Genomic DNA, 115,343 nt, shown 5'->3' with positions numbered 1-115,343 from the left:
GAGGGCTTTGAGCATGCCCTCCCTGGTGCCCAGACGCACGGTCTCCTCCCTGGCCCGGCTGGCCAGGAAGATGTTGTAGTCGACGCCGAGCGCCACCAGGAACAGGAACGCCAGCAACGGCACCGAGTAGTCGACGCCCTTGAACCCGAGGATCGTGTCGAAGACGAACACGCTGCCGCCGAAGGCCGCCGCGAACGAGACGATCACGGTGGCCATCAGGACCAGCGGGGCCACGATCGCCCGGAGCAGCAGTCCGAGGACGAGCAGGACGACGACGAGCACCAGCGGGATCACCAGCTGCTCGTCGCGGCTGGTGGTCACCTCGGTGTCGAGGTGCTCCGCGCTCGGCCCGCCGACCATCGCCTCCGCCCCGCTCACCGCGTGCACGGCGGTGCGCACCCGCTTGATCGTGTCGTACTCCGCGGCGGTGTCCGGCGCGTCCGTCGGGAACACGGAGATGTCGGCCCAGCCTCCGCTCGTCTGACCCGGGATGGCCGCTGCCACACCAGGAGTGCCCTTGACGACGTCGAGCACCCGTTCCTGGTGCGCCGGCCGCGTGAAGATCGTCATCGGCTGGCCACCGAGCTCCGGGAAGTGCTGGCGCAGAACGGTGAAGCCGGTGACCGACTCCGGCGCGGACACGAACTGGTCCTGCTCCCGCAGGGCACCGGTGTTGCCCGTCAGCCCGATGGTGAGCACGCCCAGTACTCCGAGCGAGCCGAGCGTCGCCACCCACCGGCGGCGGCTGATGGTGGCGCCGAGCCGGACCCACAGGCCCGGCTTCTCCCCCACGGCCGCGCTGAACCGCGGGATGGCCGGCCAGAAGATCCGCCTGCCGAGCACCACCAGCAGCGCCGGGAACAGCGTCAGCATGGCCACCAGCGCGCACAGGATGCCGGCCGCGCCGATCGGGCCCAATCCGCTGGTGCTGTTCAGGTCCGCGACGAGCAGGCAGAGCAGACCGGCGACCACGGTGGCCGCGGACGCGACGATGGCCGGCGCCGCGCCGCGCAACGCGTGGACCATCGCGACCCGGACGTTCTCGTGGTGGTGCAACGCTTCCCGGTATCGCGCGATGAGCAACAGCGCGTAGTCCGTGCCGACGCCGAACACCAGGATCGTCAGCAGCGCCGAGTTCTGGTCGTTGACCACGATGCCGAAACCCTTGACCAGCAGGTAGACCGTCGCCATCGAGGTCAGTGCGGCCGCGCCCACGGCCACCAGCGGGATGAGCCACAACACCGGGCTGCGGTAGGTGATGACGAGCAGGAGCGTGACGACGACGATGGTGGTGAGGAGGACCTGCAGGTCGATGCCGTCGAAGACGGCGTCCATGTCTCCCTCGACCGCGGCCGGGCCGGTCACCTCGAGCTGGAGGCCGGCGGGGCGGTCCTTCGCGGCGTCGCGCAGCGGGCCGACGATGGCCTCCGGTGCGCCGTAGGCCGTGCTCACGTCGAGGGTGAACATCATCGCTTTGCCGTCGTTGGAGGGTCTTGTCCGCGGGCCCTCTTCGTCCTCGCCGGGCGGGGCAGCCACCTTGGGCGGGTACCGCTTGGCCAGGGTGTCGTGGTGGCGCTCGACCGTCGCGCGGTCGGCGTCGGTCATGCCGCTGTCGCGGTGGTACACGAAGACGAACGTGTTGTCGTTCCCGCCGGGAAGACCGTCCTCCAGCACCGCGACCTTGGTGGACTCGGCGCCGGCCGGCAGGGTGTCCACGGCTTTGTCGGTGGTGACCGAACTCAGCTTTCCGCTCAACGGCCCCATGACGACCGTCAGCACCAACCACAAGCCGATCACCAACCACGGCACCCACCGGCCTGCCAACCGACCGGCCGGTGCTTTCCCGGACGGCGCTGTGTCGACTGCCATTACCAGCCTCCTCCATACGTGTTGCTTCGCCTGTCTGCCGCCGACTTCCTACCGAGCGAATCTGAGAGGACCGTTAACGCGGTGCTCAGGCCCGCCATGAGTCCTAAGAGGACTCTTCGGAGTAGTACCGTCGTACCGCGCCCCTCCCGAAGTGACGACCGCGGTACGACGAAACGGGACGGATTTCGCCCTAGCGTTGGGGCCATGACGAGAACTGGAAGTCCACTGTGGAGGTTCGGGGCGGCCACCGTGGCGCTGGCGACGGCGTTCGCCGTCGTCGCCTGCGGGTCGAACGCCGGCAACGGCGCGGCGCCCGTCCCGCCCGGCCCGCACAACGGACACGCGGGCCAGCCGCCGGCTCCCACGCAGCCGCTGCGCGCCGGTGAGCGGTTCGCCGACCTGAAGATGGCCGAGGCCTACACGCCCGCTCCGCCGGAGGGCGGCGGCACGGACGAGTACCGGTGCCAGGTGATCGATCCGGGCCTGACCAAGGCGGAGTTCCTGACCGGGACCCAGGTCATGCCGGAGAACGTCGCCCTCGCGCACCACGCCATCGTGTACGCGGTGCCGCCGGGCGGCGCCGCCCTCGTGCGCGAGCAGGACGCGAAGACCCCCGGCCTCGGCTGGCAGTGCTTCGGCGGGACCGGCGTGGTCGGCGCCGACGTGGAGAGCGAGGACGAGAGCGCCGACCCTGGCGCGACGTGGGTGGACACCTGGGCGCCGGGCGCCACGGAGACGCTGTACACCCAGGACGCCGGCTTCAAGCTGGAGCCGGGCAGCCTGCTCATCCTCCAGATGCACTACAACCTGCTCGTGACCGACGGCAAGCCGGCCGGGTCGGATCGCACGGCGGTGCGGCTGCGGCTGACCGAGGGCACGCCGCAGACCCGGGAACTCGACACGTTCCCGCTCGACGCGCCGACCGAGCTGCCCTGCACCGCCGACGAGTCGGGTCCGCTCTGCGACCGGGCGGCCTCGATCGCGGACGTGACGAAGCGGTTCGGACCGGAGGTCGGTGAAACCGCGGATCGTCAGCTGGAGGAGTGCGGCCAGAGCGCGCCGAAGCCCGGCAACACCCAGACCTGCGACCACGAGGTGCCGGCGCCGATGACGCTGTTCGCCGGTTTCGGCCACATGCACCTGCTCGGGCGGGCCATCAAGGTCGAACTCAACCCGGGCAGGCCGAACGCCAAGGTCGTGCTGGACGTGCCGCAGTTCGACTTCGACAACCAGCGGCTGGTGAAGCTGCCGGAGCCGGTGGAGATCGGTCCGGGGGACACGCTGCGGGTGACGTGCACGCACGACGCCGGGTTGCGCAAACGGTTGCCACAGCTGAGCAAGCTGCCGCCGCGCTACGTGGTGTGGGGCGACGGCACCAGCGACGAGATGTGCGCGGGCATCATGACGGTCTCCCCCCGCAAGTCCTGACATGACACGGTTGCGCTGGGATTCCCCGAGGCGGTCGCCGGTCTGGGTGTTGCTGCCACTGCGTGCTTTTCTCGGTGGCACCTTCGCCTACGCCGGTCTGTCCAAGCTCCTCGACACGCACTACCTGGACGACACCTCCCCACTCGGTGTCCACGCGCAGATGGTGAACGCCGCCGCGACCTCCCCGATCGGCCCGCTGGTCTCGCTGGCCGCCGACCACGCGACCGTCGCCGGGCCGGCGATCGCCTTCGGGGAGATCGCGGTCGGGCTCGGCACCCTGCTCGGGCTGTTCACCCGGCTCGCCGCACTCGGCGGTGTCCTCCTCTCGCTCAGCTTCTTCCTGACGGTGAGCTGGACGACTCGGCCGTACTACGTCGGCGCCGACATCGTGTTCGCCTTCGCCTGGACCCCGTTGCTGATCGCGGGCGACGCCGGGGTGTTGTCGCTGAGTGCCCGGCTGCGCGCGAAGGTGCGGCACGGGCTCGGCCTGCCGCCGCACCCCGCGCCGGACGAGAACGGGACGGTGCAGGACGACGTCGAGCGGCGCACCGTGCTGCGAAGCGGTCTGATCGCGGGGGCGGCGACCGCGGCCGGAGTCACCGCGGGCAGCGTGCTGGCGCTCGCCCGGCGCCCTGCCGGCTCGCCCGCGGACTCGGTGAGCCACGGCGCGGTGATCGCTGCCGTCGACGACGTCGCAGTCGGCTCGTCGAAGAGTTTCACGATGCCGAACGGGACGCCCGCCCATCTCCTGCGCCCGTCGCCGGACACCTTCCTGGCGTTCAACGCGACCTGCAGTCATCAGGGCTGCCCGGTCTCCTACGTCGGCCCTGGGTTCCAGTGCCCTTGCCACGGCGCCACCTACGACGAGAGCGGACAGGTGACCGGAGGGCCGGCACCCGCACCGCTGATCAAGATCCCGGTCAAGGTCGTTGAGGGCCAGGTGGTGCTCGCCTGACGAAGCGCTAGATCGGCCGGGTGAGTCTCAGGTCGTAGGCGAGGATGACGGCCTGGACCCGGTTCCGTGCGCCGATCTTGGCGAGGACCCGCCCGACGTGGGTCTTCACCGTCGACTCCGACAGCGTGAACCGGCGCGCGATCTCGCCGTTGGTGAGGCCGTGGCCGATGGCGACGAGGATCTCGCGCTCGCGGCCGGTCAGGGAGTCCAGCCGGGGATCCTTCCGCACGGGCCCGCAGAGGTCGTCGAGCTGGTCGGCGAACGTGTCGAGCAGCCGCCGGGTCAGCACCGGCGCGATCACCGCGTCCCCGGCGGCGACGGCCCGGATGCCGGCCAGCAGTTCCTCCGGGCGGGTGTCCTTGAGCAGGAACCCGCTCGCCCCGGCCCGCAGCACGGCGAACGCGTACCGGTCCACGTCGAACGTCGTCAGCACGAGGATTCGCGAACGCCCACCGGCGGCGGCGATGCGCCGGGTGGCCTCGATCCCGTCGACGCCCGGCACGCGGATGTCCATCAGCACCACGTCGGGTCGCAGCTCGGTGGTCCGCCGCACGGCCTCGGCGCCGTTCTCGGCCTCGCCGACGATCTCGGTGTCGGGGGTGCTCTCCAGCAGCATGCGAAACCCGAAGCGCTGCAGCGGCTGGGGGTCCACCACGAGCACAGAGATCATGAACGGCTGCCTTTCAGGGTCGCGTGGACGGTCCGGCCGCCGTCCGGTGCGGGGCCGGCACCGCGTCGCCCGGCGATGCCCAGTTCATACCGAGCGGACCTGAGACGACTGTTAAAACGGTGCTCAGGGCCGGGTGGTCGCCGGCGCGGGTTCGTTCCAGCCGCCGTGCTGAGGGGTGTGGGAGCGCGTTCTGGCGCCGTCACCCGAATGCGGTGAACTTCGACTGCAACAAGACCGGGCGATAGTGCGTTCCAGCAGCATGCGGAGGCCGAACTCGGCGCCGCGCCCGCAGGGACACGTCGACCCGGAGGTAATTGGCCACTTTCTGACAACGAAACCAAGCACTCTCGCCCGCTGGCAACGGCACACTCGGCTGCGACGACGCCGATCCGTTGCAGCACAACGGACTCCGCCATCAACTCGTGTCATAGAAATCGCGAATCAGCGGCGCTCAAAGCCTTTTCAGGTACGCGGAAGAATGTCGAGTCGACGTCGCCGGGAATATCTGAAAACGTTCGTCGGCGCGCGTAACGCAGATCGATGCCGGTCCGATCAGCAATGTGGTTCAACGGGAGCGCGACTCACCGCGTCTCCCCATTCAGCAATCAGTGACGTTCACCCCTGTTCAGGAATCGGAGGGCTGCAGCGGCGATGAGTAACGGCCTCTCCGCGTACTTGGCGATGTTCTTCGGCGGCACGGCGGGTTTCAGCCGGCTGTTCGTTCTGCTCGGCCTGGCACTGGCCGTCGGCAACGGACTGCGGTTCCTGACCAGCAGGCCCTCGGTGGCGATCGGCGCGCTCGGTTCGCCGCAGCCGGGGCGGTTCTTCACCGTGCCCGCGGTGCTGGTGCGCGGTGGCGTTCCGAGCCTGTGGTGGCCGTTCGTGCTGCTGTGGCTGGGGTTCTGGTTCGGCACCGAGTTCCGGACCACCCCTTGGTTCCTCGCGGTGCTGGTGCTCGTGCTGGCCGGGGTGGCGTTCGGGTTGCATCTGCTGAGGGCGGTGCACGAGCGGCGCGGCGAAGAAGTGGTGTCCGGACCGGCGTTGGCGGTGTTGCTGACGACGGGGGTGCTCGTTCTCTTCGGGTTGTTGCTCACCGTGCGGCTGGAGGTCGTGCGCGATCCGGCTGTCGGGTTTCTCGGTGCGCTCGAAGGGGATGCCCCTGCCGCGGCGCTGACCAAGGTGATCCTCCCCGCCGCTGTGCTCGCGGGGGCGTTGGGGTTGCTGGCGCTGAAGCTGCGGCCTGGGCGGATCCGGTTCGAGCGGCCTCGGCACGACCGGTGGCACGCCGGCGGGCTGATCGTGGTCTTCCTGCTGTTCGCGGCGCCGCTGCTGGGTGACGGGCAGCTCACGCTGGGCGGGATCGCGACGCCGGAGTACGGGAAGATCATCTATCTCGCGGTGCTCGCGATGATGCTGGCGGACCACGCGTACGGGTTCCGGATCGAGCGCGACCCGCTGCGGAACGCGAAGACCGATCCGAAGCTCGCGATCAAGGCACGGCGGCACCTGCTGTACCCGTTCGCGTTGTTCGGCGTGGTCGGTGTCGCCAGCACGCTCAAGTCCGACATCGGGCCGTTGATCCCGGTGTTCGCGGCGACGGTGACCATGGTGTGGCTCGTGGTCCGCGCCGAGGTGTCGAAGTCGCTGTACGTGAGCGGCCAACGAGGTGCGAAGCGGTCGATGGCCGCGACGCAGACCGCGTGGACGTTCGTGAAGCCGGCGGTCGTGCCACTGCTCGCGCTGGCGGCGGTGGGTCTTCTGGTCATGGTGAGCACCTCGTACATCACGACGCGGTGGGAAACGCAGCGCAACCCGTGGGTCTACAACTGGGCACAGTCCTGTGTGGACGCTCCGGAGACGGCGGCGGCACCGGTGACTCCTCCGGGAACCGCGGCGTGCCAGGAGACGCTCGGCGGCGGTTTCGCCAGCACGAACTCGCAGATCGCGCAGTCGCTCGCCACCATCGCCGACGGCGGCCTGTGGGGACGCGGACTCGCCGACACGACCTCCCGCGGGTTGCCCGCGGGCAGCTCGGACCTCGTGCTCGCGGTGATCTGGAGCAAGCTCGGCGGTGTCGTGGTGCTGCTGCTCAGCGCGCTGCTGGCGCTGCTGGCCGCGGCGCTCGCGAAGCTGTCCCGCACCACGGGCCAGGCGGCCTCGCCGGAACGGCTGTTCATCGGCGGGTTCGCGGGCATGGTGCTGGTGCAGTTCCTCTTCGTGCTGGCCGCGACGGTCAACGCCGTGCCGCACTCGGGCATCACCGCGCCGTTCCTGTCCTACGGCGTGCAGTCCACGGTCGCGCTCGGACTCGGCGTGATCATCGCCGTCGCGCTGCACTACCGGTCGGAGCCGCGACCCGAACCGCCGCCGAGACCGAGGCAGGTGCTGAGCCTCTCCCCCTCGCTGCTGGCTTTCGTGACCTGCCTGATGCTCGCGGGAGGCGTCACGGTCTGGCCCTACACCGGCCTAGCGGAGAACCGGCCCTTCTGCGCCACGACGTCGGCCGTGGTCGACGCGGAGAAGTGCTCGACGGACCGGATCGCGCACGCCCGCACGTCGGTCGAACTCGTCGTAGGAGGCAAGGCGCAGTACGTGCGCAAGGGCGCCGATCCGACCTGGACACCGGTGGGGCAACCCACCGTCGCGCTGGCCGATCTCGCCGGGATCGTCGACGGCAGCGCGTTGAACGACGCGTTGTCGAGCGGATCCGGCACGTCGTTCGCGGAACGCGTCGGCCCGGCGGCGACCACGACGCCGGGGTCGGTCGAGCTGTCCGTCGACCCCACGCTCCAGGCCGCGATGGCGACGGCGCTGCGGACGCCCGCGCCCGGCGCCGGCCCGCTCGCCGGTGGACTGGTCGTGCTGGACGCGCGCACCGGGCACGTGCTCACGTCGGCCAGCGCGCCGACCGAGACCGCCCGCGCCACCGCCGACGTCACGGTCACGCGGGAGATGGAGGACTTCCTCGCCTCGCACCGGAGGTACTACCACCGCAAGGGAGACGGCACGCCGGACGAGACGCGTCCGTGCAGCACGAACCAGCCGACCACCGAGGAACGCGCGGACTGCGTTCGCTGGGGTCTGCGCGCGGATCCCGGCCCGCGTTCGGCCGAGGTGCAGGCGGCGCTGCGAGCCTATGTGGACGGACTGGAGGGCGTGGCACTGCCGGGTCCGACGGTCAACCGGGCGCTCGGCAACCGGTACGGCCTCGGCTCCACGTTCAAGGTGGTCGTCGCGGCGGCGTACCTGCGCCAGCCGGGCACGACCGCCCAGGACCTGATCCCGGCGCCGCTGTCCGTGCAGCTCGGCGGCAAGCCGATCCACAACTACGGCAAGGTCGCCTGCCCCGGCACGAGGCCGGACGGGCAGATCACGCTGACCCAGGCGCTCGCGGTCTCCTGCAACACCGCGTTCGTCCAGCTCGCGGGCAGGATCGGCTGGCAGAGCGTCGAGGAGACGGCGAAGGCGTTCGGGTTCTCGCTCGCCGGGTCCGAGCCGGGAAACGCGTGGCTCGCCGGGGTGGTGGCGGGAGTCGACTCCGTTGTGCCGCACGGCCTCGCGGCGTCCGACATCGGCAACCCGGTGCTCGGCGGCGGCGCCGTCGAGGGCACGCCGCTGCAGATGGCAGCGGTGATGGCCGGAGTCGCCAACGACGGCATCACGATCCAGCCGTCGCTGGTCACCTCGGTCACCGACCCGAACGGCGGGGAACGCCGCCCGGTCACCGGCGAGACGCGCAAGGTGCTGGAGCCCGCGCAGGCGGAGCAGTTGCGACTGGCGTTGTCCGCCACCACCACCGCGGGCACCGCGACCGGACTGTCCACCGTGGACGGACGGGAGCTGTGGGTGAAGACCGGCACGCACGTGCTGGTGGAGGACGACGCGGCGACGCCTGCAGGGCAGTTCGTCCGGCAGATCGCGTGGCTCGTCGGCGCCATGCCGACCCCGAAGGGACCGGTGTCGTTCGCCGTCGCCGTCGAGACGAGCGACGAGAAGGCCGGCGCGGATCGAGTCCGCCTGCTCGCACAACAGGCGATCAACAAGGTCACGGAGGTGCGCGGATGACCGCCGACATCGACCCCCGCTTCGAGGAGGCGGCGCGGATCGAGGCCACCACGAGGTTCCACGAGTTCCTGGTGCGCGAGAAGGCACCGGCGAGCGGCGTGTGGCTGGTCAAGATCCGGATCGTGACCTCGCGCCCGCTGTCCGAGCCGGTCAGGGCGAAGATCCGCGAGTCGCTCCTCGACGTGCGCGGCGGCCACCGCGACATCCGCACCAGGGTCACGTTCGCCGTCGACCCGGTCGTGCCGCGCGGTTGCGAGGTGCGGTGCGACACGGCGGAGGCGGGCCGCGAGGAGGTCTCCGAGCCTCCGCCGGAGTTCGACGACGACCAGTCCGAGCTGCTGGTGCTGAGCTGGGGCGCGCTGCGGTTCGAGTTCGTGCTGTCGGCGAGCCCGAAGTGGTTGCCGTTCGGGCGCCCGCACGCCAGGGACGACTACGGGCCGGGCGTGGTGCTGCCCCGCTCGATGCTCGCCCTGCCGTCCGGCAGGCTGCTGGACTTCCGCTTCCACAACGGGGAGCTGGAACTGCGCCGGTTCCCGCACGGCCCGCACATCGCGGTGTCCGCCGACGACCACCTGCTGATCGCCGAGCAGGCCCCGCACGTCGTGGGCCGCCGCGGCCGGATCACCTTCACCGACGTCAACACCGGACTGGGCTGCACACTCGACTACGAGCTGCAGGACTGGCTGGTCGGCCAGCCCAGCGTGCCGGGCGAACCCGACCACCTGGACGGCTCGCCACACCCCACTGTGCACGAGACCGGCCGAATTCTGCTGATCGAACCGCCGTCCACCGCGAACAAGCCGGAGGAACGGCTCTTCCCGGTACCGTCGAGCAGCGCGGAACGGCCGATGCGGCACCTGGTGACGCAGGTGCTCTACTCGGTTGCCGCCGAGCAGGACCGGCCCGAAAGTCGTTGGCACGTCAAGATGTACCGCTGCGCGACCCCGCAGCACGCCGCGCAGCTGCGCCGGTACCTGCGCACCCAGGCCGTGCTCATCGAGCAGGTCAACGCCTCGGTCGGCGGCACCGCGCAGGCGCCGCCGTGGGTGATCACGCCGGTGCACGTGCTGTCCGGCCGCACCGGCCGGACCGGGCCACCGCAGGCGACGAACCTCTCGATGCCGGAACACGAGGTGGTGTCCGACCCGGAGAACAGGCTGTCCGCGTGGTTCGGCGTCGCCGACCGGCCCCAGCCCGCCTGCTTCGTCCTCGTCGTGTCGCCGCTGCTGACGCCGGTCGGCTGGCCCAGGGCGGACATGCGCACGGTCGCACCGGGCGTCGAACAGCTGCCGGAGCTGCGCACCCTCGCGATCGGCCTGGACGCGATGCACAAGCGGGACATCGCGCACTGCGACATCAAGCCGGCCAACGTCTGCCGCTACCTCACCGCGGACAACCGCAGCGGGTACGTGCTGATCGACGGCGACTCGGTGGCGCGGGCCACGGCGCAGCTGCCCGAACTGAGGTTCAGCGCCGCCTACGCCTCACCGGAGGTGCTCTACCAGCGGCACCGCATGCGGGCGCCCGGCAGGGAACGGCAGGAGATCGACCTGCGCGAGCACGACCGGTTCGGCTTCGCGCTGGTCGTGCTCACGGCCGTCGCGGGCGAGGACCGGGTCGCGCCGATGCTGACGCAGGACGACGACGGCCGGCGCACGGTCGACTCGCCGGACGTCGTGGCCGGTGCGCTCGCGGCCTACTGGCCGGAGCACTGGCGGCCGTTCGCCAAGGTGCTCGCGGCACCCTTCCAGCCGAACGCGCTGGGCGGCGACGAGTGGAGCGCCACCAGGTGGATCGACGAGCTGCAGTCGCTCATCCGGACCCGTCCGTCCACACAGGACGATCCACGGGAGGACGAGCGGCTGCCCCCGGTCGGCAGGCACGCGCGGCACGTGGACGAGATCCGCGCGGAGGTGCGAGCACAACCGCAGGGGCGCAGGACCCGCGTCCCCGCGGTCGTCGCGGCGGTGCGGCGGCATCAGCTGTCCGTGGCGCGGCACGCGTACTGGCGGGAGGTCGCGGTGCGCGGCCTGCTGCCGATGGCGATCCCGCTGATCCTGCTGTTCGGCCTGTGGATGGGGAGGTGATGTCGTGCGCTACCAGGAGACGCTGCCCGGTGCGTTGCGCGACGCGGTGCGCCGGGTGTGCCCGCCGCCGGACTTCGACGAGTCGATCCGGCACGTGATCGGCGACTGGGTGCTGTGGGAGGAGCCGACCGCGACGGTCGCGCGCCGGGAGGCCGAGCCGCACGTGCACGGCTATCTCGTGCAGGCGGCCGATGCGGGAGCGACGTGCGGCAGGGCGTTCGCCCGGATCGTCCTGCTGCCGGTCACCGCGTTGTTGCTGGTGCTGTTCGTCCTGCTGGCCCTGCTGTGAACGGAAGACGCGAATGACGCAGTCCCACAACCTCAACCAGCTCAGGCGATGTCCCGCGTGCGACGACGACCTGGGTGTGCCGCCGTCGCACGCCGAGGACGGTTCCTGGCGGCGGCCGAGCCTCCTGCTGGAGGTGTGCGGCACCGAGCGCGGCGCGATGGAGTGGCGGCTCAGCTCGTTCGACAACGCCGTCGAGGCGCAGTCGAAGGGCTACCACCGGTCCCGGCCAGGCTGGGTGTACCGCATGTGCGGTGACGGCCACGTCTTCCTCGACCACATCAGGATGACCGGCGAGGGCGTCGGTACCGAGTGGACGGTCGACGACTTCGACGTGGCCGCCACGATCGGCGGCGTCGCGGCCGGCAAGAGCTACCTGGTGCTGCGCACCCTGCACCAGCAGCTGTCGGTGAGCGGGCTGCCGCACATCACCTCGCCGGACCGGCCGATGCAGGTCAACAGCCACACGGTGGACTGGCTGGAGGACACGCCGTTGCAGGTGCTGCTGCAGAACTACCGCGAGACCGAGGAGAAGGGGCTCCCGCTCGGGCCGACGGTGCTGCGCACCACGGTGCCGTTCCACTTCCTCAGCGCCAACATCTCCCCCGACGTCGTGCCCGCTCTCCTGGAGTTGCAGGAGAAGCTCGGCGGTGAGGGCCACCTCGACCGGTCGTCGTGGGGACGGCGGATCCGCCAGCCGATCCTGTGCCGGTACCAGATCGGCGGCAGGCGGGTGCTCGTCGCGGTCGCCGACCTCGCGGGCGAGCAGTTCGCGAGGTCGGCGCTGGAGGACGACTACCACCAGCGGCTGCTGCGCAACTACGGCACCCTCACCTGGGTGATCGACCCGGCGATCGCCAAGCCGTTCGCCGCGTTCATCCCCGAGGACACCGCGGAGGAGACGCTCGCGGCCAGCGTCCGGCCCGGTGAGAGCGTGAACACCGACCTGCGTGCCGTGCTGAAACAGCGCAACTCGGTGCAGCGCCGGGTCGCGCGCACGCTCGCGCAGGACGCGGGCGTGTTCGCCGCCAACATCGGGGCGCGGCAGCACATGCTGGTGTGCATCACCAAGATGGACCTCGTCCACCTGGGTCTGCGGCGAGGCAGGAAGCTCGACGAGCTCGGCGCGCCAGGGGCGATCGTCAGTGGTGCCGCGCGGTATCTCGCGGAGCTCGCGGTCCGGTTCAGCGGGCCGAACCGGAGGATGGTCGAGGACGCGGCCCTGCACTCGATCGTCGACCCGATCGACCGGACGCGGCACGAGCCGAACCTGTTCGAGGCGACCGTGCGGCAGTTCGCTACGGCGATCGTGGACCACCACGCGAACCCGGACGCCTGGTGGAACCTGGTGCACGTCGGTGGCGGCGGGGTGATCCACGTGCGTGAGGGCGAGCACTCGTCGGTGCTGCCCGCGAGCCGGATCCTGTTGCCGTCACTGGACGCGCACATCGCGGGCGCGCTCACCCCGCACCAGTCGGCGGTGCTGCGCACCAGGGACCTGGTGATGTCCGCGCTGGGGTGCGGCATCGCGTTCGCGCTCGGGTTCGAGCAACAAGTCGAGTCGATGTTCGGCCAGAAGTGGCGCGACGTCCGGTTCTTCCTGTGCTCCCCGCTGGAGCACGCGCCCGTCCGGGTCGCCGCGACGAGCGAGCTGATCGAGCCGCAGGACGCGAGCGCGGTCTTCCCCGATGTCGACGAGAGATCAGCGGCACTGTCCCAGTTGCTGCTCTGCCTGCTCCGGAGGATGCGGCCGTGACCGAACACGTCGTCGTTGAGTGGGGTGACCACGCCGGTGGCGGCTTCGCGCCGTACGCCGATCCGCGGCGGGGCGAGGCGCCCGCGCCCGCGTTCGTGAGGGCGGCGCACGACCTGCAGGACGAGATCGTGCCCCAGCCGCCGGAAGACGCGCGCGACAACGACCGGTTCCCGGTGTGGGGACTGCAGAAGGTCGACGTCGAGGACCACGGTCCGCACTGGTGCTTCACCGTGCAGGGCCGGGGCGGCGCGTTCGGGCGGGCGGGCAGCTGCCAGTTCCTGTTCGCGCCCGTCGCCGCGGACCCCGCCGAGGTGTGGGCGCACGGCGTCGCACGGGTCGGCAGGGACGGCAAGCTCGGTCACGAACCGCGCCCGATCTCGCCGCACAGCGTGGACCCGTCCTTGCTCCTGGGTCCGCTCACGGCCCTGGCCGAACGCCGCACCCGCGTCGCGGTGGCCGGCTCCCCCGCCGAGGTCGCGGCCGTGATCGAGTGCCTCGTCACGGCGTTGCCGAGCGCGGTGGTGGCCGAGCACATCTGGATGACGTTCCCGCTGAGCACTCCGGTGCTGGACAAGCGTCCCAGCGTCACCGGGCGGTGGCCGGCCGAGCAGTCGGACAACCTCAGCGCGCGGCGGGTCGCGCGCTGGCTCGAGCCCGACCCTGACGAGTTGCCGGAATCCCTGCCCCGTCGCGCGGACGAGGCGCTCAGGTGGCTGGCTCAGCTCGCCGCGTCCGGGAGACGCAACCCCGCGCACCGCCGTGCGGCGTCGGTGCGGGCGTTGCTGGACCTGATCATCGCCGAGGAACTGGGCATCACCGAGGCGGACATCGCGGGCCTGGTGCACGCGCACGACCAGCGGCTGCGCAACGGCACCAACCCGGACATGGTCCTGCGATGGGCGTCCCAGCAGCCCGGCTCCGCGATCAGCGAACTGCTCAGGACACCGCCGCAGTGGCTGGAGGAGCTGCTGTTCGACGGGTTGATGCACGCGCAGCTGCACGCCGGACGGGGGCAGAACCCGGCACTCTTCCCGCCCGCGCACGCCGTCAGCGGCAGCTGGCACGGGCGGCTCGCCGAACTCCTCCGTGCGCGTTACCACCAGCAGGAGGAGCTCCAACGGTTCGTGCGCGAGCACGTGGTCGCGCCCGGAAAGCCTCTCAGCACAGCCGATCTCGTGCAGGACTGGCGGAGCTGGCTGGTGAAACTCGGCGTCTCGCCGAACGACCCCTCCATCTTCCCGTTGCCCGTCAAGGATATCGCGGCGGCCCTGGCCCAGACCGGCCGGATCTCCGACGCGCACCAGCAGTTCCTGCGGGCCGCGGGCGACCCGGCCGACTCGATCAGGTTGGTCGTGCAGCGCATGGAGGACGTGACTCCGGCTAGCGCGGCCGTGCTGATGGCGGTGCCGGACAACGCCGAGGGCCGGGTCCAGGTGCTCGAGAACGTGCTCGCGCGCAACACCTTCCGCGGGCCGGAGGCCGCGGCGTGGCTCGTCAAGCTCATGGCGACGACCGGCTCGAGCCGGGTGAAGGAGGCGGCGGTCATCGCCGGGACCCGGCACCTCGAGAAGAGCGGGACGCTGCCCGCCACGTTCCTGGTCTCGGCGCTGGAGTACTGGAGCGTGCACTCGGAGAAGGATCCCGTCGCCCATGTGGTGCTGCGCGACGCGGGGCTTCTGTTGCGTCCCAACGCACCTGCCAGGAACACGCCCTCACCGGTGCCGCGCCACGACGACCGCTGGCAGGCGCGGGACGAACCGGCCCGCTCGATCGCGTTCGTCCCCGAGGCTCCGCCGGAGGACGACCGGGACGACGACGGGCAGGGCTCGTGGTGGGCCGTGTCCGCACTGGTCGCGACGTCGGTGGTCGTCGTGCTCTTCCTCCTGGTGAGCGCCGTGCTCGGTCGATTGGGGTAGTGATGACCGAACCGTTGTCCGCGGCCCGGCAGGTGGCCGTGCTGGCCAAGGCCGCCATGTCCACAATGGACAAGACGGCCGGGGTGTCCGCGAAGAACCGTCCTCCGCACCTCGCCCAGCTGCACGGGGTGCTGGAGGTCGCCGCGCAGCAGGCGAAGCAGGTCGAGTCGAACCCGGCGACCGCCGACCGCGACGCCGACCTGTGGCGGCTGCGCGAACCCGGCTACCTGCGCGCGATCTGCGAGCACCCGCCCGCACACCCGAGCAGCGCGCTGGTGCTGCTCCCGGTCGTGCTGACCTGGTCCGCGCTCGGTGCCGCGGAATGGCGCTACGTCGAGCAGTACACGTCGAGCGAGCCCGGTGCCCGCCCGTCGTTCTTCGCCGACTGGCTCTCCCAGCCCTGGTACCTCGGCCCGGTGATGCTGTCGCTGGTGATCGTCGTGACGGTGCTGTGGATCATGCTGAACCACCGCCGCACCTGGAAGTCGCACCGCCGTGCCGACACGATCGACCGCGTCGCCCACCAGCTCGAGGTGGACCTGCTCCCGCCGCTCGCGATCCTGCGTGCCCTGCTGGGCACGTCGTCACCGGAACAGCAGACGCGCGAGGCGGCCGCCACCCTGGCCGGTGCCGCGCACCGGCTCGGCGAGGCCTCCTCCCGGCTGGCCGCCGCCTCCGAGGTGGTGGACCGTCTGGGCGCGGTGGCCAGGGAACTCGTGGCCGCCCTGCCCGACCTCGCCCGCCAGGTGGACGCGTTCTCCGCGGTCCAGCAACGGTTCGGCGAGCAGGCCGGCCAGATCGTCGCCGCGGTGGCACCTCTCGAGACCGTGGTCGCCGATGTCGGCGTCGCGGCGGGCCTGGCCCGCGAGGCCTCGGCCGCCTCCGGCGAGGTGGTGCGCGCGGCGACCGTGCAGACGTCGCTGGCCCACGACCTCTCCACCCGCAACGCCGCACACCGCGACCTGCTGGAGGAGGCCCAGAAGCCGTTCTCGGCGGCCGCCGACTCGGTCGCGGGCGCGGCGGATCGCTTCCAGGCCACCGTGTCCACGCTGCAGGAGACCACGAGCAAGCTGCGCGAGACGATCCGCGAGGTGAACTGGCTCGCGATGGTGTCCGACGGTCTGCGCCATCCTGCCGAGCACCCGGACCAGGTCACACCCCCGAGCCAGGTGGCGTGATGGCGCGCAGGCAACCGGTCAACGCCCTCGGCATCGCCGGCTGGCTCTTCGCGGAGCTGGCCCTGGTGCTGATGATCGTCGCCCTCGGGTCGGACGACCACGTGCCGGCGGCGGCCCAGCCGGCCACCTCGTCCGCGGCACCCACGCCCACGAGCAGCACGGCCGCGCCGGAAGGCCTGTCGCTGACCACCAAGTCGTTCATCATGTCCGTGGACGGGTCCGGCGCGGGCGTGGTGGACGAGTTCCGCCGCAGGCTTCTCGACGAGGTCGGGCCGGACGCGCGCGTCGGGCTGATCCTGGTGTTCGGGAAGTCCCGCGACCCGTCCGTGCCGACGCAGGGAACCCTGGTCTCGCAACAGCTCAAGGACCTGGTGCTGCCGGCGGGCCTGCCGCAGCTGCGCACCATGAACGACATGCGCGCCTACCTCGGCTCGGACGGCGCGCCCGGTGACGCCAAGGTCGAACTGTTCCTGCTCGGCGGTGGCCGCTGATGCGGCGGCGCGGCCCGGACGTCGTCGTGGTCGACGGGTCAGGCGCGGCACGAGGCCCCGCGCTGTGCTCTGCCTTGGGGCGCATCGGACTGAGAGCTGAGCCCGTGTCCGCTTTGGACGTCAAGGCGGATCCCGAGGCGTGCGTGCTGCTGCTCATGCCCGTCGACGAACTGCCGGACGACGGGCATCACGTGCTGTCCGTGGTGGCCGGGCTGCGCGGCCGGTTCCAGGGGCGGTTCGTGGTGGCGTGGCACGTGCCGCACCGGGCTCGCGCCAAAGTGGCCGCCACCAACGGGAACAGCGCCGCGTTGCTGCTCGGCACCAGCTGGCAGCGGGAGCTGGTGCGGCACGCCACGCCCTTCGACGCCGTGCGGTGCCGGGACCGGCAGGTGCGCGAGCTCGTGGCGGCGCGGCGGATCGGCGGCAAGGCCGTCGAACCGTTCCGCGCCGACCTCGACGCGGTGGATCCGTTGGCGCTGCACGACATCACCGCGCAGGTGGCCGACCACGGTGAGGAGACGCGGCTGTTCTGGCCGCCGCCGGAGTCGATCGTCGAGGCGGTCCGGCTGCGGACCGCTCCGGAGAACGCGGCGGTGGCCGGTGGCTGAGTACCGGAACGTCTTCAAAGGCACCGCGGACAGGGTGTTGCAGGCGGGTTATGTGCGGACCGTGCGGTTCGACGCGTCCGGGGACGTGCCGGTCGACGAGGCGGTGTGCGACCTCGCGTCGCTGTTCGCCGACGTGCTCGCCGGCGGGTTCACCGGGCGGCGGTGGCTGCTCGAGCAGATCGACGGGTTCGTGGCGGAGCGGCCGTGCGGTTACCTGTGGGTGGAGGGGGACGCGGGCGTCGGGAAGACCGCGCTCGCCGCGCATCTCGTCCGCGAACGGGGCTGGGCCGGGCACTTCTCGCGGCTGACACTTGGCGGATCGGCGCGGGTCGCGCTGCGCAACCTGGCGGGGCAACTCGCCCGCGAGCACGATCTCGCGCCCAGCGGCCTGCTGCCCGAACGCTGGTGCACGCCGGAGGGGTTCCCGGCGCTGCTGGCCAAGATCACGCCTCCGCTCGTCCTGGTCGTGGACGGTGCCGACGAGGCCGAGCAGGTGGCGGGGGCGCAGCCGTGGGGGCTGCCGATGGAGCTGCCGCAAGGGGTCTTCGTGGTGGGCACCTACCGGACGGGCAACCCGCCGCCGAGGTCCACGGCACCCGCGTCGGTGCTGCGGCTCTCCGCGACCGATCCCCGCAACATCGCCGACGTGGCCGAGCACGTGGCCCAGGTCCGGCCCGACGCTGACGACCTCGTCGAACGTTGCGGCGGCGTGTGGGTGTATCTGCGGTACGTCCTCAACGAGTTCCGGCAAGGCACCCGTGCGACGGCCGACCCGTTGCCGAAGGACCTGTCGCGGTACTACGCCGACACGCTGGAGCGGTGTCGGACAGACGCGCTGTCACTCCTCGCGACCCTGGGCGTCGCGGGCGAACCGCTCGGCGTACCGACCCTGGCCGCGCTGTCCGATGTGGACGAAAGCGCGGTGAGGGAACAATGCCACCGGACGCTGCGGCCGTTCCTCGGCGCCGTCGACGGGCAGGACGGCCGTGGTTTCGCGCTGTACCACGCCAGTCTGCGGGAGTTCCTCGCCGGCGTGCGCCCCGACGACGACAGTCCTGAGCAGGACTGGAAGTGGTGGGACGTCCTGCGGTCGGCCACCACCGCCGCGCACGACCGGATCGCCGAGCACTACCTGACCGGTTCCATCGACGACGGCTATCCGCTCAGGCACCTGGCACGGCACCTCGTGGGCGCGGGCCGCGTCGAGGACCTGCACCGACTGCTGCGCGCGGAGGACGCGAGCGGACGGCCCACGTGGTTCACCGCGCACGACCGTGCCGGCACGGTCGACGGCTTTCTGTCCGACGTCGCCGTCGCGCGCGACCTCCACGCCTGGACGACCGATCAGGCACTCGCGAACAACCAGCCCGCACCGACGCTGTGCGACGAGCTGTACTACGACCTGGTCACGGCCTCGGTCGTCAGCCGTACCAACGCGATCCCGGCCGAACTGATCTCGGCACTCGTCACCGTTGGTGTGTGGACGCAGGCCCGTGCGGTCACCCACGCACTTAGGTTGCCCACGGCCACCGCACGAGCGCATGTTCTGGCCGTGCTCGCGGCCGACACCGCCGCGCAGGACGTCCTGGATCTCGCGCTCGACCAGGCTGAGCAGGTCATCGCCCCGTACCCCCGCGCCGAGGTGCTGCTCAAACTGGTCCCGCACCGCCCCAGTCTCGCCGCACAGGCGTTGCGGGCCATCACGGACATCTCCGGTGAGCACGAACGCGCCGGGGCCATCGCGGACCTGGTTCCCTGGCTGAGCGATCTCGGCCCCGCGCGGACGCTGGCGGAAGGCCTCACCACCCCGCACGCCCGAGCGCGGGCGTTGACCGCTCTCGGCGACCGGACCGGCGCGCTGACAGCCGTGCGCGCGATCAGCAGCGAGGAGGACCGGGCCACCGCGCTCGCCGCCCTCTCCGGCGCCGAACCGGCCGAAGCCCGTGCCACACCGGCACCACCCGATCGCAACCAGCTCCGGGAGGCGGCCTACGCGATCGCCGACCCGCACGACCGCGCCGAAGCGTTGACCCGGCTGGCGCCCCTGCTGCCCCCAGCGCAACGACGTGAAGTGCTGACCGAAGCCCTCACCGCCGCCACCGCGCCCGACGACGGCGGCCGGGATCTGCCCGCGGGCCTGGACTGGCCCGGCCTCACCGCGACCCGCAGCCGGCCGGACACCCTGACGACGATGTCGGCCTGTCTGAAGAGCAGACGAGAACCCGTTGTCCCGCAAGGCACCCACCTCGACAGCGCCCTGTCGCGAGCGACGGCGAACACCGACGTCCGCACCCGGTCCCGTGCGCTCAGCGAACTGGTGCCGCACCTGTCCACGGCGGCCCAGCTCGCCGACGCGCTCGGCGCAACGCCTTACGGGGACCGGGATCTGCTCTGCGCGGTGGTGCTGCGGGCCGGCGACGTGGCTGAGGACAAGGCCTTCGTCGCCCTGCTCCGCCACGCGCTGAGCCTCGGTGGCCGCGTCACCTGCACGGCGATCCTGGCCGCCGCGCTACCCAGGATCGAAGGCCTCGCCGGAGACGACGCGGCCGGGCGGCTCGAGGCGGCACTGCACGACGTGCACCGGTGGTGGCCGTGACCCAGTGGCCAATAAGTGGACAAAAGCCCAGTTCAGGATCGTTTGATCCTACGATTCGCCCATCAGGCGGCACCCTGTTGCGACAGCACGAGGACGACCGATGAGTGAGGTGACCGCGCTCGGGCCCGGTGATCCGCGGCGGCTGGGGCCGTACCGGCTGCTCGGCAGGCTCGGCGCGGGCGGCATGGGCGTCGTGTACCTCGCCGTCTGGCCCGGCACCGACCGGCAGGTCGCGATCAAGGTGATCAACCGGTCCTACGCGGAGGTGCCGAAGTACCGCGTCAGGTTCGAACGCGAGGTCCGCACCGCGACGTTGATCAGGTCCCCGCACGTCCCCCGGCTGCTGGACGCGGAACTGGAGAGTGACGAGCCGTACGTGGTGACCGAGGTGGTCCGCGGCACGAGTCTCGCCGGCCTGGAGGAAGGCCTCGCCCCAGATCGGCTGCTGACCGTGGCTAGGGACACCGCGCAGGCGCTCCTGGACATCCACGCGCACGACATCGTGCACCGCGATCTCAAGCCCTCCAACGTGATGATGGCGGGCGAACGGGCGGTCGTGATCGACTTCGGGATCGCGGCCGACCTGTCCGACCTCGTGCGCGTGACCACCACCGGCCACGTCGTCGGGACGCTGCCCTACCTCGCGCCCGAACTGGTGGACCCGCGGCGGGCGGCACCGGCGTCGCCCGCCTCCGACGTGTTCTCCTGGGGCTGCCTGCTCTACTTCGCCGCCACCGGCCGAACCGCCTTCTCCAGCGCAGGAACCACGCTCACCCAGCCGATCCCCGACCTCACCGGCGTTCCGGGCGTCGTGCGCGAACTGGTCGCGCGCACCCTCGACAAGCGTCCCGAACGACGCCCGTCGGTGCGGAGCATCCTCGACGAACTGGCCACCGTGGGCGCGGAAGTGGTGCTGTGCGGCGGGAACGGGCGAAGCCACACCGCCCACCTGCTCGCCCTGCTGCTCGACGCCGGACTGGCCGTGCGGGTGTCGGCCGAACCGGATTCCCTTGCCGACGCCCGGGTTCTGCTCGTGATCGTGTCCGAACGGCCGGACGCGGCAGTGCGGGACATGCGGCTCGCGGCGAGGCAGCGCGGGGTGACCGTGCTCGTGGTCCTCGCCGGTGGCCACCACGAACCGGACGTCTTCCTCGACGCCCGCACCGGCGCGCTGCCCGATGCCGCTCAGCTGCGAGCCCTGCGTGAAATCGCGGCGGGCGGGAACGCCAGCCCGGCAACGGAAACGTCCCCCGCCCCGGCGGTGGCCGGGATCGCCGCCGCGCTCGCGGAAGGTGACCTGGTGGCGGCGGATCTGCTCACCACGGCGGTGTTGCTGGCCGCGGCGGGCTGTGCGGACCACGGCTGGGCGGGACTGGACGAGGTCGCGTCCATCGGCACGCGGCTTCTGCGGGACTGCGCCCACGTCTGGCACGAGGGCACGGACGGCAAGCACGGCTTCCGGGCCCAGCGCCTGCTCATGGCGGACGGCACCGGAACAGAGGTCGCCGACCTGGCCCACCTGTTCGGCTGGGGCGACCCGCTGGGCATTCCCGCCGACTACCCGGTCTGGGTGACGGGCGCGGGCCCCGGGTTCTTCCCGACCCTGCGCCACGAAGTGCCCTCAGGCGCGTGGTTCGACAACTGGAACGTCACCGTGTCCGCGCTCTACCGACGAATCCGGAGCGAGTTCCCATGCCCGTGATCATCGTTGTCCTCGTCGTGGTGGCCGCCGCGTTCATCGCCGCGGCGGTGCCGATCCTGCGCAGGATGCGGTACCTGCCGCTGCACCGATATGCCGTGGCCACCCGCAGATGGGGCCTGCCCGCGCCGAACCAGTCGCGGGAGGAGTTCCTGCTCCGGCGCACGCGGATCGTGCGCGGCGGGCAGACGATCCCGCCGTGGTCGTGGCTGTACGACATCCACGAGTACGACTACATCAGCATCCCGACCGGCACCGTGGGGCTGGTCAAGGCCAAGATCGGTGCCAACGCGCCGGCGGGCCGCAGGCTGTCCAAGTACGTCGACTGCGACCGCTTCCAGAGCGTCACGAAGTTCCTCAAGGGCGACTGCGAACAGGGCGTGCAACCGGAACTGCTGCGCGGCGGCGAGGCGTACGCCATCGACCCGCAGGTGTTCGACGTGTACACAGTGGACAGTCTGCCCGCCGATTTCCCGGCGAAGGCCGACGATCTGCGACTGGTCTCCGTGGACGCGGAGGACGTCGGTGTCGTCATCGTCACCGACGCGCCGGCGCCGGACGACCTGCGCGCGCCCGCACCCGTGGTGGAGGGGCACAACAACTTCCAGAAACCCTGGGAGTTCCTCTGGAACGGCGGGCGCAGCGGCCCGCAGACCGACATCCTGCCGGGCGGCGCGACCTACGCGATCAACCCGCTGTTCGCACGGGTCGTGCACATCCCGACCCGCGAGCTGACCCTGACCTGGGGCACCAAGTCCGGCAGCGAGGACCGCTACGACTCGGAACTGGGCCCGCTCAAGGTGACCATCCAGGGCTTCGAGCTGGAGGTGGAGCTGACCCAGACGCTGTCGATCCCCCCGCACGCCGCGCCCTTCCTGGTCAAGCGGTTCGGCGAGGACGCGGACGGCGACGTCGGCGACCACAAGTCCACGGCGGTGAAGCGGTTCGTGGGCAGGGTGCTCGGCGAAAAGGTCAGGGGCTACTTCAACGAACGCGCCAGCGGCGGCGAGATCGACAGGTTCCTCCACGAACTCGCCGACACGCGCGGGAAGCTGAAGGTCCAGATCACCCAGGCGCTGGCCGAGGTCCAGGTCGACGCGCGCGAGACGACGATCGGCGAGATCCGCTTCGCCTCCGACGAGCTCAACAAGGAGTACCGCGAGTACGTGGTGCTGCAACAGCAGTTCCGGCAGCTTGAGCAGAAGCTGCTCAACCAGCACGTGGCCAACGACATCGAGCGCACCCAGCTGGAGGTGCACAAGGCGAAGCTCTCCGCCCAGCTGGACGTGCTGATCGAGCGACTGGGCCTCGATCACGTCAAGCGGATGGAGGCGGAACGGATCAGGGCCGGCGCCACCCACGCGCCGATCATCCTCACGGGTGGCATGCCCTCCGCCGTGCCGATCGGACCGGTGCAGCCGTCGGAACGGATCGCGATCCCGGCGTTCGACGCCACCGAGGGCCTGGACGTGTTCGACATCAGCCCCGGCCTGCCGTCGCCGAACGAGAGGACCGAGACCGGTGCCCCCGAATGAGCAGGCCCGGCCGGTGCTGGGCATCGATCTCGGCACCACCTACACGTGCGTGGCCGCGATCGATCGGCGAGGCGAGGTCGTGCTGCCCAACTCCGACGGCGAGTCGATCACGCCGTCGGTGGTCTACTTCGCCGACGACGGCACGGCGCTGGTCGGCAACGCCGCCGTGGCCCGGCGCGACCAGGAACCGGGCCGGGTCGTCTCGCTGATCAAGCGGGAGATGGGCAGGGCCGACGTCACCGTGGACGCGGGCGGGCGCCGCTACCACCCGCAGCAGGTGTCGGCGGTGATCCTGCTCAAGGTCGTCCAGGACGCGCTGGCGCACCTCGGCCGGGCGATGCCCGCGTCCGGGCCCGTCGCCGACGCGGTGGTCGCCGTGCCCGCCTACTTCGGCGCGGCCGAGCGCAAGGCCACTGCCCAGGCGGCCCAGCTGGCACGGCTCAACCTGCTCGACCTGGTCAACGAACCCGTCGCGGCGGCGGTGGCCCACGGCCTGCACCGGGGCGGCGAGCGCACCGCGATGGTCTACGACCTCGGCGGCGGGACGTTCGACGTGACCGTCATCCAGGTCCGTCCGGACGGCCCGGCCAAGGTCGTCGCCATCGAGGGCGACCACCGCCTCGGCGGGGCCGACTGGGACCGGCAGCTGACCGAGCTCCTGCTCGGCCGGCTGAACTCCGCCGCGGACCCGTTGCGCGGCGACCCGAAGCTGATGGGCGGCCTGGTGCGGCAGGTGGAACAGCTCAAGATCGCCCTGACCGGCGCCGAGCGCCACACCGCGCTGATCACCGTTCCCGGCGGCGCGGAGCACGTCGTGACGATCACCAGGGACGAGTACGAGGAGGCCACCGCCGACCTGCTCGGCCGCACCGTCGAACTGACCCGCGACGCGCTGGAGAAGGCGCGCCCGCACGGTGTCGAGAGGATCGACGACCTGCTGCTGTCCGGCGGCATGTCCCGCACCCCGGCGGTGGCGCGCAGGCTCGCCGAGGAGCTGCCGGAACTGCCGTCCGCCCGGCTGGCCCACGACGCCGACCACACCGTCGCCAAGGGCGCGGCCCGGCTGGCGTGGCACGCCCTGGGACACGAGACCACCGACGAGATCAGCACGGTCACCGCCAAGGGGTACGGGGTGGCGGTGGTGCGCGATGCCGCCCGTCCCGCGCTCGGGCACGGCGTGCTGTGGATGATCCCGCCCGGCGCGGACACCCCTGCGGTGCAACGGCATCAGGTGTGCACGATCCGCGACGACCAGCGCCGCATGGCGATCCGGGTCTACGAGTCGGCCACCGGGTTCGTGCACGGAGACCTCGCGGACGATCCGGCGGACCACGTCGGCCTGGTCGCGGGCGAGATCACCGGACTGCCCGCCGGACTGCCGAAGGGCGCGCCGGTGGAGATCTGCTTCGAGCTGAAGGCCGACGGCGTCCTGCGGGTGCACGCCCGCGCGGGCAACGGCGCGTCACTGCGGCTCGACGCGGAGGTGGCAGGAGCGATGACCGAGACCGAGATGAGTGCGCCGCTGCCGGGAATCCGCGCCTGACATGGACTTCCACGAAAAGTCCTATGTGGACGACGTGCTCGTGCCGGTGCGGACCGGCTGGTCTCCGCACCGCAACTACTTCCGGGTGTACCGCCTCCCGCCACACGCTCGTCGGGCCGAGGTCGACGCGGCGCTGGCCGACCTGCCCGCCCGGTGGGGAACGCCCGAGCTGCGCGTGCACGCCGTGGCCTGCGAACGCCTGCACGCCTGTCACTCCAAGGCAACCGCGGTGCTCAGCGATCCCGCCGCCCGCGCCCGGCACCGGGAGTTCGTCGAGCGGGAGCACCAGGCACTGGTCGAGGTCGTCCGCCACCGCCTGCACGGAGCGCCCGCCCTGACCCGCGACGACGTCGCCGCCGTGGTGCGCGTCGCCGGCGGCCGGTGGAGCACGCCCGACGTGCTGGCCGCGCTGCACGCCGTCGGCGCCACCGTGCGCGAGCCCGTTCCGCTGCCCCGCGTCTCCCGGCCCCAGCGCTGGGCGGCGTTGCGCGAACACCTGGCCGACCTTCCGCACGACTCGTTGTGGGAGTACCTGTCCCGCACGCCGGAGCTGCGGGGCGCGGACACCACCTCGGCCGAGGTGGAGACGCGACGACAACGTTTGCGGGTCTCGCGCGACCGGGCTTCGGACGCCGAACGGGCCGTCCTCGCGCTCGTCCGGCTGTGGGCGGCGGCGCCAGGAGGCCTGTCCGCCGCGCTCGCGCACGACCTGCTGGCCGAACTCGCCGCGGCGACGGTGTGCGGCTATCAGGCCGTGCGGGATCTGGCCTCACCACAACGTTGTGCCGCAACCCTTTCCTCCGATCCCGAAGCCGTGTCGTACGCCGTGTGGTGCGCTCGCGAGGAAGCGGCGTGGACGGAGGCCTACTTCGCCGCGGTCGACGCACATCGGCTGCCCGCCGCGCTGGATCTGCTGGAGTCACGTCCGCTGCCCGAGTCGTGGGCCCGCGTCCGGGACGGGCTGCGCGCCCGACTCGACCGTCTGTACGCCTCGTTGGCCCAGGCCCGCGGGGCCGCCGACCCGGAGGACGCCGCCGCCCGGTACCTGGCGATCGGCCGTGAGCTGACGGACCCGGCTGTGGACGAAGGTCTTCTCCGTTGCCCGGCCTCCGCTCCTGCCGCCGTGTCGGCCACTGTGGACGGTGCCGCGGTCGTCGTGGACTGGCGGCCATCGCCTTCCACGGCGGGGAACATCGGCTACCAGGTGCGCCACGGGGCGACTCTGCTGGCCGAGGAGGCGACGGCACCGTTCGTCGACCTCGAAGCTCCGGCCGGGGTGCCGCTGATCTACACCGTGACGGCGTTGCGCGATGGCGTGCCGGGAGGAACCACGGCGGCCGAGCCGGTCGCGGTGCTGCCGGAGGTGACGGACCTGCGGCTCGTCACCGAACCGGGAGTCGTCTTCGGGCGGTGGACGCTGCCACCGGGGGCGTCACGCGCGGTCGTCCGGCGCACCGATTCCGACGTGCCCGCGGACGAGACCGGCTTCACGGATCGGAACGTGGAACCCGGGACCGCGTACACCTACCGGGTGCTGGTCGAGTACGCGGCGCTCCGCAGTCCCGGCATCGACGTCCGGGTGGTGTGTCTCGGCGAGCCGGACGCCGTCACCGATCTGCGGGCCGTGGCGGCGGGCGACGTCGTCGACCTCACCTGGACACCTCCGCGCGGCGACGAGGTCGAGATCCGGTTGCTCACCGGCCCCGAGGCCGCGCCCGGTGGCGTGGTCCGGCTCGACCAGGCCGCACTGGCGGGACCGGTCGTCGCCACGAGCCGGTGCGGGCGCGTCCGGGTGCCCGCCGCCGACCTCGCGGGCGGGCGCACGCTGGTACCGGTGACCGTGTCCGGACCGGTGGCCACCATCGGCACACCGGCGACCGTCGACGTCTCGTCCGTCGAGGTGACCGGCCTGCGCGCGCTTCGGCTCGGCCCGCAGGTCCAGCTCTCCTGGCACTGGCCGGCCTGGGCGCGGGAGGTGCTGGTGGTGTGGCGGCACGGCGGCCCGCTCGCCGGACCGGACGACCCGGCGGCACACCGTTGGCGCGTCAGCAGAACCGCCTACCTGAGTCGCGGAGCGCGGCTGAACGCGGCCGAGGCGGGCAGTCACTGGTTCGGGGTGTGCGTCGTCGGCGACGGGCGGCTCGGTCCACTTGCGACGGTCGAGTCGCCGTGCCCGGTCCAGCTGCGCTACCGGCTGCACGGACGGGCGCGCACGTTCGCGGTGGAGGTCGAGTGCGACGCGGATCTTCCCGACGTCGTCGTGCTCGGGAAGGAGGCCCGGCGGCCGTTGGATCCCGGCGACGGCGTCGTGCTCGCGACGGTGCCGGGCGGGCAACGGGCTGGGCGGGCCGAGTTCACCGTGCCCGCCGAGCTGCGCGGACCGGTGCACCTGCGGGCGTTCGCGCTGGACGACTCGATGTGGGTGTGCCATCCCGACCCGCGTGATCTCGTCGTGCGGTGACGCCGTGATCTGCCCGTACTGCCGCGCCCGGTGCGCCGGCGACCAACTGCTGATGAGCTGCGGTCCGCTGTGCGCGTCCGCGCCACCGTTCCCGGTGAAGGCCTTGCGGCGCAACCGATGCCCGCACGGCCGCGTGCCGCTGGCCCGGCGCGTCTGCCCGGCATGCGGCCGCGCCGTTCCCCGTGAGTACGCGGAGGCACCCGGCCGCGCGATCGTCGTGGTGGGAGAACGCGAGGCGGGCAAGAGCGCGTGGATCTCGGCGGCCGTCCGCCAGTTCGAGACCGGCGAGGCCGCGCTGGCGGGACTGTCCGTGCACCTGCTCGGCGAGAGCTCCCGCAACCGGTACGCGGATCTGCGCACACCGTCGGCCGAGCCGCTGCTGATGAGCATCCGGTCGGTGAGCGCCAAGCCGGTGGTGCTGGCGCTGTACGAACTGCCGGAGGACGACTGCCCGCCGGACGTCATGGCCACCGCGGCGGGAGTGGTGCACGTGATCGACCCGGGACGACTGCCCGGCGTGCGCACGTTGTTCGGCCTGGAACCCCTGCCGCCGCGCCCCACGCCGTGGGCACACCCCGTCCCGACGGCGATGACGGTGACCAAGCTGGACCTGGTCCGGGACATGTTCACCGACGGCTCTCCGCTGCGGCGCCCCGGCCTGCAGGACCGCGGTCACGTGGAGTCGGACAGCCTCGACGTGCACCACGAGGTCGAGGCCTGGCTTGCCCGTTGGGGCGGCATCGAGGCCCCGCCTGGTCACCGTTGCTTCGCGCTGTCCGCACTGGATGGACAGAGGGTGGCGGAACCGTTGCTGTGGCTGCTCTCCCAGTTTCGCGCGACGAGGGCCTGAGCCGTGGGCGTCTTGGCTTTCGCGGGATTCGTCGTCCTCGCGCCGTTCGCCGTCGTGTCGTTCGTCGTGGCGTTCGCGGCGAGCACGGCGATCGGCCTCGCGACCGCGATCCGCAGCCCGGCCCGTCCGGAACCGGCGCACCGGGCCGGCGAGGATCCCGCGCACCGGCTCTACCTGGCGGGCCCCGCGTTCCAGGACGTCTGGCGGCTGAGCAGCACCTCGGTGCGCGCGACGTATCGACGGCTCGTGGCACTGCCGGACCAGGAGTTCCCGGACTCGATGTTCGCCCGGACGTGGCGCAGGTGGTCGATCAGGAACCTGGACGGGCCACTGATCCTCCCGCCCGCGGGCCTGGCCGGCGGGTACGCGCTGGGGTTCCTGACCGTGACGCTGCTGATCGCGGCCGTCACGGCACTGCACGCGGCACTGGCGGGCACGGTCGTCCTGGTCGTGCGCACAGCGGCATGCTGCCTGCGCTGGTTCGAGATCATCACGCTGACCCTGCGCGGCGTCACCACCGAGTGCGGCACGTGCGAGCAACGAGTCCGCCCCGCGTACACGTGCGGATGTGGACGGGTCCACCACGACCTCGTCCCAGGCGCGCAGGGCGTCTTCCGGCGAACCTGCCTGTGCGGCCACCGCCTGCCGGTGCTTCTGCTCAACGGCAAGCACTCCCTGCCCGCGAGCTGCGGCCGCTGCCACACCCCGTTGCCCCCGCTGGCACAGGCGGTCCCCGCCGTGCACCTCGCGGTCGTGGGTGGCGCGGCCTTCGCCGACGCCGTCCCGCCACACGGAATCCTCCTGGGAGAGAAGAACTCCCGGCGCCGGGTGCACCTCCACAGCGCCGTCGGCGAGACCTTCGAACACGCCACGTTCCTCGGGCTGGCCGGCGGCGTGATCCTGGTCGTCGACCCGTTCGCCGGCCCCGACCCGAAACTCGTGCTCGACCGCGTGACCGAGGCGCTGACCGAACTGCGCGGAACCGCGATCCCGCTGGCCGTGGTCATCGCCGGGACCGGCACGCCGGCAGGCACGGGAGACCACTCGATGACCATCCGGCGGTGGCTGCTCGAGCACGGCCGCGTCGACCTGGTGAACACCGCGCAGAACCACTTCACCCGAGTCCGCTACTTCGTGGCCGCCGACGCCCCCTGGACGCCTGTTCTCTGGCTGCTCGGCCTCGGCTCGCACGTCCTCTGTGGACCTGCCACACCTCCATCAGGCTGATTCCGTGTTTACCCGTGTCCGCGGTCGGGTATGAAGATTGCCGGAAGTAACGCCATGCCAAGGAACCTGGAGCCGAGCCTGTGTGGTGAGACAGGAGGAACGACCAGTCATGTGGTTCGTGGACGGGAAAGACGCGCAGTTCCTCGACGGCGCGCCGGCGGGCAGCATCGACCTCGCCCGCGGTCTCGCCGGGTCGGGACGGTCGCTGCCGGAGATCACGGCGGTGATCGAACGGGCGCCGGTGGGCTTCGCCGTGGTGGACGAGCGGATGCGGTTCCTCTACGCCAATCCGGAGTTCGTGTCGATGCACGGCCTGGCGGCCAGTGACTACGCCGGGCGGACGATGAGCGAGGTCGTTTCACCCGCCTACGAGGCCATGGTGGAACCCCACGTCGCCGAGGTGCTCAGGTCCGGTGCCGTGCACCGCGACGTCGAGACCCGTGCCGACGTCGGCAACACCAGGAAGCAGCTCCTGCTCAACCTGTTCCCGTTGTGCGATCACCAGGACGAGGTGATCGCCGCCGTGATCGCGGTGCAGGACCTCACCAGGTCCCACGAGGTCGCCGAGCTCGAAGGCCTGCGCGTGCAGGCCGAGTGGACCGACCGGCTGGACCGGACGCAACGCGTGGGCGGCACGGGCTCCTGGGAGTTCGACCTGCGCAGCGGCCGGGTCGCGTGGTCGGCCAACCTCTGCCGCATGGCCGGGGTCACGCACTCCCCGAACACGCTCGACGAGGTGCTCGCGCTCGTGCACCCCGACGACGTCGAACCGGCCAGGGCGTCCTTCACCGGCCTCACCCTGCACTCACCGACACCGGACATCGAGTACCGGCTCCGCACACCGGACGGTCGTGTCGTCGTGCTCTCCTCGATCGCCGAGGCGGTCGCCGACGCCACCGGAACCGTGGTCGCACTGCGCGGCATGTGCGTCGACCGCACCGCCCGGCGCACCGCGGAGGCCGACGCGCGGGCGGCCGTGGTGCGAGCGGACGAGATGACGGCGCAGCTGCGGGACGAGCGGCAGATCGTGCTGCAGCTGCAACGGGCCCTGCTCCCGCCGAGCATCCCCGCCGTCGATGCGACCGAACTGGCCGTGGCCTACCGGCCGGCGAACAGCTCGGCCGGGGTGGGCGGCGACTTCTACGACGCGTTCCCGCTGTCCGACGGCAGGCTCGCGATCGCGGTCGGCGACGTGATCGGCCACGACGTCGAAGCCGCCGTCACGATGGGCAGGGTTCGCAGCGCCATCCGGGCCTTCGCGATGCTGGACCCGCTTCCGGACCGCGTGCTGCGCGACCTGAACCTGCTGGTCCACTCCGGCGACGACATGACGATGACGACGGTGTTCTACGGCGTCTACACCCCGTGGGACGGCACGCTCCGCTACGCCAACGCCGGTCATCCCCACCCGCTGCTGGTCCGCCACGGCGTCGCCCGTCCCATGGAGCACCGGCACGGGCTGATCACGGGGGCCGTGCAGCACGCCGAGTACCTCGCGTTCGAGACGTCCCTCCGATCGGACGACGTGCTGATCGTCTACACCGACGGGCTCGTGGAACACCGCGACGAGGACATCGACGCGGGTGTCGAGAGGCTGTGCGCCGCCGTGACGACGCCGCACCTGCCAGAACGCCTCGACGACCTCGTACCCGCGGTGATCAGCGCGGTTGCTCCCGAACAGGGGCGCGACGACGTCTGCGTTCTCGCGCTACGTCCCAGACCGGACCCGCCCGGGGTTCACCGCGGCGAGTCCAGCCCGTACACGGTGAACAGTCCTACGACGCTCTAGCGAGCATCGAGCAGCCTGCGCCGTGTACTCCCCCAGGCGATGAAGGAGTACGACGGCATGGCCGACGATCCAGCAACGTTCCCGCCGGCACACGCGGACGACGGCCGGCCTGATCCGGTCGAACGTCTCGACGAGACGACCGAGGCGCTCTCGGTGCTGCGCGACGCGTTCACCGGCGAGGAGGGCCTCGACGAGGCACTGCGGCGGCTGGCGGAGACGGCGGCCGGGGCGATCGTGGACGCCGGCGCGGTGACGGTCTCGGTGCTCAAGCTGGACCAGACGCGCACGGCGGCGGCGACCGACGACCGTCTCGTCGAGGTCGACGAGAAGCAGTACAGCGCCGACCGCGGCCCGTGCCTGAAGGCCGCCCGCACCCTGACGGCCGTCCGCGCGGTGGTCGGCGAACACCGCGGCGAGTGGCCCGAGTTCGAGGTGGCCGCGGCGGAGCACGGCATCCGCGCCTACCTGTCCGCACCCGTGGTGCTGCCGGCGTCGGAGAGATCCGAGGCACAGCACGTGGGCTCGCTCAACATCTACAGCCGCACCGCGGCCGCCTTCGACCCGTTCGACGAGAGCCTGATGCGCCTCTTCACCACCGCGGCCTCCGCCACGATCACCAGCGCGCAACGGTGGCACCGCTCCCGCAAGCACGTCCAGCACCTGGAGCAGGCACTGGAGTCGCGTGCAGTCATCGAACAGGCCAAAGGCGCGTTGATGGCCGCGCACGAGTGCACGGCGGACGAAGCCTTCTCGATGCTGGTCGAGCGATCTCAGCGCGAGAACGTCAAGCTCCGCACCGTCGCCCTCACCCTGCTGCGGACCGTCACCCGCCCGGGATGAGGACCGAGACCGAAGCCACGCCGGAGGCGCCGGCCCGGCTGCGCCGCCGCGCTTTCGTGCTGGCCAGGTCCCTGGACGAGCTGGCAGGGGACGTCGTGACCCGCAGGCTCTCGCTCCTGGAACCCGACCGCTGAGCGCTCGTTCGCCCCAGGTGGGCCGCGCAACGGTTGATCGCTTCGGCGAGCGGGCATCCCTCCACCAGCGCAACGGCGCGACATCGCGAAGGAGGGTGAAGTGATGAACGGCACGACCGCTTCCGATGCCGCGCACGTCCTGGAACTCGACCGCGACGTCACCGACCTCGGCAGGATTCGCCGCTGGACCGAGGCCGCCCTCCCCGGCGTGCACCAGGACGAGCTCGTCGACGTGCTGCTGGTCGTCACGGAACTCGTGTCGAACGTCTACGACCACGCGCGGTTCCCGGCACGTCTCCGGCTGCGGAAGTCCACCAAGCCGTGCATGGTCACCATCTCCGTCGAGGACGCCTCCTCGACGAGCCCCGTGCTGCGACCGGCCACGCCCGACTCGGTGCGCAGCCGCGGGCTGGTGATCGTGAACCAGCTCGCCAAGCAGTGGGGCGTGGTCCAGCGCACCGTCGGGAAGTCCGTGTGGGCCCTGATCCCCTGCCCGCTCACCCCGTGAACCGGCCAGAAGGTGGTGGCGCCGCTCCCCCCAGCGGCACCGCCACCTTCCCCCCGGTCGTGGATCCCCTCATCCACGCGGCAGAGCCTGCCAGGGTGAACCTGAAGGGACGCTGAAGGAACCTGAACCGGATTTCAGGACGCGATCACGAGGGATGCGGCACGCTGCTCCCATGCGCGTGCTCGTGGTGGAGGATGATCCCCGTCTCGCCGACCTGCTCACCCGCGGCCTGACCGCCGAAGGGTTCGCCGTCGACGTGGAGCGCACCGGCACGGACGGGCTGTGGCGGGCGCGGGAACACCCGTACGACGTGATCGTCCTGGACATCATGCTGCCCGGTCTCAACGGCTACCGGGTGTGCAAGGAGTTGCGGGACGCGGGCGTGTGGACGCCGATCCTGATGCTCACCGCGAAGGACGGCGAGTTCGACGAGGCCGAGGGCCTGGACACCGGCGCGGACGACTACCTGACCAAGCCGTTCTCCTACGTGGTGCTGGTGGCTCGGCTCAGAGCGCTGGCCCGGCGGTCGCGCACCGCCCAGCCGGTGCTGCTGCGGGCGGGCGACCTGGTGCTCGATCCGGTCAGCAGGGAGTGTCATCGCGGTACCGCGCGGATCGACCTGAAGGCCAAGGAGTTCTCGGTGCTGAGCTTCCTGCTGCGGCACGCGGGCGAGGTCGTCACCAAGTCGGAGATCATCGACGGCGTGTGGGACGCGGCGCAGGACCCCGACCCCAACCTCGTCGAGGTCTACATCAGCGCGCTCCGCCGCAAGATCGACACGCCGTTCGACCGGCGGAGCATCACCACCGTGCGCGGCGTCGGCTACCGGTTGGCGGACCGATGAAGTCCTTGCAGGTCAAGGTGACCGTGCTGGCCACGGTGATCACCGCACTGCTGATCGGGCTCGCCGGGACGCTGATGCTGACGGCCCAGCGCCAGCAGATCGCCGACCAGACGGCGGACAGCTCACGCGTGCACTACATGTGCTCCCGCCCGCACTGCGTCGAACTGCGTCAGCAGACGACCGCCGCCACTCCGGGGGTGATGGTCAAGTACGCGAGCACCGAAGTGCGGCCGGAGTTGTCGATGTGGCCGTTCACCAAACTCGGCGAGACCCCGTACCAGGTGATCGGGGAAGGGCCACGCCTCGACGAGGAGTTGACGCTGACGATCGTCTACCAGGCGCAACGGCAGCTGAACAGCGCGACGCTGGTCCTGTTCGGCGTGCTCTCCTCGATCACGGCGCTGGTGTCGGTCACGGTGCTGGCCACGGCCAACAGGGTGCTGCGGCCGGTGGAGACGATGCGGGCCGAGGTGGCGGAGATCAACGAGCACAACCTCACCCGGCGCGTCCCGGTGCCGTCCTCCGACAACGAGATCGCCCGGCTGGGCAAGACGCTGAACGAGACGCTGGACCGGATGCACAGCGCCGTCGAGGACACCCGCAGGTTCGTCGCGGACGCCTCGCACGAGCTGCGCAGCCCGCTGGCCGCGCTGCGGGCCGAGCTGGAGATCGCGCTGTCGCATCCGCACCTGGCGGACTGGACCACCGTCGTGAAGGCCGCGCTGGAGGACGCCGAACGGCTGCAGGAGCTGACCACGGATCTGTTGCTGCTGGCCAGGCTGGACGCCGACGCGCTGGACAACCAGGACACCGTCGACCTCACCGCCGTGGTGCGGCGGGAGGTCTCCCGCCGGGGCACGGTGATCCTGGACGCCGACGACCACGTCCTCGTTCCCGGACGGCGGGCGCAGCTGTCCCGGCTGCTCGGCAACCTGCTCGACAACGCCGAACGCCACGCGGGCACCGAGGTGGTCGTGCGCCTGCGCGGCGGGCCTTCCGCGACGCTGGAGGTCATCGACGACGGGCCCGGGATCCCCGAGGCGGACCGGGAACGCGTCTTCGACCGGTTCACCCGGCTCGACGAGGCCCGCACCCGTGCCGCGGGCGGCGCCGGGCTCGGGCTCGCGATCGCCCGGCGCATCGCCGCCAGGCACCACGGCACGCTGGAGGCCACCGACGCCGAGGGGTTCCGCGGAATCCGTTTCGTGGCAACGATTCCGACCGGCGTCCCGCTGCCGAGGAAGGCCGCCGCGCAGCAACGCGCGGGCGACGAGGTGTGGCAGTTCCTCAACGGCTCGATCGTCCCGACGCACGGCCACATCCCCGAACCACGCCCCGCTCCCGAGCAGGAACTGGAGTGGGGGCTCATCTTCGGCGAGCACCGGCCGGTGATCAGGTCCGGGCGAACCGCCGCGCCTCGTGGTGGGCGGCCATCCGCACGGGCGCGTTGACCACCCCGAACCCGCGGTAGCCGCCGATCCGTTCGACCACCTCGAAGAACACCCTCGCGCCCGCCAGTTCGGTGTAGAAGTGCAGGTACTCACCGAACTCGTCGCGGTCGTAGAGCACGGAGTTCCGCCGGAGCGCGTCGACCCGGTCAGCCGTCAGGTTCGTGCGCGCCATCAGGTCGTCGTAGTAGTTGCCGGGGATGTCCAGCAGCCGTGCGCCCAACTCCCGCAACGCCTCGGCGCACGCGACCGCGTCGGCACAGGTGAACGCGATGTGCTGCGGCTCTTCCACCGCCGGTGCCCAGCCCCCACGCCGGACCAGCGCGCAGTCCAGGGTGAGCCGGACGCCGCCGCCACTCACGCCACGGCCGCGCACCAGGCCGAACGGCGCCGCGAACTCCGCCGTCACGCCAGGTTCCAGGCCCAGCACCGAACGGTAGAACAGGCCGGCCTCGTCGAAGTTGTCGAACGGCTGGGTCAGCGCGACGTGGTCGATGCCGGTGATGCCCGCCTCCGGCGCCGACTCACCGGTCGGCACGAAGTCACCGAGCCAGTCGTCGTCCGCGCACAGGAAGATCTCGGTGCCGTCGGGTGCGGCGATCGCCGTCAGCGGCGCCTCGCCAGGACCGGCCTCGCGGGTCAGCGGAGGCGCGAGCAGGACCTCCGCCCGCCGGGCCGCCGCGGCCGGATCCGGCACGGAGACGCCGAGCGCGCCGATCGCACCGGGTTCGCCTGCCGCGTTGACCAGCACGCGTGCTTCGCCCTGCGTCCACAGCTCCACCGGCTTCGAGCGATGCACGCCCGTCCGCGTGAAGCCCAGCACGGCGAGGTCCGACTCCCCCACGACCTCAGCGAAGGCGTAGCCGGTCGGGACGGGTGCGGCGGGAACGTCCAGCAGCCGCAAGGAGTCCTGCAGACCGACGAGCGACCGCATGGCGTCGACGGCGGCGCGGTGCGGGTCGGACTGGCGGAAGACGTCGTTGAACACCTCGAGGGAGAGCGGCCCGCGGTATCCGGCGTCGAGGACGTCGCGGGTGAACGTGGTCAGGTCGAAGTCGCCCTGTCCAGGGAAAAGCCGGTGGTGGCGGCTCCACGGCAGGACGTCCATCGGCAACGTCGGCGCGTCCGCGAGCTGCAGGAAGAAGATCTTCTCGCCGGGGATCGCGCGGATCGCCCTGGGATCGTCCCCTTTGGACAGGATGTGGAAGCTGTCGAGGCAGACGCCGAGTGCCGGATGCCCGGCGCGGCGCACGATCCGCCACGCGTGCTCGTAGCCGTTGACGTATCGGCCCCAGGCGAGCGCCTCGTAGGCGATGCGCAGGCCGCGTTCGCCCGCGCGCGTCGCGAGCAGGTGCAGTTGCTCGGCGGCCAGATCGTCGTCGTCGATGGCCTCTGGTGACACGGAAGAACACACCAGCACGGTGTCCACGCCCAGTTCGGCCATGACGTCGAACTTCTGCTCGGCGCGGCGGAGATTGGCGGCGAGCACGTCCGGCGGCACGGCCTCGAAGTCGCGGAAAGGTTGGTACAGGTCGATGCTCAGGCCCAGGTCGGCGCAGCGCTGCCGGATCTCCGCCGGGCCGCGGCGGTCGGCGAGCAGGTCGTTCTCGAAGATCTCGACGCCGTCGAAGCCCGCCTCGGCGGCCGCGGTCAGCTTGTCGTCCAAGGTGCCGGACAGGCACACGGTGGCGATGGCGGTGCGCAGGTCAGGACGCATGCGCGGGCTCCCCTTCCAGCTCCTCGAAGTGCGCGAGCATCCGGTCCGCGTCCGGTTCGACGCCGGTGAACAGCCGCAACGACTCCGCGGCCTGGAGCACGACCATCCCGCCGCCGTGCAGCACCCGGCAGCCCCGCGCTCGCGCGGCGGCGAGGAGCGCCGTCTCCAGCGGCCGGTAGACGATGTCGGCGACCCAGAGATCGCCCCGCAGCAACGATTCATCGAGCGGCAGGCCGGGATGCGCCGCCATGCCCGTGGGGGTCGCGTGGACGAGACCGTCCGCCGTGCGCACGGCCTCCGGGGTGCAGGCGCTGGCCCGGCCGGCGCCGAAACTGCTTTCCAGCGCCGCCACCAGCTTCGCGGCTCGATCCTGGTCGACGTCGTGGACGCCGAGGTGTCCGGTGCCGAGCGAGAGCAGGGCGTGGGCCACGGCGGCGCCCGCCCCGCCGGCGCCGAGCAGGACGACGTTCTGCATCGCGGCGTCCGGCAGGCCCCGGCTCAGGCTGCGGGCGAACCCGGTCGCGTCGGTGTTGTGGCCGATCGCCCTGCCGTTGTCGAAGACCACGGTGTTGACGGCGCCGAGCGCGGCGGCCTGCGGGACGAGTTCGTCCAGGTGCGGCAGGACCGCCTGCTTCGCCGGATGGGTGATGTTGAGGCCGTCGTACCCCTCGACCCTGGCCTGCGCCAGCACCTCGCCCACCGGCAGCCCGAGGACGTCGAGGTCGAGCAACCGGTAGCGGTAGGGCAGCCCGAGCTCGGCGGCCTCGCGTTCGTGCAGCGCCGGACTCAGGGACGGTCCGATGCCGGAGCCGATGAGCCCGATCAGGTAGGTGGTCACCCGGCCTCCATTTAATGTACGAACTAGTGAGTTCACTGTAGCGCGCCGAGTCGCCCGCAGGAAGTGCTGGACTAGAGTTGGCTGGTCATCCGCAGATCGAAGGGGGCTCGGTGGCCGCACCGCCGTCATCCGATGAGCGCCAGCGGGACAAGGACCGCACCCGCGCCGACATCCTGGACGTAGCCACGCGGGAGTTCGCCGACAAGGGCTACACGGGGGCGCGGGTCGACGAGATCGCCGAGCGCACCAGCACGACCAAGCGGATGATCTACTACTACTTCGGCGGCAAGGAACAGCTCTACATCGCCGTTCTGGAGCAGGCCTACCTGGCGATCCGCGCTCTCGAGGCCGAGCTCGACGTCGAGCACCTCGAACCGGAGGACGCGATCCGCCGGCTCGCGGAGCTGACCTTCGACCACCACGAGGCGCACCCCGACTTCATCCGGCTGGTCAGCATCGAGAACATCCACCGCGCCGAGCACATCGCGCGCTCGGAGGTCCTCGCGGGACTCGCGAACCCGGCGCTCGACGGCCTGACCCAGATCCTCGAACGGGGCCGCGCGGCCGGCCGGTTCCGCGCCGACGCCGACCCGCTCGACGTGCACATGGTGATCAGCTCGTTCTGCGTCTTCCGGCTCGCGAACCGGCACACGTTCGCGGCGATCTTCGGCAGGGACATGCTCGACCCCGGCCGCCGCGAGCACTACCGACGCATGCTCGGTGACATGCTGATCGACTACCTGACCAGCTGAAATCTCGCTCTTGACACACGGGGGTCACATATCCGACCTTGTATTAACTAACTAGGTCGTACATGGGAGTACGCCGTGACCACATCGATGGCCCGCAAGACTGCGCTGGCAGCCTGGATCGGCAGCGCCCTCGAGTACTACGACTTCTTCATCTACGGCACCGCCGCCGCACTGGTCTTCAACAAGGTCTTCTTCCCCGCCGCCGATCCGGCGACGGGAACCCTGCTCGCGCTCGGCACGTTCGGCGTGGGCTACCTGGCCAGGCCGCTCGGCGCGTTCATCCTCGGCCACGTCGGCGATCGCTTCGGCCGCAAGAAGGTCCTGGTCTTCACGCTGCTGCTGATGGGCGTGGCCACGTTCGCCGTCGGATGCCTGCCCACCTATGACACGGCGGGCGTCCTCGCACCGATCCTGCTCGTCTTCCTCCGCCTGTTGCAGGGACTTTCCGCCTCGGGCGAGCAGGCGGGCGCGAACTCGATGTCGCTGGAGCACGCCCCGGACCACCGGCGGGCGTACTTCACCAGCTTCACGCTGAGCGGCACGCAGGCGGGGCAGATCCTCGCCACGGCGATCTTCCTGCCCGTGGCGGCACTTCCCCAGGAGGACCTGCTGACCTGGGGCTGGCGCGTGCCGTTCTGGTGCAGCGCGATCGTCGTGGTGGTCGGCTTCGTCATCCGCCGCAAGATCGACGAGACCGCGGAGTTCAAGCGCACCAAGACGGCCAAGCTGCCGGCCGCGGTGTTGTTCCGGACGCATTGGAAGGACGTCCTGCGGGTAGTCCTCGCGGCCACCATCGCCTCGGTCAGCACGATCTTCACCGTCTACGCCCTGAGCTACGCGGTGAACACGATCGGCCTGGCGCGCACGCCCATGCTGTGGGTCGGCGTGCTGGCCAACGTCGTGGCGCTGGCCGCGATCCCGTTGCTGGCAGGCCTTTCCGACCGGATCGGCCGCAAACCCGTGTTCCTCGCGGGCTGCGGCGCGTGCGCGATCCTGATCTTCCCGTACCTGTGGTCGATCTCCATCGGCGCGTACGGACTGGTGTTCGCGCTCGGCATCCTGCTGTTCGGCGTGTGCTACTCCGCGATCAACGGCATCTGGCCGTCCCTGTACGGCGAGATGTTCAGCACCGAGGTCAGGCTGTCCGGCATGGCGATCGGCACGCAGATCGGGTTCGCCATCGCGGGCTTCGCGCCGAGCGTGGTGGCGGCGATCGGCTCCGGGCGCGACGACTGGCTCGGGGTCGCGATCTTCACGGCGGCGGTGTGCGCGCTCAGTGCGACGGCGATCGCGACGGGACGTGAGACGTTCAAGCGTCCGACGGCGGAACTCGGCCGCCGGCCGCAGGAAGCTCCTGTCGGGGCCGCATTGGGCCGTTGAGTGGTGACCGGGGCGGCTCCGCCGGGGTGCAATGATCCGGCGGAGTCGCCAACGGAGGTGTGCCATGCGAACACGGCTCGTGGTGTCGTTGCTGGGGCTCGTACTGGTCGCGGGTGGTGCGCCCGCAGTGGCCGAGCCACTGCACGTGCCCGGTGACCAGCCGTTGCCCGGTTACACCATCGTCAACCCTCCATTGGCGCCCGAGGTGATCGACGGGCAGCCGACGAGAGTGCTGCAGGGAGTTCACAAGCACTCCGCGTACGTCGTCGAGGTGCCCGCGAAGTGGAACGGCCGGTTGGCCATGTGGGCGCACGGCTACCGCGGCACCGGCACGGTGCTGACCGTGGATCCGCCGGCGTACGGCCTGCGCACCCGGATGCTCGGCCAGGGCTACGCCTGGGCCGCGTCCTCCTATTACAGCAACGGATACGACGTCCGTGCCGGCGTCTCGGCCACGCACGACCTGGCCCAGCACTTCGGCACGCTGGTCGCCAGGCCGAAACAGGTGTTCGTCGCGGGGGTGTCGATGGGCGGGCACGTCATCGGCCGTTCGCTGGAGCAGTATCCCGGCTTCTACGACGGCGCGCTGCCGATGTGCGGCGTGCTCGGCGATCACGAGCTGTTCGACTTCTTCCTCGACTACCAGCTGACTTCGCAGGCGCTCAGCGGAATTCGCGCCTACCCGATCCCGGCCGACTACTCCACGGCCGTGGTGCCGCGCATTCAGGAGAAGCTGGGGCTGACCGGACTCGTGCCCGGCGGCCCGGACACCGTGACGGACCGGGGCGCCCAGTTCCGCGCGACCGTCGTCGAGCACAGCGGCGGCCCGCGTCCTGGCTCGACGCCTGCTTTCGCGTACTGGAAGGACTTCCTGTTCAGCCTCGCCTCGCCGGCCAACGACAGCGCGCCGCTCTCGCTCGACCCCGGCAGGCTGGCGACCAACCTCGGCACCCGCTACCAGCCGAACACGCCGGTCGACCTCAACCGCGAGGTGCGGCGGGTGGCGCCGCGCGACTGGCGCACCCGCCTCTCCCCCGCGCTCACCGAGGTGCCGGCGATCGCCGGCAGGCCACGGGTTCCGGTGCTCTCGTTGCACGGGCTGGGCGATCTCTTCGTGCCGTTCTCGATGGAACAGGACTACCGGGCCGACGTCGCCCGCAACGGTCAGTCGAAGTTGTTGGTGCAGCGGGCGATCCGCACGGTGGACCACTGCGAGTTCTCGCCGGCGGAGGCAGGTGCGGCGTGGGACGACCTCGTGACGTGGACCGACCGCGGCCGCAGGCCCGCCGGTGACGCGATCGGCGATCGTGACGCGGTCGCCGCGCCCGCGTTCGGCTGCCGGTTCTCCGATCGCGCCGCCTACACCGGGCCCGGCACCCGCAGGTTGTTCTCGCCCTGTCCCACGCCCTGAAGTCGAACAGTTTTCGAAACTTCGCCGTTTTCCGCCCTTCCACACGGCGCCGGGCGGGGCATTCACCTGGAGATTCGACGGAATTCGACACGTGATTCACCCTGTTCGACAGCTCTTGATCCGTCGAACCGGTCCGGTCAACACTGCGGGAAGTTCCAGTTCGGGCGGCATCGGGATTTGGCGCAATCCCTGCCGCTCGCACCGAACTGCGTTGACCGGTCCAATTCCACCCGCCTCTCGCGGGTGCTTCTCAGAGAGCGCCGAAAATGACGCTGACAGCGAAGTCAGTCGCACGGGTCTCACTCGTGTCAGCCCTTCTCACCGCCGTCGCGGGAGCCGCGATCATCGGAGCGTCGCCCGCCAGTGGCGCCGCCTCCACCCTGGGCGCGGCGGCCCAGCAGAGCGGCCGCTACTTCGGCACCGCGGTGGCCGCGGGCAAACTGGGTGATTCGACCTACACCGGGATCCTGAACCGCGAGTTCGACATGGTCACGGCCGAGAACGAGATGAAGATGGACGCGACCGAGCCGAACCAGAACCAGTTCAGCTACGGCAACGGCGACCGGATCGTGAACCAGGCCCGCAACCAGGGCAAGCGAGTCCGCGGCCATGCACTGGCGTGGCACTCGCAGCAGCCCGGCTGGATGCAGAACATGTCCGGCACGTCGCTGCGCAACGCGATGCTGAACCACGTCACGCAGGTCGCGACCTACTACCGCGGCAAGATCTACGCCTGGGACGTCGTGAACGAGGCCTTCGCCGACGGCAGCGGCGGCGGACGCCGTGATTCCAACCTGCAGCGCACCGGCAACGACTGGATCGAGGCCGCCTTCCGCGCGGCCCGTTCGGCGGACCCGAACGCGAAGCTCTGCTACAACGACTACAACACCGACAACTGGTCGCACGCCAAAACCCAGGGCGTCTACCGGATGGTGCAGGACTTCAAGTCCCGCGGCGTCCCGATCGACTGCGTCGGTTTCCAGGCGCACTTCAACAGCGGCAACCCGGTGCCGTCCAACTACCACACGACCCTGCAGAACTTCGCCGCTCTCGGCGTGGACGTCCAGATCACCGAACTGGACATCGAGGGCTCCGGCAGTTCGCAGGCCCAGCAGTACCAGGGCGTCACGCAGGCCTGCCTCGCCGTCTCGCGCTGCACCGGCATCACCGTGTGGGGCATCCGCGACTCCGACTCGTGGCGCGCTTCCGGCACTCCGTTGCTGTTCGACGGCAGTGGCAACAAGAAGGCCGCCTACACCTCGGTCCTCAACGTCCTGAACAACGGCACGGATCCCGGGCCGACGAGCACCACCACAACCACCACCACGTCGTCCAACCCCGGCGGCGGGGGCTGCACGGCGACGTACTCCGAGGGTGAGAAGTGGAGTGACCGCTTCAACGGCAACGTCACGGTCACCGGCACGAACAACTGGATCGTCACGGTCACCGTGAGCTCGCCCCAGAAGATCATCGCCACCTGGAACACCAGCGCCACGTGGGACTCGGCCAACGTGATGACCGCACGCCCCAACGGCAACGGCAACACGTTCGGCTTCACCGTCCAGCACGGCGGCAACTGGAACTGGCCGAGCGTCTCCTGCCGCGTCGGCTGATCACCGCGGTCGCCGGAATTGTCGGACCCCCTTGCTACGGTCGTTTCAGCTGATCAACGCGAGGGGGAAAGACCGTGGCCGCTGCCACCACGTACCTGGAGCTGTCGGAGTCCGGCGGAAGTGCGCACAAGTTCTACGAGGTGGTCGTCGACGGCACGACGGTCACCATCACGTTCGGCCGCATCGGTGAACGCGGGTCCACTCGCGAGTCGACGTTCGCCGATGCGGCCAAGGCGGTGGTCGCCGCGGAGAAGAAGATCGGCGAGAAGGTGCGCAAGGGGTACGCGCCCGCGGTCAAGGGGCAGCGGGCGCGGCGGGCGATCACCCGGCGCGAGATCACGAGCGTGCAGTCGAGTGCCCGGCAGGCGCCCGTGTTGTGGCGCTTCCACTCCGGCGCGCCGGCGTTCGGCATCTTCATCGGCGAGGACGAGGCGTGGGTCGGCAACGAGCGCGGTGACGTCTTCACGCTCGCGCACGACGGCCGGGTGACGGGGCGGTACGGGCTGCCGGACGGCGTGAAGTGCATCGTCGCCGACGACTTCTGGATCTACGCGGGCTGCGACGACGGCCGCGTGTACGACCTGGGCGGCAAGGTTCCGCGCGTCGCGTACGAGATCGCCAACGACGTCGACATCTACTGGCTCGACATCGACGACGGCGTGCTCGGCGTGTCGGACCGGCAGGGCGGCATCACGATCGTCGACCACGAGGACGAGTTCCAGTGGTCGCGCCGCAGCACGGGCGACAGCGCGTGGATGGTGCGGTGCGCGCCGGAAGGCGTGTTCCACGGGCACTCCCGCGGCGTCACGCACTACGCGGCGCGCAGTGGCGATCCCGTGTGGCACGCCGAGACGGTGGGCGCTGTGCTGTTCGGCTGGCAGGAACCGGCCGAGGTGTTCGCGGGCACCAGCCGCGGGTACGTGCACCGGTTAGCGCGTTCCACCGGTGCCGAGAAGGCGCGTTACCGTTGCGACGCGGCGGTTTTCTCGTGCGCCACCTCGCCGGGCGGCGACTACGTGTTCGCGGGCGACAACCACTCGTCGGTGTACTGCTTCGCGGCCGACGGCACGCGGTTGTGGAAGCTCGGCACGGGCTGCGGCTCCGCGTACTCCATGCAGTACCGCGACGAGCGCCTGTACATCGTCACGACGGACGGCTCGCTGGCGTGCATCGACGCGAGCCCGGCAGCGATTCACGCCGCCGAGCAAGGAGAACTGCCGCAGCGCAGCGACATCAAGGCCGACCACTGGCAGCGCGTCGAGGCCACGGCCGCGGTGGAGACCGTGGTGGCCAGCGCGGTGCCGGCCGACGGTGGCGTCGTCGTGGAGTGCGTGCAGGACGGCGGCCGTCTGCGCGTGCACGTGATCTCCGACGGGTACGACCGTTCTCGCGCCGTGCAGTTCCCGAAGGACATCCGCGTCCCCGGCGCGCGTTACCTGGTGACCGAGATCCACACCTCGGCGAGCGGCGGGTTCTACCGCGCGAGGGGAGAGATCAAGAGGCTGCTGTAACTCCCCGCGCGGCGAGTTTTGTCCCGGTTTGCCCCTGTATCTGACACGAGCTTTGCCTTGGGGCGACCGGGAAAGCCGCGCGGCCTGGTCAACGCACCGGTCTTGGTCTATACCAATATTCAGCCGCCGCGAACCTTTGCCCAGAGGAGTTCGTCATGCTGAACAGACTGGTCAAGCTGGGTCTGGCCGCCGTGCTGGCGGCGGTGGTGCTGCCCACCGGTGCGGCTCAGGCGGCGACGCTGTCGTCGGTCGCGCCGTACGTCGACATGGGGGCGTGGCCCACGCCCGTGCTGTCCTCCATGGCGAGCAAAGGGGGCGTGAAGAGCTTCACGCTCGGGTTCGTCACCTCGTACGGCTGCAAGGCGAGCTGGTTCGGTGCCTACGACCCGCGAGCGGGGTGGCAGAAGGAGGAGATCGGGAAGCTGCGCGCCGCCGGAGGGGACGTGAAGATCTCGTTCGGCGGGGCCTCGGGCATCGAGCTGGCCTACTTCTGCACCACGCCGACGACTCTGGCCGACGAGTACGACGCCGTCGTCAAGGCCTACGCGCTGAAGTACGTCGACTTCGACATCGAGGGCGCGGCGGTCGCCGAACCCGCGACGATCCAGCGGCGCTCGCAGGCGTTGAAGATCCTGCAGGACCGCAATCCCGGCCTGAAGATCTCGCTGACGCTGCCGGTGCTGCCGAGCGGGCTCACGGCGGACGGCCTGAACGTGGTGCGGTCGGCCAAGAACGCCGGGGTGAACCTCGATCTGGTCAACGTCATGGCGATGGACTACTACATGGGCCCCGCCGACCAGGGCGCCAGGGCGATCGCCGCAGCCAAGGCGACGCAGGCCCAGGTCAAGTCCATCTACGGGCTGTCGGACGCGGCCGCGTGGAAGAAGGTCGGCGTCACGCCGATGCTGGGCGTGAACGACTCGCAGAACGAGATCTTCTACCAGAAGGACGCCCGTGCGCTGGTGACCTTCGCGTCCTCCGTGCACCTGGGCATGCTCTCGTTCTGGGAGCAGGGCCGGGATGCCAACGCCTGCAACGGCGCGCTGTACCGCTGCAACAACATCCCGCAGCAGCCCTACGAGTTCGCCAAGATCTTCTCCGCCTTCAACGGGTGAGGAAGTGGTGAACGCGCTCGGTTTCCGCCTTCATCCCACGATGGAGGTAGATGCCGAGCGCTTCCCGCCACACGGCCTCGGCGCACGAGTGCCGGCCCAGGGCGACGAGGGTGTGGCCCAGCCGTTCGAGGCCGTCCGCGAGTCCGAGGAGATGTCCCAGTTCCCGCACCACGGCGATGGATTCCTCGTAGTGCCGGGCGGATTCCTCGTAGTGGCCACGCCGGTGGGCGATGAGACCGAGGCAGGTCAGCACGGCCGCCTCGCCGGTGCGGAAGCCGTCCCTGCGGTGCCGGGCCAGTGCGAGGCGGCTGTAGCCGCGCGCCGCGTCGAGCCGTCCCAGGGCGGCCGCGTGCCAGCCCATCTGCGCGAGCGCACGTGCCTCCCACCTCGGTTCCCCGACGGCCCGGTAGAGCACGAGCGCCTGGCGGGCGTGCCGCAGCGCCTGACGGGGGTCCTGCTGACCCCAGGCAACCCCGAGCGAGTAGTGCACGCCGGCCAGGTGGACGGTGTCGTCGCAGTGCTCGGCCAGGGCCAGCGCCCGGCGCAGGTGCTCGACGGCGATCTCGTTCTGCCCCAGGGAGATGTGGGCGACCCCCGTCATGCGTTCGGTGTTCGCGAGAACGGCCGGATCGTTCAGGTGCCCGGCGGCCTCGGCGGCCAGCCCCCACGTCGTGAGCCTCGCGTGCGTGAGCCCACGGCGGACCATGAACGTGTGCAGGTGCCACGCCAGCAGCCACGTGATGGCGTACCGCCGCTGGTCGAGTGCGCTCTGCTGGGCGGCGATCAGGCACGCGAACTCGGCCTCGAACCACGCCTGCGCCGTCGCGTCGTCCGGCACCGGGTCGAGGTGGACGTCGCGCGTGACGTGGTCGAGCGGTGACGGGAAGCAGATCTGGTCCATGACCTCCCCTGCCACCCGCGCGGCCTGCACGTAGTGGTCGAACACCCGCCGCGACGCGTCCTCCCGCACCGGTTTCGGCAGGTCCCTGGCGACCGTCGTGGCATAGGCGCGGACCAGGTCGTGCATCCGCCATCGGCCAGGAACGTCCTGGTGCAGCAGGGAAGCCTCTTCCAGCGCCCGCAGCACCTGCCTGGCCTGTGCCGGTGCGGCGCCGAGCAGGTTGGCGGCCGCAGCCAGGCCGATGTCGGGGCCGGGCGCGATGCCCAGCAGCGCGAACGCGTCGCGCTGCCGGGGACAGAGAGCGCGCAACGACCACGACAGCACGGCGGGCAGGCTGGCGGACGGTTCCTCGTTGTCGAGCACGTCGATGACGGCGTCGTCCAGCTCGGCGGCGAGGGTCGCCAGCGGGAGACCGGGCCTCATCTGGGCATGGGCGGCGACGATGCTCAGCGCCAGCGGGAACCCACCGCACACCGCGATCAGCCGGTCGGTGGCGAGCGGTTCGGCCGCCGGCCGGGCCGCGCCGAGCCGGTCGGTGAGCAGCACGCGGGCCTCGGCGCCGGTGAGCTCGCTGAGCAGCAGGTGCTGGGTCGCGTGCCGGGTGATCAGGCCGGGCAACCGGTTGCGGCTCGTGATGATCACGGCGCACAGGTCGTTGCCCGGCAGCAGCGGCACGACCTGGTCGGTGCACGCGGCGTTGTCGAGCACCAGCACCATCCGCCTGCCCGCGACGAGCGACCGGAACAGCGCAGCGCGTTCCTGGGTGCAGGCGGGGATGCGGCCGGGTTCGACGGCCAGCGCGTGCAGCAGGCCACCCAGCGCCTCCCCCGCGGTCATCGGTTCCTCGGTCGGGGAGAAGCCGCGCAGGTCGACGAACAGCTGCCCGTCGGGGAACCGGCCGGCGTGCCGGTGCGCCCACCGCAGCGCGAGGCTGGTCTTGCCGATCCCTCCGGTGCCCGCGATCGCCGAGACGACCGCGGTGCGGGCGGCGTCGAGACGGTCCAGCTCGTCGCGGCGCCCGACGAACGTCGCGGGCTCCGACGGCAGCTGCCGCGGCACGACCAGGATCGGCCTGGTCGCGGCCAGCCGGGGATCGGCGACGAGGATCCGCTGGTGCAGTTCGCGCAACGCGGCGGACGGCTCGGCACCCAGCTCGGCCAGCAACCGCTCGCGCACCTGCCGGTAGTGCTCCAACGCGTCGATGCTGTGCCCGGACCGGTGCAGTGCCACCAGGTACTGGCCGGCCACCCGCTCGTTCAACGGGTGCCGCGCGACCCGTGCGGACAGCTCGGCCACCAGCTCCCCGCCCTCGCCGGCAGCCAGCCGCGCGTCCACGAGTTCGTGCGAGGCCGCCAGCCGCTCCTGCTCCAGCCGGTCGCGTTCCTCGCGCACCCACTCGCCGTCGAGGCCGGTCAGCGCCTCCGCCCGCCACAACGCCAGCGCCTCGGTCAGCAGCCCGATCGCGTCACCCTCCCGCGCACGGGCCCACAGGTCCTGGAACTGCAGCAGGTCGACGGCGTCACCGGTCAGGACGTACCCGCCGGACCGGTGCTCGATCGCCAGCCCGCCGATCCCGGCCACCGCCCGCCGCAGCCGCGACACGTAGCTGTGCAACGTCGTCCGCGCCCGTGGTGCCGCGTCGGCACCCCAGACCCGTTCGACCAGCCGGTCGACCGGCACGACCTTGCCCGCGTCGACCGCGAGCGCCGCCAGGACGCACCGCTGCCGGGGCGGACCCAGGTCCACCGCTCCCGCGCTCACTTCTCCCAGAAGACGCAACACCCGGCGTCACCCCCGGAGTGTTCACGCGCCGGCGAGCGTCCAGGTTGCCGTGTCGGTGTAAGTCCGTCCGTCGCGCGTGCCGGTGATCGTCACCGTGTTGGCGCCCGGCCGCAGGGTGATCGGCCAGGTGTAGGTGTGGTCGGCGGCGGGCGGCTTCGGGGCGCCGACGGCCACGCCGTTCACCGTGAGCTGCACGTTGTCCGTCGTGCCGTAGGCGCGAACGGTGGTGGCGGCAGCCGTGCGCTGGGTCCAGCGGGCGCTGTTCAGGTGCACGAACGGGGTGTTCGTCCAGTTCGCCTTGTACAGGTAGAACGAGTCTTTTCGGGTGGCGCGGTCGTAGGTGACCAGGCCCTTGTCGTTGCGACCCAGCGTGTCGCCCTCGGAGCGGCTGTCGACGGCGAAGTCGAACATGTTCCAGACGAACGTGCCCCACAGGTAGGAGCGCGTCTTGATGTCCGCCCAGTGGTTCTCGTGCACGAGGGTCTGGTACTCCTCCGGGTGCCAGCGCGAGGTCGTCACGGGCGGGCGCGGGTTCTCCTCGTGCTGCGCGACGCTGCCGCCGGCGCCGTACTCGCTCAGCGCGATCTTGCGGGCCGGGTCGCGGGCGTGCAGGCGGTCGGCCCAGCCACCGGGGCCGGTGCTGCTGGTGTCGTACCAGCCGAAGTACTTGTTGTAGGCGGCCAGTTCCGCGTGTCCCGACACCGGGTCGAGGTCGCCGATGTGCGACGCGTAGGTGGAGTGCCTGCCGGAGTCCTCGGCCTGGACGGCGGCGGCCAGGTCGCGCAGCAGGTTGTTGGTGGCGGTGTTGCTGGTCTTCTGCTCGTTGCCGATGCCCCAGAACGCGATAGACGGGTGGTTGAAGTTCTGCCGGATCATCTCCAGCAGCTGCTGCTGGGCGTTCGCGCGGAACGCCGCGCTGTCGGTGATCTCGTTGACCAGCGGGATCTCCGTCCACACCACGTAACCGCGCTCGTCGGCGAGGTCGTAGACCTGCTCAGCCTGCTGGTAGTGGGCGGTGCGCAACGCGTTGACGCCCATCTCGTCCATCAGGTCGAAGTCCTGGCGGTGGTTCTCTGCCGTCACGGCCCAGCCCGCGTTCAGCCGGTCCTGGTGGGCGTTCACACCGTTGAGGCGCAAAGCCTTGCCGTTCAACGAGAACCCGGTGTTGGCGTCGACGGCCGTGGTGCGCAGACCGAGCGGTTCGGTGACGACGTCCTTCACCACGTTCGTGTCGGCGTCGATGATCTCCACGCTCGCGCGGTAGAGGTACGGGTCCGCCTTGCCGTTCCACCGGTGCGGGCGAGCGATAGCGACCGTCTGCACGGTGTCGAACCCGGTGGCGGCGTTGACCGAACGGGTCGCGGACGTCGTCTCGCCGGCGATGACACCGGCGTGGTCGGCGACGACCGTGCGGATCTTGACCCGTGCCGCGGAAGTGCGGTTGTTCCAGGCCTTCGTGGTCACCTCGACGCTCGCGGACGCGTCACTCAGAGAGCGTTGCCGCAGATAGACACCGGGGCCGCCGGAGTCGCCCATGCGCGCGGCGAGCAGGTCCAGCGCGGTCAGCGAGACACCGCGGTAGATGCCGCCGAAGAACGTGAAGTCCGCGGAGATCGGGGCGATGTCGGCCTTCGCGGCGTTGTCCGCCTTGACCGCGATCACGTTGTCCTGCCCCAGTTTCAGCGCGGCGGTCGCGTCGAACCGGAACCCGGCGAAGCCGCCGCGGTGCTGCCCCAGCTTGACGCCGTTGACCCACACGTCCGCGACCTGGTTCACGCCGTCGAACCGCAGCCACAACCGGCGGCCGGCCAGCGTCGTCGACGGCGTGAAGTGCTTGCGGTACCAGCCGATTCCCCGGTAGTAGTTCGACCCGCCGTCCTGACCGTCGGCAGCGTTCCACGTGTGCGGGACGCTGACCTGCGACCACGACGAGTCGTTGAAACCGGTCGCCTCGGCCCCCGCGGCGTCGGCGCGCAGGAACCGCCAGCCCGCGTCGAGGCTCACCTGCGCGCGTGTCACCGGTGGCACGTAAGCCGAAGCCGCCGGCGTGCCGACGAACATCGCCGAGAGCAGAAGCAGCGGCAGGAGCAGCGCCGGCAGACGTGTCATGTCCCTGAACGTATGGGCGCGATGAAAACGGTGTCAACGAAAGGAGCTAGTTCCGGTACAACGGGTTCGGGCAGTCGACGTACCGGCTCGCCGCACCCTCCGCGCGCGTCCAGCGCAGCAGCAGGTTCGCCTTCGCGGGCACGAACCGGTTCTCCAGCAACGACATGACCTGTTCACATCCGTGATCTCTTGCATACGCAACGAAAACAGACCGTGCCTCGGCCCACACGTCCAGACCGGGATGCCGGACCAGCACCGCGCCGGCGATCTCGATCAGGTGGTTGACGATCAGGCAGTACCGCAGCCGCTCCCAGCCCTTGGCCTCGGAGACTCCCCGCGCCCCGTCCAGTCCGTCCATTGAGGACAGCAGATCGGCGTGCCGGGGCAGCAGCCGCATGCCCTCGGGGTCGCGGTAGATCGCCTGCACCGGTGTGCCCGTGGCGTCCACGCCCACCAAGACGTTCTGCAGATGGCACTCCATCACGATGCCGTGCGCGAAGAACGCGTGCAGCACCGGGGGAACGACGACCGAGACGTACTGGCGGAACCAGCGCAACGCACTCTCGGAATCCAGTCCGTCCAACGGGTTGCCGTCGAAGCCCTCGCTGATCCCGGCCGCCAGCAACGGGGTCACGCCGGGAAGAACGTGCTGCCGGACACCGTCGCGCACGACGACCGCCAGTCCCTCGAAGGAGTCCGGCGAGGTCCGGTAGCCGCGGTCGATCAGGAAGGCCGCGCCGGGGAAGTCCGCGGCGATGTCCGCGAACACCGGTCTCAGCAACCGTGCGAGCGGCGGGATCCAGCGCAGGTCGTGCTCCCACAACCGGCGCACGTCGTTGGTGATCTGCACGTCGAGGCTGAACTTGTAGAACAGGTCGGCGGCCGGGTCGTAGACCGTGCGCACCGACGACGTCGGCCACACCTCGTGCTCCGCCACGGCACCCGTGAGGCCCAGCAAGGAGAGTTGCCACGGATGCGCGGGCAGCACACCGGCGGGCAGCGGCACCTCGCCGTCGTCGACGAACTCGCCTTCCAGGTGCGCCAGCGAAAAGCTCGCGTGCACCTCGGGCGAGTACGGCAGCCACTCCGACGCGGGCAGGCCACCGCGGCCCTTCGGCGCGGGGTGGTAGCGGTGGCCGGCGATCAACGCCTGCTCGGACCGCTGGTAGAGGTCGGCGGGCGGCGCGGCGCGGGCGTCGAGGACGGCGGCGATGGCCGACCGCGAGCCCGCGATCTCGTCCAGGAAGCCGACCGGCGGGTCGCCGAGCTCCTTGGTGATGAGCACGGCGAGTTCGTGCCACGACAACGGCTGCCACGATCCGGTGAACACCTCGGGATCCGAGAGCCAGCGCCCCTCCCGCACCCGGAGCAGAACGTCGGTGCGGGGCAGGCGGATCGTGCCGTTCGCCCACTCCCCCACCTCGCGGCGCAGGCAGTTCAGCAGGGCCGTCGTGGTGACGGCGTCGGGGTCAGTGCTGGCGTCCACCGGTGTCCGCTTCCCTGTCGCGATGTGTCAGGATCAGATCATTCTGACGCAGACACCGGTCGAGTCCGAGTTCGCCGCAGCGCTGGACGAAAGACGCGCCGAAAGGTTCGCCGCGGCGCTGCCGGGAGCCCGTGCGGCCATCCTCGCGCGCCTGCGCCGAGCGTTCGCGATCGAGCCGTTGCCGCAGGTCAGCGTGGATCCCGCCGACTACCTCCACCCGGTCGACCTCCTCACCGCACTGCGCTGGCCCGGCGCTGAGAGCCTGATCACGGAGGTCGCCCACAGCGTCGCCGGACTGGCCCTGTCCCGGACGACGAGCCCGCTCACGACCCCGTTCCTGAGCAGGTCGCTGGAGGAGCACGAGCAGAGCGTCGTCGACGGCCATCCGCTGCACCCGTGCTGCCGCAACCGCACCGGGTTCACCGCCAGGGACCACCTCGCGTACGGCCCGGAGCACCGCCCGGTCGTCCGGCTCCGGCTGCACTCGGCGCCGAGTCACGTGGTGTTCGGCGACTGGCCCGACGAACTTCGCGACGGCGAGCGGATCCTCCTCCCCGTGCACCCGTGGCAGGCGGACCGGCTGAACGTGCCCACCGACGGCACCCTGGACGCGAGCCCGCTGATGGCGCTGCGCACCCTCTCGACCGGTTCCTGGCACGTCAAGACGACGCTGAGCGCCCAGATCACCTCGGCCGTGCGAGACATCTCCGGCGGCTCGATCGCGACCGCCACGACGGTCTCCGACTTCCTGAGCGAGACCGTCGAGGGCATCGAACTGCAGCACAACCGGGCGTCGGCGGCGGTGCTGACCGACGGCGAACCGGACCGCCGGCTGGGCGTGATCCTGCGCGACAAACCCGTTCCACACGAGGGCGAAACCCTGCTGCCCCTGGCCGCGCTGAGCACCTGGCGCATCCCCGACCCGATCGAGTGGCTCGCGGAGTTCGCCGAACTGACCGTGCCGCCGTTGATGACGTTGCTCGCCCGTGGCGTGGCATTGGAGGCGCACGAGCAGAACCTGGTGGTGGGCCTGGTGAACGGCCGACCGAGCCGGGTGCTCTACCGCGACCTGGCCGACATCCGCGTCAGCCAGCGCCCCGGCCTGCCGACACGCCTGCACGCGAGCCCGGAAGCCTTGCGCGCCAAGACGTTCGCGACGTTCTTCGCGACCGCGCTGACCGGGTTGATCGGCACGCTCGACGCACCGGACGCCGACCTGTGGGACGTGGTGGCGAAGTCACTCCCGGACACCCCGGACCGGCACGCGTTGCTGAACGACCCGCTACCGGCCAAGCCGCTCACGCTGATGCGACTCGACCCGAAGACGACGGCCTGGGCCTACCTGCCCAACCCGTTCAAGCGCTGAGCAACGCCGAACGGTGCTGCCACGCCAGTGACAACAGCGCGGCACCGGCCGCCTGCGTGGGTTCGTGGTGCACGAAGCGCTCGACGTTCTCGGCGGTGAACGGCAACCCGCACAGAACCTCGCCCTCCTCGTTGTGCGACACCAGATCGCCGAACAACCCGTCGAACTCCCCCGCCTCGATCACCGCGACCGTCAGCATGTCGGTGGCGAACGTCAGCGGATCCACGCCCATGCCCAGGTAGAACACCCGAGCGGCCTCCGTCAGCCGCCGCGCGAACGGCCAGGCCGCGTAGTCGACCGCGTGGATCTCCTCAGCCCCCAGCATCTCCTCGGCGAACTCGCGGATCATGCAGTGCCACAACGAGAAGTCGTCCTCGGACGAGCCCTGGAACACGCCGACCGGCAGCACCTGGAACATGCCGCCGGCGTGCCCGACGCGCTTCGGGTCGCGCCAGTGCAGGAAGAACGTCGCCTCCCCGGACGCCTCGTCGTGGCGCAGGGTCAGCGTGCTGATGGCGACGTTGACCGGACGACGCCGGGGATCGCACGGATCACCGACCGCCGCACGCAACGGCAGCCCGCCGACCTGGCCCGCGTACTCGTGCGCGCAGGCCTCGCCGACGTCGATGCCGTCGAAGTAGGTGCCGATCCCGAACGTCAGATGCCGTCCGGTGAAGCCGAGCAGCCGGTAGGTCTCGCGGTTCTGGAACACCGTCGGCGAAGCGAGCGCGGCCATCGCCTCCGCGTAGCTCCCGAACCCGTCCGGGACCGCCGACCTGGGCAGCACGGGCAACGCCGGCGAGGTCCCCAGTTCCAGTGAGAGATCGGCCAGCGGGATCGGCGCGGCCGGCGTCCAGCCCGGCGACGTGAGCAGCGGCGTCCCGGCGACCCTGGGCACGTCCGGATACTCCGAGACCGCCTTCAGGGCCAGCGCGTGGCGGTGTTCGAGCAGGTGAGCACGTACCTCGAGCCACTCGGCAGACGTCGGCATGGCGCCATTCTCGACGACACGGCGAAATGACCGGACCACCTGTGGCCCGGTCTCCGCGTCATGAGGCCGTCAGGCCCTCCAGCGCCGGGACGCGTGGACGACTTCGCCGACCGCGCGTGCCAGGCTTCCGTCGGCGTCGACGTGACTCTCGTAGTGCGCGGCCGGAAGCGGCTGGGCCACCTCGGGCGGTGCCTCGTACAGGTCCTCGTCCTCCCACCGCAGCCTGCGCGCCGTCTTCACGAACACGACCGCCGCGACCAGCAACAACACCCCGAGCGCGGCAGGCCACAGGACCTTCTCCGCGACCGCGATGGCGAACTGGACCTGAGCCACCACGACGAACACCACGGTCAGTCCGACCACCGACCACGGGGCCGAACTGCTCTCGCGTCTGCGCTTGGCGGCACCGGTTGCCCCCATTGGCGTCACCTCCACCGATGTTGCCGTGGACATCGGCGATTGATCGCACGGAGTTACAGGCCCAAGCGTACTCCTCGGTCGTTTGGTTGCAGACCGTCATTTTCCGGACATCGGCCGGCAGGTGCGAAACCGCTGCACAACGGGTGCGCGATTCACCCGGTGGTGTGATCATCAACCGGTGTCCGCACTGCACGCGGGAGATCCCGCCTCATTCGCCGCCGATGTTCTGGACGAGGGTCCGGCCGAACTGGAGTACGTGCCGGGAGTGGCGTCACGGCGCCCCACCAAGACGTGCGCGGGCGGCGCGCTGATCCGTGATTCCACCGGACGCGTGCTGTTCGTCGTGCCGACGTACAAGGCGGTGCTGGACATCCCCGGCGGAATGACCGAGGACGACGAGTCCCCGAAGGCGGCGGCGCTGCGGGAGATCCGTGAAGAGCTCGGGCTGACGCTGACGCTCGGGACGTTGCTGGTGGTCGACTGGACACCGCGCAACGGGGTCTGGCGCGACTGCCACCAGTTCGTGTTCGACGGTGGTGTGGTGGACGACGCGGTGGCGTGCGACCCCGAGCTGGAAGGCGTGCTGTACCTGACGCTGGACGAGGCGCGGGACCGCGTCTACCCGTCGCTGCACCGGCGGCTCACCCTCGCTCTAGCCGCCCTGGAGAGCGGTTCCACGCGGTACGCCGAGTTCGGCCGGGAGGTCTGATGCGGATCGTCTCGCTGCTGCCCGCGGCCACCGACGTCGTCGCCGAACTGGGGCTCGTCGAGCACCTGGTGGGACGGACCCACGAGTGCGACTGGCCGGCCGAGGTCGAGGGCGTCCCCGTCGTCACGAGCACCGGGATCGACCAGAACGCCCTGAGCAGCAGGGAGATCAACTCGACCGTCCACCAGGGGTCGTCGCTGTACGGGCTCGACGCGGACCTGCTGAACGACCTCGAACCGGACGTGATCCTCACCCAGGACCTCTGCGACGTCTGCGCGATCTCGTACCGCAAGGTCACCGACACGGTACGGATGATGGACGTGGGCCCGAAAGTCCTGAGCCTCGAACCCTCCACTTTGGACGAGGTGCTGGGCTGCCTGAGGACCGTGGGCGACGTCCTCGGCGTCGACAGCACGGACAGGATCGCCGCGCTCAGAAGCCGCATCGAGAACGTCGAGCGACAGACCAGGAATCTCCCCCACCCGCGAGTGGCCGCCATCGAGTGGCTCGACCCGGTCTGGCCCGCCGGCCACTGGGTTCCCGAGCAGATCGCGGCAGCGGGCGGAATCCCGCTCATCGCGGAGAAGGGCGAGCACACCAGGCCGATCACCTGGCAGACCGTCCACGACGCCAAGCCGGACATCGCTCTCCTGATGCCCTGCGGCTTCCCGATCGAACGGACGCTCCGGGAACTCCCGGACCAGCCGCTGCCGCAGACGTGGGTCCTGGATGGACCGTCGTACTTCAACCGGCCGGGCCCGCGCGTGGTGCGCGGCATCGAGGTCCTCGCCCACGTCCTGCACGGAATCGGCCAGAAGCCCTCCAGAACCGAGGCCGTTAAGCTCGAACCATGGACCTGAGCGCGTTCCCCCGAGTCTCCCTGGGCACCTGGCCGACCCCGCTGGAGGACGCCCCGAGGCTCGCGACCGAGCTCGGCGGCCCGCCGGTCCTGATCAAGCGCGACGACGTCAACGGCCTCGGCGCGGGCGGCAACAAGCTGCGCAAACTCGAGTTCCTGCTGGGCCAGGCGATCGAGGAGGGCGCGGACACGATCATCACGTTCGGCGCGCTGCAGACCAACCACGGCCGGCAGACGGCGGCGGCGTGCGCGAAGCTCGGCCTGAAGTGCGAACTCGTGCTCACGGCCAAGGTGCCGATGAAGGGCGACGCGTACGAGCGGTCCGGCAACGTCGTCCTGGACCACATGTTCGGCGCGAACGTGCACGTCTGCGCGGACGCCGACGAGACCGTCAGCGCGTACGAGAAGATCAACCACGACAAGGCCGTCACGCTGCCCGTGGGCGGGTCGAACGGGCTGGGCGCGCTCGGCTACGTCGCGGCCGCCGTCGAACTCGTGGGACAGCTGAACGAGCGCGGCATCGACAACGCCACCATCGTCGTCCCGGACGGCAGCGGTGCCACGGCGGCGGGGATCGCGCTCGGCACCGAACTGCTCGGCTGGCCCGGCACCGTCCACGCCGCGAGCGTCTCGCACACCGCGGCCGATGCCGAGAGGGACCTGCGGAACCTCGCCACCGACGCCGCCGCCCTCCTCGGGCAGCCCGCCCCGAAGCTCACCCACGTCACTGTCACCGACGACACCATCGGGCCTGGTTACGGCGTGCCGACGCCGGAGATGTGGAGCGTGCTGAAGCTGTTCGCGCAGACGGAGGGCGTGATCCTCGACCCGGTCTACACCGGCAAGGCCGCGGTGAAGTTCCGCGAGATCGCCCCGCACAGCGACGTCCCGGTCGTGTTCCTCCACACGGGTGGTCTTCCCGGCTTCTACGGGTACGCGCCGGAGGCCGTGGCCCAGTTCTGATCGGGAGTGATCAGTACTCTGGTGTGGTGACCGACCTGGCCGACGACCTGAGCCTGCTGCGCGACCTCGAACGACGTTTGCTCGTCTACAAGTTCGCGATCGAGGAGCTCATGACCAAGCTCCGCATCCTCAGCGAGGAGTTCGACTCGGTCCACCAGCACGACCCGATCGAGCACATCACCAACCGCGTGAAGAAGCCCGAAGGCATCCTGGAGAAGCTGCGGCGCAAGGGCTTCCCGCTCGACCTCGACGCGATCGGCGACTGGCTCGACGACATCGCGGGCGTGCGGGTGGTCTGCCCGTTCGTCTCGGACGTCTACCGGGTCAAGGCGATGCTCGCGCGCCAGCACGACGTGGAGATCCTGCGCACCAAGGACTACATCGCCACGCCGAAGCCGAACGGCTACCGCAGCCTGCACCTGATCGTGCGGATCCCGGTGTTCCTGTCGGACCGGGTCGAGCACGTGAAGGTCGAGGTGCAGCTGCGGACCATCGCGATGGACTTCTGGGCCACGCTGGAGCACAAGCTGTTCTACAAGTACGACGACAGCCCGCCCGCGGACTTCGTGGGCGAGCTGATGTCGACGGCGATGATCGCGGCGCAGCTGGACGACCGGATGGAGTCGCTCCATCGACGCATCCACCAGGACGACCACTGAGCCGCGATCGCCCCTCCTACGGCTTGCTGATCTCCAGCTGGAGCTCGGTCACCCAGTCGGCCGGGTCGCCCTCGCCGTAGTTCAGGTACACCTCGCGGGCGAACCCGTTCTGCTTGTACCCGTTGGCCTCGATCCACGCCGCCACGGCCTGGTACGTCGAGTCGACGTCGTCCATGGTGCCGCGGTGCACGACGGTCGCCGCCTCGGCCAGCGCGGGCAGGTCGACGACCTCGAACTCGTAGGCGGGCGACGCCTCGACGGCCACGGTCACGCCGGCGTGCACGACGACCTGGTCGCCCTCGGCGGGCTCGTAGGTGGCGATCCCGTAGCCGGACGGCGCGACCCCCGCCCGTCCCAGGCGTTCCATCAGCTGCGGGTACAGCGGCTGGATGACCGGCCCGATGTCCTCCGGCCCGTACGAGGCGGCGGTCGCGGTCAGCCGGGCGACCCGGACGGCGGGAACGGGCTTCACAACGATCTCGTCGGTCGGCATGGTGCCTTCCCTTTCAATGGCACGGAGACGTGCCTCGACCCGCCGCAGCCGCGACTCGTCCGCGAGGATCTGCTGCCGCAGCTCGGCGCGCCGCAACGAAAGCATGCCGTGCAACTGCTCGACGGAAAGCTTTTCGTCGAGCACCACGCGCACCTGGTCGAGCGTCAGACCGAGGTCCTTCAACGCGACCAGGCGGTTGAGTCGTTGCAGCTGGGCGGCGGTGTAGAAGCGGTAGCCGGTGGCCGGGTCGACGCGGGCCGGCAGGAGCAGGCCGACCGCGTCGTAATGGCGCAGCATCCGCACCGACACACGCCCCAGATGGGCGAAGTCTCCGATGGTGAACATGACTGCTCCTGTGTAGGGGCTGACACGGTGTGAGGGTCAAGAAATGATGGGTTTGAGCAACGCGCCGGGTGGACATCCTGGGACGTTGACGAGAGGTGGCACATGACGTTCGCACATCCGGCGCTGTTCTACTCCGATGAGGACTCCTACATCGACGGGACCGTCCCGTTCGTCATGGAAGGCCTCGCGAGCGCCGAACCGGTCGCCGTGGCGGTGCCCAGCACGAACCTGGAGCTGCTCAAAGAGGCGCTGAGCGGGTTCGCCCACCTCGTGACGTTCATCGACATGGCGGACACCGGCCGCAACCCCGGCCGGATCATCCCCGAGCTCCGCGCGTTCGCCGATCGGCACCGCGGTGCCGTCCGCATCATCAGCGAGCCGGTGTGGGACCTGCGCACCGACGTCGAGTACCCGGCGTGCGCGCTGCACGAGGCGCTGATCAACTACGCGTTCAGCGGCCGCGACCTGAGCATCCTGTGCCCCTACAGCATCACCACCCTCAACCACGACATCCTGGCCGACGCCGAGAAGACCCACCCGGTCGTGATCGACGCGAGCGGCCACCGTCCCAGCGACCACTTCCACCCCGCGCGGGTGGTCGTCGCCGCCCACTCGATGCCGTTGCCGATCCCGTCCGACGCGGTGAGCACGTCCGTCGGCGCCGGGGCGATGGCGGCGGTGCGGGCGTTCGCCCGTGAGCAGGCCGTCAAGCTCGGCCTGTCCCATGATCGTGTCGACGACTTCGCGCTCGCGGTCACCGAGCTCGCGACGAACAGCGTGCGGCACGGCGGGGGCGAGAGCACGGTCCGCGTCTGGGCCGAACCGAAAAGTATTGTTTGCCAAGTCAACGACAACGGTCACATCACCGATGTTCTGGCTGGCCGAACGCCTGTTCACGCAAACGAACCAGGCGGTCGCGGTCTGTTGCTCGTCAACCGTTTGGCGGACCTCGTGCGCACCCAAACGACGTCGTCGGGCACTGCAATCCAAGTCAGATTCGATCTGGGTGACAAAAAGGCAACGTGATCCACATACATTTGGGCCACTTCGTTATAGCTTGAGCACGTGCACGACGAGGAAGCGACGGCAATCGGTTACACGGGGGCGCGTTTCGGGTCGCCCGCGACCCGTAGACGGCTACGCGCCGACGGAAGCGAAGACTTCACTGGCGCGGAGACGCAACAACTGCCCCGTCAGCAACCGTTGCGCCAACGCCCACCGGAACCGCCACCGGAGTGGCCTGTGCAAGAGCAAGAACCGACCCACGCCCCCGCTAGGGACAGCTCGCTCATCCGTCCCTACGCCCGCACCGGCGGCCGCACGACGGCCCGCCACGACCTGCGTCTGGAGACGCTGCTCTCCACCGACGAGGACCGGCTCTACCGCGCCACCAACGACCAGGCCGCGATGATGCGCCTGTGCCTGCAGCCGCGGTCGGTCGCCGAGATCTCGGCGCTCATGAAGATCCCGCTCGGCGTCACGCGGGTGCTGCTGAGCGACCTGATCACCCTCAACCTGGTCGCGGTGCACGAACCGGCCGCCCAGCCGAACGTCGCGTTGCTCGAACGCGTGCTGTCGGGGTTGCGCAAGTTGTAGGCCGTTCGCCAACGCGCGGGACCACGCTCGGGCGCCGATAATGTGGATCGTGGCGAACCCGAGCGACGAGTCCCAGAAGACGCCGATCACCGAACCCATCCCGGCCGCTCCGGCGCCGGTCGCCCCGACGCCGGCCGCACCGACATCGGCCGCACCGGCCTCGGTCGCACCGAAGAAGATGCGGCCCACCCGGATCAGCGGTACCTGGGTCGCCGTGCTGGTGGCGATCGTCGTGCTGATCTTCCTGCTGATCTTCATCCTGCAGAACGGCGGCAACGCCACGATCCACTTCCTGTGGGGCGAGTTCAGCCTCCCCCTCGGCGTGGCCCTGCTGTTCGGCGCGATCGGCGGCGCGCTGCTGGTCGCCGTGGTCGGTGCGGCCCGCATCCTGCAGCTGCGCCGGCAGGCCAAGCGGACCGCCGCGCCTACTGGTCGTCCCGCGACCTCATCACCAGCTCGACGCGAGAGCTGATCTCCAGCTTGCGGAAGATCTTGCGCAGGTGGAAGTTCACCGTGTGCGGCGACATGAACAGCTGCGTGGAGATCTGCCGGTTCGTCTGACCCTTGGCCACCAGGTTGGCGATGGCCCGTTCGGTGTCGTCCAGACTGGACCATCCGGAGGCAGGGCGTGCCGGAGCGGCCCTGCGGCGCCTGCCGAGCTTGCGCAACCGGCCCAGGACCCGCGCGCTGTCCCGTGACGCGCCGATCTCCCGGTACAGGCCGAGCGCGGTCTCCAGCGACTTCACCGAGTCCGCCCGGTCCGGCGTGCCGGTCAGCAGCACGCCGAGGTCCTCGGCCGCGTTGGCCCGCGCCCACAGGTCGCGGTGCTGCTGCACGGCGAGTTCCAGCAACTTCGCGTCGGCGTCGAACAGGCCGCGCGCGTGCACCGCGGCCGCGGTGACGGCGCCGAACGCGGGGTGTTCCTCGGCCAGCCGTTCCGCGCGGTCCACGACGGCCTTCGCCAGCCGTTCGTCCCCCGCCTCCAGTGCCCGGCGCACGAACCACCCGGCGGCGCGGGGTTCCTCCGCGAAGAGTCCCGACGACACCAGGCCCGGGTACTCGTCGGTGAGCAGTGCCAGCGCCTTCTCGAGCCCGGAACCGACGTGGGTGACGAGCACGTCCGCCCACTGGTAGTAGGCGCGGGAGAAGAGGATCTCGTCGGCGGGAACCTGCTCGCGGTAGCGCTCGACGTGCTCGATCGCCGCGGGCAGGTCGCCGGTGTGGATCGCGACCATCGCCAGCACCGCCAGCGCGGGCGCCACCACCGACTCGTGCCCGGTCTCCTCGGCCACCGTCAGCGCGGCGCGCGCCTCGACGGAGGCCTCCTCGATCCGCCCCGCCTGCAACAGGATCCGCGCCTGCACGACCGCGGTCATGACCTCCCTGGTCACCACCGCGGACGGCCCGCTGCGCACCCGCCGCACCACGTTCTCGGCGTCGGCGAACTCCCGCAGCCCCGCGAGCAACGTCGCGAGCAGCAGTTGCGGGTAGGCGCTGAGGTCGTGGGAGGTGCTCGACCGCGCGGCCTCGCGGGCGAGTTCGAGCGCGGCGCCGGGTCGTCCGGTGTCGCGCGCGATGGCCGCGAGCACGGCCAGGGCCGTAGCCAGCACGTCGTCCGGCGCGCCCTGGTGGCCGCGCACGACTTCCTCGGCGAGTTCCTCCGCGCGGCGCCGGTCGTGGCCGAGCAACGCCATCAGCCGGGTGATCTCCACCCACGGCACGAGTTCCGGGGCCAGGTCGGGTTCGCGCAGCAACGCCTCGGAGATCTCCAGCGACTCGGCGTGCCGGGCGCCCAGCAACGACGTCGTGGCCACGCAGTGCCGGAGTTTGGCTGCCGGTTCCGGGGACACGTGCCGGGACAGGGCTTCCCGCGCGAGTGCCTGCGCGGCGGTGAGCTTGCCGGCCGCGGTGAGCGCCCGCACCGCCATGACCGTGCGGTGGACCAGCGAAGCAGACGCTTGGTCGGTCAGTTCCAAAGCGCGCACCGCGAGTTCGGCGGCGGCCTCGGGAGCGTTCCACAGCACGGCTTTCGCCGCCGCGACGAGTCCGTCGATCGACCGGGCGTCGCCGCGCTGGGCGCCGTGCAGCAGGTGCCGCGCGGCGAGGACGGCGGAATCCCCGCGCGCCAGCAGCATCTCGCCGGCCTCGCGGTGCAGCGCGCGCCGCACGGGCAGGGGCACGGAGTCGGCGACCAGCCGCCAGAGCAGCTCGTGGCGGAACGCCAGCCGCTCGTCCAGCGACGTCACGACGCCCGCGCCGATGACCTCGTCCAGCGCGGGCAACAGGATCGCGGTGCTCGACGCCAGCATCTCCGCGACGTCACCGGGTTCGAAGCGCGGCCCGAGCACCGACGCGACCTGCAGGAGGTGCCTCGCCTTGCCGCTCAACGCACTCACGCGGTCGCGCAGCAACGCCTCGGTGGCGTGCGGCGAACGATCGGTCCTGATCGAGGCGTGCTCGGCGGTGACCACGACCTGGTCGTCCTGCCGGAGAGCCTCGAAGAGCCCGGCCAGTGCGGCGGGATTGCCCTGGGCGAGCGAGGCAAGCGCTTTCAGGTCGTGGTCGGGGATGCCGCCGGTCAGGTCGGTCACGAGTTCCTCGACCACGTTGTCCGCCAACGGACTCAGCGTGATCCGGGTCGCTCCGCGTTGTGCCGCGGCGGCGAACAGGCGGTCCGCGCCCTCGCCGCGGCGCCGGGCGAGCAGCCAGACCACCTTCTCGTGCGTGGAGGCGGGTAACAGTGCGCGCAGAGCGGCCAGGGTTCCCGGCTCGGCCAGGTGGAGATCGTCCAGCACGACGACGGCAGGCCCGTCCGGGCGGCGGTCGGCCAGGCGGGCCAGCAGGAACGGCTGATCGAGCTCGTCCTGGGCGGTGGCCACCTCGAACCCGCGGCCGGCGGCGACGGCGGCGATCTCGGCCAGCAACCGCGTCTTCCCGGTGCCCGCCTCCCCCTCGATCAGCACCACACCGGTGCCCGCGTTCAGCACACCGCTCAGGAGCTCCCGTTCTCCCTCACGGCCGCGAAACACCCCGTCCCGATTCCCCGACACCCATTTTTCCTTTCGCTCCGCGGCGGCGGAGAACACTCGCTGCAATACCACAACGACCCGCACCACGACCAGCCCCGAAGCGCCTCTCCTAGGCCGTTGGGATCAGCGGGTGAGGCCGCCGCCACGCTGCCGCTACCCATTCGAGTAGTTGCCCGCGGGATCATACGTGCAGCCCTCCTGTTGAGACGCCCTTGGCGCAGGAACCTTTACCTGGGCAAGTGGAGCGCTTTCTCCTAACATCAATTCCGCTGATACTTTCAGCGGCGGATTGTGGAGAGATCTTGGAAAACCGGCTGAAAGTGTGGTGCGCCGGAATCAGCGATCAGGTGGCGCCGGGGACGACCACGGTGGTGGAAGGCGCACCCGGCACGGGCAAGACGGCGGCGCTGGACGACCTCGCCGCGCGCTGGCCGGGGCAGGTCGTGCGAGCGCGGGGCAGTGCGCTGGAAGGCGACCTGCCGTTCGGGGTCGTGGCACAGCTCTTCGACCTGGTCGACCCGGATCTCGTGCCCGCAGAGGCGATGAGTGCGTTGCAGCTCACAGCCGTGACCGTCGATTTCCCTCTGTTGCACGGTGTCTACCGACTGGCCGCCGCACTGGCTTGTCGCGGTGACCTGCTCATCGTCGTGGACGACGCGCACTGGGCCGATACCGCTTCTCTGCGCTGGCTGGCGTATCTGGCGTTGAGGGTGCAACGGCTGCCCATCGCGCTCGTGCTGGCTGTGGGCATGGGCGAGCGGTGTGACGATCCTTCTTACGGCGAGATCATGGCTGCGTGCCAACGGGTCACGCTGGACAACCTGACGCCGGCCGAGATCGGTGTGCTGGTCACGTCGGCGTTGGGTGAGGCGGCGCCCGAGTTCGTGACCGCCTGCGTGGCGGCGACCGGCGGGAACCCGTTGACGGTGACGCGTCTGCTCAGGGCGTTGGCCGAGGACCGGGTGCCACCGACCGCCGAAGCCGCGTGGCGGGTCTCCCACCGCGGCGCGGAGGTGGCCGGCGAGATCATGACCGCCCGGTTGCGCCGCCGTCCGGCCGCCGTGGTGGCCACGGCTCATTGCCTTGCGGCCCTGGGTTCCTCACCGCATCCCGGCGTGCTGGCCGAGCTGACCCGGCTCAGTCCCGTCGAGCTTGCCGAGGCGGTCCGGACGGTCGAGTTGCTCGGCGTGGCCGGGCCCGCGGTCCTCGACGACATGCCGGCCGGTGCGCGGGCCGCGTTGCACCTTCGGGCCGCACGGTCGTTGCGCACCCATGGCGCTTCGGACCGGGCCGTCGCCGACCATCTGCTGGAGACCTCGCCCGGCCTGGAGCCGTGGGCGGGCGAGGTGCTCGACCGGGCCGCACAGGAGGCGGTGAACCAGGGCGACACGTCCGGTGCCGCGCGGTTGCTGTGGCGGGCGTTGCGCGAACCGGTGGCGAACCCGTCACGGGCGTTGCGGCTGCTGGGAATCGCCGAGCTGGTCGGCGACCTGCCCGGCGCGACGGCGCGGCTGCGCGAGGCATTTCAGTCCGATGTGGACGATGTCGAGTCCGCGGTGGCCCTGTCGTACGCGCTGCACGCCGAGAGCAACCCGGCCGAGATCGCCGCGGTTCTGGCCGGTTCTCCACTGGCACAGGCGCATCTGGCCGTGCACGGGCTGGTGTGGCAGGAGGCCGTGCCGTCGTCGGTGCCGCTCGACACGCCCGCAGGTGTGCTGCACCACGTGATGGTCGGGGACATCAGTGCCGCGGAAGCGGTTCCGCTCGTGTCCGCCTCGGGCGTGCTGTCGTCGCTGGCGTCCGCGATGACGCTGAACCTGGCCGACTCGCTGGACGAGGCGCTGGCCGTGCTGGACGAGGTCGACCGCGCGCAGGCTCCCGCGTTGCGGGCGCTGACGAACGTGATGCGCGCGAACGTCCAGCGCCGCAAGGGAGATCTCGTCTCGGCCCGCGCGGACCTGGAGGTCGCGGCCGACCACCTGCGCCAGGACCGGCGCTGGCACGCGGTGTCCACGTGGCACGCCGCGTTGCTCGCCGACATCCTGCTCGAGGAGGGCCGCCTGGACGAGGCCGCCGTGGTCATCGCCGAGGCCTCGACGGACGAGGCGCGGCGCGTGTGGTCGTACGGCGGTGTGCTGACCGTGCGCGGACGGATGCTGACCGCGCGAGGCGACGATCACGAGGCCCTGGAAGCGTTTCTGGCCGCCGGACGGCACTGCGCGGCGTGGCCGTACCGCAACCCGGCGGCGCTGGCGTGGCGTTCCGGTGCGGCGTTGGCGTCAGCGGCGATGGGCGACGGCGAACGAGCCCGCGAACTGGCCGTGGAAGAGGTCACGCTGGCCCGCGACTGGGGCGCGCCCAGGGCGTTGGGCATGGCGTTGCGCGCGGCCGGCCGGGTGACGGCGGGCGCGGCCGGGCGGACGTTGCTGGAAGAGGCCGTACGGGTGCTGCGCGGCTCCCCCGCCCGCCTGGAGCTGGCGCGCGCGTTGGTCGACCTCGGCGTCGTGGTGCGCCGTCAGGGCGACACGGCGTTCGCGCGCACCTGCCTGCGTGACGCGATGGACCTGGCGCAGAAGTGCGGATCCTCGGCGATGGCCGCGCGTGCCTACTCCGAACTGGTGGCGACGAGCGCCGGACCTCGGCGGATGCGGCAGACCGGGCCGACCGCGCTCACCCCGACGGAGCACCAGGTGGCGGAACTGGCGGCACGCGGCCGTTCGGATGACGAGATCGCGTCCACGCTGCTCATGCCCGTCGGCGGCGTCGAGGGCGTGCTCTCGGGGATCTACCGGAAGCTCGGGGTGTCCGGCCGTTTGCAGCTGGCCGATGCTCTGTTCGTGGACTAGTTCGGACCCGTTCGGCCGATGGTTCCCGTTGCGGCATTCGGCCTATGGTCCTGCGCATGGCGAGCGAATTTCAGCGCAGCAAGGTGCACCTGGTGTTCGGCGCGATGGACGTCACCGGTGACGGCTATCTGACCGAGGAGGACTTCCGGCTTCTCGCCGCGCGCTGGGCCGGGCTGCGCGGCAGCGACGAGAAACTGCTGTCCCAGGTGATGCTCGGCTGGTGGACGACCCTGCAGTCGGCAGCGGGCGGCGCGGCCAGGGTGACGCTGGACGACGTGCTGAACGTCGTGGACGTGCTGCCCACGAACATCGAACCGGTGCTCGGCACCGCGGACGCGATGTTCGGTGCGGTGGACGCGGACGGCGACGACTACGTGTCCGAGGACGAGTACCGGGTGATGATCGAGGCCTGGCTCGGACACGAGGGCACGACCGACTTCTCCGTCCTGGACCTCGACGGTGACGGCAGGCTCTCGCGGGCCGAGTTCGCCACGCTGTGGGCTGAGTTCTGGGCGGGCGACAACGCGGACGCCGCCGGCTCCTACGTGTTCGGACCTGTTCAGGCAGCCTGAACGAGGGAGAAGAACTCCTGGCGTGACGCGGCGTTCTCGCGCAGCACGCCCTGCAACGCCGAGGTGACCGTGCGGGATCCGCTGACCCGCACGCCTCGCAGCGACATGCACATGTGCTCTGCTTCGATCACGACGCCGACCCCCTTGGGCTGCAGGTGTTCCTGCAGCCAGTCGGCGACCTGCTTGGTGAGCCGTTCCTGCACCTGCAGGTCGCGGGCGAACATCTCCACCACCCGCGCGAGCTTCGACAGGCCCAGGATCCGTTCCCCCGGCAGGTATCCGACGTGCGCGACGCCGTGGAACGGCAGCATGTGGTGCTCGCACAACGACTGCACGGGGATGCTGCGCGCCAGCACGAGTTCGTCGTAGCCCTCGTCGTTCGGGAACGTCGTCATGGTGAAGGCGCGCGGGGTCAGCATCTCCTCGTAGGCCTCGGCCACGCGGCGCGGGGTGTCGGCCAGGTGCACCGAGTACGGGTCCTTGCCCAGTGCCTTGAGCAGGTCCGTGACCGCTCGCTGCGCCGCCTCGACGTCCATGTTCGCCACGGTAGATCCGTTCGCCGAATTTAGTCAACAAGAGTAGGTTTTAGAGATGGCCGACCCCGTCGCCGCCGTCGCGGCCCTCGACGAGCCGAACCGCCGCAGGCTCTACGACTTCGTCGTGCACCACACCGCGCCCATCAGCAAGGACGAGGCCGCGCAGGCCGTCGAACTCCCTCGCACGACGGCCGCGTTCCACCTCGACAAGCTGGTCGAGATGGGCTTGCTCACAGTGGTGCACCAGCGCCGAACCGGCCGCAGCGGACCTGGCGCGGGCCGTCCGGCGAAGCTCTACCAGCGCTCCGAGCAGCAGATCGAGGTGTCACTGCCCGACCGCCGCTACGAGGCCGCGAGCCACCTGGTGACGGACGCGTTGATGGAGGCGGAGAGCACCGGCGAGCCACCGCGCGAGATCCTGAACCGCCGCGCCTACGAGTGGGGCGCGAACCTGGCCTCCACCGCCTCGGGCGATCTGCCGAGAGCGTTGGGAGACTTCGGTTTCGAGCCCCGCTCCGAGGGCGAGGAGATCCTGCTGGGCAACTGCCCGTTCCACAGCCTGGCGCAGCGGCACGCGCAACTGGTGTGCGGCATGACCCTGTGCCTGATCAACGGCCTGCTGGACGGGATCAAGGCGAACGGCGTGTCCGCCCGCCTCGATCCGTCACCAGGTCACTGCTGCGTACGGGTCGTTCAGACGCCGTCTTCCAGGTCGCCCTCGGTCTCGAGGTAGGCCGCCCGCAGCGCGTCCAAAGTGGACTCCTCCGGGTGCTCCCACATCTTGCGCTCGGCCGCCTCCAGCAGCCGCTCGGCGATGCCGTGCAACGCCCAGGGGTTGCTGGTCTGCAGGAACTTCCGGGTCTCAGGGTCGAGCACGTACGACTCGGTGAGCTTCTCGTACATCCAGTCCGCTACGACACCGGTCGTGGCGTCGTAGCCGAACAGGTACTCGACCGTCGCCTGCAGCTCGAACGCGCCCTTGTAGCCGTGGTTGCGCATCGCCCCGATCCAGCGCGGGTTCACCACGCGGGCGCGGAAGATCCGTGAGGTCTCCTCCGTCAACGTGCGCGTGCGGACCGCCTCCGGGCGCGTGCTGTCCCCGACGTACGCGGCGGGTGCCTTGCCCGTCAACGCCTTCACCATCGTGACCATGCCGCCGTGGTACTGGAAGTAGTCGTCCGAGTCGGCGATGTCGTGCTCGCGGGTGTCGATGTTCTTGGCCGCCACCGCGATCCGCCGGTACGCCGACTCCATGTCCGCGCGCGCCGCCACGCCGTCCACACCACGCCCGTACGCGTAACCACCCCAGACCGCGTAGACCTCGGCGATGTCGGACGAGTCGCGCCAGTTGCGGCTGTCGATCAACGGCAGCACGCCCGCGCCGTACGCGCCCGGCTTGGAACCGAAGACGCGCAACGTGGCCCTGCGCTGGTCGCCGTGCTCTTCCAGGTCCTTGAGCATGTGCGCCCGCACGAAGTTCTGCTCCGCGGGCTCGTCCAGCGCGGCCACCAGCTGCACTGCATCGTCCAACATGGACACGACGTGCGGGAAGGCGTCCCGGAAGAAGCCGGAGATGCGGATCGTGACGTCGACGCGCGGCCTCTCCAGTTCCTCCAGCGAGATGACCTCGAGACCGGTGACGCGACGCGACTGGTCGTCCCACACCGGCCGCACGCCCAGCAGCGAGAACACCTCGGCGATGTCGTCACCGGCGGTGCGCATCGCGGAGGTGCCCCAGACCGACAGGCCGACCGAGGGCGGCCACTCGCCGTCGTTCTCCTCGCGGTAGCGGGCGAGCAGCGAGTCGGCCATCGCCTGGCCGGTCTCCCACGCGAGTCGCGACGGGATGGCCTTCGGGTCGACCGAGTAGAAGTTGCGGCCGGTCGGCAGCACGTTCACCAGGCCGCGCAACGGAGAACCCGACGGGCCGGCCGGGACGTAGCCGCCGTCCAGCGCGTGCAGGACGTTCGTCATCTCGTCCGTGGTGCGCGCCAGACGAGGCACGACCTCGACCGCCGCGAACTCCAGGATCTTCCGCACGTCCTCGGACTCGTGCAGGGTCTTGGCCACTTCCCGGTCCCAGCCCGCGTCCTCCATCGCCTGAACGAGTCCGCGCGCGATCTCCTCGATCGCGTCGACGTCTTCGCGACCCGTGGTCGTGAGGCCGAGCGCCTCGCGCAGGCCGGGCAGCGCGGCGACCTGACCGCCCCACATCTGCCGTGCCTGCAACATGGCGAGCACGAGGTTGACGCGAACGCTGCCGGTCGGCGCCTCGCCGAGGACGTGCAGGCCGTCGCGGATCTGGACGTCCTTGACCTCGCACAGCCAGCCGTCGACGTGCAGGATGAACTCGTCGAACTCCGCGTCGTGCGGCCGGTCCTCCAGGCCGAGGTCGTGGTCGAGCTTGGCGGCCTGGATCAGCGTCCAGATCTGCGCGCGGATCGCCGGCACCTTCGCCGGGTCCATCGCGGAGATGTTGCCGTACTCGTCGAGCAACTGCTCCAGCCGCGCGATGTCGCCGTAGCTGTCGGCGCGGGCCATCGGCGGGACGAGGTGGTCGACCAGCGTGGCGTGCGCGCGCCGCTTGGCCTGCGTGCCCTCGCCGGGGTCGTTGACGAGGAACGGGTACACCAGCGGCAGGTCGCCGAGGGCCGCGTCCGTGCCGCAGGACGCCGACATGCCGACGGTCTTGCCGGGCAACCACTCCAGGTTGCCGTGCTTGCCGACGTGCACGACCGCGTCCGCGCCGAAGTTCGACTCGATCCACCGGTACGCCGCGAGGTAGTGGTGCGACGGCGGCAGATCCGGGTCGTGGTAGATCGCGATGGGGTTCTCGCCGAACCCGCGCGGCGGCTGCACGATCACGACGACGTTGTTGGACCGCAACGCGGCCAGCACGATCTCGCCGTCCTTGGACTTGCTGTGGTCGACGAAGAGCGTGCCCGGGGCCTCGCCCCAGTGCTCCTGCATCGACTCGCGGAAGTCCTCGGGCAGCGTCTCGTAGAACTCCCGGTAGTCCGCCGCGGCGATGCGCACCGGGTTGCTCTCGAACTGCTCCTGCGTCAGCCAGTCCGCGTCCTGGCCACCGGCCGCGATCAACGCGTGGATCAACGCGTCGCCGTCCAGCTCCTGCACGCCCGGCAGCGCGTCGCCGATGTCGTAACCGTGCTCCTGCATGGCCTTCAGCAGCCGCACGGTCGACGCCGGCGTGTCCAGGCCGACCGCGTTGCCGATGCGGGAGTGCTTGGTCGGGTACGCCGACAGCATCACCGCGATCCTGCGCTCGGCCACCGGGATGTGCCGGAGGCGGCCGTGCCGGACCGCGATGCCCGCGACGCGCAGCGCCCGTTCCGGGTCGGCCACGTAGACGGTCAGCCCGTCCTCGTCGATCTCCTTGAAGGAGAACGGAACCGTGATGATCCGGCCGTCGAACTCGGGGATCGCGACCTGGGTCGCGGTGTCCAAAGGAGACAGTCCGTCGTCGTTCTCGTCCCACGAGTCGCGGCTCGACGTGAGGCACAACCCCTGCAGGATCGGCACGTCGAGCGCGGCCAGCGCGCCGACGTCCCACGCGTCGTCGTCGCCACCCGCCGATGCCTTCGCGGGGTTCGTGCCACCCGCCGCGAGCACCGTCACGACGAGCGCGTCGGCCTGGCGCAGCGTGTCGAGCAGCTCGGGTTCGGCGGTGCGCAGCGAGGAGCAGAAGACCGGCAGGGGCTTGCCGCCCTTGGCCTCGATGGCGTCGCACAGGGCGTGCACGAAGGCCGTGTTCCCGGCCACGTGGTGCGCGCGGTAGTAGAGCACCGCGACCGTCGGACCCTCTGGCGTTCCCTCGCGCTCCAGCACACCCCAGGTGGGAGTGGCGGCGGGGGCCTCGAAGCCGTGGCCGGTCAGCAGCACGGTGTCCGACAGGAACTTGTGCAGCTCGGTGAGGTTCGCCGGACCGCCGTGCGCGAGGTAGAGGTGCGCCTCGGCGCACACGCCACCGGGCACCGTCGACAGCTCCATCAGCGCCGCGTCGGGCTGCATCTCACCGCCGAGCACCACCACGGGCAGCCCACCGGCCAGCAGCCAGTCGAGACCTTCCTCCCACATCCGACGGCCGCCGAGGATGCGCACGAGGACCAGGTCCACGCCGTCGACGAGCGCGGGCAGGTCGTCGACGGTGAGTCGCGCGGGGTTGCCGAGCCGGTACTCGGCACCGCTCGCACGCGCCGACAGCAGGTCGGTGTCGGAGGTCGACAGCAGCAGGATCACGCAGGCTCCATCCCTCGTGGGGTCCTCGCCCCAAAATGCGGGTGACTGGCGAAGCGGAGTTCCTGACTCCCAGCGGTGTTCGCTGGTCACAGTGGCGGGACCGCGCCGGATTCACACCGGCTTCCTCCTGCGCTTCGTCGTTCGGGCTCACCCTAACCGGCGGGTTACAGTCCGACCTATGCGTAGTCACCCGGACGCCTGCCCCGGCGCCGTCGAGCTGCACGCCGCGGCTGACGGCGGGCTGGCGCGCATCCGGGTACCCGGCGGCACTCTTTCCGCTGCTCAGTGGGATGTCGTGCGCCTCGCCTCGCTCGAACTGGGTGCCGGCTCGATCGAGCTGACCTCGCGGGCGAACCTCCAGATCAGGGGCCTGGCGGACGGCGTGGAACTGGGCGCTCGACTGGCCGCGGCCGGGCTGCTGCCCTCCGCGTCGCACGAGCGGATCCGCAACATCATCGCGGCGCCGCTGGAGGACAACCAGGAGCTGGTCGACGCGATCGACACGGCCTTGTGCGCGGACCCGGCGCTGGCGGATCTGCCGGGCAGGTTCCTGGTCACGGTGGGGGCCTCGGTGAGCGGCCTGGGTGGCGACTTCGGGCTGGTCAGCGGGGACGTGGGCCAGGCAGGCGGCGACGCGTCCGGCACCACCCCCTCCACGTGGGTCCTCCTCCTCGCCGGTCGCGACACCGGCGTCCGCGTCACCGACCCCGTCGACGCAGTCCTCACCGCCGCCCGCCTCTTCCAGCAGCTCCGCGGCCAGGCCTGGCGCCTGTCCGAAGTGGACGACGGTGTGCGAAAGATCACCGCTCACTTCGGCGTCACCGACGCCCCGCGCATCACCCCGGCTGTGACGCCTGTCGCACCTTCACCTTTGACGCCGGGCGTCCCGCTCGGCCGGCTCGACGCTCACCAACTCCCCGGCGTCGCCCTCCGCCTGACCCCGTGGCGCAGTCTGGTCGTCCCCGAAGGCACCGACACCACCGGCCTGATCACCGATCCGGCCTCCCCGTGGCACGGCGTCAGCGCCTGCACCGGCCACCCTGGCTGCGCGAAGTCGCTCTCCGACGTGCGAGCGGACGCGCGCGCCTGGCTCGGAACCCCGCACGACCGCCCCGTTCACTGGTCAGGCTGTGCCCGCCGCTGCGGTCGTCCCGCAGGCGATGTGACCGAGTTCGTCGCGACCGGCGACGGCTACGAGGAGATCCGTTGACGCAGTACATCAAGGACGGGGCGGAGATCTACCGCCAGTCCTTCGCCACCATTCGCGCGGAGTCGGACCTCACCAGGTTCCCCGGCGACGTCGCGAAAGTCGTCGTCCGCATGATCCACGCGTGCGGCATGACCGACCTGCCGGCCGACGTCGCCTTCTCCTCGAACGTCGTGCGCGACGCCCGTGCGGCACTGCGGGCGGGCGCGCCGATCCTGTGCGACGCCAACATGGTCGCGTCCGGTGTGACCCGCCGCCGCCTACCCGAGGACAACGAAGTCCTTTGCTACCTGGGAGATCCGCGCACACCCGCGCGAGCCCAGGAGATCGGCAACACGCGCAGCGCCGCCGCGCTCGAACTGCTCGCGGACCGGTTCGACGGCGCGGTGATCGCGATCGGCAACGCCCCCACGGCGTTGTTCCACCTCCTCGACCTGATCGCGGCCGGAGCCCCGAGGCCCGCCGCGGTGCTGGGCATCCCGGTCGGGTTCATCGGGGCGGCGGAGTCCAAAGAAGCTTTGGCCGCAACGGATCTGGAGCACCTCGTGGTGCGCGGCCGGCGCGGCGGCAGTGCCATCACGGCGGCGGCCATCAACGCGATCGCGAGCGAGGAAGAATGACGGGCAAGCTCTACGGCGTCGGCCTGGGTCCCGGCGACCCGGAACTCCTGACGGTCAAGGCCGCGCGACTCATCAGCGAAGCCGACGTGGTGGCGTTCCACAGCGCCCGGCACGGCAAGTCGGTCGCCAAGACCATTGCTGCGCCGTACTTCCGTGACGGCCAAATCATGGAACAGCTCGTCTACCCGGTCACCACCGAGGACACGGACGACTACCAGGGCGAGATCGACGCGTTCTACGAGGAGGCCGCCGCCAAGCTGGCCGCGCACCTCGACGCCGGCCGCGACGTCGTCGTGCTGGCCGCCGGGGACCCGTTCTTCTACGGCTCCTACATGCACATGCACAAGCGCCTGGCCGACCGGTACGAGTGGGAGGTGGTCCCCGGCGTCACGTCCGTGAGCGGTGCTTCAGCAGTGCTCGGCACTCCGCTCGTGGAACGCGATGAGGTGCTCACGATCCTTCCCGGCACGCTGCCACCCGCCGAGCTCGCGACCCGCCTCGCCGACACCGACAGCGCCGCGATCCTCAAGCTGGGCCGCACTTTCGGCAACGTCCGCGCGGCCCTCGAAGCGTCCGGCAGGCTCGACGGCGCGTGGTACGTGGAACGCGCCACCACCGGCCGCCAGAAGATGTCGCCGCTGGCCGACGTCGATCCCGAGAGCGTCCCGTACTTCTCGCTCGCCCTGCTGCCGAGCCAGTCCAAGCCCGCCAAGCCGAAGGGCGAGGTCGTGGTCATCGGCCTCGGCCCCGGCTCCCGCGACTGGCTCACCCCGGAGGCCCGCCAGGAGCTGGAGGCCGCCGACGAACTGGTCGGCTACAGCACCTACCTCAACCGGGTTCCCGAGCGCCCGGGCCAGAAGCGCCACTCCTCGCACAACCAGGTCGAGTCCGAACGCGCGGCCTTCGCCCTGGACCTCGCCCGCAAGGGCGCGCGGGTCGCCGTCGTGTCGTCGGGCGACCCCGGCGTCTTCGCCATGGCCACCGCGGTGCTGGAAGTCGCCGCGGAGACCCCGGACGTGCCGGTGCGCGTCATCCCCGGTGTGACGGCCGCGAACGCCGTGGCGGCCAAGGCGGGCGCGCCGCTCGGGCACGACTACGCGGTGATCTCGTTGAGCGACCGGCTCAAGCCGTGGGACGTCATCGCCGAACGCCTCGAAGCCACCGCCAAGGCCGACCTGGTCATCGCGATCTACAACCCGGCGTCCAAGGCCCGCACCCACCAGGTGACGGACATGCGCGACCTGCTGCTCCAGCACCGCGCCCCGGAGACGCCGATCGTCGTCGGCCGCGACGTCGGCGGCCCGGAGGAGGAGATCCGCGTGCTCACGCTCGGCACCCTCGACCCGGCCACCATCGACATGCGCTGCCTGCTGATCATCGGCTCGTCGCAGACGATCGTGACGCCTCAGGGCGTCGTCTTCACGCCCCGACGGTACCCAACCAGCTGACCGCAGCGTCGACGTCGGCCACCGTTTCCGCAGGCGGGAGCGGTGGCCGACGCACGATCACGACCGGCACACCGAGCTGACGAGCGGCTTCGAGCTTGGCCGACGTCATCTCCCCGCCGCTGTCCTTGGTCACCAGCACGTCGATCTCCCGGGACCGCATCAGCTCCAGCTCACCGTCCACTGTGAACGGACCGCGCGACAGCAGCACCTCGATCCGGTGCGGCATCGGCGGTTCCGGCGGCTCGACCATCCGCGCCAGGAACCACTGCGGGCACGCGGCGAACTCGGCGAGGTCCTGCCGGCCGGTCGTCAGGAACACCCGCGCCCCAGGCAGGTCCCGTGCGGCGTCGGCAACGCTGTCGACCCAGTGCCACCCGTCCCCAGGAGCGAACCCAGGCCGCCGCAGGATCAGGAAAGGCACGCCGACCCGCGCACAAGCCTCGAAAGCGTTCGACGTGATCTGCCGGGCGAACGGGTGCGTGGCATCGACGACAGCGCTGACATCGTTGTCGCGCAACCACTGCGCGAGCCCGTCGACGCCCCCGAATCCGCCGATCCGAACCTCGCCGACAGGAAGAGCGGGGTTGCTGACGCGGCCGGCCAGGGAGGAGACGACCTGGGGACGCGAGGCCGCCACCCCATCCGCCACCGACGAGCCCACCACCCGCCGCGCGAGTTCCCGAGCCTCCCCCGTCCCGCCGAGGATCAGGATCATCGAACGCGCGTGGCCGAGTACAGGTGACTGTCCGGGAACTGCGTCGCTCCCAGCACGTTCCCCACGATGATCACCGCGGTCCGCTTGATCCCGGCGGCCTCGACCTGCGCCGCGATGTCGTCCAACGTCCCGCGCAGCACGACCTCGTCCTCACGGGACGCGTAGGCGACGACCGCGACCGGGCAGTCCAGGCCGTAGTTCGGCACCAGTTCCGCGACCACGTCCGAAATCCGCTGCACGGCCAGGTGCAGCACGAGAGTCGCGTGACTGCGACCCAACGTGTCCAGGTCCTCACCGTCCGGCATCGGCGTGGCCCGCTGCGAGGTCCGCGTGAGGATCACCGTCTGCCCGACGCCCGGCACGGTCAGCTCGCGCTGCAACGACGCCGCCGCGGCCGCGAACGCCGGCACCCCGGGCGTCACGTCGTAAGCGATCTCCAGCGCGTCCAGCCGGCGCATCTGCTCGGCCATCGCGCTGAACACCGACGGGTCCCCGGAGTGCAACCGGGCCACGTCCAGCCCCTGCTCCGAGGCCGCGACCAGTTCGGCGACGATCTCGTCCAACGTGAGCGACGCCGTGTCGACCTTGCGCGCCCCGGCGGGACAGAAGTCCAGCAACTCCACGGGCACCAACGCGCCCGCGTACAGACACACGGGTGACGACTCGATCAGCGCACGCCCCCGCACCGTGATCAGGTCGGCCGCTCCGGGCCCGGCCCCGATGAAGTGCACAGTCACTTGGTAACGCTCCACGTCGTCACGGGCATGTGCGGCCGCCAGCCGGTGAACTTGCCGACCGACGAGCCGCGGTTCACCGCGATCCGGACCAGGTCGCCGCCGAGCCGCGCGTACCACTGCGCCACCACGGCCTCGGACTCCAGCGTCACGGCGTTCACCACCAGACGACCGCCGGAAGCCAAAGCGTCCCAGCAGGCCTGCATCACGCCGGGCACGGTCACGCCACCGCCGATGAAGATCGCGTCGGGCTTCTCCAGGCCCTCCAACGCGTCCGGCGCCCGTCCGATGTGGACCTCCACCCCCGGCACGCCCAGAGACGCAGCGTTACCGGCGATTCGCTCTGCGCGTTCGGCCGACTGCTCGATGGCGATCACCCGGCACGTCGGATGCGTCCGCGCCCACTCGATCGCGATGGAACCCGATCCGGCCCCGACGTCCCACAGCAACTGCCCCGGCAGAGGCGCCAATCTCGACAGCGAAATAGCCCGCACCTCTCGCTTCGTCAGCTGGCCATCGGATTCGTAAGCGTCATCAGGCAGTCCGGGAACCCGCGAGAGAGCGCTCCCGCGGTACTCGACCGCGATCACGGACAGCGGGTCCGAGTCCTGCCCGGACCAAGGGTAAACCCGCTCGGCGGGCCCACCTAGCTGTTCGAGCACAACGATCTGCCCAGCCACTCCGACGACTTCGGCCACAGCTGCCGGGTCACCACCGAGCACGAGCACACGCCGTCCCGGAGTCAACACGGGCCGTAGCAAATCGATCGAACGCGCAACCAGGGACACGACCTCGACCTCGTTCAACGCCCACCCGAGCCGCGCACAGGCCAGCGACACCGACGACGGATGCGGGATCACTGTCACGCGATCGCCGAGCAACCGGACCAGGGTCGTGCCGATGCCGTGGAACATGGGGTCGCCGGACGCCAGCACGCACACGTCCCGGTACTTCTCGAACAGCTCGGGCAACGCCGGTACCAGCGGCGACGGCCACGCGACCCGTTCGAACTCCCCCGGCACCAGATCGAGCTGCCGCCGCGACCCCATCAGCACACGCGAGCGGGAAACAGCCTGCTGAGCGGAGGGTGACAGCCCGTCCCACCCGTCGGCGCCGATGCCGACGACAACGACGTCAGACGGTGCCGGTGACACGCCGCACCTGGATCTCGATCACCACGCGCTGGGGATTCACCCGCGGCTGCTTGTAGCGCAGCGCATACCGCCGCACGGCCTCGTCGACGGATTCCACGTCGTCGCGCACGACCGCCGGACCCTCCAAGGTGGACCAGCGCCGACCGTCCACCTGGCACACAGCGGCGTACCCGGCGTTGCGCACGTGCTTGACCTTCCACGACGCACCGGACGTGATGACCCGCGCGACACCGGCCTCGGCGTCGAGCGTGACCCCGACCGGGACGACGTGCACAGTCCCGTCGGGACGGACGGTGGACAACGTGCACAGGTGCCGTTCAGCCCAGAACTCGGCGAACTCGGCGCCCCGCTCGATCGACATGGCCGCATCATATGTGGCGGCAGCGATACGGCCCGTCACCAGGAGGAGGTGACGGGCCGTATTTCAGGGCAGCACTACGGGTAGTTGATGACGTTCACCGGCACGGTGCCCGGAGGTGTCACCGCCCCCACGTCGTTGATCACGTGCGTGATCGTTCCCTGGTAGTTGAGCGACACGGTCAGCAGGTTGTGCATCCGCACGCCGGATCGGTTGGGCACCTCGAACGCGTGCTCCGCTCTCACCGACGGGTTGACGTTGAAGAAGCAGTAGCTGCCGAGCCCCCACGCCTCGTGCGTGGTGACGTTGTCCCCGACCTTGTAGGCCGCGTAGCCCGTCACTCCGTTGGGCGCGTTCCAGGCCGCCTGGTTCGGCACGTCGTACGGCATCTCGTTCTGGTAGAAGATGGTCCGTCCGCCGTTGCCGTTCCAGATGACCTGGTACTTCTGGTAGTGCTCGACGAACAGGCCGGTGGCCAGCACGTCGTTGCCGTTCACGACCAGGCCGGTGTCACCGATGGCCTCGTTCCAGCCCCAGGTGCCGGCGTTGCCGTGGTCGGCGCGCCAGATCCAGCTGTGGTCGATGATCGTGTTGTTGCTGTTGACGACGAGGCTGTTCGTCGCCTTGCCCGCGACCGCACCGCCGACGCGGAAGAACACGTCCTGCAGCGTGGTCGGGTTGGACGCGTGCGAGGCCGAGGAGCCCGCGGGGCCGACGGTCAGCAGCGAGTTCGAGAGCGTCGTGCCGGCGTCGAACAGGATGCCCTTGATCCGCACGCCGTCGACGTCCGCGACCTGCATCGCGGTGACGCCGTTCTGCGGCACGATCGTCGCGTAGCCGATGCCCAGCACGACGGTGTTGGGCCGCGTGATGTTGATCGTCTGGTTGACGTTGTAGATGCCGGGCGTGAAGAACAGGTTGCAGCCCTGACCCAGTGCCGCGTTGATCGTCGCGGCGGTGTCGCCGGACTTCACGACGTAGAACTGGCTCATCGGCAACGAGGTGCCCGGCGTGCCGCCGTTGATCCACGACGCACCGGAAGCGTTGGTGCGCAGGGAAGGCAGGAACACCCGGTACTGGCTGCCGTCGAGGTACAGGTACGGCACGTCGCGCGAGATCGGCGTCGTCGCGAGGTTCGTCGACGGCGGGTTCGGGAACGTGGTCGCGGGTGCGCCCGGCGTACCGGAGAACACCATGTTCCACACGCCGCCGTTCCAGCTGCCGTAGTTCGTGTCCCGCGTGTACCACTGCTGCTGCGAGACCGACGCCGTCTGACCGGACACGCGCGTGTCGGCCGTGTAGCCACCGGACGCGAACCCGTACGAAGCCGGGTACAGCGCCAGGTTGCCGCGGACGTCCATGCGACGGAACGGCGCGGCCTGCGCGACGGCCCACCGGTTGGTGCCGCTGGCCGGGTTGACGGCCATGTTCTCGGCGGAGCGCCAGAAGTTCTGCAGCGCCACGCCCTTGTCGGACTCGTTGAACGCGTCCACGGTGATGTCACCGTTGATCAGCACGTCACCGGGGTTGCGGCCGAGACCCGAGACCGACGTGTAGTAGCCGACGTCGTCGTGGATGCCGCTGTAGGTGCCGGGCTTGAACAGGTGCGCGACCCGGCGGGGCGCCATCTGCGCGGTCAGCGTGTCCTTCTGGTTGTTGAAGTCGATGTCGAGCTGCGTCTGGATGCTCGTCGCCGACATGCTTGGGTCGAAGATGCGCGTGTTCGGCCCGAAGTTCGGGTTGTCGGACTGCGTGCAACCCTGCTGCGTGCCGATCGTGTAGGTCGCGCTGGCCACAGCGGAGTTCGCGAGGCCCGACTTGATCCCGATCGCGTTGATGGTCCTGTTGCTGGGCACCGAGATCGGCCCGCTGTACAGGGTCGACGACGAGGTCGGCGTCGATCCGTCCACTGTGTACCGGATCGTCGAGCCCGAGGTCGCGGTGGAGATCGTCACGGTCTGCGCGGACGCGTAGGCGCCGCCCGGCGGACTGAACGTCGGCGTCGCGACCGGCGTGCCGATCACGTACGACGCGCTGCCGACCGACGAGTTCGCCTGACCCGACTTGATACCAATCGCGTTGATGGTCCTGTTGCTGGGCACCGAGATCGGGCCGCTGTACAGGGTCGAACCGCTGGTCGGCGTCGAGCCGTCGATCGTGTAGCGGATCGTCGCGCCGGACGTGGCGGTCGAGATCGTCACCGTCTGGGCGGTCGAGTACGTGCCGCCGGGCGGGCTGAACGTGGGCGTCGCGACCGGCTGCGACGCGCCGTTGTGGGTGTAGCTGAAGTGCGGTGTGTCGTACTGCGGCCCGGACTTCTCGTAGGTGAACCAGTAGTCGATCACCGTGCCGGACGACAGCGACCCGACGGTCTTCTGCCAGGTCCCGGCGTTGTTGGTCATCCGGAAGTTCTGCTGACCTTGGCCGGAGATCAGGTAGTGCACGTCGACGTAGACAGCAGGGGTCGTCGGCGTGAAGTTGATCCGGGCTTGAGTCGCGTCGATCGCGGTCACGTTCTGCGTGTAGTCGTCGGCCGCGTATGCAGCCTCGACCGTCGCCAATGACGACAGGGCAATCGCTACGGCGGCCAGTCCGCGCCGCCATCTCACCTTTGAGAGCGCTCTCACACCTGGAACGGTAAAGCCGCGATGACGGTGAGGGAAGACGTAAGTTACGGAAAGGTCCCAGACTCCACCGGAACGCGAATGGCGACCGGGACCGTTTACGCCCGAACAAGCAGACGTACCACCGGAACCCGGTCAGGTCCCCCGGTTCTCGTTGAGGTAGTTGTAGATCGTGTAGCGGGTGACCTCGAGAACGCCGGCCAGGTGGTCGACCGAGTCGCGGATGAGGAAGAAGCCCGCCTCGTCCAGCACCCGGACGACCTGCGACTTGTGCACCTTCTTCATCAGCTCGACGGGCACGCCCACATCGGCGATCGCCTTCTCGACCAGCACGCGCTGAAGCGTGTCCACGTCCTGTGGAAACGACTCCACGGGTCCGGAAGCCTCGTGTGCCGCGAGTTTGTTGACGCACAGGCAGCCCACGGCGACACCGGCCGCGTCGCGCACGAAGGTCGTCGACGACCAGATCGCGCGGCCGTCCGGGGCATAGGTCTCGTAGCCGGGCATGTCGGTGGTCGTGCCGCGGCGGACCAGGCCCAGCAACAGGTCGGTCATCGGCCCGCCCACCTGGCGGCCGGTGAGCGAGCCGGCGATCGCGATGATCGAGTTCGGCAGCCGCGACAGGTCGTGCACCACGACCTCGGTGTCCGGCCCCAGGGCCGAGGCGAGGCTGTCGATGGTCGGCACCAACGCCGACAGCGCGGCCGGGATCGGCGAGGAAGCCGAGGCGGACAACGACTTCAAGGCAGCCCGCAGGCGTTCCAACGTTGCCCGCGACGTGGTGGCGTGCGGTGACAGGCGGACGTGCTCGGGGCGGATCGTGGCGGTGATTCCGAAGGCGTTCAACGCCTCCCCGACCACCGAGGCGGCCTCGGGCATGGTGAAGGCCAGGATTCCGGCACGGCGTTCGCGGGCGGACACGATCTTGCCGCCGCTCGACAGCACGATCTCCTCGACCTCGGCGACGATCTCGCCCACGGCCGAGTCCAGCGCGGAAACGCCTGCCAGCTCGACGAGTTCCAGAGCTTCCGCGAAGGCGCCGGACACGACCGGGGAGAGGTTCGTGATGTTCCAGGAGGCGGCGTCCGGGGCGGCGTCGTGCACCGCGTCGTCGAACAGGCCCGCGTCCACCGCGCCGGTCCAGCCCGACAGCACCGGCGTCAACCGCTCCAGCGCGCGGTCCGACAGCACCACGAAACCTGTGCTCCACCCGGCGCGCAACCACTTCTGGCCGCCGACCACCAGCACGTCGGCCAGTTCCCACGGCTCGTCGACGACGCCGAAACCCTGGATGCCGTCCACGATCAGGAGACGGTCGCCCACGACCTCGCGCAACGTCGCCAGGTCCGCGCGGTAGCCGGTGCGGAAGTCCACAGCGGACACCGACAGAGCGGAAACGTCACCGTTCAGGTGGGTTGCCACGGCCGCGGGACGCACCGGACCGTCCAACACGATTGACGGAAGTCCCGCCCGCACCCACGGATAGGTGTTGGACGGGAACTCCGCCGCCGAGTACATGACCGTGCCCGACAGGCCGAACGCCGCCTGGAACAGGCCGATCGACGTGTTCGGCACCAAAGCCACGTGGTCGGTGTCGGTGCGGCACAACCGCGCGACAGCGGCCTTCACCCGTTGTTCCTCGCGCATCAGCGTGTCCACAGTGGACGGCCCGGCGAGAGATGCCTGTTCCATCAGACGCGAGGTGGCCGTCACCACCGCCAAAGAGGGTGGGCCGAAGCGGGCGAAGTCGAGATACCCCTCCGGTTCGCGGAACTGGGCGAGGTACGGGGCGTCGATCAACTCAGAGCACCTTTGCGAGGAACTGTTGCGTGCGCGGCTGCTGCGGATTGTCCAGCACGTCGGCCGGTGTGCCGCTCTCCACCACGGCGCCGTCGACGAGGAACACCACGCGGTCGGCGACCGAGCGGGCGAAGCCGATCTCGTGAGTGACCACGATCATCGTCATGCCGTCGCGGGCGAGCGAGGTCATGACGTCGAGCACCTCGCCGACCAGCTCCGGGTCCAACGCGGACGTGGGCTCGTCGAACAGCATCAGCTTGGGCTTCATCGCCAGGGCACGCGCGATCGCAACACGTTGCTGCTGACCACCGGACAACGAACCGGGATAGGCGGAGGCCTTCTCGGACAGTCCCACCCTCTCCAGCAGCGCCAACGCCTCCGCGCGCACCTCGGCCCTGCCGCGCCCCAGCACCTGGACCGGGCCCTCCATGACGTTCTCCAGCGCCGTGCGGTGCGGGAACAGGTTGAACCGCTGGAACACCATCCCGACGTCGCGCCGCTGGTGGGCCGCGTCGCGTTCGCGCAGTTCGTAGAGCTTGCCGCCGGCCGCCCGGAACCCGACGGGCACGCCGTCGACCCAGATCCGGCCGGCGTCGATGGTCTCCAGGTGGTTCACGCAGCGCAGGAACGTCGACTTGCCCGCACCGGACGGCCCGAGCAGGCAGACGACCTCGCCGCGCTCGACCTCCAGGTCGATGCCCTTCAGGACCTCGGTGTGACCGAACGACTTGCGGACCCCGATCGACTCAACGAGGGCCATACGCACGCTCCAGGTAGTGCTGCCCGATCGACGCGACGGACACCATCACGAGGTACCAGGCCGCGGCGGCGAACAGGGTTTCCATGATCTCCAGGTTGCGCGAGGAGATGTTGTTCGCGGCGTGGATGAGCTCGGTGAAGGCGATCACCGACGCCATCGAGGTGCCCTTGATCATGTTGATGAAGTTGTTGCCGGTCGGTGGGATGATCACGCGCATCGCCTGCGGCAGAACGACTCGGCGCAACGTCGTCAGCGGCGTCATGCCGATCGACTTGGCCGCCTCGGTCTGGCCCTCGTCGACGCTGCTCAAGCCCGCGCGGACGATTTCGGCCATGTAGGCGCTCTCGTTCAGACCGAGCCCCAGCAACGCGGCCACGAACGCGGTCATGACCACGTTCGTGGGCACGGAGAACAGCCCCGGGATGCTGATGTTCTGGAACACCAGCGCGAGGTTGAACCAGATCAGGATCTGCAGCAGCACCGGCAGGCCGCGGAACAGCCAGATGTAGCCGACCGCGAACCACCGCGCGACGGGGTTCGCCGACAGCCGCATCAACGCGACGACGACACCGAGGATGATCGCGCCACCCTGTGCGGCCAAGGCCAGCACGATGGTGTTCAGCAGGCCTTCGAGCATCACGGGGTGCGTGAAGAACCCCGGCACGTCCTCCCACTGGATCTGCGCCTCGGCCATCGCCCAGCCGAGCCCGGCGATGACCAGGAGGATCACCGCGCCGCTGAACCACCGCCAGGGGTGGCGCAGCGGCACGACGGTGAGCTCCCCCTGCTGGAGCCCACTGGTCTGGAGATCACTTGCCATTGATCGCGGCCTTCGTGATCGCACCCTGCTTGATGTCCCAGGTGGTGACGATCTTCTCGTAGGTGCCGTCGTCGATCAGGGACTGCAGCGCGCCCTTGATCGCCTCGGACAGCTTGGCGTTCTTCTTCGCGACCCCGATGCCGTACGGGCCGCCGTTGATCGGCGCGAGCGGCACGACCTCGAAGTACTGGCCGTCACCGGCGGTCTTCGCGACGTAGACGGCGGTCGGCAGGTCGTTGAGGATCGCGGCGACCCGGCCGGTGCGCAGCTGGTTCTGGTTGCCGGTGTCGCTGTCGGTGACGCTGAGCTGGACCTCGGGCTTGCCCGCGGCCACGCACTTCTGGCTCTGCTCCTTGCCGAACTGCTCCTGCGAGCTGCCCAGGTTCACCGCGATGCCCTTGCCGCACAGGTCGTCGGGTCCCTTGACGCCCTGCGGGTTGCCCTTCTGCACCATGATCGTGATGCCGGAGGTGAAGTAGTCGACGAAGTCGATCTTCTGCTGGCGTTCGGCGGTGTCGTTCATCGCGGCCATCGTCACGTCGACGCGGCCGGTCTCCAGGCTGGTGATCAGCGAGCTGAACGCCATGTCGCTGTGCTCGGCCTTGAGCCCGAGCTTCGCGGAGATCGCCTTGATCAGGTCGACCTCCGACCCCAGCGGCGTCTTGCCGTCCTGGTCGTAGAAGTTGTTCGGCGGGTTCTGGATGTTCGACCCCACCTTCAACGTGCCGGCCGAGGCGATCTCGGGCGGCAGCAGCGCGGCGAGCGCGTCGTCCTTCTTGACCGAGCCCAGGTCGGACGACGGAGGCGTGGACGTCTGAGCGGGGTCAGACGTGGACCCGCAGGCGGCGAGCCCCAGTACGAGCAGCGAGGTCACGAGCAGGCGCGGCTTCATGGCGGGGACCGTACAACGTCCAGTTGAAGACGTCCACAAAAAGTTGAAACCAGGCGTGACCGGGCGCACTCGGGGAATTCCATCGGCGTCTGCTCCGTTGGATCGGGTGCCCCCAGCAAACGAGGAGGACCAACATGGCGACGGTCGAGCTGACCAAGGAGAACTTCGACGAGGTGGTCGGTGACTCCGACGGCTCCGGCATCGTCCTGGTCGACTTCTGGGCCGAGTGGTGCGGTCCGTGCCGCGCGTTCGGGCCCACGTACGAGGCCGCGTCGGACAAGAACGAGGACATCGTGTTCGGCAAGGTCGACACCGAGGCGCAGCAGGAGCTCGCGGCCACGTTCGGCATCCGGTCGATCCCCACGTTGATGATCGTGCGCGAAGGCGTCGTGCTGTTCTCGCAGCCGGGCGCTCTGCCCGCCCCCGCGCTGAACGACCTGATCCAGCAGGCGCGCGAGGTGAACATGGAAGAGGTCCACGCGAAGGTCGCGGAGGCCCAGGCCCAGCAGGGCTGATTGACTTTACGCCGCTCGGGGTAGTCGAGGTGCATGAACACCGACACGTCGACCGCGCAGCTGGTCCACCAGCTGTCCGAGCAGGTGAGCAGGCTCGCGCGCGATGAGATCCGTCTCGCTGTCGCGGAGCTGAAGGACAAGGGCAAGCACGCCGGTGTCGGCGCCGGGATGTTCGGCGCGGCCGGCGTGTTCGCGTGGTGGGGTGGGCTCAGCGTCGTCGCGGGCCTGATCCTGCTGCTCGCTCTCGTAGTACCGCCGTGGGCGGCCGCGTTGATCGTCGCGGCCGCCCTTCTGCTGTTCGCGGGCATCTTCGCGCTCGTGGGCAAGGGACAGGTCAAGCAGGCCGTTCCTCCCGCGCCGAGGCAGGCGATGGACAACGTCCAGCAGGACATCGCGACGATCAAGGAGAGTGCGCACCGATGAGCGACCCCAGGGAAGAGCTGCAGCGCGACGTCGAACGGACCCGGCGTGAGCTGGGCGAGACGGTGGAAGCGCTGGCGCACAAGGTGGACGTGCCCGGGCGGGTGAAGGAGCAGGCGCAGGAGACCCGGTTGCGGCTGGCCCTCGCCACCAACCAGGCGGTCGACTCGCTGCCCGAGCCCGTGGCGGTGCAGGTCGAGAAGGCACGCCGGCATCCCGGGGCCGTCGCGGCGGCGCTGATCGCGCTCGTCCTGGCGATCTGGGCGATTTCCAGGAGGAACGGATGAAACTCCTTTACCGCCCGCTGGGAATGCTGGTCGGCGCGCTGGGAGGCTTCCTGGCGACCGCGATCTTCGGTCAGATCTGGAAACTGGTGGCGGGCGACAAAGAAGCGCCCAGCGCCACCATGCGCAACCGCGCCTGGAGCGAGGTGCTGATGGCCGCGGCGTTGCAGGGCGCCATCTTCGGCCTGGTCAAGGCCGCCATCGACCGCGGCGGCGCCAAGGGTTTTCAGAAGCTGACCGGTGAATGGCCCGGCGACGAAGAAGATTGAGCACTTGTCCGTCCAATCAAGACGCATAGGTGCGGACGATCCGGTGGCGTCTTAATCTGGCCGAGTTCCCCTGGGAAAGGGCCAGTGATGACTCGTCAGGTGCGGGCTCGCGCGCTGTTTTCGACGTTCGAGCCGCTCACCGCCGTTCCGGACGACCCGGCCCGTGCACGGCTGGGCGTCGTCAGGTTCGCCGGCACGTCCTTCAACCCCGTGGTGAAGGCCGGGTATCCGGAACTGACGGTCCACCTCGCCGACGAGGGCAGTGGCTTCGCGGAGGTCTGGACGAGCGCGCACGGCGTGGAATCCGGTGAGCACAAGGCGATCGCCTACGCGCACGACGGCGAGTACCTGTTCTGCGCCGGACGGATCCCGCCGTGCGACGAGCACACCTACGCCGGACGGCTGGCGTTCCGCGCGGCGCTGGAGCTGGCCGGCAGGCTCGGCTACCACCACGTCTTCCGGATGTGGAACTACCTGCAGGACCTCACCCCGCGGACCTACCGGGAGTTCCTGCTCGGCCAGGCGGAGGCGTTCGCGCGGCGGCCCGTGACGTGGAGCGGCCTGACCGCGGCCACGGTCGTCGGTTCGCTCGGCGGCGGCATAGCGTTCCACTTCCTGGCCTGCCGGACGGGCACGCCGGTCACGATCATCTCCCCCAGTGGCGCGCGCGGCGTCTACGCGCACGGGCGGCTGTACTTCTCGGCCCCGTCGCTCGACGACGCCGAGGAGCTGATGAGCGCGGCGAACCTCGCCCAGTGGGGTGTCGGCGACGGGTTCGGGCTGCACGACGTGTCGTCGTTGAAGATCTACGCCCGGCAACCGGGTGATCTTTCGCAGGTCACCGCCCGCCTGACTCCCCGGACCTCGGTGGCGTTCCTGCAGGCCACCCTGCTCTCCCAGGACGACGCGGTGGAGTTCGAGGGCGTCGCCGGCTAGCCCTGCGGACGTTTGAATCCTCAACTACTCTGGCGCGCATGCCACAGCCAGAAGGTGATGACCTCGCCGCTATCCGGGCCAAGCGCGACGAGCTGCGCGCGAAGTACGTGAAGCCGCTCGCCGAGCGCGGCGGCTCGCCCACGCAGGGCGTTCACCACATCGCGTTGATCTGCAAGGACGTCGAGGAGACCATCCGGTTCTACCAGGAGTTCCTCGGCTTCCCGCTGGTCGAGCTCGTGGAGAACCGCGACTACAACGGCTCCAGCCACTTCTTCTTCGACCTCGGGGCCAAGAACCTGCTGGGGTTCTTCGACTTCCCCGGCCACGACCACCCGCCGTTCTCCGAGACGATCGGCGCCGTTCAGCACCTGGCCCTGTCGACCTCCCCCGAGCGGTTCGCCGAGATCAAGTCCAAGCTGGACGAGGCGGGGATCGAATACCTGGGCCCCGACCGGGGCGTCGAGGACAGCCTGTACATCCGCGACCCCAACGGTGTAGGGATTGAGTTCTACCGGGAAGAACTCGGCGAGTTCGAAGGCACGACACTGATCAACTGAGGACGGAGTCGCAGTGGCGCAAGAGGTCAAGGGCATCGTCGCCCGGGGCAAGGGACAACCGGTGGAACTGACCTCGGTGCTGGTGCCCGATCCCGGTCCCGGCGAGGCAGTGGTGAAGATCCAGGCGTGCGGCGTCTGCCACACCGACTTGCACTACCGCGAGGGCGGCATCAACGACGACTTCCCGTTCCTGCTGGGCCACGAGGCCGCGGGCGTCGTGGAGTCGGTCGGTGAAGGCGTTTCGGACCTGGCGCCCGGCGACTTCGTCGTGCTGAACTGGCGCGCGGTCTGCGGCACGTGCCGCGCTTGTCGTCGCGGCAAGCCCTGGTACTGCTTCTCGACGTTCAACGCGTCGCAGCCGATGACGTTGGCAGACGGCACCAAGCTCTCGCCGGCGCTGGGCATCGGTGCGTTCGTCGAGAAGACGTTGGTCCACTCCGGACAGTGCACGAAGGTCGACCCGTCCGCCCGCGCCGCCGCTGTCGGCCTGCTGGGCTGCGGTGTGATGGCCGGCGTCGGCGCGGCTCTCAACACCGGTGGCGTCGGCCGCGGCGACTCGGTGGCCGTGATCGGCTGCGGCGGTGTCGGTGACGGCGCCATCGCGGGCGCCCGCATCGGCGGTGCCGCGAAGATCATCGCCGTGGACACGGACCCACAGAAGCTCGAGTGGGCCAAGGGTTTCGGCGCCACGCACACCATCAACGCACGCGAGGTCGACGACGTCGTCACCGCGATCCAGGACCTCACGGACTCGTTCGGCGCGGACGTCGTGATCGACGCGGTCGGCCGTCCCGAGACGTGGAAGCAGGCGTTCTACGCCCGCGACCTCGCCGGAACCGTTGTCCTGGTGGGCGTTCCGACGCCGGACATGCGGCTCGAGATGCCGCTGATCGACTTCTTCTCCCGCGGCGGCGCGCTGAAGTCCTCGTGGTACGGCGACTGCCTGCCCACGCGCGACTTCCCGATGCTGGTGGACCTGTACCAGCAGGGCCGCTTCGACCTGGACGCGTTCGTCAGCGAGGAGATCCCGCTGGACGGCGTCGAGGGCGCGTTCGAGAAGATGCACCGCGGCGAGGTCCTGCGATCGGTCGTGGTGTTCTGATGCCGCTCCGCGTTGATCACACCATCACCTCCGGCACCTTCTCGCTGGACGGCGAGACCTTCGACGTCGACAACAACGTCTGGGTCATCGGGGACTCGTCGGAGTGCGTCGTCATCGACGCGCCGCACGACGTGGACGCGATCCTCAAGGTGGTCGACGGCCGCAAGGTCGTCGCGATCCTGCTGACCCACGCGCACGACGACCATGTCCGCGTCGCGCCGGATCTGGCTCACGCGACCAACGCGCCGATGGCGTTGCACCAGGACGACCACATCGTGTGGTCGCTGACGCACACCGGCGTGATCCCGCACCAGGCACTGGAGGACGGCCAGGTGCTCACGGTGGCCGGCGAGGAGATCCACGTGCTGCACACGCCGGGCCACTCGCCTGGCGCCGTGTGCTTCTACGTGCCGTCGCTGGGCGCGGTGTTCACGGGCGACACGCTGTTCCAGGGCGGGCCGGGCGCGACGGGCCGGTCGTTCTCGGACCGGCCGACGATCGAGGCGTCGATCCGGGAGAAGCTGCTGACGCTGCCCGGCGACACCGTGGTGCACACCGGGCACGGCGCGGACACCACGATCGCCGCCGAGGTCTTCTAGACGCTAGAACCGCGGAGGCCGCTTCTCCAGGAACGCCGTCACGCCCTCGGCGTAGTCGGCGCTGGAGGCGGCCTCCGCGTACAGCGCGCGCACGAAGTCGTCCTCGTGCCCGCCGTCCGTGATCGAGTTGATGATCTTCTTGGCGCCCCGCACGGACACCTGGGCGCGGCCCGCGATCTGTTCGGACAGTTCCTTCACGCGGGCGTCCAGGGACTCCACGACCTCGTTCACGAGCCCGATCCGCAACGCCGTGGCCGAGTCGATCAGGTCGGCGGAGAACAGGATCTGCTTCGCCCAGGCCGGGCCGACCGCGTCCACGAGGGCCTTGGTGGACGTGAAGTTGTAAACGATGCCGAGTTTCGCGGGCGTGATGCCGAATCGGGCATCCGAAGACGCCACCCGAATGTCGCAGGCGAGGGCGATCTCACAACCACCGCCGACGCAGAAACCGGAAATCGCGGCAATCGTCGGCTTGTCGAGCTGGGCGATCGCGCGTTCACCGTTGTAAACGGCCTCGCCGTAGTGGGCGGCGCCTTCCGGACCGCGCCGCAGGGTCGAGAACTCGGCGATGTCGGCACCGGCGGAGAAGTGGTCACCGCCGCGGATCACCAGCGCGCGGATGCTCTCATCTGCGGAAACTTGTGCCAGGAGCCCTGGTATGGCCGACCACATCTCGTACGACATGGCGTTGCGCTTGGCCGGGCGGTTGATCGTCAACGTGGCGACCGGACCGGCCGCGGACAGCTCCAGGAACTCGCTCACCCGCCGCACGATACCTACCGCGGTCCGGCGGCTCGCGCGGTCTCAGTTGGGTAGTAATGCGTTCACCTCCTTGTAAAGTCCCTCTGCCGAGGAGGGGAGGAAACGTGACCGCGGCCGCCATCGGTGCTTCCACGTTGCGCACGCTCGCGGTGCGGTTGCGCACCAGTGCGCCGGTGTCCGCGCGCATCCTCTCCGAACTCGCCAGCGAACTCGACCGGGGCGGGCCGGTGGCGGACCTGCTGTGCTCGCACAGCGCCGTGCACAGCCCGCTGTTCGGCATCCAGGCGCTCGCCGGTGTGCGGTTGCTGATGCTGTCGGGAAAGGCGCCGGAACTCAGTCAGCGGTTCGCCAGCGCGCACGCGGCGGCGATGGCCGGGGAGTCCGATTCCACGGCGCTGCTCGCGTGGCTCGCGGCACGGCGGGCGATCGTCGAGAACGCGGGCGAGATCCTGGCCGCGCTCGACCGCACCGTCCAGCAGCACCAGCCGAAGACGGCCGGGTTCCTGCTGCGCGGGCTCACCATGATCGGGGCGCCGAAGGTCCGGCTGCTCGAACTCGGCGCGTGCGCCGGGCTGAACCTGATCCTCGACCACTACCGCTGGTTCGGTCTCGGCTGGGAGTGGGGCGACAAGGACTCGCCGGTGCGGCTGGCCGCGGTCGGGCCGCAGCCGCCGAACCTGGAGATCGTCGACAGGGCCGGCTGCGACCTGCAGCCGCGCGACCCCGCCGATCCCAAGCACGCGATGATCCTGCACTCGTTCATCCCGCCCGAGCACGACGCGCTGCGGTGGGACCTCGACGACGCCATCGAACTGGCCGCCAAGGTCGGCGTGAAGGTCGCGCGCTCGCCCGCCGGGCGGTGGTTGCGCGAGAACCTCGTGCCACCCGAGGAACGCGGCACGTACACGGTGATCTGGCACAGCTCGTTCTGGGCGTACCTGACCGAGGACGAGCGCCACGAGATCGAGACGACGCTGACCGCGGCGGCCGGCTCGATGCCACTCGCGCGCGTCGCCTACGAGTCGACGGACTTTCGCTCAAACCCCCGCCTGACGGTCACCATCTACAGCTAGATTGCGCGGTCGTGAAAACGATCCGTGCCTCCCTGCTGGCCGTCGCTCTCTTCACCACGGCCCTCACCGCGCCCGCCCAGGCCGCGGTCTCGGACTACGACCTGGCGCTGCACTGGGCGCCCGTGCACCACCAGGACACCGACTCGTCGGACGCGGACGCCGACTACCTGTCCACTGTGGACTTCGACGGCGACTGGAACACGCTGAACAACTGGGAGAACCAGACCCAGCTCGCCAAACTCACCGGCGCCGCGTACTACTCGGTGGTCGAGACGTCCACGCACTGGTTCCTCGTCTACAGCTTCTTCCACCCGCGCGACTGGGACGACCAGCCCGACCCGTTCGGCACCAGGACCCACGAGAACGACCTGGAGGGCACCCTGTTCGTCGTCCGCAAGGACGCCGGGTTCGGCACCCTCGAAGCCGCGGTCACGGTGGCGCACAGCGACTTCTACTCCTACGTGCCCGCCGGGTCGCCCTACCAGAACGGGTCGGAGACCATCGACGGCACGTTGCTGCTGGTCGGCGGCCGTCCCGCCACCTTCCAGGAAGCCAAGGGCCACGGGCTGTACCGCTGGAACGGCGCTGACTTCCCCGGCGGTGACGGCGTGATCTACCAGCCCGCCGCGACCGGCGAGGTGCCGTCGGGCGGCAACGACCGCAGCGTCGGCTACCGCCTGGTGAACTCCTTGGACGCCAACGGGATGTGGGCGCGCCGCACCAACTCGGAGACCTACTCGTCGTTCGGCACCTTCCGCGGTGACAACGGCAAGGACAACGCCGCCAACGCGCCGTGGGGCTGGGACGACCAGAACGACGGCGCGATCTACCGCGGCTACCTGGCCACCGATCCGGCGCTGGTGATCGACAAGTACTTCGCCAACAAGGGAACCTTCAGCCTCACCTACACGCGCAACGCCTTCCGCTGAGCCACCGCAAACGTTTACAGTCTTTTCTGTAACACACCGCCGCCGTCACGCCTCCCACCGGAAGAGGAAGCATGGACGGCAGGATCAACCGCAGGCTGCTGATGAAGTCCACCATCGTGGCCGCGGTAGCAACACCGGCCCTGGCGGCGACCGCGCTCGCGGTCGCCGTCCCCACCTTGCCCTGGCCGGCCGCCAACGACATCGTGCGGAACACGAAACTCCCGTCGTTCCCCGACCGGATTTTCGACGCAACGGCCTACGGCGCCAAGGGCGACAACAAGACCGACAACACCGACGCGTTCAAGAAGGCCATCGCCGCCTGCAACGCCGCGGGCGGCGGGCACGTGATCGTCCCGAAGGGCACCTACGTCACCGGCGCGATCCACCTGCTCAGCAACGTCGACTTCCACCTCGAAGACGGCGTGCTGCTCAAGTTCTCCGGTGACGCCTCGAAGTTCCCGACGGTGCTCACGCGCTACGAGGGCATCGAGTGCGTGAACCGCTCCCCCATGATCTACGCGCACAAGCAGACCAACATCGCCATCACCGGCAGGGGCACGCTCGACGCGGGCGCCACCGGCGGCTGGAACAAGGGCAGCGACCGCTCGTACCTGGAGTCTTTGGTGGCCAAGGGAACCCCGCCCGAGAAGCGTGTGGTTCCCGGCTCCGGCAAGAACATGCGCTCCACGTTCATCGAGCCCTACGACTGCGACACCGTGCTGATCCAGGGCCTCACGCTGAAGAACCCCAAGTTCTGGCAGATCCATCCCACGCTCTGCAAGAACGTCACGGTCGACGACGTGCACACCGACCCGTCCACGTCCGCCAACAACACCGACGCGGTAGACCCCGAGTCGTGCGACCACGTCGTGATCTCCAACAGCAACCTCGGCGCGCACGACGACAACGTCGCGATCAAGTCGGGCCGCGACGAGGACGGCCGGCGGGTCAACGTGCCGTGCCAGAACATCGTCGTCGTCAACTGCCGCATGAACGGCAACTGGGGCGCCATCACGTGCGGCTCCGAGCAGACCGGCGGCATCCGCAACGTCTACGGCTATCAGCTGAACTGCGTCAACGCCACCAAGTTCGCCCTGTACGTCAAGTCGAACACCCAACGCGGCGGCTTCTCCCAGAACATCAACCTGGACGGCGTGTCCGGCGTCTTCGGGCGCGCGTTCATCTACGTCACCACGACCTACAACTCGCAGACGGGCAGCAACGTGCCGAAGTTCGGCCCGTTCTCCGTCTCGAACTCCAGCTGCACCAAGGCTTCCAAGGTCCTCGACGTGTCCGGCCTCTCGCAGGAGCACGTCAAGGGCCTCGACCTGCGCGACTCGAAGTTCAACGGCCTCGGCAGCACCACCAACACCGTCAAGAACGTCGACGGCCTGAAGTTCACCAACGTCACCGGCAACGGAAAGCCGATGACCAAATAGCTAGGCCTGGGCAGTCGGCCGCACGGCGATCTCGTTCACGTCGACGTCGGCCGGCTGCTCGATCGCGAACGCGATGGCGCGGGCGATCGCGTCCGGCGGGATCGCGATCTCGTCCCGCATGCCCGCGATCCGTTCCCGCACAGCGGTGTTGCTCGACGCCTCCGCGAAATCGGTGTGCACGAAACCCGGATACACCGTGGTCACCCGCACCGAAGGACCCGCCTCCTGGCGCAGGCCCTCGCAGATCGACCTGACCGCGACCTTGGTGCCCGCGTAGACCGCCATGGACGGCACGACGGTGAACGCGGCCGTGGAGGCCGTGGTCACGAAGTGCCCTGCCTGCTGCTCGCGGAACACCGGCAGCGCCGCCGCGATGCCGTGCAGCACGCCCTTGATGTTGACGTCGACCATCTCGTCCCACTCGTCGACCCGCAGGTCGTCCAGTGGCGAGATCGGGCCGACCCCCGCGTTGCTCACGAGCACGTCGAGCCGCCCGAAGCGCTCCCGAGCCAACGCCACCAGCGCGTGCAGGTCTTCGCGGCGAGTCACGTCGGTGCGCGTGTGCACGGCCGTGCCACCTGCCTTCTCGATCCTGGCCACGAGGTCCGCGAGACGCTCCGACCGGCGTGCCCCGAGCACGAGGCGCGCGCCCCGCTCCGCGAGCAGAAGAGCGGTCGCCTCCCCGATCCCGCTGCTGGCGCCGGTGATCGCCACGACCTTGTCCTTGATTGCCATGACCCCAGCCTGCGTTAGGCTCAGCCTGGTATCCAGAGCCCCCTTATTCTGGTACTGGAGGTGCCAGCATGCGGAGAACCGCCGATCAGCGGCACGAACTGGGCGCGTTCCTGCGCAGCCGGCGGGAGCGGCTCACCCCGGCCGAGGCGGGCCTGCCGCGCACGGGCCGGCGGCGTACCCCGGGCCTGCGCCGCGAGGAGCTCGCGGTGCTCGCGGGCATCAGCGCCACCTGGTACACGTACCTGGAACAGGGCCGCGACGTGCGCGCGTCCGACCAGGTGCTGGGCGCGCTCGCCGCCGCGCTCGGCCTCACTCCGTCCGAAAAGGACCATCTGCTCCGGCTCGCGGGCCACACGCGCCCGCACAGCCTCGAAGCCGAACTGGCCGCGGAAGTCGCTGCGGTACCGGGGTTTCTGGACCCTCATCCGGCGTTCATCATCGGCGCCACCTACGACGTGCTCAGCCACAACGAGGCGGCGGCCGAGCTCTTTCCCGTTCTGCGCAAGGAGAAACCGAGCTTCGCGCGCTGGGTGTTCACCGACCCGCAGGCGCGGCACGTCCTGATCGACTGGGAACTGGAGGCCCGCGGCCTGCTCGCCAAACTCCGCGCGCTGGCCGCCCAGCACCCCTCCGACGAGCGGTTCACCCGGCTGATCGACGACCTGCACGAGGCCAGCCAGGAGGTGCGCTCCTGGTGGCCCCACTACGACGTGCAACCCCGGCACGGCGGCCGGAAACGCTTGCGGCACCCCGGACGAGGGCCGCTCGACTACGCGTACACGGCGTTCCACCTCGCCGAACAGCCCGACCACACGCTGGTCGTCTACTCGGACGAACGGCCCTGCTAGGCGGCGCGCGGGTACAGCCGCGCCATCCCGGGCGGCGCGGCGAAGGGCGCCCACGTGCCCTCCGCCTGTGCCAGCCGGTCGGCGACGACCCACAGAACGCTGGAGTTGAAGCCATATCCCAGGTGTGAGGACGACACCTGGACGTTCTCCTTGCGCGGTCCCGGTTCCTCGACGCACGACTCCCACGAGACGATGCCGTCCGTCTTGGAGTAGATCGACGTGGCGGGCACCGGGATCGGCGGCCGCGTCGACTCCAGCGGCGGGAACTCGTCCTTCGGGATGTGCAGCCGGGAGAACAACGCGAACGCCGGCATCGCCCGTGACTGCACGGGATCGCTCATGTTGTACGGCGACCCCATGGTGATCACCTGACGGACGCGGTGCGGGTGGTCGCGCGCCATCTCGCGCGCGAAGATCCCGCCCAGCGACCAGCCGACGATGGAGACCGGCCCGCCGTGGGCGTCCGAAACCTTCTTCACCAAGGCGTGCATGCCGTCCACGGCCTTGCGCGTCGGCCCGATGTTGCGGCCCAGGCCCCACGGATTCACCTGATAGCCCAACCCGGACAGGAAGCGGCGCAGCATCACCGTCGACGAGTCCGCGGCACCGAGGCCGGGAAAGACGAGAACCGGGTGGCCGTCACCGGAGGGCGCGCCGCGCAGCATCGAGCGGGTCGCCACGAACTCGCTGACGTCGAGCGCGCAGCGGGTGGGCTCGGTGAGGTACCAGAACAGGCCGGGCGCGCTGCCTCTGACGAGGTGGAGGGGCGAAACAGCAGGCACTTCGAAGACTTCGTCCGAAGGTACGGCAGACATAGGAGCCTCCCCACACGTCGACAACCCCGAGCCGGCGCCCTGGACGTCGTTGCCCAGTGAGTCCATGATGTTTCGTGAACGATCTTTTTGCCAGTACTTTCGAGTCTCGATTCGCCACGTGCAGGTAACACGTTGGCAACCTCACACGTGTGCACTGCCTCTCACCTGCATGGACGTCGATTGAGACGCTCCGGTCCTCTACTCTTTTTCAAGTGGATCGGATGAGCTCTCTGGACGCCAGCTTCTACTTCATCGAGGACGAGAACGTGCCCATGCACGTCGGTTCCGTCCTGGTTTTCGACGGGCCGGCCCCGTCCTACGGCGACGTGATCCGTCTTTTCCTGGCGCGCATGGACCAGGTGCCTCGCTACCGGCAGAAGGTGAAGGCGCTGCCGTTCCACGTCGGTCGTCCGGTCTGGGTCGACGACGACCACTTCAACATCCTCTACCACGTGCGCCACACCGCGGTGCCGTCGCCGGGCGGGGAGGACCAGCTGCGCAACCTCGCGGGCCGGATCTTCGCGCAGAAGCTCGACGACAAGAAGCCGTTGTGGGAGGCCTGGCTGGTCGAGGGCCTGGAGGGCGGTCGCTGGGCGATCATCTCCAAGGTCCACCACTGCATGATCGACGGAGTGTCCGGTTCGGACATGCTGCAGCTCATCCTCGACTTCAAGAAGGAGAGCGTCCTTCCGGAGCCGAAGGAGTGGAAGCCGCAGCCGCAGCCGTCCACGCTCGATCTGGTCATCGACGGTGTCCGTGACGCCGTGGTGACACCGGTGCAGCACCTGTCCGCTTTGCCCGCCGTGGCGCGGAACGTGCGCTCGCTCAGCGAGATCATGGACTTCGGCAAGACCGTTCTCGGTTCTCTTCCCGGTACGGCCAAGCGTTTGGTCACGCGCGCGGCGACCTCTTTGAACGGTCCGATTGGACCGCACCGCCGCTGGGTGTGGGCGCGCGCGAACCTGGCTGAGATCAAACAGATTCGCACCGCCGCGGGTGGCACCGTCAACGACGTCATCCTGACGGCGATCACGCGTGGTTTCCGGGACCTGCTGGAGAAGCGCGGCGAACTGACCGAGGGCATGGTCGTGCGGACCATGGTTCCCGTGTCGATGCGCAAGGCCGACCAGCACAACGAGCTGAACAACCGCGTCAGCGCCGTGCTGGTGAACCTGCCCGTGGGCGAGGCGGACCCGGTGAAGCGCCTCGCGTCGATCCGCGCGCAGATGGACGACCTGAAGAGCTCACGCCAGGCAGCGGGCGCCGACGTCATCACGAACCTGTCGAACTTCGCCGCGCCGACGCTGATGGCGCTGGGGTCGCGGACCGCGATGCGGTTCCCGCAGCAGATCCTGCAGACCGTCACCACCAACGTGCCCGGCCCGCGCATCCCGCTCTACATGCTCGGCCGCCCGCTGGTGGAGATGTTCCCGTACGTGCCGGTCGCCTCCACGATCCGGATCACCGTCGGCATCTTCTCGTACCTCGACCGGTTCACCTTCGGCATCAACGCCGACTTCGACGGCGTGCCGGACGTCCAGCTGCTCGCGGACGGCATCCGCGCCGGTTTCGACGAGATGGTCGCGCTGGCCGCCGAGGCGGCGGAGAAGACGGAGACCGCCGAGAAGGTCGTCGACGCCGCGCCGGCCCCCAAGCCCGCCCCGAAGCCCGCTGCCAAGCCTGCCCCGAAGCCCGTGGCGAAGAAGCCCGCTCCCAAGCCTCGTGCCCCGCGTGCGACGAGCAAGGCGGCCACGAACGGTGTGAAGCCGGAGACGACGGCCTGAGACACGATCTGACGGTTCAAGCGGGCGCGCACGACCTGCACCTGACCGTAGTAGGACTCGACGCACGGCTGGGCGCCCTCGGACTGGCGCTCGGTCAGGTCGACGACGTCCGCATCGAGCTGGAGAACGTGCGATGGTCGCGCTGGCGTGCTCGCCGCGCGACCGTCGTGTGCCGGGACGTGCACGTCAACCCGCCCGCGGTCCTCGTGTCCTCGCCTGTCGAGTTCCGGGTCGAAGTGGGCTTCGCGGACATCCCGGAGTTACAACCGGTCAGTTGGTTCCCGTTGACCGTCCAGTTGGTCGGCACGGAGCTGCACGTACGACTGCACAAGTGGCTGCCCGCACGCGTGTTCGCGGTGCCGGAGCTGCCGCGCGGCATCCAGCTGACGGGGATCGAGCAGCTCGACGACCACTTCGTGCTGACCGGAGCCGCCCCCGTGCTGCGGGAGCGGCTCACCCTGGGTCAGCTCGCGGACGTGCTCAGGCGGTTGGCGTCCATCCAGTCCAGGACCCGCTCGGACACGACCTCGGGGATCTCCATCTGGGGCACGTGACCGACGTTCGCGTACTCGTCGTAGCGCCAGTGCGGGTACTTGCGAGCCACGTACCGGGCGTTGGCGACGTTGACGAGCCGGTCCCGGTCGCCGCTCATCAGGAACACCGGCACGCGGACCTTGGCCATCGCCGCGTAGTAGGCGCCGCGCTTCGAGGTCGTGAACACGACACTGCGCGCGGCGTCGAGGAACGCCTTGTCCAGTCCCTCCACCTTGGCGCGCTCGCCGATCAGGTGCTCGCTGGCCTGCTTGAGCTCCTCGGGGATGACCGACGGGTCCGCGCAGACCATCTCCAGCAGGCGTTCGACCTGACGACGGGCGGGGGCGGTCCTCGACCTGGCCAGGAACCGTTCACCCAGCCCCGGCACCGAATACAGGAAGAACGTGCCGAGCATCGTCGGATCCGGCCGCGTCCCGAGCACCATCGGCAGCGCGGGGTCGACCAGCACCAGGCCCCTGACCAGCTCGGGGTCGTAGGCGGTCTGGAAGAGCGAGATCAGCCCGCCCATCGAGTTGCCGACCAGGATCGCCGGCTCCCCCACGACCTCGCGCAGGAACCGGCCCAGCAACCTCGTGTTGGCCTGAACCGTGGTCTGCCGGCCCTCCGGGTTGGTCAGGCCGTGCCCGGCGAGGTCGACGGCCGTGACGCGGGCTTTCTTCGCGAGCAACGGCGCCAGCAGCACCCAGTTGAGGTGGGAGCCGCCGAGGCCGTGCACGAGGACGATGCGCGGCCCGTCCGCCGGCCCGCCGAAGTCGACCCAGTGCACGGGCCCGCCGAGGTCCGCGTGGTGGCTGGTGCCGCCGAAGTTCGCCACAGTCGTCATACCAACCAGTATGTCGCTTGACCGTACTGATCGGTAGCCGCCTGGGTCACTTCCACGGCGACGCGGGCCGGCACTGGTCCCGGGTCTTGCGCTCGTCGCCGTAGACGACCTCACCGGTGGCGGGGTCGAAGTAGCACTCCTTCAGCAGGTCGGAACTGGTACCGAGCAGGGTGCCCCCGGCGTCGTAGGCACGCACGACGGGGTCGGGGACGCCCTGGGGGATGGTCCAGGACTGCGAGTAGTACATGCGGAGGGCGTACGTGCCGTTGGCGATCTTGGCGTCGACCGTGTTGCCGTCGGCGGTGACCGTCACGCGGGCGACCTTCGAGTCGATCCGGCCGGCCGCCTCGCGGTAGCCGGGTGTCCCCGCGTACGCCGGGCCGAGGTGCATGCCTCCGACGGTCGCGCCGCCACCTTCGACGGAGAAGTGCCCCGGCAGCAGCGCGACGGCACGCTTCCCGAAGCCCGTGCGGTAGTCCTGGCCGCCGGAGCCGATCGAACAGATCAACACCTCCTTGTCGGTGTAGAGCAAGGCCCATCGCGTCTGCTCGTCCAGCAGCTGGTGCAGCTTCGCCCTGCCCTGCATGCCCGCGGCCTTCGTGCAGCCCGTCTCGATCGCCTCGACCGCCTCCTGCGGCACCCCGGAGTCGGCGGACGGTGTCGCCGGTGACGTGGTGATCTGGACTGCCGGCACTGGCAAGCTCGGGGTGGGCCTGAGCACCACGATCCCGGCGGTGACGACGGCGACCGCGGCCGCGGCGGCGAGGATCGGTACGGCCAGCCGCCGGGACGCGCGCCGGGTGGCAGCGCGCTCGATCTCGGCACGGATCTTCGCCTGGCGACCGGGTGGCAGGTCGCGGGTGGGCGGAAGCATGCTGGTCATCGGTCCTCCCCGGTGTGCACGAGCTCCCGGTGCTGCTGGAGCTTCGACTTCGCCTTGCTGACCCGCGCCCGCACGCTGCCCTCGGTGATGCCGAGCACCGCCGCCGCGTCCGCGTACGACACCCCAGACCACACGCACAGCGCGAGCGCCTCACGTTCGTTGCGCGGCAGCCCCGCCACGGCGTCGAGCAGGTCCTTCATCTGCCGCTGGTCGTCGAGGCGCTCCGCGACCCGGTCCGCGTGGTCGGGCACGGGGCGTTCCTCGCCGACGCGCCGCAGGTTCTTCAGGCGTCTCAGGAGCGAGCGCTGCTCGTTGCGCACCACGTTCGTCGCGACCGTGAGCAGCCATGGCAGCGCCGACTCGCGCTCCAGCCGCACGTCGTCGCGCTTGCGCCAGGCCAGCAGGAACGTGGCCTGCAGCTGGTCCTCGGCCTCGGCCCAGGACGCGGTCAGCCGGAAGCAGTGGTTGTAGACCGCCTTCGCGTGCCGGTCGAACAGCACTCCGAAGGCGTGTGCGCTACCCCCGGCGGCCTGCGACCACAACGCTCGGTCGTCTTCGGTCGTCATGTCTGTTCGTGTCCGCTCGCGACAGAAGTGTTGGCACCAGTTTCACGCGCCCGCCACTAACGTTGTGCGGCGTGGCACATCTGGGGGTGGCCGACCTCGCGGACATCGCGCAGGCGGCGTACGGCCGTGAGCTGAGCGACGTGACCCGGCTGCACGGCGGCAGCAAGAAGGGCGTCTACCGCCTGACGCTCGACGACGGCACGACGGGCGTCGCCTACGTGTGGCGTGCGACCGAGGACTACTGGCCCACGCACGAGCACGATCCGTTGTTCGGCAACGCGAGCGGGCGCGACCTGTTCCTGACCGCCCACACCGCGCTGTCGGAGGCCGGGGCGAGCGTGCCGAGACTGGTGCTGGTCGACCGCGACGTGATCGTGGTCGAGGACCTCGGCGCCGAGTTCCTGGAGAAGCTGCTCGACCACGACGCCGAGGCACTCGAACGCTTCTGGGACGACCTCGCGGCCATGCACCTGCGCACCAGTCCGCAGTACGGCCGTCCGAGCGCGCTGCAACCGTTGGACGCGCCGCCGGTGCCGGACGTGGTGCTGCACCGGGCGCTCGGGCACCTGGAGGCCTGCTGCGAACGGGTGCCGCGCATCGCGGCCGAGCGTGATCGCCTGGAAACCCAGCTGCGGCAACGGCATTCGGTGATCGAGCCGCGCACCGCGTACGCGCTGATCCACGGCGAGCTGGGTCCCGACCACGTGCTCGTCACCGACGGCCGACCGGTGCTGATCGACTTCGAGGGCGTGATGTTCTTCGACGTCGAGTGGGAGCACGTGTTCCTGGAGCTGCGGTTCGGCCCGCACTACCGTCCCGCGCCCGGCCTCGACCCGGCACGGATGTCGTTCTACCGGCTGGCGCAGCACCTGTCCCTCGTGGAGGGCCCGCTTCGCCTGCTGGACGGCGACTTCCCGCACCGGGACGCGATGCGGGAGATCGCCGAGCACAACGTCGAACGCGCGCTGGTCTGCTAGACGCCGGGGTAGGCCGAGCCGAGCCAGGCCTCGTCGATCCGCAGCTGCGCCTTGCCCTGCGTGGACGTCTTCTCCACCCGGATGTGCCGCGCGGTCGTGTTCGCGGGCAGGTCGATGAACTGCACCCCGCGGTGGTTGGCGAGCGAACCGGACTTGACGTTCGTCCACTTGGCACCGTCGCTGGACGTGTAGACGTTGTAGTTCTTGACACGCGCGGAGTTCGACGACGGGTAGGTCGTCGAGTCCTCGCGCTGGTTGAGCGCGACGTACGAGACCGCCTTCGCCGAGCCCAGGTCGAAGCGCAACGACACCGTCCCCGCACCCGTTGCGTCCCAATAGGTCTGGTAGTTGCCGTCGGCCGCGTGCGAGGCCGGGTGGCCGGAACCGGCGGCCGACGCGCTCATCGTGTACGACGAGGCCGGGATGATCCCTTCACGCCCGGCGGTCTCGACCTTGAACACCGTGTCGTACTGGTCCCAGTTCGAGACGCCGCTGAGCGTGATCGTGCCGCCGGCCTGCGCCCAGGTCACCGCCGCACCGGTGCGCAGGTTGGTGACGCGGCTGACCTCGTACCCGTTGTCGCGCACCTTCAACGTGCTGCCGGACGGCTTGGTGAGCACGTGCACGTAATGGTTCTGCGGGTTGGCCTTGGAGACGGTCGTGACGCCATGCGCGCCGTCGTTCCAGAAGCCCGGTTTGAGGCCGCCGTTCAGATACCCGCCGCCGTACGTGCCGCCGATCGACTCCCAGACGTCGCCGAGGTAGGTGTTCGTGAAGTTGTTGAAGGCGGCCTGGTTCGAGGGGAACTTGCCGTTGACCATCGCGGTCTCGGCCATCAACGCCTTGACGTCACTGCCCGCGTTGGTGATCAGGCGTCCTAGCGTCAGCTTGTAGTCGACGGACGAGTTGGAGCCCGAGTACCACCACGCCCCACCGCTCGGCAGCTTGAAGCACGCCTCGATCAGCCGTGGTGCCGCCGTGTAGACCGCCTGCGGGTAGTCGTAGTTCGGCGTCATGCCGGTCTTCTGCTCGTTGCTGATCGTGTCCATGATCGCGGTGTCCTCGTTGTTGTTGCTGAGGACCATGTCCGGCCGATCGCGCCGGATTCGTTCGTACAGGCCGTTCTGCTCCCAGTAGGCGTTGTCGTTGTCGATCCAGAACCCGGCGAGCTTCGGGTAACGTGCCATGACCTCGACGAAGTTGTCGTAGCTGAACTGCCCGAACCCGGGCCGTTCCTGCAGCTTCACCGTCTTGCCCTTGTACTTCGAGTACGCCGCCGAGTCGAGCCACTCGTGCCCGCCCTCGTCGTGCCACTGCGGGTCGTCGGTCATGTAGTTGATGACCTTGAGCCCCTCCGCCGAAGCGGCGTCGATGAGCTCACCGAGGAAGTCGCGCTTGGTCGAGCAACTGCCCGGAATCGCCGACGGCCACGCCCGCGCGTAGCCCAGCCGCGAGTGGAACGACGCCAGCACCAGGTACTGCGCGTGCAGCTTCTTCGCCTCGTCGACCCAGTACCGCGCACTCCACCCGCCACCCGTGACGGCGGCTTCCCAAGCGCTGCAACTGGTGTAGCCGGGACTCGTCCGCATCCCCCAGTGCAGGAACAGGCCGGACGTGGACGCCCGCAGCCAGTCCTGCCGCGGATGCAGCACCTCGGCGCGAGCCGGCGTGCTCACACCCGCGACGAGCAGAACGGCGGTCATCAACACGCCGAGACGACGCAACCTCTTACCCACGAGCCAGCCTCCTGGTGGACGCTCCCCGCGGCGGTAGGAAGACGTGCTCGGTGTTCCTCGCAAAGGTTTACGCCACCTGGTGACGTGCTTCAAGAGGTCATCGGAGGTCTGAGCGTGTTACATCGCGAAAGGATCGATAAAGGCTCCAAATGAGCCGACCTTTCCGCATGTCTCACCACGTGGGCGGCCTTGGCCGCGACGACGGGCGGATGTCAGCATCGGTGACATGTCCCAGGCATCCGTGCTCAGCACGCGCCGCCACGTCGACCTCCGTCGGCAGGCGAGCGCGATCTGTGCGGCGCCCGCCCTCGCCTGACCGGAGATCAGACGAACCCCTGCGAGAAGGGGAGGGACCGCATGAGCCGCACCGCCGCCACCGTGCTCAGGTCCGTGCTGGACCACGGACCCGTCGCGCGCAGCACCATCGCGCGCCTCACCGGACTGAGCGCCGCCACCGTCACCAAGCAGTACGCCGAACTGGCCGAACGCGGGCTGGTGCGCGAGGTCGACACCCGCGTTCCGCGCGTGACGATCGGGCGGCCGCACGTGCCGGTGGACATCGACGTGGACCGGCACGTGGTGTGCGGCGTCCACATCGCTTACGGGCACACGACTTTGGCGCTCGTCGACCTGCGCGGGCGGGTGCTCGCCGAGGAACGCGAGCCGCACGACCGGCCGGCGGCGGAGCGGGCGTTGCGGCGGATCGCCGAGCGGGTGCCCGCGTTCCTGCGCAGGCACGACCGCGTGCCGATCGGCGTCGGGGTCGCGACCGGCGGGCGCGTGGACGACGGCACGATCGTCGAGCACAGCCAGCTCGGCTGGAAGGACGTGCGCGCCAAGGAGTTTCTGACCACTGCGCTCGACATGGCGGTACAGGTCGAGTCGCACTCGAGGGCACTCGCGCGGGCCGAGCAGCTCTTCGGGGCCGACCCCAGAGCCCGCACCAGCTTGGTGCATCTGTTCGTGGGCAACGTGGTCGACGCGGCCATCGTCACCGGCGGCGCCGTGCACAGCGGGCCGGGCGGTGCGGCGGGCGAGATCGCGCACCTCCGGCTGCGCCACGACGACACGCCGTGCCCCTGCGGGCGGCGCGGGTGCCTGCAGGCCGCTACGTCGAACCGGACGCTCGCCGAACGGGCCGCGCGGGCCGGGATCACCGCGGAACCGTCGCTGGACCTGCTGATCGAGGCCGGCCGACGAGGTGACCTGCGCGCGATCGAGTTGTTCCGGCGGCGGTCGAGGCTCGTCGGGCAGGCCGCGCGGCTGCTGCTCGACGTGATCAACCCGGACGTGCTCGTGGTCGTCGAGGCCGGCGCGATCCTCATTCCCGGATGCTGGGAGGAATTGACATCGGAAATCGGCGAACGTAAAGGCGACGTCATTCAGACGAGTTTTGGCAGCGACGTTCTCAGCGTCGCCGCCGGAAGTGTCGTGCTCAGCGAGATCTACGGCGGCCCGACTTATTTTCCGTGAGCAGAAAATAGACATCGCCAGCCCCTGAACTGCACGCTTGTCCCATGACCTCAGTTCAGGAAAAGACCCTCACGGTCAAGCCGATCGCCGGGCACATCGGGGCGGAAATCTCGGGCATCGACATTTCCCGGCCACTCCGGGCAGTCGAACTGGAAACGGTGCACAAGGCACTCCACGCCCACAGGGTGATTTTCTTCCGGGACCAGGACCTGGACCACGCGAGCCAGATCGCGTTCGGCCGCCAGTTCGGCGAGCTCACCTACGCCCACCCGCACGACGACGCCCCGCCGACCGGCTTCCCGGAGATCTTCACGATCGACCCGCGCCGGTACGAGGAGCGCTACGGCAAGGACTTCAAGCAGCAGACCCAGAAGCGCCAGTACAGCTACTTCTCCGGCTGGCACACCGACGTCACCGCCGCGGTGAACCCGCCGGCCGCGTCGATCCTGCGCGCCGAGGTGGTGCCGGAGGTCGGCGGCGACACGACGTGGACGAACCTAGTCGCCGCGTACAACGGACTCTCCGCCCCGATCAAGTCCTTTGTGGACGGGCTGCGGGCCGAGCACCGCTACGGCGGCTCGGTGAAGGTCGCGGACGGCGCGTACGCCAAGCGCGTCAACGACAACCTGCTGGTCGCCGAACACCCGGTCGTCCGCGTGCATCCCGTCACCGGCGAGAAGGGCCTGTTCGTCAACCCGGGCTTCACCAGCCACGTCGTCGGCGTCTCCCCCGCCGAGAGCAAGGCGGTCCTGGACCTGCTGTACGCCGAACTGACCAGGCCCGAGTACACCGTGCGGTTCCGCTGGGAGCCGGGCAGCGTCGCGTTCTGGGACAACCGAGCCACCGCCCACCTCGCCCCGCGCGACCTGGAGCACCTCGACGTCCAGCGCACCCTGCACCGCGTCACGCTCATCGGCGACACCCCGGTGGGCCCGGACGGGCGCGAGTCCACGCTGCTCGCCGGCCGCCCGTTCACCGCCGACCACGCCGTGGTGGTGGACTGATGCTGACCCGGCGTTCCCTGTTGCTCGGCCTCGCGGCTCTCGGTGCCGCGGGGTGCTCCGCGGGCAGCACCACCACGCAGCAGGTCCTCGGCGACCTGCCCACGACGGCCCCGCCGCCGGACACGAAGCTCACGATCTCCATCCGCACCACGCTCAAGCAGCTCGAAGCATCGGGTGAGCTGGGCAAACTCCCCTTCCAGGTCACCGACTGGCCCAACATCCAGGCCGGTCCGGACGTGATCCAGGCGTTCCGCGCGAAGTCCGTCGACCTCGGCGCCAACGCGGGCATCCCGCCCATCCAGGCCCAGGCGACCAGACTCGCCACGAAGATCGTGGCGGTCGGCGAGCGCGACAAACCCCTCTACACCTATGCCACCAAACCAGGTTCGCCGATCAGAACTCTCCAGGACTTCAAAGGCAAGAAGATCGCGTTCAGCCAGGGCCAGGCGCAGGGCGTGGTCGTGCTGCGCACGCTCAAGGAACTCGGGCTCAAGATCACCGACGTCGAGCTGATCCCGTTGACCAGCAACCAGTTCCTCACCGCGGTGCAGGCGGGTCAGGTCGACGTCGCGGTGCTGGCCGAACCGCAGCTCACCAAGTACCTCGGCCAGTACCCGGACGCCAAAGCGATCGAGATGAAGTCCGTCGACCTGCTCACCGTCCTGTGGGCGCCGGTCGAGGTGCTCAACGACCCGGCGAAGCTCGCCGCGATCAAGGCGTTCATCCCGTTCTGGGCCCGCGGAACCGTGTGGAGCTACGAGAACCCGGACCAGTGGGTCGACCACTACTACGTGCAGGACCAGAACGTCTCCAAGGCCGACGGCGACCGGATCGTGCAGTCCCAGCCGCCGCTGACGTTCCCCACGAACTGGGACCGCGCGGTCCAGTGGGAGCAGGAGACCGCGGACCTGCTGGCAGAGGGCGGTTTCGTGCCGAGGTTCGACGTGACCGAGCTGTTCGACCGGCGGTTCGAGAAGGTCGCCGCCGAGGCCGTCGACGCCAAGTACCGGAGCCGGACATGACCCACGTGCTCGACCGCCCCGCCGCCGTCTCGGCACCCACCACAGCACCGAAGCGCAAGCGCTTGGGGCTCGGCAGACCCATCCCGTACGGCAGAGTCCTCGGCCCGGCACTGGTCATCGCCGTATGGAGCATCGCCTCCGCGACCGGCGCGCTCGACCCGCGGATCCTGTCCGAGCCGTGGACGATCGTCCAGACGGGAATCGAGCTCACCGAGAACGGCAAGCTGCCGGAGAGCATCCTCACCTCGCTCCAGCGGGCGGCCCTCGGTTTCTTCTTCGGTGCCACCGCCGGCACGGTGCTCGCGGTCCTCTCCGGACTCAGCCGCGTCGGCGAGGCGCTGATCGACGGCACGGTCCAGGTCAAGCGCGCGATCCCGTCGCTGGGCCTGATCCCGTTGCTGATCCTGTGGCTCGGCATCGGCGAGGAGTTCAAGATCGTGGTGATCGCCGTGACCATCGCGACGATCATGTACCTGCAGACGTACGCGGCACTGACCGGCATCGACAGCCGGTACGTCGAACTGGCGGAAGCCGTCGGCCTCACTCGCACCCAGTACGTGCGCAAGGTCGTCTTCCCCGGCGCGCTGCCCGGCTTCTTCCTCGGCCTGCGGCTCGCGGTCACGGCGTCGTGGCTGTCGCTGGTGGTGCTGGAGCAGATCAACGCGACCAGCGGCATCGGCTACCTGATGTTCCAGGCGCAGAACTACGGCCAGACCGACGTCATCGTCGTCGGGCTCGTCGTCTACGGCCTGTTCGGGTTCGTGTCGGACGCGCTGCTGCGCGTCATCGAACGGAGGGCGCTGGCATGGCGACGCACGCTGTCCGGGTGAAGAGCCTCACGAGGCAGTTCCAGCAACGCAAGGTGCTCGACGACCTCGACCTCACGATCGCGCCCGGCGAGTTCGTGGCGCTGCTGGGCCGCAGCGGATCCGGCAAGTCGACGCTGCTCAAGGCCATCGCCGGACTCGACCACGACGTGACCGGCGAGGGCACCCTCGAAGTCCCCCACGAAGTCGCCGTCGCGTTCCAGGACTCACGACTGCTGCCGTGGCTGCGGGTGTTGGACAACGTCGAACTCGGCGTGAAACCGGGCAGGGGCAGGGCCGCGCTGGAAGAGGTCGGGCTCAAGGGCCGCGAACGCGCGTGGCCCGCGGAACTCTCCGGCGGCGAGCAACAACGAGTCGCGCTCGCCCGGTGCCTCGTCCGCGAACCCCGGCTGCTGCTGGCCGACGAACCTTTCGGCGCGCTGGACGCCCTGACCCGCATCAAGATGCACGCCCTGCTGCGCGAACTCTGCGCGAAGCACCGGCCCGCCGTCCTGCTGGTCACGCACGACGTCGACGAGGCCATCGAACTGGCCGACCGCGTCCTCGTCCTGCAGGAGGGCCGCATCGGCCTCGACCTCCCGGCGCACGACGCCGACCGCACGCACCTGTTGTCCGCACTCGGCATCGGAGTCGCCGCATGACACTGCACCTCAACCTCTTCCTGCACGACACCGGCCACCACGAGGCGTCCTGGCGGCTGCCGGAGTCGGAACCGTTGGCGCACATCGACATCGCCTACCACCAGCGGATCGCGCGCATCGCCGAGGAGGCCAAGTTCGACTCGGTGTTCCTCGCCGACTCCCCGGTGCTGTGGGGAAACCCGAGCCGCCGCCCGTCCGGCAAGATCGAACCGACCGTCCTGCTCACCGCGATCGCCGCTGTCACAACGAGAATCGGCCTGATCGCGACCGCGTCCACCACCTACAACGAGCCGTTCAACCTCGCCCGCCGGTTCAGCTCGCTCGACCACGTCAGCGGTGGCCGCGCCGGCTGGAACATCGTCACGACCGCCGGCGACGACGCGGCCCGGAACTTCGGCCTCGACGCCCAGCCCGCCCACCTCACCCGCTACGACCGGGCCGCGGAGTTCGTGGAGGTGTCGAAGAAGCTCTGGGACTCCTGGGACGACGACGCGATCATCGCCGACAAGGCCACCGGCGTGCACGCCAGGGACGACCGCGTGCACACCATCGACCACGTCGGCCCGCACTTCAAGGTCCGCGGCCCGCTCAACGTGCCGCGCTCACCGCAGGGCTACCCGCTGCTGGTCCAGGCGGGCAGCTCGGAGGACGGCAGGGACTTCGCCGCCAGGCACGCCGAGGCCGTCTTCACCGCGCACCAGACGCTGGAGGACGCGGTCGCGTTCTACCGGGACGTGAAGCGCAGGGCGATCGAGTTCGGCCGCGACCCGAACGAGGTCAAGATCCTGCCCGGCCTGGTCCCGGTGATCGGCTCGACGGAGGAGGAGGCGCACGCGCTGGACGCCGAACTGGAGCGGCTGATCGTGCCGGAACACGCCGCCCGGCAACTCGCCGGTCTGCTCAGGGTCGACCACCTGGAACTGGACGAGGAACTCCCCGCCGACCTCCCCGACGAGGCCGCGATCGAGGGCGCCAAGTCCAGGTACACGCTGATCGTGGAACTGGGCCGGCGTGAACGCCTGACCGTCCGTCAGCTCATCGGCAGGCTCGGCGGAGGCCGCGGCCACAAGACGTTCACCGGCACCGCGCTCCAGGTCGCCGACCAGCTCCAGCAGTGGCACGAGGCAGGCGCCGCGGACGGGTTCAACATCATGCCCGCCGTGCTGCCGTCCGGGCTGGAGCGGTTCGCGGACGAGGTGCTGCCGATCCTGCGGCAGCGCGGCTTGTTCCGCACCGAGTACACCGGCCACACGCTGCGGGAGCACTACGGCCTGCCGCGCCCCGCCAGCCAGTTCAGCGCGCTACCCGTGTGACGGGTGCCCGTAGAGCCCCACACCGGCGAACTCCAGCGACGTGAGGAACGTGGTCGAGGCCAGGTAGGAGGCCTCGACCAGTTCCGCGGTGTGCGAGAAGTCCAGCGGCGTCACGGCCTGCACGGGCGGACCCGGCAGGTACAGCACCGGCGCGGTCTGGGAGGCGAGCTCGACCTCCAGCACGGCCTGGTTGCGCATGCCCAGCGTCGCCCAGAACAGCAGCGTCTCGGCGAGCGTCTCCGGCACGGTCGGCAGGTGGCCGGGGAACGCGCAGTCCAGCACCACCAACGACTTCGCGCCCATCGCGAGTGCCTGCCGGATCGGCACGTTCGCGAGCACGCCACCGTCGTAGAGCACCTGGTCGCCGATGCGCACCGGCGGGTAGACGCCCGGAATCGCCGCGCTGGCGAGGATCGCGGGGATCAGCTCGCCCTCGACGATGTTCACGGCCTCGCCGGTCACGCCGTCCACGGACACCGCGCCGAACGGCAGCGCCAGCTCCGAGAACGACGCGCACCCACCGAGCCCCTCGGTCAGCACGTGCGCGAGACCGGTGTTCGGGAAGAGGTAGGTCTTGTTGGTGCGCAACGACCTCAGCTGCGCGATCGGCCCGCCGGGGAACACCCGCTGCCGCGTCATGCCCTCCCACAGCACGGCCAGCCGTTCGGCGGCCTTGTCCGGGTCGAGGGCGAGCAGCGAGCCGTTGACCGAGCCCACCGAGGTGCCGACGACGAGGTCCGGCCGGACGCCGTGCTCCCGCAACGCGCGCAGCATGCCGACCTGCGCGGCACCGAGGCTTCCGCCTCCTCCGAGCACGAACCCGACTGGTCCTGGCAGTTCGATCGTCACGTCCGGTGATCCTAAGGCGAGCCAACGAGAAGGGCTGACTTCGGTCTACGCTGAAGTCACTGAGTGGACGAGCAACGGAATCCCCAGCTCGGCGGCCGTGCGCGACCCGTGGAACCCGGTCAGGCCGCTCAGCACCGGCTCGGCCTGGCTGCGCACCACGACGTGCGCGTCCCGCATCGCGACCACGACGTCCCCGATGCGGTCGATCGCCAGCGGGCTCACCGGCCCGAACCAGCCGGCCTCCACGGCTTCCTCACGCGTCACCACGTCCGCGCGATCCCCGAGGAACTCCCGCCACACGGAGAACACCTCGTCGCTCGCGGTGTGCAGGTACCGCACCCGCGGCTCGCCCGCGATCACACGAACTCCCTGCCACAGCAACGGTTCCGTGTCGAAGTCGATCCGCTCGCCCGCGGTCACCATGCCGTGGTCCGCCGTGACCACCAGCATCGAGTCATCAGGCAGGCGCGCGGCGATCCGTGCGGCCAGCGAGTCGACGAACTCCAGTTGCAGCAACCACTCCTCGGAACCGGGCCCGTAGATGTGCCCGATCGTGTCGAGATCGGCGTGGTAGGCGTAGCAGAACGACCGCTCCTCCTCGACCGCCGCCACCGCGCCGAGCGCCAGGTCGCCGAACCCGGCCGCGCCCCGGAACCACGAGCCGCGCAACGCCGCTCGGGTGAGCCCGGAGGACCGCTGCAGCATCGGCGCGACGGTGCTGACCGCGACCCCGGCCGCCGAGGCCCGTTCGAACACGGTCGGATGCGGCTGCACGACCTCGGGCACGAGCGTCTTGCGCAGGTCGTGGGAGTGCTCGCTGGCCCGACTCCAGGTCAGCGCGTTGAGCACCTCGTCCCCGACCTCGAACGTGTAGCCGACGATGCCGTGCTCACCGGAGTGCAGCCCGGTGCCGATGGAGGCGAGGCTGGTGGCCGTCGAGGACGGGAAGCCCGCGGAGATCCTCCGGTCGGGCAACGACGTCAGGAACGGGGCGTGGGAGGCGTGGGCGCGCAGCAGTTCGTGGCCCAGACCGTCGACGAGCAGCAGGACGACACGCCGGGCCGTGGGAAGGCCGAGCGTGTTGTCGGCACCCGGTACGTCCAGGCCCGACAGCAGTGAGGGGGCGACCTCGGCGATGGTCATGAAGGACACCGTGCCACGTCGAATCGGGCAGCGGGCAGAATGGCGCGCTGTGACAACGCTCATCCACCAGAAGATCGCTGACGAGCTCGGAGTGGCCGCAGGCCAGGTCGGCTCTGCTGTCGAACTGCTCGACGGTGGCGCGACCGTCCCGTTCGTCGCCCGCTACCGCAAGGAGGCGACCGGCGGTCTCGACGACACCCAGTTGCGCACGCTCGAGGAACGGCTCGGCTACCTGCGCGAACTGGAGGAGCGCCGGGCGGCCGTCCTCAACTCCATCCGCGAACAGGGCAAGCTGAACGAGGCCCTGGAAGCGCAGATCCTCGCCGCCGAGTCCAAGGCGCGGCTGGAGGACCTCTACCTGCCGTACAAGCAGAAGCGCCGCACGAAGGCCCAGATCGCGAAGGAGGCCGGTCTCGAACCGCTGGCCGACGCACTTCTGGGTGATCCTGGCCTGAACCCGCAGGAAGAAGCCGCGAAGTTCGTCGACCCGGCGAAGGAGGTCGCGGACACCGCGGCCGCACTGCAGGGCGCGCGGGCCATCCTGGTCGAGCGGTTCGGCGAGGACGGCGACCTGATCGGCGACCTGCGCGAGCAGATGTGGACGCGCGGCCGGGTCGTCTCCAAGGTCCGCGAGGGCAAGGAGACCGACGGCGCCAAGTTCTCCGACTACTTCGAGTTCGACGAGCCGTTCGCCAAGCTGCCGTCGCACCGCATCCTGGCGCTGTTCCGCGGCGAGAAGGAGGAGGTCCTCGACCTCGTCCTGGAGCCGGAGGAGCCGCGTGAGGAGGGTCCGTCGACGTTCGAGGTGCGCATCGCCTCGCGCTTCGGCATCGACGACCGCGGCCGTCCCGGTGACAAGTGGCTCACCGACACCGTCCGCTGGGCGTGGCGGACGCGGATCCTCGTGCACCTGGGCATCGACCTGCGCGGCCGCCTGCGCTCGTTCGCCGAGGACGAGGCCGTGAAGGTGTTCGCCTCGAACCTGCGCGACCTGCTGCTGGCCGCCCCGGCCGGCACGCGCGCCACGATGGGCCTCGACCCCGGCTACCGCACGGGCGTGAAGGTCGCGATCGTCGACGCCACCGGCAAGGTCGTCGCGCACGGCGTCATCCAGCCGCACGTGCCCGCGAACCGCTGGGACGAGTCGATCGCGAAGCTCGCGGCCTGGTCCAAGCAGTACAACGTCGACCTGATCGCGATCGGCAACGGCACGGCCTCCCGTGAGACCGACAAGCTGGCCGCCGACCTGATCAAGCGCCACCCCGACCTGGGCCTCACCAAGATCGTGGTGTCCGAGGCGGGCGCGTCGGTGTACTCGGCGTCGGCCTACGCGTCCTCCGAACTGCCGGGCCTCGACGTGTCGATCCGCGGCGCGGTGTCGATCGCGCGGCGCCTGCAGGACCCGCTGGCCGAGCTGGTGAAGATCGACCCGAAGTCGATCGGCGTCGGCCAGTACCAGCACGACCTCGCGGAGTCGAAACTGTCGCGCTCGCTGGACGCGGTGGTCGAGGACTGCGTGAACGCGGTCGGCGTCGACCTCAACACGGCGTCCGTGCCGCTGCTGAGCCGCGTCTCCGGCATCACCGCCGGTCTCGCGGAGAACATCGTGCTGCACCGCGACGCCAACGGTCCGTTCAAGTCCCGCAAGGCGTTGAAGGACGTGGCGCGGCTCGGCCCGAAGGCGTTCGAGCAGTGCGCGGGCTTCCTCAAGATCCGCGGTGGCGACGAGCCGCTGGACGCCTCCTCGGTGCACCCCGAGGCGTACCCGGTCGTGCGGCGGATCCAGGAGGCCGCCGGTGCCGAGCTGATCGGCAACACGGCGGTGCTGACGAAGGTGCGGCCCGAGCAGTTCGTGGACGAGCAGTTCGGTCTGCCGACGGTCACGGACATCCTGAAGGAGCTCGAGAAGCCGGGCCGCGACCCGCGTCCGGCGTTCAAGACGGCGACCTTCGCGGACGGCGTTGAGAAGATCGCCGACCTCAAGCCCGGCATGGTGCTGGAGGGCGTCGTGACGAACGTGGCCGCGTTCGGCGCGTTCGTGGACATCGGCGTGCACCAGGACGGCCTGGTGCACATCTCGGCCCTGTCCAACACCTACGTGAAGGACCCGCGCGACGTCGTGAAGTCCGGTGACGTGGTGCGGGTGAAGGTGCTGGAGGTCGACGAGGCCCGCAAGCGCATCGGCCTGACCCTGCGCCTGACCGACGAGCCGGGCAAGCCCGCTCCGAAGCAGCAGGGCGGTGGCGGCGGTGGCCGTGACCGTCGTCCGCAGCAGCGTGGCGGACAGCCCCAGCGGGGCGGCCAGCAGCGCACCTCGCAGGCTCCCGTGAGCGGCTCGATGGCGGACGCGCTCCGCAAGGCCGGATTCGGCAAGTAGGACGACGAGAAAGGGCCCCTCCCACGCCGGGAGGGGCCCTTTCTCATTTGGTGGCTACTTGGCGCGGGTGCCCTTCATCTTCACGAGCTCGGACTCGAACAGCTCCTCCACGGTCGTGAGACCGCCGGGCACCTTCGAGTCGACCTTGGTGATGTAGGACTGCGTGGCCGACGGCCGCCCGACGAGCGAGTAGTGCAGCGCGCTGGTCAGGCCCTGGGTGTCCAGGCCGTTGGTGCTGTGGAACGCGTCCAGCACGCCGTCGCGCGAGAGGTCGCCGTTCTGGCACGCCTTCTCGATGACCGAGAGGAACACCTTGGCGACGGTGTAGCCGTGGTCGACGTAGATCGCCGGCTTGTCGTTCGGGTAGTACTTGTTGAACGCCGCCGCGACCTCGCGCGGGCCCGCCTGGGTGCCGGTGAACGGCGCCACCGACGTCACCACGGACACCTGCTTCTCCACGGCGGGGCCGACCGGCGAGTCGAGGATGGCGGTGTCGAAGCCGACCACGTTGACCATGAACGGCACCTCCCACTTCAGCGCCGCGGCCACCCCGACGGCGGCGGCGGTCTGGGCGGGGGTGGTGCTCAGCACGACGGCCTTCGCGCCCGCGGCCTTCAGCGCGCCGATCTGCTGCGCGAGGTCGGCCGTGGTCTCGCCGATCGGCTGCTCGGCGACCTTCATGTTCCACTGCGTCCCGACGAACCGGCTGCCCTCGACGGCGTTGTCGCCGTAACTGCCCTGGACGTAGACGTGGCCGATGGTGTCGCCGTCCTTGATGACACCACGACGCTTGTAGTGATCAAGTCCGTTGATGACGTCGAGGTCGTACGTCGTGCCCACGATCATCATGTGCGGGTTGCCGAGCAGGGACGCGGCCCACGACGCGGGGGCGGTCAGCGTGCGGGTCTGCATGATGTCGGGCTCGATCGCGGCGGTCATCGGCGTGCCCGCGAGCTCCAGCAGACCGAGCACCTGCGGCTCCAGGTCGAAGTACGCGTCGAGCGCCTTCTGCACGTCGTACGCGTGGTCCTTCTGCTTGAGCTCGATCTTGCGCCCGCAGATGCCGCCGCGGTCGTTGACCTGCTTGACGTACAGGTCGTAGCCCTTCATGCGGGTCAACGCGGAGGCTTTGAACGGGCCTGTCATGTCCGTGAGGATGCCGAGCGAGATCGTGTCGTCGGTAACGCCCGGCCCGGTCTTCACCTGGACCTTCTCGTCTGTCTTGGCGCCACAACCGGCCACGAGGACGGCGAGCGCCAAGGCGGCGGTGGGCAGTACACGGCGGAGGGGCATGCAGCAGTCCTTGTCCAAATGATCTCGGCATACTAAGCGGTAGCTCAGTATTGATTTCGTCGTCACATAATGCCTCTCTATGTGGTACGGAACACAGATACGTAAGGTTCATGTGACTACCGCTCGACTACGGAGTGTGCTAGCTCTTCGGTGCCGAACGAAATGAGATACGGCGTTCCCGGCCGAATTTCACACCTCCGTACGGACGCATCCGAACGCGTGAAGATCTGGAATCGTGGCCCGGACATCGTTTTGGGGAGGCGTGCGTGAACGAGGTCGACGCGGTCGTCATCGGGTCCGGGCCGAACGGGCTGGTGGCCGCGACGTTGCTCGCGGACGCGGGCTGGGACGTCCTCGTGCTGGAGCAGCGCGACAAGCCCGGCGGGGCCGTGACGTCGGCAGAGCTCACCGCGCCGGGCTTCACCAACGACGTCTTCAGCGCCTTCTACCCGCTCGGCCTGGGCTCGCCGGTGCTCGGCGCGTTGGGCCTCGACGTCCAGTGGCAGCACGCCCCGGCCGTACTAGCGCACGTTCTGCCGGATGACCGAGTGGCTCTGCTCTCGCGAGATGTCGCGGAAACGGCCAAATCCGTCGGTACTTTTGCCCACTCGGACGCGGAACGC

General features: G+C 70.0%; 99 protein-coding genes and 1 riboswitch (2 of these 100 cut by a window edge). Of the genes, 67 read left to right on the top strand and 32 right to left on the bottom strand.

What is annotated here, in order from left to right; all coding sequences use genetic code 11:
* A protein-coding gene (locus ACIQF0_RS26125) for an MMPL family transporter (protein ID WP_401033311.1) crosses the window boundary here: on the bottom strand, positions 1–1,869 show its 5' portion. The gene continues 279 nt to the left of window position 1, outside the view; only the first 1,869 of its 2,148 coding nucleotides appear in the window; the start codon lies at positions 1,867–1,869; the stop codon falls past the left edge of the window.
* 204 nt (positions 1,870–2,073) lie between these two features.
* Here ACIQF0_RS26125 and ACIQF0_RS26120 point away from each other — a divergent pair, with 204 nt between their 5' ends.
* Positions 2,074–3,297, top strand: coding sequence for a hypothetical protein (locus ACIQF0_RS26120; protein WP_401033309.1), 1,224 nt, complete (start codon positions 2,074–2,076; stop codon positions 3,295–3,297).
* A gap of 1 nt (position 3,298) precedes the next feature.
* Complete coding sequence (locus ACIQF0_RS26115; protein WP_401033307.1) at positions 3,299–4,252, top strand: Rieske 2Fe-2S domain-containing protein; 954 nt, start codon at positions 3,299–3,301, stop codon at positions 4,250–4,252.
* 7 nt (positions 4,253–4,259) lie between these two features.
* Here ACIQF0_RS26115 and ACIQF0_RS26110 read toward each other — a convergent pair whose 3' ends face one another.
* Positions 4,260–4,922: a response regulator gene (locus ACIQF0_RS26110; RefSeq protein ID WP_401033305.1), complete on the bottom strand. Its 663-nt coding sequence runs from the start codon at positions 4,920–4,922 to the stop codon at positions 4,260–4,262.
* A gap of 651 nt (positions 4,923–5,573) precedes the next feature.
* Here ACIQF0_RS26110 and ACIQF0_RS26105 point away from each other — a divergent pair.
* The 21 genes from ACIQF0_RS26105 (at position 5,574) to ACIQF0_RS26005 (ending at position 34,786) form a co-directional block, all read left to right on the top strand.
* The gene (locus ACIQF0_RS26105) at positions 5,574–8,987 is read left to right on the top strand and encodes a penicillin-binding transpeptidase domain-containing protein (protein ID WP_401033303.1); all 3,414 of its coding nucleotides are present in this window, start codon (positions 5,574–5,576) and stop codon (positions 8,985–8,987) included.
* On the top strand, positions 8,984–11,074 hold the full coding sequence (locus ACIQF0_RS26100) for a hypothetical protein (protein WP_401033301.1): 2,091 nt from the start codon (positions 8,984–8,986) through the stop codon (positions 11,072–11,074). The genes ACIQF0_RS26105 and ACIQF0_RS26100 overlap by 4 nt, the downstream gene beginning before the upstream one ends.
* Before the next feature lie 4 nt (positions 11,075–11,078).
* Positions 11,079–11,363 carry a hypothetical protein gene (locus tag ACIQF0_RS26095; RefSeq protein WP_401033299.1) on the top strand — a complete coding sequence of 95 codons (285 nt, stop codon included), beginning with the start codon at positions 11,079–11,081 and terminating at the stop codon, positions 11,361–11,363.
* Between the two features lie 13 nt (positions 11,364–11,376).
* Positions 11,377–13,116, top strand: a complete 1,740-nt coding sequence (locus ACIQF0_RS26090) for a hypothetical protein (protein WP_401033297.1) — start codon at positions 11,377–11,379, stop codon at positions 13,114–13,116.
* Positions 13,113–15,032 carry a hypothetical protein gene (locus tag ACIQF0_RS26085; RefSeq protein WP_401033295.1) on the top strand — a complete coding sequence of 640 codons (1,920 nt, stop codon included), beginning with the start codon at positions 13,113–13,115 and terminating at the stop codon, positions 15,030–15,032. The genes ACIQF0_RS26090 and ACIQF0_RS26085 overlap by 4 nt, the downstream gene beginning before the upstream one ends.
* 2 nt (positions 15,033–15,034) lie before the next feature.
* Complete coding sequence (locus ACIQF0_RS26080) at positions 15,035–16,210, top strand: hypothetical protein (RefSeq protein WP_401033293.1); 1,176 nt, start codon at positions 15,035–15,037, stop codon at positions 16,208–16,210.
* Entirely contained in the window at positions 16,210–16,701 is a 492-nt protein-coding gene (locus ACIQF0_RS26075) for a hypothetical protein (protein ID WP_401033291.1), read from the top strand. Before ACIQF0_RS26080 ends, ACIQF0_RS26075 begins: the two co-directional genes overlap by 1 nt.
* Positions 16,701–17,309: a hypothetical protein gene (locus ACIQF0_RS26070; protein WP_401033289.1), complete on the top strand. Its 609-nt coding sequence runs from the start codon at positions 16,701–16,703 to the stop codon at positions 17,307–17,309. The genes ACIQF0_RS26075 and ACIQF0_RS26070 overlap by 1 nt, the downstream gene beginning before the upstream one ends.
* Positions 17,302–19,905 carry an NACHT domain-containing protein gene (locus ACIQF0_RS26065; protein WP_401033287.1) on the top strand — a complete coding sequence of 868 codons (2,604 nt, stop codon included), beginning with the start codon at positions 17,302–17,304 and terminating at the stop codon, positions 19,903–19,905. Before ACIQF0_RS26070 ends, ACIQF0_RS26065 begins: the two co-directional genes overlap by 8 nt.
* A 100-nt stretch (positions 19,906–20,005) precedes the next feature.
* Positions 20,006–21,607 carry a protein kinase gene (locus tag ACIQF0_RS26060; protein WP_401033285.1) on the top strand — a complete coding sequence of 534 codons (1,602 nt, stop codon included), beginning with the start codon at positions 20,006–20,008 and terminating at the stop codon, positions 21,605–21,607.
* Positions 21,598–23,139 (top strand): SPFH domain-containing protein, encoded by a 1,542-nt coding sequence (locus ACIQF0_RS26055; protein WP_401033283.1) that lies wholly within the window; start codon positions 21,598–21,600, stop codon positions 23,137–23,139. Before ACIQF0_RS26060 ends, ACIQF0_RS26055 begins: the two co-directional genes overlap by 10 nt.
* Entirely contained in the window at positions 23,126–24,682 is a 1,557-nt protein-coding gene (locus ACIQF0_RS26050) for an Hsp70 family protein (protein WP_401033281.1), read from the top strand. The genes ACIQF0_RS26055 and ACIQF0_RS26050 overlap by 14 nt, the downstream gene beginning before the upstream one ends.
* A gap of 1 nt (position 24,683) precedes the next feature.
* Entirely contained in the window at positions 24,684–27,143 is a 2,460-nt protein-coding gene (locus tag ACIQF0_RS26045) for a hypothetical protein (protein ID WP_401033279.1), read from the top strand.
* A complete protein-coding gene (locus ACIQF0_RS26040; protein ID WP_401033277.1) occupies positions 27,124–27,993 on the top strand; it encodes a hypothetical protein in 870 nt (289 codons plus the stop codon). The genes ACIQF0_RS26045 and ACIQF0_RS26040 overlap by 20 nt, the downstream gene beginning before the upstream one ends.
* Before the next feature lie 3 nt (positions 27,994–27,996).
* A complete protein-coding gene (locus ACIQF0_RS26035; RefSeq protein ID WP_401033275.1) occupies positions 27,997–29,220 on the top strand; it encodes a hypothetical protein in 1,224 nt (407 codons plus the stop codon).
* A 109-nt stretch (positions 29,221–29,329) separates the two neighbouring features.
* Entirely contained in the window at positions 29,330–31,009 is a 1,680-nt protein-coding gene (locus tag ACIQF0_RS26030) for a SpoIIE family protein phosphatase (protein ID WP_401033273.1), read from the top strand.
* A 39-nt stretch (positions 31,010–31,048) separates the two neighbouring features.
* On the top strand, positions 31,049–31,849 hold the full coding sequence (locus ACIQF0_RS26025; RefSeq protein WP_401033271.1) for an ANTAR domain-containing protein: 801 nt from the start codon (positions 31,049–31,051) through the stop codon (positions 31,847–31,849).
* Positions 31,846–31,983: a hypothetical protein gene (locus ACIQF0_RS26020; protein ID WP_401033269.1), complete on the top strand. Its 138-nt coding sequence runs from the start codon at positions 31,846–31,848 to the stop codon at positions 31,981–31,983. Before ACIQF0_RS26025 ends, ACIQF0_RS26020 begins: the two co-directional genes overlap by 4 nt.
* Before the next feature lie 103 nt (positions 31,984–32,086).
* Positions 32,087–32,491 carry an ATP-binding protein gene (locus ACIQF0_RS26015; RefSeq protein ID WP_360031805.1) on the top strand — a complete coding sequence of 135 codons (405 nt, stop codon included), beginning with the start codon at positions 32,087–32,089 and terminating at the stop codon, positions 32,489–32,491.
* 172 nt (positions 32,492–32,663) lie between these two features.
* The gene (locus ACIQF0_RS26010; protein ID WP_360031807.1) at positions 32,664–33,335 is read left to right on the top strand and encodes a response regulator transcription factor; all 672 of its coding nucleotides are present in this window, start codon (positions 32,664–32,666) and stop codon (positions 33,333–33,335) included.
* Positions 33,332–34,786 carry a sensor histidine kinase gene (locus ACIQF0_RS26005; protein WP_401033268.1) on the top strand — a complete coding sequence of 485 codons (1,455 nt, stop codon included), beginning with the start codon at positions 33,332–33,334 and terminating at the stop codon, positions 34,784–34,786. Before ACIQF0_RS26010 ends, ACIQF0_RS26005 begins: the two co-directional genes overlap by 4 nt.
* Here the strand turns inward: ACIQF0_RS26005 and ACIQF0_RS26000 are convergent.
* Both ACIQF0_RS26000 and ACIQF0_RS25995 read right to left on the bottom strand, forming a co-directional pair.
* The gene (locus ACIQF0_RS26000) at positions 34,728–36,500 is read right to left on the bottom strand and encodes a TIM barrel protein (RefSeq protein ID WP_401033266.1); all 1,773 of its coding nucleotides are present in this window, start codon (positions 36,498–36,500) and stop codon (positions 34,728–34,730) included. The genes ACIQF0_RS26005 and ACIQF0_RS26000 overlap by 59 nt on opposite strands.
* On the bottom strand, positions 36,490–37,338 hold the full coding sequence (locus ACIQF0_RS25995; protein WP_401033265.1) for a shikimate dehydrogenase: 849 nt from the start codon (positions 37,336–37,338) through the stop codon (positions 36,490–36,492). Before ACIQF0_RS25995 ends, ACIQF0_RS26000 begins: the two co-directional genes overlap by 11 nt.
* A 110-nt stretch (positions 37,339–37,448) precedes the next feature.
* Between ACIQF0_RS25995 and ACIQF0_RS25990 the strand changes: the two genes are divergently transcribed.
* The 6 genes from ACIQF0_RS25990 (at position 37,449) to ACIQF0_RS25965 (ending at position 45,120) form a co-directional block, all read left to right on the top strand.
* On the top strand, positions 37,449–38,090 hold the full coding sequence (locus tag ACIQF0_RS25990) for a TetR/AcrR family transcriptional regulator (protein ID WP_360031814.1): 642 nt from the start codon (positions 37,449–37,451) through the stop codon (positions 38,088–38,090).
* Positions 38,091–38,165: 75 nt separating this feature from the next.
* On the top strand, positions 38,166–39,470 hold the full coding sequence (locus ACIQF0_RS25985; protein WP_401033263.1) for an MFS transporter: 1,305 nt from the start codon (positions 38,166–38,168) through the stop codon (positions 39,468–39,470).
* Between the two features lie 64 nt (positions 39,471–39,534).
* The gene (locus tag ACIQF0_RS25980) at positions 39,535–40,881 is read left to right on the top strand and encodes an alpha/beta hydrolase family protein (protein ID WP_401033262.1); all 1,347 of its coding nucleotides are present in this window, start codon (positions 39,535–39,537) and stop codon (positions 40,879–40,881) included.
* A 266-nt stretch (positions 40,882–41,147) separates the two neighbouring features.
* Positions 41,148–42,494, top strand: coding sequence for an endo-1,4-beta-xylanase (locus tag ACIQF0_RS25975; RefSeq protein ID WP_401033261.1), 1,347 nt, complete (start codon positions 41,148–41,150; stop codon positions 42,492–42,494).
* 74 nt (positions 42,495–42,568) lie between these two features.
* On the top strand, positions 42,569–44,005 hold the full coding sequence (locus ACIQF0_RS25970) for a WGR domain-containing protein (protein ID WP_401033259.1): 1,437 nt from the start codon (positions 42,569–42,571) through the stop codon (positions 44,003–44,005).
* Between the two features lie 155 nt (positions 44,006–44,160).
* On the top strand, positions 44,161–45,120 hold the full coding sequence (locus tag ACIQF0_RS25965) for a chitinase (RefSeq protein WP_401033257.1): 960 nt from the start codon (positions 44,161–44,163) through the stop codon (positions 45,118–45,120).
* Here the strand turns inward: ACIQF0_RS25965 and ACIQF0_RS25960 are convergent.
* From ACIQF0_RS25960 to ACIQF0_RS25950, 3 genes are read right to left on the bottom strand one after another with little or no spacing between them, the layout of a single operon-like run.
* Entirely contained in the window at positions 45,110–47,803 is a 2,694-nt protein-coding gene (locus ACIQF0_RS25960; RefSeq protein ID WP_401033255.1) for a BTAD domain-containing putative transcriptional regulator, read from the bottom strand. The genes ACIQF0_RS25965 and ACIQF0_RS25960 overlap by 11 nt on opposite strands.
* Before the next feature lie 21 nt (positions 47,804–47,824).
* Positions 47,825–49,912, bottom strand: coding sequence for a glycoside hydrolase family 2 protein (locus tag ACIQF0_RS25955; RefSeq protein WP_401033253.1), 2,088 nt, complete (start codon positions 49,910–49,912; stop codon positions 47,825–47,827).
* 46 nt (positions 49,913–49,958) lie between these two features.
* Complete coding sequence (locus tag ACIQF0_RS25950) at positions 49,959–51,398, bottom strand: IucA/IucC family protein (protein WP_401033251.1); 1,440 nt, start codon at positions 51,396–51,398, stop codon at positions 49,959–49,961.
* A 22-nt stretch (positions 51,399–51,420) separates the two neighbouring features.
* Between ACIQF0_RS25950 and ACIQF0_RS25945 the strand changes: the two genes are divergently transcribed.
* Positions 51,421–52,764 carry an IucA/IucC family protein gene (locus tag ACIQF0_RS25945; RefSeq protein ID WP_401033249.1) on the top strand — a complete coding sequence of 448 codons (1,344 nt, stop codon included), beginning with the start codon at positions 51,421–51,423 and terminating at the stop codon, positions 52,762–52,764.
* Here the strand turns inward: ACIQF0_RS25945 and ACIQF0_RS25940 are convergent.
* Together ACIQF0_RS25940 and ACIQF0_RS25935 are read right to left on the bottom strand one after the other, a co-directional pair.
* Complete coding sequence (locus ACIQF0_RS25940; protein ID WP_401033248.1) at positions 52,754–53,755, bottom strand: hypothetical protein; 1,002 nt, start codon at positions 53,753–53,755, stop codon at positions 52,754–52,756. The genes ACIQF0_RS25945 and ACIQF0_RS25940 overlap by 11 nt on opposite strands.
* A gap of 69 nt (positions 53,756–53,824) precedes the next feature.
* Complete coding sequence (locus ACIQF0_RS25935) at positions 53,825–54,175, bottom strand: hypothetical protein (RefSeq protein ID WP_401033247.1); 351 nt, start codon at positions 54,173–54,175, stop codon at positions 53,825–53,827.
* 178 nt (positions 54,176–54,353) lie between these two features.
* Here ACIQF0_RS25935 and ACIQF0_RS25930 point away from each other — a divergent pair, with 178 nt between their 5' ends.
* From ACIQF0_RS25930 to ACIQF0_RS25915, 4 genes are read left to right on the top strand one after another with little or no spacing between them, the layout of a single operon-like run.
* Entirely contained in the window at positions 54,354–54,884 is a 531-nt protein-coding gene (locus ACIQF0_RS25930) for an NUDIX domain-containing protein (protein ID WP_401033246.1), read from the top strand.
* A complete protein-coding gene (locus ACIQF0_RS25925) occupies positions 54,884–55,744 on the top strand; it encodes a cobalamin-binding protein (RefSeq protein ID WP_401033244.1) in 861 nt (286 codons plus the stop codon). The genes ACIQF0_RS25930 and ACIQF0_RS25925 overlap by 1 nt, the downstream gene beginning before the upstream one ends.
* Positions 55,735–56,706, top strand: a complete 972-nt coding sequence (locus ACIQF0_RS25920) for a D-cysteine desulfhydrase family protein (RefSeq protein ID WP_401033242.1) — start codon at positions 55,735–55,737, stop codon at positions 56,704–56,706. Before ACIQF0_RS25925 ends, ACIQF0_RS25920 begins: the two co-directional genes overlap by 10 nt.
* 23 nt (positions 56,707–56,729) lie before the next feature.
* Positions 56,730–57,365 (top strand): GTP pyrophosphokinase family protein, encoded by a 636-nt coding sequence (locus ACIQF0_RS25915; RefSeq protein WP_319978964.1) that lies wholly within the window; start codon positions 56,730–56,732, stop codon positions 57,363–57,365.
* A 16-nt stretch (positions 57,366–57,381) separates the two neighbouring features.
* Here the strand turns inward: ACIQF0_RS25915 and ACIQF0_RS25910 are convergent, their stop codons facing one another.
* Entirely contained in the window at positions 57,382–58,203 is an 822-nt protein-coding gene (locus tag ACIQF0_RS25910; protein WP_401033240.1) for a MerR family transcriptional regulator, read from the bottom strand.
* A 102-nt stretch (positions 58,204–58,305) separates the two neighbouring features.
* On the opposite strand from ACIQF0_RS25910, the gene ACIQF0_RS25905 reads away from it, so the two are divergent.
* From ACIQF0_RS25905 to ACIQF0_RS25895, 3 genes are all read left to right on the top strand, one after another.
* On the top strand, positions 58,306–59,229 hold the full coding sequence (locus tag ACIQF0_RS25905) for an anti-sigma factor RsbA family regulatory protein (protein WP_401033238.1): 924 nt from the start codon (positions 58,306–58,308) through the stop codon (positions 59,227–59,229).
* A gap of 216 nt (positions 59,230–59,445) precedes the next feature.
* On the top strand, positions 59,446–59,799 hold the full coding sequence (locus ACIQF0_RS25900) for a DUF742 domain-containing protein (RefSeq protein ID WP_319978961.1): 354 nt from the start codon (positions 59,446–59,448) through the stop codon (positions 59,797–59,799).
* Positions 59,800–59,839: 40 nt separating this feature from the next.
* The gene (locus tag ACIQF0_RS25895) at positions 59,840–60,271 is read left to right on the top strand and encodes a lipopolysaccharide assembly LapA domain-containing protein (protein ID WP_401033235.1); all 432 of its coding nucleotides are present in this window, start codon (positions 59,840–59,842) and stop codon (positions 60,269–60,271) included.
* Here the strand turns inward: ACIQF0_RS25895 and ACIQF0_RS25890 are convergent.
* Positions 60,225–62,849, bottom strand: a complete 2,625-nt coding sequence (locus ACIQF0_RS25890; protein WP_401033233.1) for a LuxR C-terminal-related transcriptional regulator — start codon at positions 62,847–62,849, stop codon at positions 60,225–60,227. The two genes, ACIQF0_RS25895 and ACIQF0_RS25890, sit on opposite strands and share 47 nt — an antisense overlap.
* A gap of 281 nt (positions 62,850–63,130) precedes the next feature.
* Between ACIQF0_RS25890 and ACIQF0_RS25885 the strand changes: the two genes are divergently transcribed.
* Positions 63,131–65,674, top strand: a complete 2,544-nt coding sequence (locus ACIQF0_RS25885; RefSeq protein WP_401033232.1) for an AAA family ATPase — start codon at positions 63,131–63,133, stop codon at positions 65,672–65,674.
* Positions 65,675–65,730: 56 nt separating this feature from the next.
* Complete coding sequence (locus ACIQF0_RS25880) at positions 65,731–66,246, top strand: EF-hand domain-containing protein (protein ID WP_401033230.1); 516 nt, start codon at positions 65,731–65,733, stop codon at positions 66,244–66,246.
* Here the strand turns inward: ACIQF0_RS25880 and folE are convergent.
* Complete coding sequence (gene folE / locus ACIQF0_RS25875) at positions 66,234–66,782, bottom strand: GTP cyclohydrolase I FolE (protein ID WP_401033228.1); 549 nt, start codon at positions 66,780–66,782, stop codon at positions 66,234–66,236. The genes ACIQF0_RS25880 and folE overlap by 13 nt on opposite strands.
* A gap of 55 nt (positions 66,783–66,837) precedes the next feature.
* Here folE and ACIQF0_RS25870 point away from each other — a divergent pair, with 55 nt between their 5' ends.
* Positions 66,838–67,515, top strand: a complete 678-nt coding sequence (locus tag ACIQF0_RS25870) for a helix-turn-helix transcriptional regulator (RefSeq protein ID WP_401033227.1) — start codon at positions 66,838–66,840, stop codon at positions 67,513–67,515.
* Here the strand turns inward: ACIQF0_RS25870 and cobN are convergent.
* Entirely contained in the window at positions 67,476–71,039 is a 3,564-nt protein-coding gene (gene cobN, locus ACIQF0_RS25865) for a cobaltochelatase subunit CobN (RefSeq protein ID WP_401033225.1), read from the bottom strand. The two genes, ACIQF0_RS25870 and cobN, sit on opposite strands and share 40 nt — an antisense overlap.
* Before the next feature lie 34 nt (positions 71,040–71,073).
* A riboswitch (cobalamin riboswitch) is annotated at positions 71,074–71,209 on the bottom strand.
* 8 nt (positions 71,210–71,217) lie between these two features.
* Between cobN and ACIQF0_RS25860 the strand changes: the two genes are divergently transcribed.
* From ACIQF0_RS25860 to ACIQF0_RS25850, 3 genes are read left to right on the top strand one after another with little or no spacing between them, the layout of a single operon-like run.
* Positions 71,218–72,249, top strand: coding sequence for a hypothetical protein (locus ACIQF0_RS25860; RefSeq protein ID WP_401033223.1), 1,032 nt, complete (start codon positions 71,218–71,220; stop codon positions 72,247–72,249).
* The gene (locus ACIQF0_RS25855) at positions 72,246–72,866 is read left to right on the top strand and encodes a precorrin-8X methylmutase (protein ID WP_401033221.1); all 621 of its coding nucleotides are present in this window, start codon (positions 72,246–72,248) and stop codon (positions 72,864–72,866) included. Before ACIQF0_RS25860 ends, ACIQF0_RS25855 begins: the two co-directional genes overlap by 4 nt.
* Positions 72,863–74,314 carry a precorrin-2 C(20)-methyltransferase gene (locus ACIQF0_RS25850; protein WP_401033219.1) on the top strand — a complete coding sequence of 484 codons (1,452 nt, stop codon included), beginning with the start codon at positions 72,863–72,865 and terminating at the stop codon, positions 74,312–74,314. Before ACIQF0_RS25855 ends, ACIQF0_RS25850 begins: the two co-directional genes overlap by 4 nt.
* On the opposite strand, the gene ACIQF0_RS25845 is transcribed toward ACIQF0_RS25850, so the two are convergent.
* From ACIQF0_RS25845 to ACIQF0_RS25805, 9 genes are all read right to left on the bottom strand, one after another.
* Positions 74,286–75,029, bottom strand: a complete 744-nt coding sequence (locus tag ACIQF0_RS25845; RefSeq protein WP_401033217.1) for a cobalt-precorrin-6A reductase — start codon at positions 75,027–75,029, stop codon at positions 74,286–74,288. The two genes, ACIQF0_RS25850 and ACIQF0_RS25845, sit on opposite strands and share 29 nt — an antisense overlap.
* A complete protein-coding gene (cobM, locus tag ACIQF0_RS25840; protein ID WP_401033215.1) occupies positions 75,026–75,766 on the bottom strand; it encodes a precorrin-4 C(11)-methyltransferase in 741 nt (246 codons plus the stop codon). Before cobM ends, ACIQF0_RS25845 begins: the two co-directional genes overlap by 4 nt.
* Positions 75,763–76,917: a precorrin-6y C5,15-methyltransferase (decarboxylating) subunit CbiE gene (cbiE, locus tag ACIQF0_RS25835; protein WP_401033213.1), complete on the bottom strand. Its 1,155-nt coding sequence runs from the start codon at positions 76,915–76,917 to the stop codon at positions 75,763–75,765. Before cbiE ends, cobM begins: the two co-directional genes overlap by 4 nt.
* Positions 76,898–77,278, bottom strand: a complete 381-nt coding sequence (locus tag ACIQF0_RS25830; RefSeq protein WP_360031870.1) for a TIGR03618 family F420-dependent PPOX class oxidoreductase — start codon at positions 77,276–77,278, stop codon at positions 76,898–76,900. Before ACIQF0_RS25830 ends, cbiE begins: the two co-directional genes overlap by 20 nt.
* A gap of 74 nt (positions 77,279–77,352) precedes the next feature.
* Entirely contained in the window at positions 77,353–79,788 is a 2,436-nt protein-coding gene (locus ACIQF0_RS25825; protein ID WP_401033896.1) for a chitobiase/beta-hexosaminidase C-terminal domain-containing protein, read from the bottom strand.
* Positions 79,789–80,034: 246 nt separating this feature from the next.
* On the bottom strand, positions 80,035–81,699 hold the full coding sequence (locus tag ACIQF0_RS25820; RefSeq protein WP_401033211.1) for an aminotransferase class V-fold PLP-dependent enzyme: 1,665 nt from the start codon (positions 81,697–81,699) through the stop codon (positions 80,035–80,037).
* Between the two features lies 1 nt (position 81,700).
* Positions 81,701–82,459, bottom strand: a complete 759-nt coding sequence (locus ACIQF0_RS25815; RefSeq protein WP_396425230.1) for an amino acid ABC transporter ATP-binding protein — start codon at positions 82,457–82,459, stop codon at positions 81,701–81,703.
* Complete coding sequence (locus tag ACIQF0_RS25810) at positions 82,446–83,279, bottom strand: amino acid ABC transporter permease (protein WP_360031877.1); 834 nt, start codon at positions 83,277–83,279, stop codon at positions 82,446–82,448. Before ACIQF0_RS25810 ends, ACIQF0_RS25815 begins: the two co-directional genes overlap by 14 nt.
* Positions 83,269–84,171: an ABC transporter substrate-binding protein gene (locus tag ACIQF0_RS25805; protein WP_401033208.1), complete on the bottom strand. Its 903-nt coding sequence runs from the start codon at positions 84,169–84,171 to the stop codon at positions 83,269–83,271. Before ACIQF0_RS25805 ends, ACIQF0_RS25810 begins: the two co-directional genes overlap by 11 nt.
* Positions 84,172–84,305: 134 nt before the next feature.
* On the opposite strand from ACIQF0_RS25805, the gene trxA reads away from it, so the two are divergent.
* From trxA to ACIQF0_RS25765, 8 genes are all read left to right on the top strand, one after another.
* Positions 84,306–84,686: a thioredoxin gene (gene trxA / locus ACIQF0_RS25800; protein WP_319978940.1), complete on the top strand. Its 381-nt coding sequence runs from the start codon at positions 84,306–84,308 to the stop codon at positions 84,684–84,686.
* Positions 84,687–84,719: 33 nt separating this feature from the next.
* Positions 84,720–85,109 (top strand): phage holin family protein, encoded by a 390-nt coding sequence (locus tag ACIQF0_RS25795; protein WP_355302083.1) that lies wholly within the window; start codon positions 84,720–84,722, stop codon positions 85,107–85,109.
* A complete protein-coding gene (locus tag ACIQF0_RS25790; RefSeq protein ID WP_401033205.1) occupies positions 85,106–85,393 on the top strand; it encodes a DUF3618 domain-containing protein in 288 nt (95 codons plus the stop codon). The genes ACIQF0_RS25795 and ACIQF0_RS25790 overlap by 4 nt, the downstream gene beginning before the upstream one ends.
* Positions 85,390–85,659 carry a DUF4235 domain-containing protein gene (locus tag ACIQF0_RS25785; protein WP_360031882.1) on the top strand — a complete coding sequence of 90 codons (270 nt, stop codon included), beginning with the start codon at positions 85,390–85,392 and terminating at the stop codon, positions 85,657–85,659. The genes ACIQF0_RS25790 and ACIQF0_RS25785 overlap by 4 nt, the downstream gene beginning before the upstream one ends.
* Positions 85,660–85,746: 87 nt before the next feature.
* Positions 85,747–86,595: a hypothetical protein gene (locus ACIQF0_RS25780; RefSeq protein WP_401033203.1), complete on the top strand. Its 849-nt coding sequence runs from the start codon at positions 85,747–85,749 to the stop codon at positions 86,593–86,595.
* 38 nt (positions 86,596–86,633) lie between these two features.
* Positions 86,634–87,152, top strand: a complete 519-nt coding sequence (locus ACIQF0_RS25775) for a VOC family protein (protein WP_093600777.1) — start codon at positions 86,634–86,636, stop codon at positions 87,150–87,152.
* Between the two features lie 13 nt (positions 87,153–87,165).
* Complete coding sequence (locus ACIQF0_RS25770) at positions 87,166–88,254, top strand: S-(hydroxymethyl)mycothiol dehydrogenase (protein WP_401033201.1); 1,089 nt, start codon at positions 87,166–87,168, stop codon at positions 88,252–88,254.
* On the top strand, positions 88,254–88,853 hold the full coding sequence (locus ACIQF0_RS25765; protein ID WP_401033199.1) for an MBL fold metallo-hydrolase: 600 nt from the start codon (positions 88,254–88,256) through the stop codon (positions 88,851–88,853). The genes ACIQF0_RS25770 and ACIQF0_RS25765 overlap by 1 nt, the downstream gene beginning before the upstream one ends.
* Positions 88,854–88,856: 3 nt before the next feature.
* On the opposite strand, the gene ACIQF0_RS25760 is transcribed toward ACIQF0_RS25765, so the two are convergent.
* Positions 88,857–89,615, bottom strand: coding sequence for an enoyl-CoA hydratase/isomerase family protein (locus tag ACIQF0_RS25760; protein ID WP_401033197.1), 759 nt, complete (start codon positions 89,613–89,615; stop codon positions 88,857–88,859).
* Between the two features lie 104 nt (positions 89,616–89,719).
* On the opposite strand from ACIQF0_RS25760, the gene ACIQF0_RS25755 reads away from it, so the two are divergent.
* The 3 genes from ACIQF0_RS25755 to ACIQF0_RS25745 all read left to right on the top strand — a co-directional run bounded on the left by ACIQF0_RS25755 (position 89,720) and on the right by ACIQF0_RS25745 (position 93,056).
* Positions 89,720–90,688: a DUF2332 family protein gene (locus ACIQF0_RS25755; protein ID WP_319978930.1), complete on the top strand. Its 969-nt coding sequence runs from the start codon at positions 89,720–89,722 to the stop codon at positions 90,686–90,688.
* An 11-nt stretch (positions 90,689–90,699) separates the two neighbouring features.
* Positions 90,700–91,617, top strand: coding sequence for a hypothetical protein (locus ACIQF0_RS25750; protein ID WP_401033195.1), 918 nt, complete (start codon positions 90,700–90,702; stop codon positions 91,615–91,617).
* Positions 91,618–91,688: 71 nt separating this feature from the next.
* Positions 91,689–93,056 (top strand): glycoside hydrolase family 28 protein, encoded by a 1,368-nt coding sequence (locus ACIQF0_RS25745; RefSeq protein ID WP_401033194.1) that lies wholly within the window; start codon positions 91,689–91,691, stop codon positions 93,054–93,056.
* Here the strand turns inward: ACIQF0_RS25745 and ACIQF0_RS25740 are convergent, their stop codons facing one another.
* Positions 93,057–93,791 (bottom strand): SDR family oxidoreductase, encoded by a 735-nt coding sequence (locus ACIQF0_RS25740; protein WP_401033192.1) that lies wholly within the window; start codon positions 93,789–93,791, stop codon positions 93,057–93,059.
* A gap of 68 nt (positions 93,792–93,859) precedes the next feature.
* On the opposite strand from ACIQF0_RS25740, the gene ACIQF0_RS25735 reads away from it, so the two are divergent.
* Positions 93,860–94,639: a helix-turn-helix transcriptional regulator gene (locus tag ACIQF0_RS25735; RefSeq protein ID WP_401033190.1), complete on the top strand. Its 780-nt coding sequence runs from the start codon at positions 93,860–93,862 to the stop codon at positions 94,637–94,639.
* Here the strand turns inward: ACIQF0_RS25735 and ACIQF0_RS25730 are convergent.
* Positions 94,636–95,454 (bottom strand): alpha/beta fold hydrolase, encoded by an 819-nt coding sequence (locus ACIQF0_RS25730; protein WP_360031902.1) that lies wholly within the window; start codon positions 95,452–95,454, stop codon positions 94,636–94,638. The two genes, ACIQF0_RS25735 and ACIQF0_RS25730, sit on opposite strands and share 4 nt — an antisense overlap.
* A 221-nt stretch (positions 95,455–95,675) precedes the next feature.
* On the opposite strand from ACIQF0_RS25730, the gene ACIQF0_RS25725 reads away from it, so the two are divergent.
* Entirely contained in the window at positions 95,676–97,238 is a 1,563-nt protein-coding gene (locus ACIQF0_RS25725) for a wax ester/triacylglycerol synthase family O-acyltransferase (protein ID WP_401033188.1), read from the top strand.
* Positions 97,239–97,366: 128 nt separating this feature from the next.
* Entirely contained in the window at positions 97,367–97,792 is a 426-nt protein-coding gene (locus tag ACIQF0_RS25720) for a hypothetical protein (RefSeq protein ID WP_401033186.1), read from the top strand.
* Here ACIQF0_RS25720 and ACIQF0_RS25715 read toward each other — a convergent pair.
* Genes ACIQF0_RS25715 through ACIQF0_RS25705 form a run of 3 tightly spaced genes read right to left on the bottom strand, consistent with a single transcriptional unit; the run spans position 97,702 to position 100,065 of the window.
* Positions 97,702–98,616, bottom strand: coding sequence for an alpha/beta fold hydrolase (locus ACIQF0_RS25715; RefSeq protein WP_401033184.1), 915 nt, complete (start codon positions 98,614–98,616; stop codon positions 97,702–97,704). The genes ACIQF0_RS25720 and ACIQF0_RS25715 overlap by 91 nt on opposite strands.
* Positions 98,617–98,662: 46 nt before the next feature.
* Positions 98,663–99,499, bottom strand: coding sequence for a hypothetical protein (locus ACIQF0_RS25710; RefSeq protein WP_401033182.1), 837 nt, complete (start codon positions 99,497–99,499; stop codon positions 98,663–98,665).
* A complete protein-coding gene (locus tag ACIQF0_RS25705; RefSeq protein ID WP_401033180.1) occupies positions 99,496–100,065 on the bottom strand; it encodes an RNA polymerase sigma factor in 570 nt (189 codons plus the stop codon). Before ACIQF0_RS25705 ends, ACIQF0_RS25710 begins: the two co-directional genes overlap by 4 nt.
* A 71-nt stretch (positions 100,066–100,136) precedes the next feature.
* Here ACIQF0_RS25705 and ACIQF0_RS25700 point away from each other — a divergent pair, with 71 nt between their 5' ends.
* Positions 100,137–101,042, top strand: a complete 906-nt coding sequence (locus ACIQF0_RS25700) for a phosphotransferase (protein ID WP_401033178.1) — start codon at positions 100,137–100,139, stop codon at positions 101,040–101,042.
* Here the strand turns inward: ACIQF0_RS25700 and ACIQF0_RS25695 are convergent.
* The gene (locus ACIQF0_RS25695; protein WP_401033176.1) at positions 101,039–102,778 is read right to left on the bottom strand and encodes a discoidin domain-containing protein; all 1,740 of its coding nucleotides are present in this window, start codon (positions 102,776–102,778) and stop codon (positions 101,039–101,041) included. The genes ACIQF0_RS25700 and ACIQF0_RS25695 overlap by 4 nt on opposite strands.
* A 226-nt stretch (positions 102,779–103,004) precedes the next feature.
* On the opposite strand from ACIQF0_RS25695, the gene ACIQF0_RS25690 reads away from it, so the two are divergent.
* The 7 genes from ACIQF0_RS25690 to ACIQF0_RS25660 are packed head-to-tail and all read left to right on the top strand — an operon-like array spanning position 103,005 to position 109,058.
* Positions 103,005–103,094 carry a putative leader peptide gene (locus ACIQF0_RS25690; RefSeq protein ID WP_401033174.1) on the top strand — a complete coding sequence of 30 codons (90 nt, stop codon included), beginning with the start codon at positions 103,005–103,007 and terminating at the stop codon, positions 103,092–103,094.
* A gap of 41 nt (positions 103,095–103,135) precedes the next feature.
* Positions 103,136–104,251 (top strand): ROK family protein, encoded by a 1,116-nt coding sequence (locus ACIQF0_RS25685; protein ID WP_401033172.1) that lies wholly within the window; start codon positions 103,136–103,138, stop codon positions 104,249–104,251.
* A 44-nt stretch (positions 104,252–104,295) separates the two neighbouring features.
* Positions 104,296–105,255, top strand: coding sequence for a TauD/TfdA dioxygenase family protein (locus ACIQF0_RS25680; RefSeq protein WP_401033170.1), 960 nt, complete (start codon positions 104,296–104,298; stop codon positions 105,253–105,255).
* Positions 105,255–106,277, top strand: coding sequence for an ABC transporter substrate-binding protein (locus ACIQF0_RS25675; protein ID WP_401033168.1), 1,023 nt, complete (start codon positions 105,255–105,257; stop codon positions 106,275–106,277). The genes ACIQF0_RS25680 and ACIQF0_RS25675 overlap by 1 nt, the downstream gene beginning before the upstream one ends.
* Positions 106,274–107,107 carry an ABC transporter permease gene (locus tag ACIQF0_RS25670; RefSeq protein ID WP_401033166.1) on the top strand — a complete coding sequence of 278 codons (834 nt, stop codon included), beginning with the start codon at positions 106,274–106,276 and terminating at the stop codon, positions 107,105–107,107. Before ACIQF0_RS25675 ends, ACIQF0_RS25670 begins: the two co-directional genes overlap by 4 nt.
* Positions 107,083–107,745: an ABC transporter ATP-binding protein gene (locus tag ACIQF0_RS25665; protein ID WP_401033164.1), complete on the top strand. Its 663-nt coding sequence runs from the start codon at positions 107,083–107,085 to the stop codon at positions 107,743–107,745. The genes ACIQF0_RS25670 and ACIQF0_RS25665 overlap by 25 nt, the downstream gene beginning before the upstream one ends.
* Entirely contained in the window at positions 107,742–109,058 is a 1,317-nt protein-coding gene (locus tag ACIQF0_RS25660; RefSeq protein ID WP_401033162.1) for an LLM class flavin-dependent oxidoreductase, read from the top strand. The genes ACIQF0_RS25665 and ACIQF0_RS25660 overlap by 4 nt, the downstream gene beginning before the upstream one ends.
* On the opposite strand, the gene ACIQF0_RS25655 is transcribed toward ACIQF0_RS25660, so the two are convergent.
* Complete coding sequence (locus ACIQF0_RS25655; RefSeq protein ID WP_401033160.1) at positions 109,047–109,907, bottom strand: patatin-like phospholipase family protein; 861 nt, start codon at positions 109,905–109,907, stop codon at positions 109,047–109,049. The two genes, ACIQF0_RS25660 and ACIQF0_RS25655, sit on opposite strands and share 12 nt — an antisense overlap.
* 45 nt (positions 109,908–109,952) lie before the next feature.
* Positions 109,953–111,050, bottom strand: coding sequence for an alkaline phosphatase family protein (locus ACIQF0_RS25650; RefSeq protein ID WP_401033158.1), 1,098 nt, complete (start codon positions 111,048–111,050; stop codon positions 109,953–109,955).
* A 49-nt stretch (positions 111,051–111,099) separates the two neighbouring features.
* Here ACIQF0_RS25650 and ACIQF0_RS25645 point away from each other — a divergent pair, with 49 nt between their 5' ends.
* The gene (locus tag ACIQF0_RS25645; protein ID WP_401033156.1) at positions 111,100–113,427 is read left to right on the top strand and encodes a Tex family protein; all 2,328 of its coding nucleotides are present in this window, start codon (positions 111,100–111,102) and stop codon (positions 113,425–113,427) included.
* Positions 113,428–113,481: 54 nt separating this feature from the next.
* Here the strand turns inward: ACIQF0_RS25645 and ACIQF0_RS25640 are convergent, their stop codons facing one another.
* Positions 113,482–114,720: an ABC transporter substrate-binding protein gene (locus tag ACIQF0_RS25640; RefSeq protein ID WP_401033154.1), complete on the bottom strand. Its 1,239-nt coding sequence runs from the start codon at positions 114,718–114,720 to the stop codon at positions 113,482–113,484.
* 266 nt (positions 114,721–114,986) lie between these two features.
* Here ACIQF0_RS25640 and ACIQF0_RS25635 point away from each other — a divergent pair, with 266 nt between their 5' ends.
* A protein-coding gene (locus ACIQF0_RS25635; protein ID WP_401033152.1) for a phytoene desaturase family protein crosses the window boundary here: on the top strand, positions 114,987–115,343 show its 5' end (the start). Its footprint extends 1,182 nt past the window's final position; the window shows 357 of its 1,539 coding nt (coding positions 1–357); it begins with the start codon at positions 114,987–114,989; its stop codon lies off the right edge, out of view.

Origin of the sequence: Lentzea sp. NPDC092896 (genome assembly GCF_044754905.1) — a bacterium.
Lineage (GTDB): Bacteria > Actinomycetota > Actinomycetes > Mycobacteriales > Pseudonocardiaceae > Lentzea.
This window is presented reverse-complemented; position numbering and strand designations above follow the sequence as displayed.

What these genes read in the sequence shown, in the direction of transcription:
- ACIQF0_RS25775 (WP_093600777.1), top strand. Translation starts at nt 86,634, where the DNA reads ATGCCACAGCCAGAAGGTGATGACCTCGCCGCTATCCGGGCCAAGCGC.
- ACIQF0_RS25725 (WP_401033188.1), top strand. Translation starts at nt 95,676, where the DNA reads ATGAGCTCTCTGGACGCCAGCTTCTACTTCATCGAGGACGAGAACGTG.
- ACIQF0_RS26015 (WP_360031805.1), top strand. Translation starts at nt 32,087, where the DNA reads ATGAACGGCACGACCGCTTCCGATGCCGCGCACGTCCTGGAACTCGAC.
- ACIQF0_RS25730 (WP_360031902.1), bottom strand. Translation starts at nt 95,454, where the DNA reads ATGTCTGCCGTACCTTCGGACGAAGTCTTCGAAGTGCCTGCTGTTTCG.
- ACIQF0_RS25920 (WP_401033242.1), top strand. Translation starts at nt 55,735, where the DNA reads ATGGACCTGAGCGCGTTCCCCCGAGTCTCCCTGGGCACCTGGCCGACC.
- ACIQF0_RS25925 (WP_401033244.1), top strand. Translation starts at nt 54,884, where the DNA reads ATGCGGATCGTCTCGCTGCTGCCCGCGGCCACCGACGTCGTCGCCGAA.
- ACIQF0_RS25780 (WP_401033203.1), top strand. Translation starts at nt 85,747, where the DNA reads ATGACTCGTCAGGTGCGGGCTCGCGCGCTGTTTTCGACGTTCGAGCCG.
- folE (WP_401033228.1), bottom strand. Translation starts at nt 66,782, where the DNA reads ATGGACGTCGAGGCGGCGCAGCGAGCGGTCACGGACCTGCTCAAGGCA.
- ACIQF0_RS25670 (WP_401033166.1), top strand. Translation starts at nt 106,274, where the DNA reads ATGACCCACGTGCTCGACCGCCCCGCCGCCGTCTCGGCACCCACCACA.
- ACIQF0_RS25895 (WP_401033235.1), top strand. Translation starts at nt 59,840, where the DNA reads ATGTGGATCGTGGCGAACCCGAGCGACGAGTCCCAGAAGACGCCGATC.
- ACIQF0_RS25675 (WP_401033168.1), top strand. Translation starts at nt 105,255, where the DNA reads ATGCTGACCCGGCGTTCCCTGTTGCTCGGCCTCGCGGCTCTCGGTGCC.
- ACIQF0_RS26070 (WP_401033289.1), top strand. Translation starts at nt 16,701, where the DNA reads ATGCGGCGGCGCGGCCCGGACGTCGTCGTGGTCGACGGGTCAGGCGCG.
- ACIQF0_RS26110 (WP_401033305.1), bottom strand. Translation starts at nt 4,922, where the DNA reads ATGATCTCTGTGCTCGTGGTGGACCCCCAGCCGCTGCAGCGCTTCGGG.
- ACIQF0_RS26115 (WP_401033307.1), top strand. Translation starts at nt 3,299, where the DNA reads ATGACACGGTTGCGCTGGGATTCCCCGAGGCGGTCGCCGGTCTGGGTG.
- ACIQF0_RS25740 (WP_401033192.1), bottom strand. Translation starts at nt 93,791, where the DNA reads ATGGCAATCAAGGACAAGGTCGTGGCGATCACCGGCGCCAGCAGCGGG.
- ACIQF0_RS26045 (WP_401033279.1), top strand. Translation starts at nt 24,684, where the DNA reads ATGGACTTCCACGAAAAGTCCTATGTGGACGACGTGCTCGTGCCGGTG.
- ACIQF0_RS25685 (WP_401033172.1), top strand. Translation starts at nt 103,136, where the DNA reads ATGAGCCGCACCGCCGCCACCGTGCTCAGGTCCGTGCTGGACCACGGA.
- ACIQF0_RS25870 (WP_401033227.1), top strand. Translation starts at nt 66,838, where the DNA reads ATGGCCGACCCCGTCGCCGCCGTCGCGGCCCTCGACGAGCCGAACCGC.
- ACIQF0_RS25660 (WP_401033162.1), top strand. Translation starts at nt 107,742, where the DNA reads ATGACACTGCACCTCAACCTCTTCCTGCACGACACCGGCCACCACGAG.
- ACIQF0_RS26025 (WP_401033271.1), top strand. Translation starts at nt 31,049, where the DNA reads ATGAAGGAGTACGACGGCATGGCCGACGATCCAGCAACGTTCCCGCCG.
- ACIQF0_RS25905 (WP_401033238.1), top strand. Translation starts at nt 58,306, where the DNA reads ATGACGTTCGCACATCCGGCGCTGTTCTACTCCGATGAGGACTCCTAC.
- ACIQF0_RS25945 (WP_401033249.1), top strand. Translation starts at nt 51,421, where the DNA reads ATGTGTCAGGATCAGATCATTCTGACGCAGACACCGGTCGAGTCCGAG.
- ACIQF0_RS25935 (WP_401033247.1), bottom strand. Translation starts at nt 54,175, where the DNA reads ATGGGGGCAACCGGTGCCGCCAAGCGCAGACGCGAGAGCAGTTCGGCC.
- ACIQF0_RS26010 (WP_360031807.1), top strand. Translation starts at nt 32,664, where the DNA reads ATGCGCGTGCTCGTGGTGGAGGATGATCCCCGTCTCGCCGACCTGCTC.
- ACIQF0_RS25860 (WP_401033223.1), top strand. Translation starts at nt 71,218, where the DNA reads ATGCGTAGTCACCCGGACGCCTGCCCCGGCGCCGTCGAGCTGCACGCC.
- ACIQF0_RS25765 (WP_401033199.1), top strand. Translation starts at nt 88,254, where the DNA reads ATGCCGCTCCGCGTTGATCACACCATCACCTCCGGCACCTTCTCGCTG.
- ACIQF0_RS25830 (WP_360031870.1), bottom strand. Translation starts at nt 77,278, where the DNA reads ATGTCGATCGAGCGGGGCGCCGAGTTCGCCGAGTTCTGGGCTGAACGG.
- ACIQF0_RS25980 (WP_401033262.1), top strand. Translation starts at nt 39,535, where the DNA reads ATGCGAACACGGCTCGTGGTGTCGTTGCTGGGGCTCGTACTGGTCGCG.
- ACIQF0_RS25665 (WP_401033164.1), top strand. Translation starts at nt 107,083, where the DNA reads ATGGCGACGCACGCTGTCCGGGTGAAGAGCCTCACGAGGCAGTTCCAG.
- ACIQF0_RS25880 (WP_401033230.1), top strand. Translation starts at nt 65,731, where the DNA reads ATGGCGAGCGAATTTCAGCGCAGCAAGGTGCACCTGGTGTTCGGCGCG.
- ACIQF0_RS25690 (WP_401033174.1), top strand. Translation starts at nt 103,005, where the DNA reads ATGTCCCAGGCATCCGTGCTCAGCACGCGCCGCCACGTCGACCTCCGT.
- ACIQF0_RS26020 (WP_401033269.1), top strand. Translation starts at nt 31,846, where the DNA reads ATGAGGACCGAGACCGAAGCCACGCCGGAGGCGCCGGCCCGGCTGCGC.
- ACIQF0_RS25650 (WP_401033158.1), bottom strand. Translation starts at nt 111,050, where the DNA reads ATGACCATCGCCGAGGTCGCCCCCTCACTGCTGTCGGGCCTGGACGTA.
- trxA (WP_319978940.1), top strand. Translation starts at nt 84,306, where the DNA reads ATGGCGACGGTCGAGCTGACCAAGGAGAACTTCGACGAGGTGGTCGGT.
- ACIQF0_RS25745 (WP_401033194.1), top strand. Translation starts at nt 91,689, where the DNA reads ATGGACGGCAGGATCAACCGCAGGCTGCTGATGAAGTCCACCATCGTG.
- ACIQF0_RS25955 (WP_401033253.1), bottom strand. Translation starts at nt 49,912, where the DNA reads ATGACACGTCTGCCGGCGCTGCTCCTGCCGCTGCTTCTGCTCTCGGCG.
- ACIQF0_RS26100 (WP_401033301.1), top strand. Translation starts at nt 8,984, where the DNA reads ATGACCGCCGACATCGACCCCCGCTTCGAGGAGGCGGCGCGGATCGAG.
- ACIQF0_RS25785 (WP_360031882.1), top strand. Translation starts at nt 85,390, where the DNA reads ATGAAACTCCTTTACCGCCCGCTGGGAATGCTGGTCGGCGCGCTGGGA.
- ACIQF0_RS26000 (WP_401033266.1), bottom strand. Translation starts at nt 36,500, where the DNA reads ATGCGTCCTGACCTGCGCACCGCCATCGCCACCGTGTGCCTGTCCGGC.
- ACIQF0_RS26030 (WP_401033273.1), top strand. Translation starts at nt 29,330, where the DNA reads ATGTGGTTCGTGGACGGGAAAGACGCGCAGTTCCTCGACGGCGCGCCG.
- ACIQF0_RS25815 (WP_396425230.1), bottom strand. Translation starts at nt 82,459, where the DNA reads ATGGCCCTCGTTGAGTCGATCGGGGTCCGCAAGTCGTTCGGTCACACC.
- ACIQF0_RS25715 (WP_401033184.1), bottom strand. Translation starts at nt 98,616, where the DNA reads ATGACGACTGTGGCGAACTTCGGCGGCACCAGCCACCACGCGGACCTC.
- ACIQF0_RS25680 (WP_401033170.1), top strand. Translation starts at nt 104,296, where the DNA reads ATGACCTCAGTTCAGGAAAAGACCCTCACGGTCAAGCCGATCGCCGGG.
- ACIQF0_RS26105 (WP_401033303.1), top strand. Translation starts at nt 5,574, where the DNA reads ATGAGTAACGGCCTCTCCGCGTACTTGGCGATGTTCTTCGGCGGCACG.
- ACIQF0_RS25795 (WP_355302083.1), top strand. Translation starts at nt 84,720, where the DNA reads ATGAACACCGACACGTCGACCGCGCAGCTGGTCCACCAGCTGTCCGAG.
- ACIQF0_RS26060 (WP_401033285.1), top strand. Translation starts at nt 20,006, where the DNA reads ATGAGTGAGGTGACCGCGCTCGGGCCCGGTGATCCGCGGCGGCTGGGG.
- ACIQF0_RS25805 (WP_401033208.1), bottom strand. Translation starts at nt 84,171, where the DNA reads ATGAAGCCGCGCCTGCTCGTGACCTCGCTGCTCGTACTGGGGCTCGCC.
- ACIQF0_RS25790 (WP_401033205.1), top strand. Translation starts at nt 85,106, where the DNA reads ATGAGCGACCCCAGGGAAGAGCTGCAGCGCGACGTCGAACGGACCCGG.
- ACIQF0_RS25850 (WP_401033219.1), top strand. Translation starts at nt 72,863, where the DNA reads ATGACGGGCAAGCTCTACGGCGTCGGCCTGGGTCCCGGCGACCCGGAA.
- ACIQF0_RS26075 (WP_401033291.1), top strand. Translation starts at nt 16,210, where the DNA reads ATGGCGCGCAGGCAACCGGTCAACGCCCTCGGCATCGCCGGCTGGCTC.
- ACIQF0_RS25810 (WP_360031877.1), bottom strand. Translation starts at nt 83,279, where the DNA reads ATGGCAAGTGATCTCCAGACCAGTGGGCTCCAGCAGGGGGAGCTCACC.
- ACIQF0_RS26055 (WP_401033283.1), top strand. Translation starts at nt 21,598, where the DNA reads ATGCCCGTGATCATCGTTGTCCTCGTCGTGGTGGCCGCCGCGTTCATC.
- ACIQF0_RS25640 (WP_401033154.1), bottom strand. Translation starts at nt 114,720, where the DNA reads ATGCCCCTCCGCCGTGTACTGCCCACCGCCGCCTTGGCGCTCGCCGTC.
- ACIQF0_RS25975 (WP_401033261.1), top strand. Translation starts at nt 41,148, where the DNA reads ATGACGCTGACAGCGAAGTCAGTCGCACGGGTCTCACTCGTGTCAGCC.
- ACIQF0_RS25710 (WP_401033182.1), bottom strand. Translation starts at nt 99,499, where the DNA reads ATGACCAGCATGCTTCCGCCCACCCGCGACCTGCCACCCGGTCGCCAG.
- ACIQF0_RS26005 (WP_401033268.1), top strand. Translation starts at nt 33,332, where the DNA reads ATGAAGTCCTTGCAGGTCAAGGTGACCGTGCTGGCCACGGTGATCACC.
- ACIQF0_RS25910 (WP_401033240.1), bottom strand. Translation starts at nt 58,203, where the DNA reads ATGTTCACCATCGGAGACTTCGCCCATCTGGGGCGTGTGTCGGTGCGG.
- ACIQF0_RS25965 (WP_401033257.1), top strand. Translation starts at nt 44,161, where the DNA reads ATGCTGAACAGACTGGTCAAGCTGGGTCTGGCCGCCGTGCTGGCGGCG.
- ACIQF0_RS25845 (WP_401033217.1), bottom strand. Translation starts at nt 75,029, where the DNA reads ATGATCCTGATCCTCGGCGGGACGGGGGAGGCTCGGGAACTCGCGCGG.
- ACIQF0_RS26120 (WP_401033309.1), top strand. Translation starts at nt 2,074, where the DNA reads ATGACGAGAACTGGAAGTCCACTGTGGAGGTTCGGGGCGGCCACCGTG.
- ACIQF0_RS25735 (WP_401033190.1), top strand. Translation starts at nt 93,860, where the DNA reads ATGCGGAGAACCGCCGATCAGCGGCACGAACTGGGCGCGTTCCTGCGC.
- ACIQF0_RS25705 (WP_401033180.1), bottom strand. Translation starts at nt 100,065, where the DNA reads ATGACGACCGAAGACGACCGAGCGTTGTGGTCGCAGGCCGCCGGGGGT.
- ACIQF0_RS25940 (WP_401033248.1), bottom strand. Translation starts at nt 53,755, where the DNA reads ATGCCGACGTCTGCCGAGTGGCTCGAGGTACGTGCTCACCTGCTCGAA.
- ACIQF0_RS26090 (WP_401033297.1), top strand. Translation starts at nt 11,377, where the DNA reads ATGACGCAGTCCCACAACCTCAACCAGCTCAGGCGATGTCCCGCGTGC.
- ACIQF0_RS26080 (WP_401033293.1), top strand. Translation starts at nt 15,035, where the DNA reads ATGACCGAACCGTTGTCCGCGGCCCGGCAGGTGGCCGTGCTGGCCAAG.